At 70.2% G+C, this 111,772-nt stretch carries 104 protein-coding genes and 1 tRNA gene (2 of these 105 only partly in view); 68 read left to right on the top strand and 37 right to left on the bottom strand.

Annotated features, from left to right (window positions below; genetic code table 11):
- A protein-coding gene (tsaD, locus tag J7654_RS02560) for a tRNA (adenosine(37)-N6)-threonylcarbamoyltransferase complex transferase subunit TsaD (RefSeq protein ID WP_209737936.1) crosses the window boundary here: on the bottom strand, positions 1-1,018 show its 5' portion. It extends 83 nt beyond the left edge of the window; 1,018 of the gene's 1,101 nt are visible here — the first part of the coding sequence; it begins with the start codon at positions 1,016-1,018; the stop codon falls past the left edge of the window.
- 111 nt (positions 1,019-1,129) lie between these two features.
- On the opposite strand from tsaD, the gene hemC reads away from it, so the two are divergent.
- From hemC to J7654_RS02530, 6 genes are all read left to right on the top strand, one after another.
- Positions 1,130-2,086: a hydroxymethylbilane synthase gene (hemC, locus tag J7654_RS02555; protein WP_209737934.1), complete on the top strand. Its 957-nt coding sequence runs from the start codon at positions 1,130-1,132 to the stop codon at positions 2,084-2,086.
- Positions 2,071-2,784, top strand: coding sequence for a uroporphyrinogen-III synthase (locus tag J7654_RS02550; RefSeq protein WP_209737932.1), 714 nt, complete (start codon positions 2,071-2,073; stop codon positions 2,782-2,784). Before hemC ends, J7654_RS02550 begins: the two co-directional genes overlap by 16 nt.
- A 109-nt stretch (positions 2,785-2,893) precedes the next feature.
- Entirely contained in the window at positions 2,894-4,426 is a 1,533-nt protein-coding gene (locus tag J7654_RS02545; RefSeq protein WP_209737929.1) for a COG4223 family protein, read from the top strand.
- Between the two features lie 10 nt (positions 4,427-4,436).
- Positions 4,437-5,921: a heme biosynthesis protein HemY gene (locus J7654_RS02540; protein WP_209737927.1), complete on the top strand. Its 1,485-nt coding sequence runs from the start codon at positions 4,437-4,439 to the stop codon at positions 5,919-5,921.
- A 54-nt stretch (positions 5,922-5,975) separates the two neighbouring features.
- Positions 5,976-6,437 (top strand): tellurite resistance TerB family protein, encoded by a 462-nt coding sequence (locus J7654_RS02535; RefSeq protein ID WP_209737926.1) that lies wholly within the window; start codon positions 5,976-5,978, stop codon positions 6,435-6,437.
- On the top strand, positions 6,434-7,270 hold the full coding sequence (locus tag J7654_RS02530) for a glutamine amidotransferase (protein ID WP_209737924.1): 837 nt from the start codon (positions 6,434-6,436) through the stop codon (positions 7,268-7,270). Before J7654_RS02535 ends, J7654_RS02530 begins: the two co-directional genes overlap by 4 nt.
- A 1-nt stretch (position 7,271) precedes the next feature.
- On the opposite strand, the gene J7654_RS02525 is transcribed toward J7654_RS02530, so the two are convergent.
- Positions 7,272-7,511 (bottom strand): hypothetical protein, encoded by a 240-nt coding sequence (locus J7654_RS02525; RefSeq protein ID WP_209737921.1) that lies wholly within the window; start codon positions 7,509-7,511, stop codon positions 7,272-7,274.
- 334 nt (positions 7,512-7,845) lie between these two features.
- Here J7654_RS02525 and J7654_RS02520 point away from each other — a divergent pair, with 334 nt between their 5' ends.
- The 3 genes from J7654_RS02520 (at position 7,846) to J7654_RS02510 (ending at position 12,665) form a co-directional block, all read left to right on the top strand.
- Positions 7,846-8,667, top strand: a complete 822-nt coding sequence (locus J7654_RS02520; RefSeq protein ID WP_209737919.1) for a TIGR02117 family protein — start codon at positions 7,846-7,848, stop codon at positions 8,665-8,667.
- Between the two features lie 50 nt (positions 8,668-8,717).
- Positions 8,718-9,854: a GGDEF domain-containing protein gene (locus J7654_RS02515; RefSeq protein ID WP_209737917.1), complete on the top strand. Its 1,137-nt coding sequence runs from the start codon at positions 8,718-8,720 to the stop codon at positions 9,852-9,854.
- Positions 9,855-9,995: 141 nt separating this feature from the next.
- On the top strand, positions 9,996-12,665 hold the full coding sequence (locus J7654_RS02510) for a bifunctional acetate--CoA ligase family protein/GNAT family N-acetyltransferase (protein WP_209737915.1): 2,670 nt from the start codon (positions 9,996-9,998) through the stop codon (positions 12,663-12,665).
- A gap of 28 nt (positions 12,666-12,693) precedes the next feature.
- On the opposite strand, the gene J7654_RS02505 is transcribed toward J7654_RS02510, so the two are convergent.
- Complete coding sequence (locus J7654_RS02505; RefSeq protein ID WP_209737913.1) at positions 12,694-12,867, bottom strand: hypothetical protein; 174 nt, start codon at positions 12,865-12,867, stop codon at positions 12,694-12,696.
- A gap of 226 nt (positions 12,868-13,093) precedes the next feature.
- Here J7654_RS02505 and J7654_RS02500 point away from each other — a divergent pair.
- A tRNA-Phe gene (locus J7654_RS02500) sits at positions 13,094-13,169 on the top strand.
- A 146-nt stretch (positions 13,170-13,315) separates the two neighbouring features.
- Here the strand turns inward: J7654_RS02500 and J7654_RS02495 are convergent.
- Genes J7654_RS02495 through J7654_RS02465 form a run of 7 tightly spaced genes read right to left on the bottom strand, consistent with a single transcriptional unit; the run spans position 13,316 to position 20,726 of the window.
- Positions 13,316-15,088, bottom strand: a complete 1,773-nt coding sequence (locus J7654_RS02495; RefSeq protein ID WP_209737911.1) for an adenine deaminase — start codon at positions 15,086-15,088, stop codon at positions 13,316-13,318.
- Positions 15,085-15,993, bottom strand: a complete 909-nt coding sequence (locus J7654_RS02490; RefSeq protein ID WP_209740145.1) for a nucleoside hydrolase — start codon at positions 15,991-15,993, stop codon at positions 15,085-15,087. The genes J7654_RS02495 and J7654_RS02490 overlap by 4 nt, the downstream gene beginning before the upstream one ends.
- Positions 15,994-16,028: 35 nt before the next feature.
- Entirely contained in the window at positions 16,029-17,051 is a 1,023-nt protein-coding gene (locus J7654_RS02485) for an ABC transporter ATP-binding protein (protein WP_209737909.1), read from the bottom strand.
- Complete coding sequence (locus J7654_RS02480) at positions 17,044-17,817, bottom strand: ABC transporter permease (protein ID WP_209737907.1); 774 nt, start codon at positions 17,815-17,817, stop codon at positions 17,044-17,046. Before J7654_RS02480 ends, J7654_RS02485 begins: the two co-directional genes overlap by 8 nt.
- A complete protein-coding gene (locus J7654_RS02475) occupies positions 17,817-18,644 on the bottom strand; it encodes an ABC transporter permease (protein WP_209737905.1) in 828 nt (275 codons plus the stop codon). The genes J7654_RS02480 and J7654_RS02475 overlap by 1 nt, the downstream gene beginning before the upstream one ends.
- A 58-nt stretch (positions 18,645-18,702) precedes the next feature.
- Complete coding sequence (locus tag J7654_RS02470; protein WP_209737903.1) at positions 18,703-19,731, bottom strand: ABC transporter substrate-binding protein; 1,029 nt, start codon at positions 19,729-19,731, stop codon at positions 18,703-18,705.
- Positions 19,728-20,726: a LacI family DNA-binding transcriptional regulator gene (locus J7654_RS02465; RefSeq protein WP_209737901.1), complete on the bottom strand. Its 999-nt coding sequence runs from the start codon at positions 20,724-20,726 to the stop codon at positions 19,728-19,730. Before J7654_RS02465 ends, J7654_RS02470 begins: the two co-directional genes overlap by 4 nt.
- A gap of 612 nt (positions 20,727-21,338) precedes the next feature.
- Between J7654_RS02465 and mqo the strand changes: the two genes are divergently transcribed.
- Positions 21,339-22,916 carry a malate dehydrogenase (quinone) gene (gene mqo, locus J7654_RS02460; RefSeq protein ID WP_209740143.1) on the top strand — a complete coding sequence of 526 codons (1,578 nt, stop codon included), beginning with the start codon at positions 21,339-21,341 and terminating at the stop codon, positions 22,914-22,916.
- Positions 22,917-22,931: 15 nt separating this feature from the next.
- Here mqo and J7654_RS02455 read toward each other — a convergent pair whose 3' ends face one another.
- Genes J7654_RS02455 through J7654_RS02445 form a run of 3 tightly spaced genes read right to left on the bottom strand, consistent with a single transcriptional unit; the run spans position 22,932 to position 26,951 of the window.
- On the bottom strand, positions 22,932-24,323 hold the full coding sequence (locus tag J7654_RS02455; protein ID WP_209737899.1) for an FGGY family carbohydrate kinase: 1,392 nt from the start codon (positions 24,321-24,323) through the stop codon (positions 22,932-22,934).
- A gap of 1 nt (position 24,324) precedes the next feature.
- Positions 24,325-25,536, bottom strand: coding sequence for an FAD-dependent oxidoreductase (locus J7654_RS02450; RefSeq protein ID WP_209737897.1), 1,212 nt, complete (start codon positions 25,534-25,536; stop codon positions 24,325-24,327).
- The gene (locus tag J7654_RS02445) at positions 25,533-26,951 is read right to left on the bottom strand and encodes an NAD(P)/FAD-dependent oxidoreductase (RefSeq protein WP_209737896.1); all 1,419 of its coding nucleotides are present in this window, start codon (positions 26,949-26,951) and stop codon (positions 25,533-25,535) included. The genes J7654_RS02450 and J7654_RS02445 overlap by 4 nt, the downstream gene beginning before the upstream one ends.
- A gap of 192 nt (positions 26,952-27,143) precedes the next feature.
- Between J7654_RS02445 and J7654_RS02440 the strand changes: the two genes are divergently transcribed.
- The 13 genes from J7654_RS02440 (at position 27,144) to eutC (ending at position 40,088) form a co-directional block, all read left to right on the top strand.
- Positions 27,144-27,917 (top strand): DeoR/GlpR family DNA-binding transcription regulator, encoded by a 774-nt coding sequence (locus J7654_RS02440; RefSeq protein WP_209737894.1) that lies wholly within the window; start codon positions 27,144-27,146, stop codon positions 27,915-27,917.
- Between the two features lie 395 nt (positions 27,918-28,312).
- The gene (locus J7654_RS02435) at positions 28,313-28,828 is read left to right on the top strand and encodes a TRAP transporter small permease subunit (protein WP_209737892.1); all 516 of its coding nucleotides are present in this window, start codon (positions 28,313-28,315) and stop codon (positions 28,826-28,828) included.
- Positions 28,825-30,150 carry a TRAP transporter large permease gene (locus tag J7654_RS02430; RefSeq protein ID WP_209737890.1) on the top strand — a complete coding sequence of 442 codons (1,326 nt, stop codon included), beginning with the start codon at positions 28,825-28,827 and terminating at the stop codon, positions 30,148-30,150. The genes J7654_RS02435 and J7654_RS02430 overlap by 4 nt, the downstream gene beginning before the upstream one ends.
- Positions 30,151-30,194: 44 nt before the next feature.
- The gene (locus J7654_RS02425) at positions 30,195-31,280 is read left to right on the top strand and encodes a TRAP transporter substrate-binding protein (protein ID WP_209737888.1); all 1,086 of its coding nucleotides are present in this window, start codon (positions 30,195-30,197) and stop codon (positions 31,278-31,280) included.
- An 89-nt stretch (positions 31,281-31,369) separates the two neighbouring features.
- The gene (locus J7654_RS02420) at positions 31,370-32,278 is read left to right on the top strand and encodes a LysR family transcriptional regulator (RefSeq protein WP_209737886.1); all 909 of its coding nucleotides are present in this window, start codon (positions 31,370-31,372) and stop codon (positions 32,276-32,278) included.
- A 146-nt stretch (positions 32,279-32,424) separates the two neighbouring features.
- Positions 32,425-33,207 carry a carbon-nitrogen hydrolase family protein gene (locus tag J7654_RS02415; RefSeq protein ID WP_245195735.1) on the top strand — a complete coding sequence of 261 codons (783 nt, stop codon included), beginning with the start codon at positions 32,425-32,427 and terminating at the stop codon, positions 33,205-33,207.
- Positions 33,208-33,221: 14 nt separating this feature from the next.
- Complete coding sequence (locus tag J7654_RS02410) at positions 33,222-33,887, top strand: RraA family protein (protein ID WP_209737882.1); 666 nt, start codon at positions 33,222-33,224, stop codon at positions 33,885-33,887.
- A gap of 61 nt (positions 33,888-33,948) precedes the next feature.
- Positions 33,949-34,989, top strand: a complete 1,041-nt coding sequence (locus J7654_RS02405; protein WP_209737879.1) for an ABC transporter substrate-binding protein — start codon at positions 33,949-33,951, stop codon at positions 34,987-34,989.
- A 49-nt stretch (positions 34,990-35,038) separates the two neighbouring features.
- The gene (locus tag J7654_RS02400; RefSeq protein WP_209737877.1) at positions 35,039-36,133 is read left to right on the top strand and encodes an ABC transporter ATP-binding protein; all 1,095 of its coding nucleotides are present in this window, start codon (positions 35,039-35,041) and stop codon (positions 36,131-36,133) included.
- Positions 36,130-36,996: an ABC transporter permease gene (locus J7654_RS02395; RefSeq protein ID WP_209737875.1), complete on the top strand. Its 867-nt coding sequence runs from the start codon at positions 36,130-36,132 to the stop codon at positions 36,994-36,996. Before J7654_RS02400 ends, J7654_RS02395 begins: the two co-directional genes overlap by 4 nt.
- Before the next feature lie 67 nt (positions 36,997-37,063).
- Positions 37,064-37,858: an ABC transporter permease gene (locus J7654_RS02390; protein WP_209737873.1), complete on the top strand. Its 795-nt coding sequence runs from the start codon at positions 37,064-37,066 to the stop codon at positions 37,856-37,858.
- An 8-nt stretch (positions 37,859-37,866) separates the two neighbouring features.
- Positions 37,867-39,255 carry an ethanolamine ammonia-lyase subunit EutB gene (locus J7654_RS02385; protein WP_209737871.1) on the top strand — a complete coding sequence of 463 codons (1,389 nt, stop codon included), beginning with the start codon at positions 37,867-37,869 and terminating at the stop codon, positions 39,253-39,255.
- The gene (gene eutC / locus J7654_RS02380; protein ID WP_209737869.1) at positions 39,252-40,088 is read left to right on the top strand and encodes an ethanolamine ammonia-lyase subunit EutC; all 837 of its coding nucleotides are present in this window, start codon (positions 39,252-39,254) and stop codon (positions 40,086-40,088) included. Before J7654_RS02385 ends, eutC begins: the two co-directional genes overlap by 4 nt.
- Before the next feature lie 24 nt (positions 40,089-40,112).
- On the opposite strand, the gene J7654_RS02375 is transcribed toward eutC, so the two are convergent.
- From J7654_RS02375 to J7654_RS02345, 7 genes are read right to left on the bottom strand one after another with little or no spacing between them, the layout of a single operon-like run.
- Positions 40,113-40,910, bottom strand: coding sequence for an ATP-binding cassette domain-containing protein (locus J7654_RS02375; RefSeq protein WP_209737867.1), 798 nt, complete (start codon positions 40,908-40,910; stop codon positions 40,113-40,115).
- A complete protein-coding gene (locus J7654_RS02370; RefSeq protein ID WP_209737864.1) occupies positions 40,903-41,937 on the bottom strand; it encodes an ABC transporter ATP-binding protein in 1,035 nt (344 codons plus the stop codon). The genes J7654_RS02375 and J7654_RS02370 overlap by 8 nt, the downstream gene beginning before the upstream one ends.
- 1 nt (position 41,938) lies before the next feature.
- Positions 41,939-42,835: an ABC transporter permease gene (locus tag J7654_RS02365; RefSeq protein ID WP_209737862.1), complete on the bottom strand. Its 897-nt coding sequence runs from the start codon at positions 42,833-42,835 to the stop codon at positions 41,939-41,941.
- The gene (locus J7654_RS02360; protein WP_209737860.1) at positions 42,832-43,839 is read right to left on the bottom strand and encodes an ABC transporter permease; all 1,008 of its coding nucleotides are present in this window, start codon (positions 43,837-43,839) and stop codon (positions 42,832-42,834) included. The genes J7654_RS02365 and J7654_RS02360 overlap by 4 nt, the downstream gene beginning before the upstream one ends.
- Positions 43,840-43,893: 54 nt before the next feature.
- Positions 43,894-45,468 (bottom strand): ABC transporter substrate-binding protein, encoded by a 1,575-nt coding sequence (locus J7654_RS02355; protein ID WP_209737857.1) that lies wholly within the window; start codon positions 45,466-45,468, stop codon positions 43,894-43,896.
- A 57-nt stretch (positions 45,469-45,525) separates the two neighbouring features.
- A complete protein-coding gene (locus J7654_RS02350; protein ID WP_209737855.1) occupies positions 45,526-49,374 on the bottom strand; it encodes a hydantoinase B/oxoprolinase family protein in 3,849 nt (1,282 codons plus the stop codon).
- The gene (locus J7654_RS02345) at positions 49,371-50,129 is read right to left on the bottom strand and encodes an IclR family transcriptional regulator (RefSeq protein ID WP_209737853.1); all 759 of its coding nucleotides are present in this window, start codon (positions 50,127-50,129) and stop codon (positions 49,371-49,373) included. The genes J7654_RS02350 and J7654_RS02345 overlap by 4 nt, the downstream gene beginning before the upstream one ends.
- A 188-nt stretch (positions 50,130-50,317) precedes the next feature.
- On the opposite strand from J7654_RS02345, the gene J7654_RS02340 reads away from it, so the two are divergent.
- The 13 genes from J7654_RS02340 (at position 50,318) to J7654_RS02280 (ending at position 63,662) form a co-directional block, all read left to right on the top strand.
- Complete coding sequence (locus J7654_RS02340; protein ID WP_209737851.1) at positions 50,318-51,517, top strand: amidohydrolase; 1,200 nt, start codon at positions 50,318-50,320, stop codon at positions 51,515-51,517.
- Between the two features lie 115 nt (positions 51,518-51,632).
- The gene (locus tag J7654_RS02335; protein WP_209737850.1) at positions 51,633-52,472 is read left to right on the top strand and encodes a MurR/RpiR family transcriptional regulator; all 840 of its coding nucleotides are present in this window, start codon (positions 51,633-51,635) and stop codon (positions 52,470-52,472) included.
- Positions 52,473-52,599: 127 nt separating this feature from the next.
- A complete protein-coding gene (locus J7654_RS02330) occupies positions 52,600-53,727 on the top strand; it encodes an ABC transporter substrate-binding protein (RefSeq protein ID WP_209737847.1) in 1,128 nt (375 codons plus the stop codon).
- Positions 53,728-53,783: 56 nt separating this feature from the next.
- Positions 53,784-55,529 (top strand): ABC transporter permease, encoded by a 1,746-nt coding sequence (locus J7654_RS02325; RefSeq protein WP_209737845.1) that lies wholly within the window; start codon positions 53,784-53,786, stop codon positions 55,527-55,529.
- Between the two features lie 4 nt (positions 55,530-55,533).
- Entirely contained in the window at positions 55,534-56,571 is a 1,038-nt protein-coding gene (locus tag J7654_RS02320; RefSeq protein WP_209737843.1) for an ABC transporter ATP-binding protein, read from the top strand.
- Positions 56,568-57,176, top strand: coding sequence for a histidine phosphatase family protein (locus tag J7654_RS02315; RefSeq protein WP_209737841.1), 609 nt, complete (start codon positions 56,568-56,570; stop codon positions 57,174-57,176). The genes J7654_RS02320 and J7654_RS02315 overlap by 4 nt, the downstream gene beginning before the upstream one ends.
- Positions 57,177-57,576: 400 nt before the next feature.
- A complete protein-coding gene (locus J7654_RS02310; protein WP_209737839.1) occupies positions 57,577-58,134 on the top strand; it encodes a Ros/MucR family transcriptional regulator in 558 nt (185 codons plus the stop codon).
- A gap of 183 nt (positions 58,135-58,317) precedes the next feature.
- On the top strand, positions 58,318-58,767 hold the full coding sequence (gene msrB, locus J7654_RS02305) for a peptide-methionine (R)-S-oxide reductase MsrB (RefSeq protein ID WP_209737837.1): 450 nt from the start codon (positions 58,318-58,320) through the stop codon (positions 58,765-58,767).
- Positions 58,764-59,273, top strand: coding sequence for a peptide-methionine (S)-S-oxide reductase MsrA (gene msrA, locus J7654_RS02300; RefSeq protein ID WP_209737836.1), 510 nt, complete (start codon positions 58,764-58,766; stop codon positions 59,271-59,273). The genes msrB and msrA overlap by 4 nt, the downstream gene beginning before the upstream one ends.
- A 198-nt stretch (positions 59,274-59,471) precedes the next feature.
- On the top strand, positions 59,472-61,262 hold the full coding sequence (locus J7654_RS02295) for an EAL domain-containing protein (protein ID WP_209737835.1): 1,791 nt from the start codon (positions 59,472-59,474) through the stop codon (positions 61,260-61,262).
- A 212-nt stretch (positions 61,263-61,474) separates the two neighbouring features.
- A complete protein-coding gene (locus J7654_RS02290) occupies positions 61,475-62,122 on the top strand; it encodes a CDP-alcohol phosphatidyltransferase family protein (RefSeq protein WP_209737834.1) in 648 nt (215 codons plus the stop codon).
- Positions 62,119-62,724 carry a lysophospholipid acyltransferase family protein gene (locus tag J7654_RS02285; protein WP_209737833.1) on the top strand — a complete coding sequence of 202 codons (606 nt, stop codon included), beginning with the start codon at positions 62,119-62,121 and terminating at the stop codon, positions 62,722-62,724. The genes J7654_RS02290 and J7654_RS02285 overlap by 4 nt, the downstream gene beginning before the upstream one ends.
- Positions 62,721-63,662: a phosphatidate cytidylyltransferase gene (locus J7654_RS02280; protein WP_209737832.1), complete on the top strand. Its 942-nt coding sequence runs from the start codon at positions 62,721-62,723 to the stop codon at positions 63,660-63,662. Before J7654_RS02285 ends, J7654_RS02280 begins: the two co-directional genes overlap by 4 nt.
- Before the next feature lie 41 nt (positions 63,663-63,703).
- On the opposite strand, the gene cnbZ is transcribed toward J7654_RS02280, so the two are convergent.
- The 10 genes from cnbZ to J7654_RS02230 form a co-directional block, all read right to left on the bottom strand.
- Entirely contained in the window at positions 63,704-64,459 is a 756-nt protein-coding gene (cnbZ, locus tag J7654_RS02275; protein ID WP_209737831.1) for a 2-amino-5-chloromuconate deaminase CnbZ, read from the bottom strand.
- Entirely contained in the window at positions 64,456-65,184 is a 729-nt protein-coding gene (locus J7654_RS02270; protein WP_209737830.1) for an aspartate/glutamate racemase family protein, read from the bottom strand. Before J7654_RS02270 ends, cnbZ begins: the two co-directional genes overlap by 4 nt.
- Positions 65,184-66,161 carry an ABC transporter ATP-binding protein gene (locus tag J7654_RS02265; protein WP_209737829.1) on the bottom strand — a complete coding sequence of 326 codons (978 nt, stop codon included), beginning with the start codon at positions 66,159-66,161 and terminating at the stop codon, positions 65,184-65,186. Before J7654_RS02265 ends, J7654_RS02270 begins: the two co-directional genes overlap by 1 nt.
- Complete coding sequence (locus J7654_RS02260) at positions 66,158-67,582, bottom strand: amidase (RefSeq protein WP_209740141.1); 1,425 nt, start codon at positions 67,580-67,582, stop codon at positions 66,158-66,160. The genes J7654_RS02265 and J7654_RS02260 overlap by 4 nt, the downstream gene beginning before the upstream one ends.
- A gap of 2 nt (positions 67,583-67,584) precedes the next feature.
- Positions 67,585-67,788, bottom strand: coding sequence for a hypothetical protein (locus J7654_RS02255; RefSeq protein ID WP_377946341.1), 204 nt, complete (start codon positions 67,786-67,788; stop codon positions 67,585-67,587).
- Positions 67,785-68,843, bottom strand: a complete 1,059-nt coding sequence (locus J7654_RS02250; RefSeq protein ID WP_209737828.1) for an ABC transporter ATP-binding protein — start codon at positions 68,841-68,843, stop codon at positions 67,785-67,787. Before J7654_RS02250 ends, J7654_RS02255 begins: the two co-directional genes overlap by 4 nt.
- A gap of 2 nt (positions 68,844-68,845) precedes the next feature.
- Positions 68,846-69,733, bottom strand: coding sequence for an ABC transporter permease (locus J7654_RS02245; protein WP_209737827.1), 888 nt, complete (start codon positions 69,731-69,733; stop codon positions 68,846-68,848).
- Positions 69,734-69,738: 5 nt separating this feature from the next.
- Positions 69,739-70,683, bottom strand: coding sequence for an ABC transporter permease (locus J7654_RS02240; RefSeq protein WP_209737825.1), 945 nt, complete (start codon positions 70,681-70,683; stop codon positions 69,739-69,741).
- 70 nt (positions 70,684-70,753) lie between these two features.
- The gene (locus J7654_RS02235) at positions 70,754-72,397 is read right to left on the bottom strand and encodes an ABC transporter substrate-binding protein (protein ID WP_209737823.1); all 1,644 of its coding nucleotides are present in this window, start codon (positions 72,395-72,397) and stop codon (positions 70,754-70,756) included.
- A gap of 186 nt (positions 72,398-72,583) precedes the next feature.
- Entirely contained in the window at positions 72,584-73,819 is a 1,236-nt protein-coding gene (locus tag J7654_RS02230) for an amidohydrolase family protein (protein WP_209737821.1), read from the bottom strand.
- A gap of 74 nt (positions 73,820-73,893) precedes the next feature.
- Between J7654_RS02230 and J7654_RS02225 the strand changes: the two genes are divergently transcribed.
- Positions 73,894-74,319 carry a nuclear transport factor 2 family protein gene (locus J7654_RS02225; protein WP_209737819.1) on the top strand — a complete coding sequence of 142 codons (426 nt, stop codon included), beginning with the start codon at positions 73,894-73,896 and terminating at the stop codon, positions 74,317-74,319.
- 16 nt (positions 74,320-74,335) lie between these two features.
- Here the strand turns inward: J7654_RS02225 and J7654_RS02220 are convergent, their stop codons facing one another.
- The gene (locus J7654_RS02220; protein ID WP_209737817.1) at positions 74,336-75,073 is read right to left on the bottom strand and encodes a GntR family transcriptional regulator; all 738 of its coding nucleotides are present in this window, start codon (positions 75,071-75,073) and stop codon (positions 74,336-74,338) included.
- Positions 75,074-75,324: 251 nt separating this feature from the next.
- On the opposite strand from J7654_RS02220, the gene J7654_RS02215 reads away from it, so the two are divergent.
- Genes J7654_RS02215 through J7654_RS02205 form a run of 3 tightly spaced genes read left to right on the top strand, consistent with a single transcriptional unit; the run spans position 75,325 to position 78,015 of the window.
- Positions 75,325-76,188 (top strand): ABC transporter ATP-binding protein, encoded by an 864-nt coding sequence (locus tag J7654_RS02215; RefSeq protein ID WP_209737815.1) that lies wholly within the window; start codon positions 75,325-75,327, stop codon positions 76,186-76,188.
- Positions 76,185-76,958, top strand: a complete 774-nt coding sequence (locus J7654_RS02210; protein WP_209737814.1) for an ABC transporter permease — start codon at positions 76,185-76,187, stop codon at positions 76,956-76,958. Before J7654_RS02215 ends, J7654_RS02210 begins: the two co-directional genes overlap by 4 nt.
- A 34-nt stretch (positions 76,959-76,992) precedes the next feature.
- Positions 76,993-78,015, top strand: a complete 1,023-nt coding sequence (locus tag J7654_RS02205) for an ABC transporter substrate-binding protein (RefSeq protein WP_209737813.1) — start codon at positions 76,993-76,995, stop codon at positions 78,013-78,015.
- A gap of 101 nt (positions 78,016-78,116) precedes the next feature.
- Here J7654_RS02205 and J7654_RS02200 read toward each other — a convergent pair whose 3' ends face one another.
- Together J7654_RS02200 and J7654_RS02195 are read right to left on the bottom strand one after the other, a co-directional pair.
- Positions 78,117-79,622, bottom strand: a complete 1,506-nt coding sequence (locus J7654_RS02200) for a sensor histidine kinase (protein WP_245195602.1) — start codon at positions 79,620-79,622, stop codon at positions 78,117-78,119.
- 137 nt (positions 79,623-79,759) lie between these two features.
- Entirely contained in the window at positions 79,760-80,980 is a 1,221-nt protein-coding gene (locus J7654_RS02195; RefSeq protein ID WP_209740134.1) for an MFS transporter, read from the bottom strand.
- A gap of 82 nt (positions 80,981-81,062) precedes the next feature.
- Between J7654_RS02195 and J7654_RS02190 the strand changes: the two genes are divergently transcribed.
- The 12 genes from J7654_RS02190 (at position 81,063) to J7654_RS02135 (ending at position 93,956) form a co-directional block, all read left to right on the top strand.
- Positions 81,063-82,019, top strand: coding sequence for an AraC family transcriptional regulator (locus J7654_RS02190; protein ID WP_209737812.1), 957 nt, complete (start codon positions 81,063-81,065; stop codon positions 82,017-82,019).
- 216 nt (positions 82,020-82,235) lie between these two features.
- Positions 82,236-82,463, top strand: coding sequence for a hypothetical protein (locus tag J7654_RS02185; protein ID WP_209737811.1), 228 nt, complete (start codon positions 82,236-82,238; stop codon positions 82,461-82,463).
- 78 nt (positions 82,464-82,541) lie between these two features.
- Positions 82,542-83,699, top strand: coding sequence for an efflux RND transporter periplasmic adaptor subunit (locus tag J7654_RS02180; protein ID WP_209737810.1), 1,158 nt, complete (start codon positions 82,542-82,544; stop codon positions 83,697-83,699).
- Positions 83,699-86,806: an efflux RND transporter permease subunit gene (locus tag J7654_RS02175; protein ID WP_209737809.1), complete on the top strand. Its 3,108-nt coding sequence runs from the start codon at positions 83,699-83,701 to the stop codon at positions 86,804-86,806. The genes J7654_RS02180 and J7654_RS02175 overlap by 1 nt, the downstream gene beginning before the upstream one ends.
- Positions 86,807-86,906: 100 nt before the next feature.
- On the top strand, positions 86,907-87,452 hold the full coding sequence (locus J7654_RS02170; protein WP_209737808.1) for a MarR family winged helix-turn-helix transcriptional regulator: 546 nt from the start codon (positions 86,907-86,909) through the stop codon (positions 87,450-87,452).
- A gap of 116 nt (positions 87,453-87,568) precedes the next feature.
- Positions 87,569-88,732 (top strand): amidase, encoded by a 1,164-nt coding sequence (locus J7654_RS02165; protein WP_209737807.1) that lies wholly within the window; start codon positions 87,569-87,571, stop codon positions 88,730-88,732.
- Entirely contained in the window at positions 88,729-89,880 is a 1,152-nt protein-coding gene (locus J7654_RS02160) for an acyl-CoA dehydrogenase family protein (RefSeq protein WP_209737806.1), read from the top strand. The genes J7654_RS02165 and J7654_RS02160 overlap by 4 nt, the downstream gene beginning before the upstream one ends.
- Positions 89,881-89,925: 45 nt before the next feature.
- Positions 89,926-91,197 (top strand): aromatic ring-hydroxylating oxygenase subunit alpha, encoded by a 1,272-nt coding sequence (locus J7654_RS02155; protein ID WP_209737805.1) that lies wholly within the window; start codon positions 89,926-89,928, stop codon positions 91,195-91,197.
- Positions 91,194-91,703 (top strand): aromatic-ring-hydroxylating dioxygenase subunit beta, encoded by a 510-nt coding sequence (locus tag J7654_RS02150; RefSeq protein ID WP_209737803.1) that lies wholly within the window; start codon positions 91,194-91,196, stop codon positions 91,701-91,703. Before J7654_RS02155 ends, J7654_RS02150 begins: the two co-directional genes overlap by 4 nt.
- Positions 91,703-92,464, top strand: a complete 762-nt coding sequence (locus tag J7654_RS02145) for an SDR family NAD(P)-dependent oxidoreductase (protein ID WP_209737801.1) — start codon at positions 91,703-91,705, stop codon at positions 92,462-92,464. Before J7654_RS02150 ends, J7654_RS02145 begins: the two co-directional genes overlap by 1 nt.
- Positions 92,465-92,478: 14 nt before the next feature.
- Positions 92,479-93,435 (top strand): PDR/VanB family oxidoreductase, encoded by a 957-nt coding sequence (locus J7654_RS02140; protein ID WP_209737799.1) that lies wholly within the window; start codon positions 92,479-92,481, stop codon positions 93,433-93,435.
- 11 nt (positions 93,436-93,446) lie between these two features.
- Positions 93,447-93,956, top strand: a complete 510-nt coding sequence (locus J7654_RS02135; protein ID WP_209737797.1) for a flavin reductase — start codon at positions 93,447-93,449, stop codon at positions 93,954-93,956.
- A gap of 7 nt (positions 93,957-93,963) precedes the next feature.
- On the opposite strand, the gene J7654_RS02130 is transcribed toward J7654_RS02135, so the two are convergent.
- Together J7654_RS02130 and J7654_RS02125 are read right to left on the bottom strand one after the other, a co-directional pair.
- Positions 93,964-94,458, bottom strand: coding sequence for a MarR family winged helix-turn-helix transcriptional regulator (locus tag J7654_RS02130; RefSeq protein ID WP_245195600.1), 495 nt, complete (start codon positions 94,456-94,458; stop codon positions 93,964-93,966).
- Between the two features lie 57 nt (positions 94,459-94,515).
- On the bottom strand, positions 94,516-95,676 hold the full coding sequence (locus tag J7654_RS02125) for a mandelate racemase/muconate lactonizing enzyme family protein (RefSeq protein ID WP_209737795.1): 1,161 nt from the start codon (positions 95,674-95,676) through the stop codon (positions 94,516-94,518).
- A 134-nt stretch (positions 95,677-95,810) separates the two neighbouring features.
- Here J7654_RS02125 and J7654_RS02120 point away from each other — a divergent pair, with 134 nt between their 5' ends.
- From J7654_RS02120 to J7654_RS02070, 11 genes are all read left to right on the top strand, one after another.
- Complete coding sequence (locus J7654_RS02120; RefSeq protein WP_209737794.1) at positions 95,811-96,764, top strand: Bug family tripartite tricarboxylate transporter substrate binding protein; 954 nt, start codon at positions 95,811-95,813, stop codon at positions 96,762-96,764.
- A gap of 33 nt (positions 96,765-96,797) precedes the next feature.
- Positions 96,798-97,538, top strand: coding sequence for an arylmalonate decarboxylase (locus J7654_RS02115; RefSeq protein ID WP_209737793.1), 741 nt, complete (start codon positions 96,798-96,800; stop codon positions 97,536-97,538).
- Positions 97,539-97,576: 38 nt separating this feature from the next.
- Entirely contained in the window at positions 97,577-98,059 is a 483-nt protein-coding gene (locus J7654_RS02110; RefSeq protein WP_209737792.1) for a tripartite tricarboxylate transporter TctB family protein, read from the top strand.
- Positions 98,059-99,561 (top strand): tripartite tricarboxylate transporter permease, encoded by a 1,503-nt coding sequence (locus tag J7654_RS02105; RefSeq protein ID WP_209737791.1) that lies wholly within the window; start codon positions 98,059-98,061, stop codon positions 99,559-99,561. The genes J7654_RS02110 and J7654_RS02105 overlap by 1 nt, the downstream gene beginning before the upstream one ends.
- 383 nt (positions 99,562-99,944) lie before the next feature.
- Entirely contained in the window at positions 99,945-100,946 is a 1,002-nt protein-coding gene (locus J7654_RS02100) for an ABC transporter substrate-binding protein (RefSeq protein ID WP_245195599.1), read from the top strand.
- 80 nt (positions 100,947-101,026) lie between these two features.
- Positions 101,027-101,797, top strand: coding sequence for an ABC transporter ATP-binding protein (locus tag J7654_RS02095; protein ID WP_209737790.1), 771 nt, complete (start codon positions 101,027-101,029; stop codon positions 101,795-101,797).
- Positions 101,794-102,561 (top strand): ABC transporter permease, encoded by a 768-nt coding sequence (locus tag J7654_RS02090; protein WP_209737788.1) that lies wholly within the window; start codon positions 101,794-101,796, stop codon positions 102,559-102,561. Before J7654_RS02095 ends, J7654_RS02090 begins: the two co-directional genes overlap by 4 nt.
- Entirely contained in the window at positions 102,558-103,319 is a 762-nt protein-coding gene (locus J7654_RS02085; protein WP_209737786.1) for an ABC transporter permease, read from the top strand. The genes J7654_RS02090 and J7654_RS02085 overlap by 4 nt, the downstream gene beginning before the upstream one ends.
- A 45-nt stretch (positions 103,320-103,364) precedes the next feature.
- Entirely contained in the window at positions 103,365-104,459 is a 1,095-nt protein-coding gene (locus J7654_RS02080) for an NAD/NADP-dependent octopine/nopaline dehydrogenase family protein (protein WP_209737783.1), read from the top strand.
- A complete protein-coding gene (locus J7654_RS02075) occupies positions 104,456-105,460 on the top strand; it encodes a 3-hydroxybutyryl-CoA dehydrogenase (RefSeq protein ID WP_209737782.1) in 1,005 nt (334 codons plus the stop codon). The genes J7654_RS02080 and J7654_RS02075 overlap by 4 nt, the downstream gene beginning before the upstream one ends.
- Before the next feature lie 37 nt (positions 105,461-105,497).
- The gene (locus J7654_RS02070) at positions 105,498-105,905 is read left to right on the top strand and encodes a DUF4440 domain-containing protein (RefSeq protein ID WP_209737781.1); all 408 of its coding nucleotides are present in this window, start codon (positions 105,498-105,500) and stop codon (positions 105,903-105,905) included.
- Positions 105,906-105,920: 15 nt separating this feature from the next.
- Here J7654_RS02070 and J7654_RS02065 read toward each other — a convergent pair whose 3' ends face one another.
- A complete protein-coding gene (locus tag J7654_RS02065) occupies positions 105,921-106,676 on the bottom strand; it encodes a class II aldolase/adducin family protein (protein ID WP_209737780.1) in 756 nt (251 codons plus the stop codon).
- The gene (locus J7654_RS02060; RefSeq protein ID WP_209737779.1) at positions 106,673-107,674 is read right to left on the bottom strand and encodes a ketopantoate reductase family protein; all 1,002 of its coding nucleotides are present in this window, start codon (positions 107,672-107,674) and stop codon (positions 106,673-106,675) included. Before J7654_RS02060 ends, J7654_RS02065 begins: the two co-directional genes overlap by 4 nt.
- A 132-nt stretch (positions 107,675-107,806) precedes the next feature.
- On the opposite strand from J7654_RS02060, the gene J7654_RS02055 reads away from it, so the two are divergent.
- From J7654_RS02055 to J7654_RS02040, 4 genes are all read left to right on the top strand, one after another.
- Entirely contained in the window at positions 107,807-109,432 is a 1,626-nt protein-coding gene (locus J7654_RS02055) for an extracellular solute-binding protein (RefSeq protein WP_209737778.1), read from the top strand.
- Positions 109,433-109,551: 119 nt separating this feature from the next.
- Positions 109,552-110,118, top strand: coding sequence for a nuclear transport factor 2 family protein (locus J7654_RS02050; RefSeq protein WP_209737777.1), 567 nt, complete (start codon positions 109,552-109,554; stop codon positions 110,116-110,118).
- A gap of 43 nt (positions 110,119-110,161) precedes the next feature.
- The gene (locus J7654_RS02045) at positions 110,162-111,088 is read left to right on the top strand and encodes an ABC transporter substrate-binding protein (RefSeq protein WP_209737775.1); all 927 of its coding nucleotides are present in this window, start codon (positions 110,162-110,164) and stop codon (positions 111,086-111,088) included.
- A gap of 4 nt (positions 111,089-111,092) precedes the next feature.
- Positions 111,093-111,772, top strand: partial view of an ABC transporter ATP-binding protein gene (locus J7654_RS02040; protein ID WP_209737773.1) — the 5' portion only. Its footprint extends 112 nt past the window's final position; the window shows 680 of its 792 coding nt (coding positions 1-680); the start codon lies at positions 111,093-111,095; its stop codon lies off the right edge, out of view.

Here is a 111,772-nt window from a genome sequence, read left to right as displayed (position 1 = left end):
CCAGCGGGTCCGTGCGCCCCGCTTCCAGCCGTTCCAGCCCCGCGAAGGCGATCATCGCCGCATTGTCCGTGCACAGGGCGGCGGGCGGCGCGACGAGGCGCACGCCATGGGCCGCGGCGGCCTCCTCCAGCCGGGCGCGGATGGCCCGGTTGGCCGCGACCCCGCCCGCCACGGCCAGCACCGGCTCGGAAAGGTCGGGGAAGTCCGCCCGCAGCCGCGCCAGCGCGCGGGTGACGCGGTCCGCCAGGCTGCCCGCCGCCGCCGCCTGGAAGCTCGCGCAAAGGTCGGCGACGTCCTGTTCGTCGAGGGGCGCGGCCTGCGTGGCGGCGTGGCGCAGGGCCGTCTTGAGGCCGGAGAAGGAGAAGTCGAGACGCGCCTCGCCCTTCAGCGGGCGGGGCAGGGGAAAGCGTGCGGCGTCCCCGCCCTCGGCCATGCGCTCCACGGCGGGGCCGCCCGCGCCGGGCAGGCCGAGGAGCTTGGCGGTCTTGTCGAAGGCCTCGCCCAGCGCGTCGTCGATGGTGGTGCCCCAGCGCTCATAGTCGCCCGTGCCGCGCACGAGGAGAATCTGCGTGTGGCCGCCGGAGACGAGGAGGAGGAGATAGGGGAAGGCGAGCCCGTGCGAGAGGCGCGGGCTCAGCGCGTGCCCCTCCAGGTGGTTGACCGCCAGGAAGGGCAGGGCGCGCGCCGCCGCGATGGCCTTGCCCGTCATCGCGCCCACGATGAGGCCGCCGACGAGGCCGGGGCCGGTCGTGGCCGCGACGGCCGACAATTCGTCCCAGCCGATGCCCGCCTCGGCCAGCGCCGCAGCGACGATGCCGTCCAGCGCCTCGACATGGGCCCTTGCGGCGATCTCCGGCACCACGCCGCCGAAGGCCGCGTGCTCCTCCACCTGGCTCAGCACCACGTTGGACAGGATGTCGGCGCGGCCGTGCCGGCGCGCGACGACGCTGGCCGCCGTCTCGTCGCAGCTCGTCTCTATGCCGAGGACAAGGAGGTCGGGTGAGGATGGGTTCGCCATGATGGTATCAGGAGATAGCGGGGCCGGTGCGCGAGCGCCAGCCGCGCATGGCCGATTTGACCTGTGGCCCGCCCGCTTTATGAAGGGCGGCAACGACCCGGCGAAGCGAGCATGATGACCCCACCCATCCGCATCGGCACGCGCGGCTCGCGCCTTGCGCTCGCGCAGGCAAGCGAGGTGCGCGCCCGCCTGATGGCCGCCCACGGCCTGTCCGAGGAGGCGTTCGCCATCGAGGTGATCTCCACCTCGGGCGACCGCATTCTCGACCGTCCCCTCTCGGAGGTGGGCGGCAAGGGCCTCTTCACCAAGGAGATCGAGGAAGCCCTGTTCGAGGGCCGGATCGACCTTGCGGTCCATTCCTCCAAGGACATGGCCACGATCCTGCCGGAGGGGCTGGAGATTTCCGCCTTCCTGCCGCGCGAGGACGTGCGGGACGTCTTCATCGGGCGCGACGTCTCCTCCATCGCCGACCTGCCGCGCGGCGCACGGGTCGGCTCGGCCTCGCTGCGCCGGCAGGCGCTCCTGCGCCGCATCCGGCCGGACCTCGACCTCGTGATCCTGCGCGGCAACGTGCAGACGCGCCTCGCCAAGCTCCGGGCCGGGGAGGTGGAGGGCACGCTCCTGGCCTTCGCGGGCCTGAAGCGCATGGCGATGGAGGAAACGGCGAGCCAGATCCTGCCGGTGGAGGACTTCCTGCCCGCGCCCGGGCAGGGCGCCATCTGCATCGAAAGCCGCGTGGGCGACGAGCGGGTGCGCGCTCTCGTCGCATCCATCGATCATCGCGAGACCGGCGTCGCGCTCTCCTGCGAGCGCGCCTTCCTCGGCGAACTGGACGGTTCCTGCCGCACGCCCATCGCCGCGCTGGCGCGCCTGGAGGGAAACCGCCTGCGCTTTCGCGGCATGATCCTGACACCGGACGGGGCGAGCGCCTATGAGCGAACGGCCGAGGGCGCGGCGGAGGATGCGCAGGCCCTCGGCCGCGAGGCGGCGCGCGCGCTCCTGGCCGAGGCGGGCCCGGCCTTCTTCGAAAGCTGGGGCGAGGCGCGGACGGGATGGCGCGCCTCCTGATCCTGCGCGACCGCGCGGCGGCCGACGCCACGGCCGAGGCCGTGCGGCGGGCGGGGCATGTGCCCCTGCTCCTGCCCTTGCAGGAGATTTCGCCGCTCGATCCCCCCCTTCCGCCGGGACCGTTCGCCGGCTTCCTCGTCACCAGCGCCAACGCCGTGCCGTGGCTGGCGCGCCGCCGCCCGGGTGACGGCCCGCCGGTGCTGGCCGTGGGCGCCCGCACGGCGCAGGCGGCGCGCGCTGCGGGGCTTGGCCCCGTCCAGGAAGGGGCGGGCGAGGCGCTGTCGCTCCGCGAGCCGGCGCGCGCCCTGGCGCGGCGCACCGGCCTGCCGCTTCTTTATGCCGCCGGCCGCGTGCGCGAACCCTCGCTGGAACGGGCGCTGCGGGCGGACGGGACGCCCTTCGCCCTCGCCGAGGCATATGAGGCCCGCCTGCGCCAACCGGCCCGCGAGGAGGTGGCGGCCGCCTTGCAGGGGCGTGCGCCCGATGCCGTGCTCCTCCTCTCCGCCTCGCAGGCGCGGGGCCATGCGGCCCTCGCCGAGGCGTTCGCCGACCTTTTCGAGCCCGCGCCGCGCCTCCTGTGCCTGTCGGCGCGGGTCGCCGCCGCGCTTCCGCCGCCGCTGGCCGCCTGCGTGATGGTGGGGGAACGCCCGGAGCTTTCCGCCCTTCTGGCTCGTTACGGGCCAGGCACGTGTCTATAAGTCTTCACCGCCGCGCTTTGTCGTTGCAGGATCGGGACGGCACACTAAGTTGCCAAAAGCGCTGCGGCCCCCATGCCATGGGTCGCGCGAGGTAAGATGGAGTAGTCGCATGGCCAATCGTCCTCGTCGTCCCAGATCCGGCGGAAAGCCCGGCGAGACGGTGGCCGAGCCGACCGAGCCTGTCGAGGCGCAGGCCGCCGCCCCCTCGCCGGAAGAGGAAACGCCTGCACGCGAGGAAGCGCCGTTGGGCGAACCCGCTGCCGAGGTGCGGGAGCCCGGTGCGCAAGAGGCTCTGCCGGCGCAGAAGGAGGGCGGCGCCGTGCTGCCGCCGCCCGAGACCCAGCCGGCGAGCGACGACGCGCTTGTGGCGCAGCAGGCCGGCAGCCAGGCCGGCGGCCCGCGCGAGACGGAGGCCGAGGAGACCACGGCCGAGTTCGCGCGGGAGGAGGGGCTCTCCGGCGAGCCCTCCCGGCGCCATCTGGGCGAGTTCGAGGACGACGAGATCGTGGCGGCGGCCGCCGAGCCTGAGAGGGTTCCGGCGGGCGCCAGCAATGTCTATCACGGCGACGAGGCGAGCCTGCCGGTCTCGGAGGAGCCGCCGTCCTCCTCCTCGCCGGGCTTCGGGCCGCTGGTCGGCGCGGGGCTTCTGGGCGCGGTGCTGGCGCTCGCCGGCTCGGCCGCGCTCGGCTATTCCGGCATGTTCGGCAGCCGTCCGGCCGATGAGGCAGTGCGCTACGCTGCGGTCGGGGATGTCGAGCAGCTTTCCGGCGATCTTTCCAACCTGCGCGAGACGGTGGAGCAGCTCCAGTCGGCGCAGGCGGCCGGCGGCGCGGGCACCAGCTTCGCCTCCGCCTCCGACCTCGCCGCCCTCAGCGACCGCCTCGCCGCCGCCGAGCGCACGTTGCAGGACGGGCGCAGCGCAGAGGACGCGGCAGGCGCGCTGCAGAGCGCCGATGCCGCCACGCAGGCCGCGGACCAGGCCCGCCAGACGGCCGAGGCCGCACAGGCCGCCGCCGGCGAGGCGACGACCCGCGCCAACGAGATCGGCGGGCGCGTGGATGCGCTCGACACGCGCGTCTCCCAGTTCGACACGCGCATCGAAGCGATGGAGGAGGCCAACCGCCAGGCCGGCATCGCCCTGACGGCCGCGGGGCTGAAGGCGGCGATCGACCGGGGCGGGCCCTTCATGAGCGAGCTGGAGGCTTTCGCCTCCGCCGGGGGCGGCGGCGAGGCGGTGGAAGGGCTGCGCAGCTACGCGGCCGAGGGCGTGCCGAGCCGCGAGGCACTGCTGGCCGACTGGCCGCAGGTGGAGCGCGCCATCCGCGCGACGGCCGCGCCGGCCGCCGGCGAGGCGAGCGTCGGCGACCAGATTCTTTCGGGCCTCTCCTCCCTGGTGCAGGTGCGCTCCAGCGGCGACGCGGCGGCGGAAGGGACGGGCATGGACGCCGTCCTTTCGCGCATGAGCGCCGCGCTGCGGGCGGACGACGCCGCCGCATGGCGGGCGGAATGGGACACTCTCGACGAGGCGGCGCGGAGCGCGTCCAGCGATTTCGCCGACCGCGTGGACGCGCGCCGGCAGGCCGGCACCGTCGTCGACGAGGCCCTGACGCGCGCCACGGCGGCCGCCGGCACCCAAGGCTGAAGGACCCCAGATGTTCCGCATACTCGCCTTCCTTCTCGTCGTCCTCATCCTCGGCCTCGGCTTCGCCTGGGTGGCGGACAATCCCGGCGACGTGACCATCGCCTGGCTCGGCCGCGAGGTCGAAACGAGCTTCCTGACCTTCCTGATCGCCGCGCTCCTCGTCGTCGGCGCCGCGATCCTCTTGTTCTGGCTCGTCTCCTCGCTGTTCTCCGCTCCCGAGCGCATCGGCGGCTATTTCTCGGCCCGCCGGCGCGACAAGGGCTATCGCGCCCTCTCGGGGGGGATTTTGGCCGCCGGGGCCGGGGATGCGGCCACCGCGCGCCGGATGCTGCGCAAGAGCGAGCGGGCGCTGGACGGGCGCAAGGAGCCGCTCCTGCGCTTTCTCGACGCGCAGACCGCGATGATCGAGGGCGACCACGGACGGGCCCGCCGCCTGTTCGAGGCAATGGAGAAGGATGAGGACACCCGCCTCCTGGCGCTGCGCGGCCTGTTCCTGGAGGCCGAGCGCGTCAACGATCCGGTCGCCGCGCGCCATTATGCCGAGCGGGCGGTGCGCATCGCGCCGCATGTGCCATGGGCCGGCGGCGCGGTTCTGGAGCTGAAGGCCGCCGAGGGCGACTACGACGCCGCGCTCGACATCCTGAAGGCGCAGCGCTCCTCGCATCTGGTCGACCGGCAGGAAAGCAACCGGCTGCGCGCCGTGCTCCTGACCGCCAAGGCGCAGACGCAGGCCGAGACCGACCCCGCCAATGCCCGCACCGCCGCGCGCGAGGCGCAGAAGCTGGCGCCGGACCTGACGCCCGCCGCCCTCGTCGCCGCCAAGGCGTCGATCCGGCTCGGCGACACGCGCCGGGCCTCGCGCATCCTCGAAAAAGCATGGAGCGAGGCGCCGCACCCGGAGGTCGCCGAACTCTACGTTCACGCCAAGCCCGGCCTCCCGGCGGCCGAGCGCTTGCAGCGCGCGCAGCGCCTCCTGTCCCTCCAGCCGCAGTCGGCCGAATCGCATCTGGCCGTCGCCCACGCCGCGCTGGAGGCGCGCGACCTCGTGCTGGCGCGCAGGGAGGCCGAGGCCGCCGCCGCCGGCGATCCGCGCGAATCGGTGTTCCTGCTGCTGGCCGATATCGAGGACGCCGACACGGGCGATCAGGGTCGCGTGCGCGCCTGGATGGCGCGGGCGCTGTCCGCGCCGCGCGATCCCGCCTGGATGGCGGAGGGCGTGGTCTCGCCGCAATGGAGCCCGGTCTCGCCGGTGAGCGGGCGCCTCGACGCCTTCAAATGGTCCGCCCCCGCCGAACGGCCGGCGCCTGCCCGATCCATCGGGGGCGAGCGCGCCGAGCCGCCGGCCCCGCCAGCCGTCGCGGCCGAACCGGACCCTGCGCCCGAGGAGGAGCGCCCGGCGCTGACCCTTTCGGCCGGCGAGGCCGAGCCCGCGAGCAGTTCGTCCGCCACGGAGGCGGTGGGCGAGGAGGAGCGTCGGCAGGCCCGCTTCGCCTGATCTTTCACCAACCTTGGAACAACGGGGAGGCTTTTCGACTGGCAGAGGGGACCGATGCTTGAGCAGATCCGACAGTTCCTCGAGACGCTGACCGGAGGGGGCGAGCGGGATGCCCATGCCGCGGACGATCCGCGCGTGGCCGCCGCCGCCCTGCTGGCCCATGTCAGCCGGGCGGACGGCATGGTCTCGCCCGAGGAGCGGGAGCGGCTCGATGCGCTCCTTGCCTTCAAGTTCGACCTCGGCCCGGCGGAGGCGGGCGAGATCGCGGCGGCGGGCCGCCGTGAGGATCACCAGGCCGTCGATCTCTTCCGCTTCACCTCGGTCCTGATGGCCCATCTCGACGAGGCGCAACGGATCGCTTTCGTGGACCTGCTCTGGGAGATGTGCTTCGCCGACGGGGCGCTTCACGAGCTGGAGGACAACCTCGTCTGGCGCATCTCCGAGCTTCTGGCCGTGCCCTCGCGGGAGCGGATGCTGGCCAAGCGGGCGGCCGCGCGGCGGCAGGCGGACCGATGAGGAAGGATTATACGCTGGCCGGCAGCATCGGCGACACCGCCGCGCAGGAAAAGCGCTATGCGCTGGCGGCGCTGGACGATCCGCGCCCCGTGCTCATCGTCCTGCATCAGGAAAGCTCGACGCCCGGGCGCGTGGGGCAGATCCTGGAAGCCGGCGGCCTGACGCTCGACATCCGCCGACCGGTGCTGGGCGAGGCGCTGCCGGACACGCTGGAGGCCCATCGCGGCGCGGTCGTCTTCGGCGGTCCGCCCAGCGCCAACGATTCCGACCCCTATATCCGCCACGAGATCGACTGGCTGGACGTGCCGCTGCGCGAGGAGCGGCCCTTCCTCGGCATCTGCCTCGGCGCGCAGATGCTGGCGCGCCAGCTCGGCGGTACGGTGGGGCCGCATCCGGAGGGGCTGGTCGAGGTGGGATACTACCCGCTGGAAGCCACGGCCGCGGGGCGCCATCTCGTGCCGCACTGGCCCTCCATGGTCTATCAATGGCACCGCGAGGGGTTCTCCCTGCCGCGCGAGGCACAGCTCCTGGCCACCAGCGACGTGTTCGAGCACCAGGCCTTCCGCTACGGCGCCAACGCCTATGGCGTTCAGTTCCATGCCGAGCTGACGCTGGCCATGGTGCACCGGTGGACCACGCGTGGCCATGAGCGCCTGACCTTGCCGGGCGCGCAGGGGCGGCGCGCGCATCTGGAGGGGCGGGCCATCCATGACGGGCCGGTGAAGCGCTGGCTGGAGCAGTTCCTCGGCCTGATCTTCGGCGCGCCCGTCGCGGCTCCCGAGCCGTCGCCGCAATCCGACGCCCGCCCGGCAAGGCCCACGCCGACCGCCTAGGTCAGGCCGCGCCGGCGCCGCCGTCCGGCCGCGTGAGACCCTGGCCGGCCTCCGGCATCGCGCGGCGCAGCAGGCGGCGCAGCGCGCGCATGTTCGCGGCCACGTTCGCGGTGTCGTGGATCGCCTCCTGCAAGGCGGCGGGGTCGGACGGGCGGCCGGGTTCGACGCCCTGAAGGAAGGTAAGGACGTTCTGCACCCGCTTGTCCATCTGCTCCAGCGCCAAGCTCAACCGCTCATCCATGCCTGCCGTCCTTTCCATTTGCCCGTGCATTCTCCTTCGGCGACGCGGCGGGATCAACCGCTGGCTGCGGCAGTGGACGCAACGGCAAGTTGAAGCGAATTTGCATATCAGCCATGCAGGATCGGCCATAGCTCAAACAATGGGCGTCTGGCATAAACATCTCAGCGGGCATCCTCCTCCCAGCCCGCAAACTTAAGAGCTCGCTCGGTCCTCCCCCGAGCGGGCTTTTTCTTTGCGCCGGACTGCGCGGTGCCTTCCGGCACGTCTCGTGCGCCCCAAAACAGCGGAACCTTTGGGACGCCGGCGGGCTTGGGGACGAGCACCGCCCCTGCGAATGCGCGCCCGCATCCGGCCGGTTCGCGCCTTCGCCGGCACGGGCGTGAAGGCGGCGAATGGGGCACTTTCCGAAATGATTCCTTTCCTCTCCCGGCGCGCGTGGCCCGCTCGCCGGGCTTTCACCCTTGCCGCTCTCGGCGGCGCCCTGGGGCTGGCTCTGGCGGCCGGGGCGCTGGTGCCGCGCCGGGCGGGGCGACGGGAGGAGGGTGGCCCGAACGAGGTTCTGCTGCTCCTCACCAATGCCTTGCACACCGATATCGGCCTGCCGGCCACGCCCATGGTGCGCCGGCGCTTCGCCTTCCTGAAAGCGGTCGGCATTCCGGTCGACCACCCCGGCCTGTCCCATCTTCTGGTCGGCTGGGGCGGGCGCCGCTTCTATCCCAACAACGGCACGCCGGAGCGTATCGGTCTTGGCGGGCTTCTCGCCTCGGTCACGGCGGATGCCTCCGTGCTGCGCTTCGCGCCACTCGCCGACCTCGGCGGGGAATGGGCCGGACGGCGCAGCCTCCTGATGTCGGACGAAGGGCTGGAGGCGCTGGTCGCCTTCGTGGAGGACACGCTCGAACGCGACCGTGCCGGCGCGCCCGCGCCGCTGAACCACCCCGGCATCATCGAGAGCGACCATTTCTACAAGGCGAGGCCCGTTTTCAACGCGGCCTTCGGCTGCAATGTCTGGGTGGCGAGAGGGCTCGCCGAGGCGGGAATCGCGACGGGGCGATGGACGCCGCTGCCCCAGCCGCTTTTTCTCTCGCTGGACGGGCCTCGCCCGGGGAACAGCGCCGCCGAGGCACGGCGGAGCGACTCGCCGCCCCGCCCATGATTTGTTACGGTACGTAAGGGACACGGTACAGCGGACAGCGGCAGGAGAGCTTGCGCCTGGAGAGGTTGATGGAAGGCGGTGCGCCCTCTGCCGAGCGGAGTGCGCTTGCCCGCTGGGTCGCCTGGTTCTCACGCCCGGACGACAAGCGTTACGCGGGGCTCGAGGACGATCTGATTCGCACGACGGGCGGAGGCGTGCCCGTGGTGGTGTTCGGCTGCGTGTGCCTTCTCCTGCAGGTCGGGCTCTATGCGTTCGTCCAGCCGCTGGCCTCCCTGCCGCTGGCCCTGTCCGGCGTCCTGGCCGCAGGCGGGCGGATGCTGGGCATGCGCGCGGCCCGATCGGGCCTCGCGGCCGCGCCAATGGTGGTCGGCACCGGGCTCGTCTGGGCCGCCGTGGTGGGCCTGGCCTGCGCGCTGGGCATATTGACGGGCCATATCGTGCTCACCACGGTCTGCGCGCTGACGGTGACGGGCTTCGCCTTCACCAGCGTCTACAACAATGCGGGCATGCCGCGCCTGGCGCGCGTGCAGGTCGCCATCGTGGCGGTGCCCTTTCTCGTGGCCAGCGCCTTCACCGGCGTGCCCGGCATGGAGGTGCTCTTCGTGCTGGGGCCGATCTGGATGATCGGCGTCATGCACCTCACCGGCCGTTCGCACGATGCGGTGGCGACGCTGGTCCTGACGCGAAACCAGAACCGGTTCCTGGCCTCCAACGACGAGCTGACGGGCATCGCCAACCGCGCCGGCATCCTCGACGCCATCGAGACGCTTTCCCGCAAGGCCGGCGGCGCGGGGGAGGCCCTGCCGTTCCTGCTCTATCTCGATCTCGACGGCTTCAAGGGGGTCAATGACGGGTTCGGCCACGCGTGCGGCGACCATGTCCTTAAGGTCCTGGCCGGTCGCTTCGTCGAGGATCTGGGCGAGGCCGGCTGCATCGGCCGCGTCGGCGGGGACGAGTTCGTGATCGTCCTGCCGGGCGGCTCGCACGCCGGGGCGGCCGAACTGGCGGAGCGGCTGATCGCGCGGGCGCGAGAGCCCGTGGTCCTTCCGGGCGGCTCCTCCGTCCGCGTGGGCGTCACCATCGGCGGGGCCAGCGTGCTGCCCGGCCGCACGGACGAGGCGCTGGCGCTGGCCGACGCGCGCCTCTACGACGGCAAGCGCCGGGGCGGCGGTGTCTGCCTGGCGTAATCCGCCCGTTGAGGGCAGGGCCCCCGTTCGCGCGAGGGCACGGCCTTGATCTGGCGCAGGGACAAGGCGCCCGCCGCACGCCATGATGCGGGCGCGCCCGGCGCGTAGAGGCGGGGCATTTGGTCGAAAGGGGAGGCCGCCATGTCCACCAGGAATTTCGACGCCCTGTTCGCGCCGAAGGCGATCGCGCTGATCGGCGCGAGCGACCGCCCGGCTTCGGTGGGCGAGGTGCTGGCGCGCAATCTCTTCACCGCCGGCTTCAAGGGGCCCGTCATGCCGGTGAACGCCCAGCGCACGGCCGTGCGCTCCACGGCCAGCTACCGCACCGTCGCGGAGCTGCCGGTCGATCCGGACCTTGCCGTGGTGGCCACGGCGGCCCCGGGCGTGCCGCGGATCATCGACGAACTGGGCCGGCGCGGCTGCCGGGCGGCGGTGGTCATTTCCGCCGGCTTCGAGGAGCCGGGCCTGCGCCAGGCGCTGCTCGATGCGGCGCGGCCCCATCTCCTGCGCGTCGTGGGGCCCAATTGCATGGGCCTCATCTCTCCGCATCGGGGCATCAACGCCAGTTTCGCCCATCTCACGCCGCGTGCGGGCGACCTCGCTTTCGTCAGCCAGTCCGCCGCCATCGCCACCGCCGTGCTCGACTGGGCGGATGTGCGCGAGATCGGCTTCTCGCACGTCGTCTCGACCGGCGAGATGTGCGACGTGGACCTGGGCGACCTGCTCGATCATCTGGCCGTGGATGCCCGCACCCGCGCCATCCTGCTCTATGTCGAGAGCATCACCAATGCGCGCAAGTTCATGTCGGCGGCCCGCATCGCGGCGCGGGCCAAGCCCGTGGTCGTCATCAAGGCGGGGCGCAGCGAGGAGGGCGCGCGCGCGGCCGCCTCCCATACCGGCGCGCTGGCCGGCGCCGACGCCGTCTACGACGCCGCCTTCCGCCGCGCGGGCATGTTGCGGGTCGATACGCTGCGCGAATTGTTCGAGGCGGTGGGCACGCTCGCCTCCGGCATCCGCCCGGCGGGCGACAGGCTGGCCATCCTCACCAACAGCGGCGGCGCGGGCGTGCTGGCCGCGGACGCGCTCTCCCTGCATGGCGGCCGGCTGGCCCGCCTGTCCGAGGAGACGCTTGCCCGGCTCGACGCGGTCTTCCCCGCCGGCTGGTCGCGCGCCAACCCGGCCGATACGCGCGGCGATACGCCTGGCGGCGTCTACGAGGAAGCGCTCACCGCGATCCTGGAGGATGGCGGGCAGGACGCGGTGCTCGTGATGAACTGCCCGACGGCCATCGCCGACGGGGCGGATGCGGCAAGGGCCACCATCGCCGCCAGTGCCCGCTTCCGCCGCCGGCCCGTGCTGACCTGCTGGCTGGGCGAGCGGGCCGCGCGCGATTCGCGCCGGCTCATCGCCGCGCGGGGCCTGCCCACCTACGATACGCCGGACGCCTCCGTGCGCGCCTTCCTGCAACTCGTGGACTACCGCCGCAACCAGGACCTGCTGATGCAGACGCCGGCCGCCTCCCTTGTGGGCGACGTGGACGAGGCGGCGGGCCGGGCGGTGATCGCCGATGCCCTCTCGCGCGGGCGCAGGGTGCTGACCGAGCCGGAAGCCAAGACCCTGCTCGCCGCCTACGGCATACCGGTAGTACGCACACTCACCGCCGCCTCGCCACAGGAGGCCGGGCGAATCGCGGCCGCGATCGGCTTTCCCGTGGCGCTGAAGATCCTCTCTCCCGACATATCCCACAAATCCGACGTGGGCGGGGTGCGGCTGGAGCTGGACACGCCCGAACTGGTGGAGGAGGCCGCCGGCCAGATGCTGCGGCTGGTGGCCGAAAGGCGGCCGGACGCGCGGGTGGAGGGCTTCACCGTGCAGGAAATGATCCGCCGGCCGCGCGCGCACGAGCTGATCGCGGGCGTGAGCACCGATCCGGTCTTCGGCCCCGTGGTCATCGTCGGGCAGGGCGGCGTGGCGGCCGAGATCATCGCCGACAGGGCGGTGGGGCTCGCGCCTCTCAACATGTCGCTGGCTTCCGAGATGATCGGGCGCACGCGCGTCTCGCGCCTTCTGGCCGGCTACCGCGACCGCCCCGCCGCCGATCTCGACGCCTTGGCGGCCACGCTGGTGAAGCTCTCCCAGATGCTGGTGGACCATGAGGAGATCGTCGAGCTGGACATCAACCCGCTGCTCGCCGACGAGACGGGGGTGATCGCGCTCGACGCGCGGGTGGTGGTCGAGCCGCCGAAGGGCGCGGGGCGCTCGCGCTTCGCGATCCAGCCCTATCCGGACGAGCTGGAGGGCGCCTTGAGCCTTCGCGGCGGGCGCGCCCTGCGGCTTCGGCCGATCCGCCCCGAGGACGAGGCGGCCCTGATCGACATGATGGAGCGCTCGGAGCCGGAGGACCTGCGCCTGCGCTTCTTCGCGGCGATGAACAGAATCGGCCACGCCTTCGCGGCGCGGCTGACACAGATCGACTATTCGCGCGAGATGGCCTTCGTGGCGCAGGCGCCCGACGAGCCGGGCCAGCCGATCCTGGGCGTGGCGCGCCTCATCATCGAGCCGGACGAGGAGGCGGCCGAATTCGGCATCATGGTGCGCTCGGACCAGAAGGGGCGGGGCCTGGGCTACGCGCTGATGCAGGCCATCCTGTCCTATGCGCGCGCCCGGCATGTCGGGCGGGTCTATGCCGAGGTGCTGGCCGAGAACCGCTCCATGCTGCGCATGGCCCACGATCTGGGCTTTACCCGCCGCACGCATGCGGACGATCCGGGCCTGTACCATGTGGAGATCGACCTGCGGGCCGGCTCGTGAAGGCGCCGGCTATCCTTCCGGCGCCGGCTCAGTGGGAGAAGAACTGCGCCGTCACATTGCCGGTGGAGGCGCCGGAGGCCTTGCGGGCCAAGGCCTCGAAATAGGACTGGCGGTCCTCCTGGAGCATCCGCTCGATCTGCCGGAGCGTATCGCGAAGGCGCTCCAGCATCGCCTGGGTCTTGTCGTCGGTCGTGTTCATCATGCGTCCTCTCGCGCCCGATCATCGCAGGACGACCTGTGCCGAGACTTGCAAGAAGCATCCGTGAGGGGGCAGGGTTCGGACGGGCGAGGGGATTCTTCCCCGCGCCGACCGATTTGCCGGCAGGGGACAGGCCGAGGGGCTGGACAGGCCAAATCGCCTTCCCTATAAGGCGCTCACTTCGCGTTCGCACGGCTCCCCAAAACGGCCCGGAACGCGCTGCACGGATGCCCAGGTAGCTCAGTTGGTAGAGCATGCGACTGAAAATCGCAGTGTCGGCGGTTCGACTCCGTCCCTGGGCACCACTTCCCGCAAGATAGACTGTCGATCCGTTTGCCGTGCCGGTGCCGCGCTTGCGGTGCCGGTGAAGGCGTGACGCTTTCCTGCCGGCGCGCGCGGCGCGAACCGGCGCGTCGGCAGGGCGCTTGTCGGCGCGGAGCCAGCCGGGCGCTCAGCTTTCGTGGAGGAGGGGGCGGATTTCGCCGGTGGAGCCGTCGGTGAGGCCGAGATCGGTGAGGTGCGGGCCGGGATTGCAGGCGAGGCTCGCGCCCACCACCGCCTTGAAGGTGCGGTAGGGCGGTTGCCAGGGGGCCACGGTGTCGGCCGCCGCCTTGAGCCTTGCGAAGGCTCCGGCGACCTCATGGGTCGGCGCGTCGGAGAGCAGCCCGCAGACGGGCAGGGGAAGAACCGCGAGGACGCGCCCGCCCGAGGCCACAGCCATGCCGCCGCCTGCCTCGATCACCGCATTGGCGGCCGCCGCCATGTCGGCGGGCTCGCGGCCGAAGACGCTGAGATTGTGGCCGTCATGGGCGATGGTCGTGGCCAGCGCCCCGGTCCAGTGGCCCCAGTCGCCGAGGACGGCGAGCTGGACCTTTGCCGGGCGTCGGCCGTGCCGGTGGATCACGGCCATGCGGATGAAGCCTTCGGGCAGGACAGCCCGTCCCTCGCTCACCGCCATGCCTGCCGTGCGCCATTCGGTGAAGCGCGGGCGGTGGATGACGTTGAGCGTGGCGCGCGAGGCGCCCGGCACCGCGATCTCGAAATCGGCGGGGCCAAGGCGGGGCACGCGGACCGTGTCGTGGAAGGCGTCGGCCGGGCGGCCGATCTCGCCCTCCAGGAGGACGCCGTCCCGCGCGACCGGGCGCCCGGAGGCGAGCACATGCTCCACGCCGAATCGCGAAAGGTCGGAGAAGATCACGATGTCGGCGCGCCGCCCCGGCGCGACGAGGCCGAGGTCCCGGCGGTGCAGGCGCATGGCCGCGTTGAGGGTGGCGGCGCGCAGCGCGTCCACCGGCTTCAGGCCGTAGCCGACGAGGCGGCGCAGGAGATCGACCATCCCGCCCTTCGCCACGAGGTCGTCGGGAAAGATGTCGTCGGTGCACAGGGCCAGCGTCTGGGGCATGTGCGGCAGCGCGTTGAGCGCTTCCACCGCCCCTGGCAGCACATAGTCGTGCGAGCCGCGCAGCTCGACGGTGAGCCCGGCGCGCAGCTTTTCCAGAAGGTCGGCGCCGGACGTGATCTCGTGGTCGGACTGGATGCCGGCGGCGGCAAAGCCCTGAAGGGCCTGCCCCTGAAGGCCGCGCGCATGGCCGCAGACCAGCTTGCCGCTGGCGAGCCCGGCCGCCACGACGCCGCGCATCGGCTCGGACCGGTCGAGCACGCCGCGCATGTTCATCACCTCCGCGACGCCCGCGATCTCGGGCCAGCCCAGCATCTCCCCCATCTCCGGGCCCGCGAAATCAGCGCCGGAAACCTCGAGGCCCGGCGCGGAGGGCACGCAGGAGGGCGCCAGGGTGAGGATGCGCAGCGGCAGGCCGCGGCCGGCCTCCACCGCCCAGCGCACGCCGTCCAGCCCCACGACGTTGCCCACCTCGTGCGGGTCCCAGCAGATGGTGGTGGTGCCCTGCGGCAGCACGGTCTGCGCATACCGCCGGGGCGTGACCATCGAGCTTTCGACATGCATGTGCGTGTCGATGAGGCCGGGCGCGACGAAGCGGCCGCCCGCCTCGATCCGGGTGGCCGCGTCGTCTCGCGCGCCGGGCGCGTGGACCGAGGCGACGAGGGGGCCGACGAGGCCGATATCGGCGGCGCGCAGCTCGCCGGTGGCCACGTCCACCAGCGTGCCGCCGCATATGAGGATGTCGAAGGGCTCCAGCCCTTGCGCGGCGCGCACCGCCCGGTCGCGCAGGGAGGGCTCGTCGAGATCGTGCGGTTCGGGGGTCATGATATCGCCAGGCTGGATCGAAGGGCGTCGAGGATCAGGGCGCGGATGCGCGGCGCGTCGGGACTGACGGCGATGTCGGCATTGGCCGGCGCCTTGCGTGGCACGCGCCATTCCACCACCGTCATGCCGCGCGTGTGGCGGCCGGCCAGCTCGACATCGAGCCGGGCGGGACGGAATGCGACCGTCTGCGGCGCGATGAGGGCTGCGGCGGCCACGGGGTCGAAGATCGCCTGCGCCTTGCCGCCGGACGGGAGGGCGATGCGCACATAGGCCTCCAGAAGATCGGCGAGGGTTGCCCCGCGTTCTCCCGGATCGGCCGCGCGCATCGCCGCCACGTCCTCCATGGAAACGGTGACGGGCCGGCACGCATCGAGGCCGACCATCTGGAGCCGCACTCCCGCGCCCAGCACCGCCGCGATGGCTTCCGGGTCGACGAAGGCGTTGAACTCGGCGCTGGCCGTATGGTTGCCCGGCCCGGCGCTGCCGCCCATCCAGACGAGGCGCTCGATGCGGGAGGCGAGGTCGGGCCGGATCATCGCCAGATGGGCGATGTTGGTGAGCGGCCCCAGCGCCAGGATCTCGCCCGGCGCCTCCTCCAGATAGCGGACGAGCGCGTCGAGCGCATGGGCGGCGTCGAGCGGGCCCCCGGCCGGCGGCAGGATGCGCCCGGCGGAGGCCATGCCGGTCTCGCCCAGCACATAGGCGGCGGTGACGAGATCGCCGGCCACCGGCCGCGCGGCGCCCGGATGGATGGGCATGGTCCAGGAGAAGAAGGCCCGCGCCGCCCGCGCATTGGCCGCCACCGTCTCCAGCGGCGCGTTGCCCGCCACGAGCGACAGGCCGGCGATCTCGATCTCCGGCGCGCGGGCCACCATGAGGATGGCGACAAGGTCGTCGAAGCCCATGTCGGTGTCGATGAAGACGCGCCGCACGGCTCCCCTCACTCCCGCTCGAGGACGCAGGCGCCGGACAGCGGCAGGTCGAAGCGCACGGGCTGCCCGGCCGGATGGCGCGGGGCCCCCGCGGGCATTTCCGCCTTCACCGGGCCGGCGGGCGTGTCGATCAGATACTCCACCGTCTGGCCGAGATAGGAGACGCCCGCCACGCGGCCCTCGTGCGGGCCCTGCCCGATCACCACCGCCTGCGGCCGCCAGCCGAGCGCGCGGGCGACGGGGGGAACGGCGAAGCCGGGCGCGAGCGCGCCCGAGGGGCCGGCGAGATGCCCGTCCGAGATCGAAAACGTGTTCTCGAAGCCCATGAAACGGGCGACGAAGGCCGATGTCGGCGCCTCGTAGATGGCGTCCGGCGGGCCCATCTGCTCGATGCGCCCGGCGCGCATCACGATGACGCGGTCGGCCAGCGCCAGCGCCTCCGCCTGGTCGTGCGTGACATAGACCATGGTGATGCCCAGCTCCCGCTGGAGCCGGCTCAGCTCGGAGCGCATCTCCAGCCGCAGGCGCGCGTCGAGATTGGAGAGCGGCTCGTCGAGGAGGAGCAGCTCCGGCTCCACCACGATGGAGCGGGCGAGCGCCACGCGCTGCTGCTGGCCGCCGGACAGCGCCCTGGGCAGGCGCGTGGCGAAGCCGGCGAGCCCCACATTGGCGAGCGCGGCCGTGACCCGCCGCTCGACCTCCGCCCGGCCCGCGCCGCGCAGGCGCAGGCCGAAGGCGACGTTCTCGAAGACGGTGAGGTGCGGGAACAGCGCATAGGACTGGAAAACCAGCCCCACCCCGCGCCTGTTGGCGGGAACGCGCGTGATGTCGCGCCCGCCCAGCCGGATCGTGCCGCCCCGGGGTGTCATCAGGCCGGCGATGGCGCGCATGGTGGTGGTCTTGCCGCAGCCGGAGGGGCCGAGCAGGGCGACCAGCTCGCCCTTGGCGAGCGCGAAGGAGAGGTCCTCCACGGCGACGCTTCCCCCATAGGCGAGCGTCAGGCGGTCGAGGGCGAGGAAATCGTCAGACATAGCGGGAAAGCCCCAGGAGGCGCTCGGCCACGAGCACGATGGCGAAGGACATGAGGGCGAGCAGCCCCGACAGCGCGGCGATGGAGGGGTCGTAGTTGAATTCCATGTAGAACATCATGTCGATGGGCAGGGTGGAGACGCCCGGCCCCGACAGGAACAGGGACACCGGCACCTGGTTGAACGAGGTGACGAAGCCGATGATGAAGGCGGCCACGATGCCGTTGCGGATGTTGGGCAGGACCACGCGGAAGAAGGCGCCCGCGCGGCTGGCGCCCAGCAGCACGGCGGCCTCCTCCATGTCCACGCGCAGGTTCTGAAGGCTCGCGGAGACGATGCGCACCGCATAGGGCACGAGAAGCGCAGTGTGGCCGATGAACAAGGCGAGCGTTACCGGAATGCCGGCGGGGATGACGAGATGGCGCAGGAGCGCCAGGCCCACGATCAGCCCCGGCACCACGATGGGCGCGGAGACGATGTTGCGCACCACCTGGCGCCCCGGCACGTCGTAGCGCTCCAGCGCGTAGGCGGCCGGAATGCCGAGCAGGAGCGCGCCGAGCGTGGCGCCGAAGCCCAGCCAGATGGAGAGCCAGAAGGCCGAGCGGAAGCTCTGCACCTCGAAGACCCGCGCCACCCAGCGCAGCGACAGGCCCTGCGGCGGGAAGGCGAGGGTCTCGCCCGCCGAGAGGCCGGCCAGGCAGATGATGATGAACGGGCCGATCAGGAAAAGAAGAACGGCGGCGAGGACGAGGCGCCCGAGGCCGCGCATCAGCGTTCTCCCCGCGCGGTCGCAAGACGCTTCAGAAGCACGCTGGTGGCGATGCTCATGACGATCAGGATCACCGCGATGACACTGGCCGAGGCGTAGTCGTTGGCCACCGCCACGCGCTGGTAGAGAAGCGTCTCCAGCATCAGCACGCGCGAGCCGCCGAGGATGGCCGGCGTCACGTAGGCGGTGAGCGAGCCGACGAAGACGAGCGTGCCGCCCACCACCAGCCCCTCGCGCGTCAGCGGCAGGATGATCTTGCGGAAGATGGTGAACCAGGAGGCGCCGAGCACGCGGGCGGCGGGCACCACGTCGGCCGGAAGGTTCTCCAGCGCGCTGACGAGCGGCAGCACCATCAGCGGGAAGAAGAGCTGAATCAGCCCTATGAACACCGCCGTCTCGGTGAAGAGGATTCGGATCGGCTCGTCGGTGAGGCCGATGCCGGTAAGGGCGACGTTGAGGAAGCCGGTGCGCCCGAGGATGACCACCCAGGCATAGGTGCGCGCCACGGGCGAGATCATCAGCGGCAGGACGATGAGCCCGACGAGCCGGCCCTTGGCCGAGGGCGAGGAATCCACGATGGCGAGCGCCACCGCATAGCCGAGGACCGCCGAGACGCCCGTGACCAGAAGCCCCAGCCGGAAGGTGCGCCAGAAGACGTCGCGGTTGAGGGGGCTGGAGAAAAACTCGACGAAATGGCCGAGCGACCAGGCGCCCCCCACCTGCACGCTGCCGGCAAGGAGGATGAGGACGGGAAGGATGAAGCCGAAGGCGATGAACACCGTGGCCGGCAGCATCAGGGCAAGGCCGATGCCTCTGCGCTCGAACATGGGGGCGATCCGAAGAGAAGGCGGGCCGCCGGAGGGCGGCCCCCATTGCGTGGAACCCTTAGCGGGCGACGGTCTCGTTCCAGGCCGCGACCCAGGCGTCGCGGTTGTCGAGCATGGTCTGGGGCGCGATGAACTCGATGCTCTCCGCCGTCTCGGCCCCGTAGGTCAGCCCCTCGGCGATCTCCTCCGGCACCTCGACCGCCGCGTTCACCGGGCTGTCGACGAGGCCCATGGCGAGCTTGGTCTGCACCTCCTGCGAGAGCCAGTAGTCGATGAACCGGTGGGCCAGTTCCTCGTTCTGCGTGCCCTTGACGATGGACAGGACGTTCATGCCGCCCGTCTGCCCCTCCACCGGCTCGGCCCATTCCACCGGCAGGTCGAGCTTGGCGATGTTGGCCCAGCCGAAGCGCCCGACCACGGCGGCGGCGATCTCCTCCTGCTGGAGGAGCTGGGGCACCTGCGAGCCGCGCTCGTAGAAGGTGACGATGTCGTCGCGGTGCTCGCCGATGGCGGCGATGCCGGCGGCAAGGTCCGGCGTTGTGCCGCCCTCGGCCTTGTCGATCATGTAGATCGCCAGCGGCCCCTGGGTCGTCGTGATGTTGGGCAGGGCCACGCGGCCGGCGAGGCCCTCCTGGAAGAGGTCCTTCCAGCTCTCGATGGAGACGAGGTCCGAGCGATAGACGATGCTGGTGGAATAGAAGGTGTAGCCGACCGCCATGGCTCCGCCCACCGGGTCCTTGGCGAAGTCGTAGATCGCCTCGTAATTGGAGAGCTTGGAGGTGTCGATGGGCTGGAGGAGGCCGGCCTGCGCCGCTTCCAGCGCGTTGAAATCGGCAAGGGCCGCGACATCGATCACCGGCGCGCCGGCATTGGCCTCCAGCTTGGCGAGGCGCTCCGAGCTGTTGCCCGTCTCCACCACGAGGGTGCAGCCGCACTGCGCCTCGAAGGGCCTGTAGAGCGCCTCCGAATAGGCGTCCTGCGCGATGCCGTAGACGGAGATGGTGAGCGTCGGCGTCTGGGCGAGCGCCGGCGAGGCGAGGGAGGCGAGCGTCAGGAAGCTCGCGGCGGACAGGAGCGTGGTCTTCATGCTGGAACTCCGGTTGGGGCGGGGCGGGGGGAGGGAGACGCGGTGGAGGCGCGAACGATCAGCTCGACCGGCAGGAGGCGCGGCTCGGCGGTCTCGCCCGCCACGAAGGCGATGGCGTGCTCGGCGATGGCCGCGAGATCCTGGCGCACGCTGGTGAGGGAGGGCGAGACGATCGTCGCCCAGGCGATGCCGTCGATGCCAGCGATGGAGATATCGCGCGGGATGGCGATGCCGCGCTGCGCCAGCCCGTTGACGAGGCCGACGGCGATGGCGTCGTAGGCGCAGGCAAGCGCGGTCGCGCTCCCTGCGTCAAGCTCGCGCGCGGCCTGCACCCCGGCCTCGAAACTGGGCGGGCCATGGCGGATCTCGGCGGCGATGCCGGCCTCGTCCAGCCTTTCGCGCATGCCCGCGACGCGCTCCACCGCCACGGCCGAATTCTGCGGCCCGCCGAAGATGAGGATGTCGCGGTGGCCCAGCGCCAGGAGATGGCCCATGAGCTGGCGCCCCGCGTCGCGATGGTCGCTGGAGGCCGTGTTGCCGAGGGTCGTGGCGCTGTCGATCAGCGCCACCGGCACGCCGTGCTCGTCGATTCCCACCCTGGAGCCGCGCACGGGGATGACCACCAGCGCATCCACCCCCCGCGCGGCGAGGTTGGCGATCTCGGCGGCCTGCCCCTCGGCGGTGCCGAGGCTGTCGGCGATCAGGACGCCGTAGCCGCGCCGCTTGGCCGCGCGCTCCACCGCCTGCGCGAAGTCGGGAAAGAGAGGCAGGCCGAAATCGGGCACGACGAGGCCGATCGTGGTGCTGCGCCCGGTGCGCAGGGCGCGCGCGACCTGGTCGGGCACGTAGCGCACTTCCGCCGCCACCCGCCGGATGCGCTCGGCAAGCTCGGGCGAGACGCGGCCCACGCCCCTCAGCGCGTTGGAGACCGTCGCGGTGGACACGCCCAGGTGCCGTGCGATGGACGCGAGGGAGGGGGAGGGCGGGTTCTGCATGGCGGACCGGGAGATTGGCCGTTGATTACACGATTAATCATCGCCCTTGGCCGCACATGCAAGCCCAAATGTTGCACATTCGTCGCCTCTGAAATAAGCGGTGCGTTCGCCGTCGCGCGCCACCTCTGCGCTGAATAAGAACGGTTCCGTGCGAGACGATGTAAAATTCAGCACGCGCCGTCGCTGTGCAATGCATTCTTAAAGTAATTCTAAGGTGAATGTCCGTTCCTCGCGGCTCCCTCTCCTGGTGCGGGTAGCTGGCGCGTGCCGCCGGACGCCAACGTAGAGCAATGTTAACCTGTTGCATTTTATTGCCTACCGGCCTATCTGGCGCTTCGGCCGGCCCGAAGAGGCACAATATGGACAGCGGCGAAAGGCGCTCGTTTTGCTTCCGATACGCGTTCCAAGGGCGTTACCGGCAGGAAAACAGTCCGTTTATACCCTGCCATCTTCGCCGACGACTGTTTACAAACGCTCGTGACGGTGTAAGGGAGCCTTACGATCGAATCATGAGCCGACGAAGTGGATGACGCGGTGACGGACGACACGAAGAACCCAATCGAAAACGCCGCTCCCCGTAGCCGGCAGCCGGTCGTCACCCGGCGGCAGGTCATGAGCGGCGCGCTGGCGGGCGCTGCCGTCACGGCGCTGCCCGGCTGTGCCGCCCCTTCGGCCACGGCCGACAGGGAGGTCGATGTCGTCCTCATCGGCGGCGGCATCATGAGCGCCACGCTGGGCGTGCTGCTCCGCCATCTCGAGCCGGGCTGGACGATGGAGATGTTCGAGCGCCGCGAGGGCGTGGCGATGGAAAGCTCCAACGCCTGGCACAATGCGGGCACGGGCCATGCGGCCCTGTGCGAGCTGAACTACACCCCCGAGGACGCGAACGGGAACATCTCGATCGACAGGGCGCTCGCCACCAACGAGGCGTTCCAGATCTCGCGCCAGTTCTGGGCCTCGATGGTCCGCGAGGGCGTTCTCGAAAATCCCGGCTCGTTCATCAACACCACGCCCCATATGAGCTTCGTGTGGGGCGAGGAGGACGTGGACTTCCTGCGCCGGCGCCACGAGGCGCTGCGTGGCCAGCCGCTGTTCTCGGGCATGGAATATTCCGCCGACCCGGAGCGTATCCGGGAATGGGCGCCCCACCTGATCGCCGGGCGCCTCGACGCCGAGCCCGTGGCCGCCACCTGGTCCTCGCTGGGCACGGATGTCGATTTCGGCCAGATCACCCGCCAGTTCATCGGATATCTGGACGCGGAGGAGAGTTTCGCCCTGCATGTCTCGACCGAAGTCGAGAACATCGAGCGCAACGACGACGGCACGTGGCGCGTGACCTATCGCAATCTCGAGGACGGATCGGGCTCGCGCGCGGTCAATGCGCGGTTCGTCTTCGTGGGCGGCGGTGGCGGCGCGTTGTCGCTCCTGCAGAAGAGCGGCATTCCCGAGATCGACGGCTATGCCGGTTTCCCGGTGGGCGGCTCCTTCCTTGTCAACGAGACGCCCGAGGTCGCCGACACCCATTTCGCCAAGGCCTACGGCAAGGCGGCCGTCGGCGCGCCGCCCATGTCGGTGCCCCATCTCGACACGCGGGTGATCGACGGGAAACGGATGGTCCTGTTCGGTCCGTTCGCGACCTTCTCGACCAATTTCCTGATGGACGGCTCGCGCTTCGACCTGTTCTCCTCCATCACGACCTCCAACATCCTGCCGATGCTGCAGGTCGGCTGGGACGAGCTGGGGCTGGTTCGCTATCTCGTCGGCGAAGTCCTCCAGTCGCAGGAGGATCGCGTCGAGGCGCTGCGCCACTACTATCCGCAGGCCGATGGCGCGCAGTGGCGCCTCGTCCAGGCCGGGCAGCGCGTCCAGATCATCAAGCACGGCGCGGATGGCGGAGCCGACCTGGTGATGGGCACCGAGATCGTCAGCTCGCAGGACGGCAGCATCGCGGGGCTGCTGGGCGCCTCGCCCGGCGCTTCCACGGCACCCTCGATCATGCTGGGTGCGCTCGGCCGGCTCTTCCCCGAGCAGTTCGCGACGGCGCGCTGGCAGGAGCGAATCCACGAGATGGTTCCCGGCTTCGGGATGAAGCTGAACGACGAACCGCAGCAGCTCGCGGAGATCTGGGCCTATACGAGCGAGCAACTCGGCCTGACGCCGCCGCCCCCGGTGGTCGGCCTGCCCGCCTGAGGCAAAAAGTGCGCTTCAGCGCCAATGGCGCGCGCGCCGCACCGCTTCGCGGAAGCGGTCGCGCTCGCCGGGCGGCACGGGGGTGGCGGGCGCATGTTCACGCGCGCCCGCGCGCAGCGGGGCCGCCTCCACGCCGCACAGTTCGGCCAGGCCGAGCGCCGTCAATTCGTGCATCGGCGGCACGACGATGGTGCGTGCGCATGCATCGGCCAGGAACCGGGCGAAGAACGCGCTTTGCGACAGGCCGCCGTCGATCGACAGGCGCGGTGACAGCGCGCACCGCCCGGCCGCCGCGTCCACCAGTTCGCTCGTCATGAGCGCGATGCCCTCCAGGACGGCGCGCACGAGGTCGCGCGGGCCGGTCGCGTGGTCCATGCCGATGAAGAGGGGGGCCGCGCCGCGATCCCAGTGCGGCGCGGCCAGCCCCGAGAGCGCGGGCACGAAGACGATGCCCCGGCTGAGCGCCGAGGGGCCCTCGAAGCCGTCGAGCTGCGCATCCGCCGAGAACAGGCCGAGGCGGCGCACCCATTCGAGGCAGGCGCCCGCATCGTAGACGCCGCCCTCGATGGCGTGGACGGGCGCCTGCCCGCGCATCTGCCAGGCGATGGTCGGCAGAAGCTCGCCCGCGGCGGGCCGGGCCGGGCCGGCGATGGCCAGAAGGAAGGCGCCGGTGCCGAAGGTGATCTTGGCCTCGCCGGGCGCGCGGCAGCCATGGCCGTAGAGCGCCGCCTGCTGGTCGACGATGGAAACGGCCACCCGCACGCCGCCGATCTCGCCGAACCCCGCATTCACCGCCCGGATGGGCGGCAGGCATTCGATGGGGACGCCGTGCATCTGGCACAGCTCGGCGCTCCATTCCATGCGGGCCGGATCGAGGAGCCCGGTGCGCGAGGCGGTGGCGGCGTCTGTGGCGAAGGTGCCGGCCAGCCGGTCCAGGAAGAAGGCGTCCGTCGTGCCGAGCCGCAGGCGCCCGGCCCGCCGCGCGGCCGCCACGGCCGGGCAGTTCGCCACCAGCCAGCCGAGCTTGCCGGCAGAGAAATAGGGGTCGAGCGGCAGGCCGCAAATGGCGCGCGAACGCGCCTGCGCGTCGGGGCCGAGGCCGGCGAGGGCGCGGGCCGTGCGCGCGTCCTGCCATACGATCACCGGCGAGAGCGGCTCGCCGTCCACCGCGTCCCAGGCCAGGCAGCTTTCGCCCTGGTTGGCGAGCGCGATCGCGTCCACCGGGCCTGCCGCCGCAAGGACCGCGCGCAGGTCGGCCAGAAGCTCGCGCGGGTCGTGCTCCACCCGGCCGGGCGCGGGATGGTGCTGGGCGTGGCGTCGGGCGCCCGCCAGCCGCCAGCGCCCGCCATCCTCGATCACGAGGCAGCGGGTGGAGGTGGTTCCCTGGTCGATGGCCGCCACGCGCAAGTCAGCTCTCCTCCTCGAATGCGAACCGGACCGAACGGGCCTCTGCCACCTGCGGCGGAATCGGCACCAGGATGCGCCGCTCCGGCATCCAGCGGCCCCGCCGCTCCCAGACATCGCGCCCTTCGAGGCTGAGTGAAAGCCGCCCGCGCGCCGCGCGTGCGAAGCGAAGCTGGAAATGGGCCAGCGCGCCGGCGAGGGGGCGAATGAGGCCCGGCACCACGAGCTTCACCGGATCGTCGAACTCCACCGCGACCGGCGCGTGCGGGCTGGGGCCGTGTTCCAGGTCGAGCGCCAGCGCCGCGCCCACGGCTCGCCCCTCGCGAAAGGCCCAGCCGCCGGTCTCCACCGGCCGCAGCACATTGCCGGCGGCAAAGCGCGCCGGGTCTTGCAGCCGCCCGTCCTGGTCGATGGCCGGCCCGCCGCTGCGCGGGTCCACGCCGCCGGGCAGGCCGAGGAGAAGGGAGGATTCGGGCGTGAAGCGCCCGGTGAAGAGAACGCCGTCGCAGGCGAGCGTGCGGAGCGTCCCGTCCGCCATGCGCAGGTCCACCGCCTCCACGCGCCCCCGGCCGCGAATGTCGGCAATGGCGGTGGCGGTATGCGTCTTTATGCCCGAAAGGCGCGGGAACAGCGCCAGCGGCGCGCGGGCGAGCAGGCGCGGCCCGGGCTCGACGAGGGCGACGGGCCGCGCGCCGTGGGTGAGGCAGGTGAGCACCGCCGAGAGGGAGACGAGCTCGGAGCCGACCACGAGCGGACGGCGGAAGGGCATGAGGCCGTGGAAGGCGACATAGGCCTGAAGCGCGCCGGTGGTGAGGATGCCGAGCGGTCGGTCGCCCGGAACGAGGCGGGCGGAGCGCGGCATCTCGCGCGCGCCGGTGGCCAGGAGCACGCGGCGCGCCTCCACCGCCTCCATGCCCCGCGCGGAGGCGACGAGAAGGCGCCCGCCCTCGCCGATCTCCACCACGGCGTGGCCGGTTCGCACGTCCACCCCCGCCCGTTCCGCTTCCGCCGTCAGGCGGCGGCCATAGGCCGCGCCCAGGTAGATGCGGCCGAACTCGCGCATCCCGAAGGGGGAATGGAGGCAATGGCGCGTCGCGCCGCCCAGCGCGGCCTCGCGCTCCAGAAGCACCACGCGCCGCACGCCCCGCCGGCGCAGCTCCACGGCCGCCGCCACCCCGGCCGGGCCGCCGCCGATCACCACCACATCCTCGCTCATGGCTTCGGCTCCGGCACCGCCAGCGGCGGGTCGAGGCGCCCCTGCGTCATCTGCGCCAGCCGCGCGTTGCAGTAAAAGCCCTGGCAGCGGCCCATGCCGGCGCGCGTCCTGCGGCGCAGGCCTCCGAAATCGCCGGGCGGCACGGGGCTGTCCAGTGCCGTTTCGATCTCGCGGCGCGTCGTCATCTCGCAATGGCACACGATCTCGCCATGGTCCGGCCGCTGCCAGTCCCGCTGCCGCGTCTCGGCCAGGTTCGGCACGCGAACCGGCGGCACGAGCGCCGGCGGCACGAGCGCCGGCGGGGCGAGGGGGGCGGAGAAGGACTGGTAGAGCCGCAGGGCGTGACCGGCGAGGCCGAGGGCGGAGCTGAGGCCGGTGGAGCGGATGCCGCCGAGCGTGACGGCGCGCGCCTGCGGCCGTGCGAAGATGCGATAGGCCTTGTCGTCGCTGGCCGGGCGCAGCCCCGCATAGACGGCCGTGACCGGCATTGCGGCCAGCGCGGGCACGATCTCACGCGCCCGCGCCAGAAGAGCCTCCAGCATGGGAGTGTCCACCGCCGCGCGCTCCCTGTCGTCCTGCTCCTCGGCGGTCGGCCCGACCAGCACGTTGCCGAAGGCCGTGGGGCAGATCACGATGCCCTTGGTGACGGGCGTGGGCACCGGCAGGACGATCCTGCGGACATGGCGCGACGCGGCCTTGTCCAGAACCACGAACTGGCCCTTGCGCGGGCGGATCTCGAAGCCGGGGGTGAAGCCGAGCCGCGCGTCCACGACATCGCCGTAGAGGCCGGCCGCGTTGACGAGCGCGTCCGCCCGCACCGTGCCCGCCGTGGTCTCCAGATGCCACGCGCCGTCGAACCGGCCGGCCAGAAGCTCCGTGCCGCGCAGGAAGACGGCGCCGAGCGCGACGGCCTGCGTGAGATAGGCGAGGGGCGCGGACCACGGGTCCACCACATGCTCGCCCTCCACCTCCAGCGCGGCGCGCAGGCGCCCCGACAGGGAGGGCATGGCGGCGCGCGCCTCTCCCGCGCTGCGCAGCGCCAGCCCTTCGATGCCGTTGGCGCGGCCCTGCGCCTCGATCTCCTCCAGCGCGCCGGCCTGTGCCTCGTCCCAGGCGCAGACGAAGGCACCCGTCTCCACCAGCGGCAGGTTCAGCTCCTCGCGGATCGCCAGATACTCCGCCCGGCCGGCGCGGACCAGTTCCAGCTCCAGGCTTCCCGGCGGCGCGTCGAAGCCGGTGTGCAGGATGGCGCTGTTGGCCTTGGAGGCCCCGGAAAGGATGTCGCGCCCCTTCTCCAGCACCACCACGCGGGCGCCCGCCAGGGCGAAGCGGCGCGCGACCGCGCAGCCGACGACCCCCGCGCCGATGACGGCGAGGTCGAAGCGCTCCGCGACGAGAAGGGGACTGGTCTGCATTTTCATACCGTTCGGGCAATTAGTGACCGAACGGTAACAATTGCGCTCTGGCGTGTAAAGCTGCGCGGGCGATGCGGGGGGCCTGCGCGGCGACTTGCGCTGGGCGCGGGGTGGGCTAAATGAGGCATGGCGTGACCGTATGGGCTTCTGCCTGCCGGCCCGCAGAGCCCAGCAGAGGCGAGGGAGGGAATCGTGAGGCCCGGACAGCGGCACGAGGAGATCGTTCGCCTTGTGCAGAAGGCGGGCGAGGTGCCCGTGGAGGATCTGGCGGAAAGGCTCGGCGTCTCGCGCGAGACGATCCGGCGCGATCTCGCATGGCTCGACGCGGCCGGCCGCGTCCGCAAGTTCCACGGCGGCGCGCGCGCGCAGAGCGCGCGGGCGGCGGGGCTCGCGGCCGAGGGGCCGTTCGCCTCGCGCCTGGCGGACAGGCCGCGCGCCAAGCGGCGGATCGCGGCGCGCGCCGCCGCGCTGCTGGCGCCCGGCGATTCGCTGTTCATCGACACCGGCACCACGACCCTGATGTTCGCCGAAAGCCTCGTCGGCCTGTCGAATCTCGTGGTCATCACCAATTCCTGGCGGATCGCGGCGACGGTTTCGGCCAACGCCTCGCACAAGGTGTTCCTGATCGGCGGCGCCTACGGCGCGGATGCGGGGGAAACGCTGGGGCGGTTCGCGGTGGACCAGATCCGCCGCTTCCGCGCCGGGCACGCCTTCCTCACCATCGGCGCGGCGAACGAGGCCGCGGTGATGGATTTCGACGCGCAGGAGACCGAGATCGCGCAGGCGATGATCGAGCGCGTCGAGCGCGTGACGGTGCTGGCCGACACGGCGAAGTTCGCGCGCGGCGGCGTCTTCGACGTGGCGCCCTGGACGGCCATCGACCGTCTCGTCACCGATGGCGAGCCGCCCTTGGCCATCGGCGAGGCGATGGCGGCCGCAGGCGTGGAAATCATCGACGCGGGCTGATGCTCGCTGCCCGAATTTAAGGCAGGGCCGAGATTCCCCGCTGACGCTGTCGGGACGTGCGGAGGCAAGCTCCCGCGAACCCGCTCGAGCCCTTGCGCCGCCGGGGCCCGCAAGGCCGGCCCCGATGCGCGGCGGCCCGCGAACTCCTTCGGATCGCGTGCAGGCAAGGGGCTCGGAGGCGCGTGGGGCGCCCGTTCGGTCAGAAGGCGCCGCATCGCTGGGCAGGAGCAGGCCGTTTCATGGGCAATCGGCGCCTTCCCGGCGCGTTGACAGCCGTCGGGCAACTGGTAGCGTTTGCCCGAAAGGTCATCGTTATGGCCGAGTGATCATCCGTCGACCGGGGGTGGGATGATGGGCGAGCAGGGGACGAACCCGCGCGGCGGGCAGGGGCGGCCGTGCGCGGCGTGATCGAGGCCTATGTGCGCGTCGTCGACCGCCTGTCGGACTGGGTCGGCATCGTGGCGATGTATCTCGTCTACGCGATGGGCGCCGTGCTCCTGGCCGACGCCATCGCCCGCAACACCTTCAGCCTGTCCCTGCACTGGGGCGTGGAACTCGTGCAGTTCATGCTGGCGGCCTACTACTTCATGGGCGGCGCCAAGACGCTGAAGGACGAGGACCATGTGCGCATGGACCTCATCTACTCCCGGTTCGGCCCGCGCGGCCGCGCCGTTCTGGACTTCGCCACCGTCTGGTGCCTGCTCTTCTTCCTGGTGGTGCTGCTCATCGGGTCGACCTCCAGCCTCGAATACGCGATCTCCACGAACGAGCGCCGCTTCTCCATGTGGAACCCCTCGATGATCCCCATCAAGGCGCTGATGGTGGGTTGCATCGCGCTGATGATCCTGCAGACGCTGGCGCTGGCCTGCCGGTACGGCGCGCTGGCCCTGGCGCGGACGCCGCTGCGATGAGCTACGAGACCATCGCCCTCCTGATGTTCGCGGCCATGATGCTGATGCTGCTGACGGGCCAGCGCGTCTTTGCCGCCATCGGCTTCGTGGCGGCGGGGGCGGCGCTGCTGCTCTATGGGCAGGGCGCGGTGGAGATGCCGTTCAACGCGGTGTTCCGCCTGTTCAACTGGTTCCCCATGCTGACGCTGCCCATGTTCATCTACATGGGCTACATCCTCGCGGAGTCGGGGATCGCGGAGGACCTCTACCGCGCGCTTCACGTCTGGTTCGGCCGCGTTCGCGGTGGCCTTGCCATCGGCACCATCCTCCTGATGATCATCATCTCGGCGATGAACGGGCTTTCGGTCGCCGGCATGGCGATCGGTGCGACGATCGCGCTGCCGGAGATGCTGCGGCGCGGCTACGACAAGATGCTGATCTCGGGCGTGGTGCAGGGCGGCTCCTCGCTCGGCATCCTCGTGCCACCCAGCGTGGTGCTCGTGCTCTACGGCATGATCGCGCGCCAGCCGGTGGGCCAGCTCTGGCTGGCGGGCGTGTTTCCCGGCCTGCTCATGGGCGCGCTGTTCCTTCTCTACGTCATCGTCATCTGCCGCATCAACCCGAAGCTCGCGCCCACGGTGCGCGACGACGAGCTGAACATGCCGCTGGTGGAGAAGATCAAGCTGCTGCGGGCGGGCATCCTGCCCTTCCTCATCTTCTTCTCCATGATGGGCCTGTTCGTGACGGGCTATCTGAGCCTCATCGAAAGCGCCGTCTTCGGCGCGGCCTCGGCCACGCTGGCAACCGCGGTGAAGGGCCGGCTCTCGCTGCGGCTCCTGCACGAGACCGCGCGGCGCACGCTCGCCATCTCCTGCATGTTCCTGTGGCTCATCCTCGCCGCGCTCGCCTTCGGGGCGATCTTCGACGGGCTGGGCGCGGGGCGTGCGATCGAGGGGCTGTTCGTCAACGACTGGGGCCTCTCGCGCTGGCAGGTGATGGCGATGATCATCTTCAGCTTCATCATCCTGGGCATTTTCCTGGACGACACAGCCATGCTGGTGATCGTCGCGCCCCTCTACATCCCGCTCGTGCGCGCGCTGGACTTCGACCTCATCTGGTTCGGCGTCGTCTATACGATCACCTGCCAGATCGCCTACATCACCCCGCCCTTCGGCTACAATCTGTTCCTGATGCGCGCCATGGCGCCGCCAGAGATCACGCTCGGCGACATCTACCGCTCGATCACCCCCTTCTTCCTCATCATGGTCCTGACCATCGTCCTGATCATGATCTTCCCGCAGATCGCGCTGTGGCTGCCCCAGCGGGTGTATCTGCAAGGCTGACGCGGGGCCTGCGACCTCATCCGGCACGAAAAGGAGACCGTGACATGACGCAGCAAGACAAGCCCGCCGCCCCCTCGCAAGCCATCCTGGCCAGCCGGCGCAAGTTCATGAGCATGGCCGGGCTCGGCGGGGCGGCCGCCGCCTCCACGCTCGCCGCGCCCGCCGTGGTGCGCGCGCAATCGCCGATCCGCTGGCGCCTCCAGACCTATTCGGGCGCCCCGCTCGGCGCCCATGTCATCAAGCCGCAGATCGACGCCTTCAACGCCGCGGCCAATGGCGAGATGGAGATCGAGCTCTATTACGCCGACCAGCTCGTGCCGACGGGCGAGCTGTTCCGCGCGCTTCAGAACGGCACGATCGACGCCGTCCAGTCGGACGAGGCGACCATGGCTTCGCCGGTCGACATCGCCGTGTTCGGCGGCTACTTCCCCTTCGCCACGCGCTACAGCCTCGATGTGCCCGCCCTGTTCCACTATTACGGGCTGAACGAGGTGTGGGAGGAGGCCTATGCCGAGGTGCCGGGCATCACCTGGCTGTCCACCGGCGCCTGGGACCCGTTGCACATCTTCACCCGCGAGCCGATCCGCTCGCTCGCCGACATGCGCGGCAAGCGCGTTTTCGGCGTGCCCACGGCGGGCCGTTTCCTCTCGCGCTACGGGCTGATTCCCGTCACCGTGCCGTGGGACGACGTGGAGGTGGGCCTCCAGACCGGCCAGCTCGACGGCGTGGCCTGGTGCGGCTTCACCGAAGCCTACGAGGTGGGCTGGGCGGACGTGTGCAACTACGCCCTCACCAACAGCCTGACCGGCGCCTGGTTCGGCTCCTACTTCGCCAACACGCAGAGCTGGGAGCGCGTGCCGCCCCATCTCCAGCAACTCTTCCGCACCACGATCGACCAGTCCCACTACTACCGCAACGTCTGGTACTGGGGCGGAGAGGCGCGCCTGCGCGTGGAGGGCGAGAAGATGGAGCTGACAGCGCTTCCCGCGGAAGAGTGGAACCAGGTGAGCGCCGACGCGGTGGGCTTCTGGGAGGAGATCGCCGGGTCGAGCCCGCGCGCCCAGCGGGTCGTCCAGGCCTTCCGCGACTATACCCAGATGATGGAGAAGGCGGGCTATCCTTACCGCTGAGCCGCGTGCGATCCTCGCGGCGCGAGCATTGCGCGGTCCCGTGGCTCGCACGGCCCGGCAGGGCCGGCGGGAATTGCGGGGGAGCCGGAGTGAACGTCAGGTTTCTGGAGACCTTCCTCTGGGTGGCCAGGCTGCAGAGCTTCTCGGGCGCGGCCGAGAAGCTGCACACCACGCAGGCGGCCGTCTCCAGCCGGATCGCCACGCTGGAGCGCGACCTGGGGGTGAGGCTCTTCGACCGGGATCTCAGATCCGTGCGCCTGACGCCGGAAGGGCGCCACGCGGTGGAGCAGGCGCAGGCCATCGTGCGCCTGACGGCCGAGTTCCGCGAAACGGTGGGCAGCCGTTCGGCCCTGCGCGGCGTCGTGCGCATCGGCTCCTCCGACACGATCGCCTATTCCTGGCTTCCCGAGCTGATCGCCCGGATGCAGGCCCGCTATCCGAGCGTGAGCCTGGACGTGAACATCGACACGAGCCTGAACCTCGCGCGGCAGATCCAGGACGGGGAGATCGACCTCGGCATCATCATGGGCCCGGTGGTGGCGCCGGGAATCCGCTCGGTCGAGGCATGCACCTTCGCCTCCTGCTGGGTCGCCTCGGCGAGCCTGGGGATCGGGGAGGGGCCGCTGGACCTTGCCGAACTGGATGCCTATCCCTTGCTCACCTTCTCCACGGGCTCGGCGCCGCACCGGGCGCTGCTCGACCATCTGTCGAAGGCCGGGCTGGAAAGCTTCCGCGTCTACAACTCCAATTCGCTGGCGGTGATGACGCGGCTCGTCTCCGCCGGGGTCGGCATCGGCGCGCTCCCGGTGGTGCTCGTCCAGGACCTTGTGCGCGAGGGCCGGGCGCGCATCCTGGACATCCAGCCCCCGGTGCCCTCGCTGACCTTCCATGTGGTCCACCAGGATCGCAGCGACGACATCCTGGCGAAGGTCATCACCGACATGGCCCTGCAGATCGCCGCCGACGCGCGGGCCGCGAACAGGCAGGCCTATGCCTAACGATTGTGCTGCATTGCAAAACGATTAATCCATAAGCTTTCGTTGTGAGGCCGGATAGAAATTTCTCGTTTGCCAGCGCGGGGCCGCGCCGGCTTCATGGCCGCAACGCCATGGAGGCCCCGATCTTGAAAGTCTCGCTGATCCAGATGAACTCGCAGGGCGATCTCGACGCCAATCTCGCCACCGCCGTCTCGATGATCGAGAAGGCCGTGGCGAGCGAGCGTCCTGACCTCGTCGTCCTGCCGGAATATTTCGCCTATCTCGAGGATGGGCCGGCCAACATGCATTCGAGCGGCGAGGCGTTTCCCGGCGGGCGGATCCACGCCACGCTGAGCGATCTGGCCCGCCGCTCGGGCATCACGCTCCATGCCGGCTCCATCGTGGAGCGCGAGGGCAACCGCCATTTCAACACCACGCTGGTCTTCGGGCCGGACGGGGCCGAGATCGCCCGCTACCGCAAGATCCATCTCTTCGACGTCGATACCCCCAACGGCATCAGCTACCGCGAGTCCGACTCGGTCGGCCGGGGCGAGGAGGTCGTGACCTACGAAGTCGGCGGGCGCACCGTGGGCTGCGCCATCTGCTACGACATCCGTTTCCCGGAACTGTTCCGCGCGCTGCGCGACAAGGGCGCGGACGTCATCGTCCTGCCGGCGGCCTTCACGCTGATGACCGGCAAGGACCATTGGGAGGTGCTGGCCCGCGCCCGCGCGGTGGAAACGCAGACCTATTTTCTGGCGGTGGGCCAGACCGGCACCCATGCCGGCGGGCGCAAGGCCTGCTGGGGCCATACCATGGCCATCGACCCCTGGGGCCATGTCGTGGCCCAGTGCTCCGACACGGTCGGCATGGTCAGCGCCACGCTCGATTTCGACTACGCCGCAAAGGTGCGGGCCGATGTGCCCGTCGCCAACCATCACGTGCTTTGATCAGGACCGCGCTCATGTTCACCGTCCAGCCCATGCCCGAGCAGATCGACGAGGATCTCGTCGCCCTTCTGGAGAAGGTCGAGGTGGCCACGATCGGCCATGTCCTGCATTCCGGCTTCGTGGACCCGGCCCTGCGGGCCGTGCTGCCCGGCCGGCGTGTGGCCGGAACGGCCGTCACGCTGCGCATCCCCCACGCCGATTCGGCCCTTCTGCACTACCTGACCCAGCTCGTGCGGCCGGGCGACGTGGTGCTCATCGACCGCTGCGGAGACACCCGCCATGCCTGCTGGGGCGGCGTCATCACCAATGTGATGAAGATGGGGGGCGTCAAGGCCGGCGTCATCGACGGCCCGGCGACGGACTTCGCCGAATTCGAGAAGGTCGACATGCCCATGTGGTGCCGCGGCCCCTCGCCCATCACCACCAAGATCCTGGGGCTGGAGGGCGCGCTCAACGTGCCGGTGAGCGTGGGCGGGCAGGTCGTGCGGCCGGGCGACGCGGTGCTGTGCGACGATAGCGGCGTGGTGGTGCTTTCGCCCTCGCAGGCCCCGGACATTGCGCGAAAGGCCATCAGGATGCAGGAGGACGAACTGGTCCTTCTGGAGCGGCTGCGGACCGGCGAGAAGCTGCCGGACATCTCCGGCGCGAACGCCATGGTCGAGGCCCGGCGGGTCGCCTGATCTGACGCGCGGCGGTGGCCGGCGGTCTTTCTTTCCCGAAGCACAGGCATGGAGAAGTCGGATGAGAACATTGGCAACGATGGCGGCCCTGGCGCTGGCGGCGGGCGCCGCCCTTCCCGCCGCCGCGCAGGAGACCGTGACCCTGGTGGGCTATAGCGGCCTCTTCCAGGAGCGCTACACCCAGGCGGTGATCGAGCCCTTCATGGCCGCCCATCCCGACATCCGGGTGGAGTACTTCCCCATCCAGGGCTCGGCGCAGATTCTCGGCACGCTGCGCGCCCAGAGCGCCTCGCCGCAGTCCGATATCGCCATCATGGACCTTTCGGTCGCCAAGACGGGCACGGACGAGGGGCTCTTCGACCCGGTCGATGAAAGCGTCTCGGCCCATGTCGCGGAGCTGGACCCGCGCGCGCGCGCCGATGGGGTGGCCGGGGCCGGCATCACCTTCGACAATCTGGTGATGCTCTACAACACGGGAGCGGTGACGGAGGCGCCCACCTCCTGGAACGCGCTGAAGGACCCGGCCTATGAGGGGCGCGTCGCCATGCTCGGTGCTCCCGATCTCGTCGGCATCGGCCTGACGGTCATTCTCGACCACGCCGCCGGCGGCACCGACCCGATCGACAATGTGGATCTCGGTATCGAGGCGATGGCCGAGATCGCCCCCAACGTGCAGTCCTGGGAGCCGAGGCCGGAGGTCTACCCCAATGTCGTCAACGGCCAGGTCTGGCTGGGCGTGGGCTGGAACGCGCGCTCGCAGCTCAACGCCGACACCTCCGAGGGGCGGCTGGCCGTCGTCCTGCCCGAGGAGGGAAGCGTCTTGCAGACCAACACCATCAACCTCGTGAAGAACGGGCCGGCGGGCGAGGCCGCGCGCGTCTTCGTGGACTACGCGCTGAGCCCGGAGGCCCAGGCCGCCTTCACGGAGGCGATGTACTATGCGCCCACCAACCTTCAGGCCGAAATCTCCCCCGAGGTCTCGGAGCGCACGGTCGTCGGCTCCCTCGACCGGATGATCGACCTCGACTGGATCGGCCTTGCCGCCGTGCGCGACCAGATCACCCAGCAATGGCGCCGGCAGGTGATCCCGCTCAGCCGCTGACGGCGCCACGCCCTCGGGGCCCTAGGACGATCTCTGGAAAGGCGACGTCATGCATGAAGACCGGCCCGCTTCCGCGCCAGGCCACCTGTCCCTTCGCGCGTTGACCAAGCGCTACGACGGCTTCACGGCCGTCGATAGCCTGGACCTCGACGTGGCGCGGGGAGAGCTGGTGGCCTTTCTCGGCCCTTCGGGCTGCGGCAAGTCCACCTCGCTGCGGATGATCGCGGGGCTGACGCCTGCCACCTCCGGCGTCATCTCCATAGACGGGCGGGACGTCACGGCCGCGCCCGCCTTCCGGCGCGACATCGGCCTCGTCTTCCAGAGCTATGCGCTGTTCCCGCATATGAGCGTCCTGCAGAACGTGCTGTTCGGGCTCGAGATGCGCAAGGTGCCGAAGGCGGAGGCCGAGCGGCGTGCCCGCGAGGCGATCGCCCTCGTGCGGCTGGAAGGGCGCGAGGACCGGCGCCCGGCGCAGCTTTCCGGGGGGCAGCAGCAGCGCGTGGCGCTGGCCCGCGCGCTGGTGATCCGCCCCTCCATCCTCCTCTTCGACGAGCCCCTCTCCAATCTGGACGCCAAGCTGCGCGACGAGATGCGCGTGGAAATCCGCCAGATCCAGAAGCGGCTCGGAATCACCTCGATCTTCGTGACGCACGACCAGGTCGAAGCACTTTCGATGTGCGACAAGGTCGCCGTCCTGAACGGCGGCCGCCTGGAGCAGCTCGGAACGCCGCGCGACCTCTACGAGCGGCCGGCCAGCGCCTTCGTCGCCTCCTTCGTCGGCCGCAGCAACCGCCTGTCGGGCACCGCCTCGGGCGAGAGCGTGGATATCGGCGGCGCCACGCTGCGCACGCCGGGCGCGCATTCGGGCGCGGTGGAGGTGATGGTGCGCCCGCACCGCATCGCCATGGCGGCGAAGGGGGAGGCGCCGGGCGAAACGGGCGGGGAGCCGCGCAACCGCCTGTCCGGCACCATCCGCAACGCATCCTATTCGGGCGACCTGCTCCAGTACGAGGTGGCCGCCGCCGGGCAGGTCATCCAGGTGGAGCGCGTGACGCAGGCCACGCAGGCGCCGCTGGCCGACGGGATGGACGTGGAGCTGTCCTGGCTGGTGTCCGACACGCTCGTCTTCGAGGCGGCCCGATGAGCGCGGGCGCGGCCCGCGCGCCCGGCGGCTCCGGGCAGGCGGTGGCCGCGGCGCTCCTCGTGCCCATCGCGCTGGTCAACGCGCTCGCATTCGTGCTGCCGGTGCTCAACCTCCTGCGCCTGTCCTTCCTGGAGGCGCTTCCGGGCGGGGGGCTCGGCACGAGCTACACGCTCGACAACTGGACGGGCACCCTGTCCGACGTCTTCTACCTGGAACTCATCTGGCAGAGCGTTCTCACCAGCCTCGCCATCACGCTCCTGGCGCTCGTCACCTCCTTTCCGATCGCGCTTTATCTCCACCGCTCGCGGGGGCGGTGGAAGACGGTGCTGCTCGTGCTGGTGATATCGCCGCTGCTGACCTCGGCGGTGGTGCGCACCTATGGCTGGATCGCGATCCTGGCCGATGACGGCCTCGTCAACAATCTGCTCGCATGGCTCGGCCATGGCGGGGGGATGCGCCTGATGTTCAACCAGGTGGGCGTTGTGATCGGCCTGACGGAAATCCTCATGCCCTACATGATCCTCGCGCTGCTGGCCGGGTTCGGCCGGCTCGACCCGCGCGTGGAGGAGGCGGCCGAGACGCTGGGCGCGCCGCCCTTCAAGGTGTTCTGGCGTGTGGTGGTGCCGCTGACCATGCCGGGCGTCGCGCTCGGTTGCCTCCTGTGCTTCGTGCTGGCGGTGTCCTCCTTCATCACCCCCAAGCTCCTGGGCGGCGGCCGGGTGTTCCTGCTGGCCACCGAGATCTACGACCAGGCGATCGTCACGCTGAACTGGCCTGTGGCGGCCACGCTCTCGATGATCGTCCTCGTGATCTTCGGCGCCGCCCTCGTTCTCTACGCGCGCCTCCTGCGCGCGGTGCTATGAAACCCCTGGACGTGAGCGCGCGGCCCGCCCGAAACCGGCGGCGGGCCGGCGCGCCGGAGGCTGCGTGATGGAAGAACGGCCGATCTCACCCTTCCTGAAGGGGACCGCCTTCGTGATGTTCCTGTTCCTGCTGGCGCCGGTCATCCTCGTGGTGCCGATCTCCTTCTCCGCCGACAATTACATGAGCTTCCCGCCATCGGGCTGGAGCCTGAAATGGTACGCGGCCTTCTTCTCCAACAGCCAGATGATCGGCGCGCTGGGCACCTCGACGCTTCTGGCGCTGATCGTCACCGTCCTGTCGCTCGTCATCGCGCTTCCCGCCTCCTACGCGATCGTCCGCTCCAGGGTGTTCGGCGCCGAGGCGCTGCTGGCCTTCTTCACCGCTCCGCTCCTGCTGCCGACCATCGTGCTGGGCCTTGCCATTCTCATCGTCTTTGCCGGGCAGGGGCTCCTGGGCACCTTCCACGGGCTGGTGATCGGCCATCTCGTGGTGGTGCTGCCCTATGCGCTGCGGGTGCTGACGACCTCGCTCTCGGGCCTGCCCCTCGGCGTAGAGGAGGCCGCCGCCACGCTGGGCGCCTCGCCCCTCACCGTGTTCCGCCGCGTCACGCTGCCGCTGATGACGCCGGGAATCGTGGCGACGAGCGCGCTTGCCTTTCTCGTCTCCTTCGACGAAGCTGTGATCTCGCTCTTTTTGACCGGCCCGCGCCTCACCACCCTGCCGGTGGCCATGTACCGGCACGTGGACGCGCAGGCCGACCCGCTGGTGGCGTCCATCTCGGTGCTGCTGATCGTCATGACGCTGGCCGTGGTGCTCGTCGTCGACCGGTCCGTCGGCCTCGGCAGGACCTTCGTGAAGTAGAGGACCGGATGGGCTACAGCCATACGATCGGTTCCACGCGCTGGCTGTTCGACGATCTGGGATCGGTGATGGCCAAGGCCTCGCCCCACCGCTCGGGCGACGCGCTGGCGGGCATCGGGGCGGGCAGCGAGGAGGAGCGGATGGCCGCGCGGATGGTGCTGGCGGACCTGCCGCTGGCCACCTTCCTCTCCGAAGCGCTCGTTCCCTACGAGGCGGACGAGGTGACGCGCCTGATCATCGACACGCACGACGCGCGGGCCTTCGCCCCGCTCGCCTCGATGACGGTGGGCGACTTCCGGGAATGGCTGCTCGCCTCCACCACGACGAGCGACATGCTGGCGCGGGCCGCGCCCGGCATCACGCCCGAGATGGCCGCCGCCGTCTCCAAGATCATGCGCAACCAGGACCTGATCCTGGCGGCCCGCAAGTGCCGCGTCGTCACGCGCTTCCGCAACACGATCGGCCTGCCGGGCACCATGGCCGTGCGGCTTCAGCCCAACCATCCGACCGACGACATGGCGGGCATCATGGCCTCCACGCTGGATGGCCTGCTCTATGGCTGCGGCGATGCGGTGATCGGCATCAATCCGGCCTCCGACAGCGTGCCCGTCATCTCCGACCTCCTGCATCTCCTGGACGAGTTGATCGCCCGCTTCGACATTCCCACCCAGTCCTGCGTGCTGACGCATGTGACGACCTCGATCGAGCTGATCGGCAAGGGCGCTCCGGTCGACCTCGTCTTCCAGTCCGTGGCGGGCACACAGGCGGCCAACGCCTCCTTCGGCATCGACCTCGCGGTGCTGCGCGAGGGCATGGAGGCCGGTCGCTCCCAGAAACGTGGGTCGCTGGGTGATAATGTGATGTATTTCGAGACCGGCCAGGGGTCGGCGCTCTCGGCGAACGCCCATCACGGGATCGACCAGCAGACGCTGGAGGCGCGCGCCTATGCGGTATGCCGGCCCTTCGAGCCGCTGCTCGTCAACACCGTGGTCGGCTTCATCGGCCCGGAATATCTCTATGACGGCAAACAGATCGTGCGCGCCGGGCTGGAGGACCATTTCTGCGGCAAGCTGATGGGCCTGCCGCTCGGCTGCGACGTCTGCTACACCAACCATGCCGAGGCCGACCAGGACGACATGGACACGCTGCTCACGCTGCTGGCGGTGGCGGGCGTCGCCTTCGTGATCGGCGTGCCCGGCGCCGACGACGTGATGCTGAACTACCAGTCCACATCCTTCCACGACCAGCTCTATATCCGCGAGATCACGGGGCTGAAGCGCGCGCCGGAGTTCGAGGCGTGGCTGGAGCGCATGCGGATCACGGCGCCCGATGGCGCCCTCCTGCCGCAGAGCCCGGCCCAGCCGCTGCTCTCCGCGCTGCCGGGCAAGGCGGCGTGAGCGGGGAGCGGAACGGGCGCCCGCCCGCGCCGGCGCCGGCGGGCGAGGGCGTTCCGCCCGACCCCTGGCGGGAGCTGGCCGCTCTCACCTCGGCCCGCATCGCCCTCGGGCGCAGCGGCGCGTCCCTTCCCACGCGCGAGGTCCTAGGCTTCGGGCTGGCCCATGCCAGGGCGCGGGACGCGGTGCATCAGCCGATGGACGAGGCGGCGGTGGCGGCGGCCGTGCGCGCGGCCGGCTTCGAGCCGCTGGCCCTGGCGAGCCGGGCCGCCTCGCGCTCGGACTATCTGCGCCGGCCCGATCTCGGCCGTCGGCTGGACGAGCGGGATCGGGAACGCGCGGCGGCCCATCGGGACGCGCAGGCCGATCTGGCCGTGGTGATCGGCGACGGCCTTTCGGCGCGGGCGGTGAACGAGAACGCCGGCCCCTTCCTGGCCCGCCTGCGCCCGCGCCTCGAAGCGGCCGGCCTGCGCGCGGCCGGGCATGTGCCGGTCGTGGCGAATGCGCGCGTGGCAGTGGGCGACGAGATCGCCGAGCTGATGGAGGCGCGCGCCGTGCTGATGCTGATCGGGGAACGTCCCGGCCTGTCCTCGCCCGACAGCCTTGGCCTCTACCTCACGGCCGCGCCCCGCCTCGGCCGTTCCGACGCCGAGAGGAACTGCATCTCCAATGTGCGCCCGGCCGGCCTGTCCTTCGACAGGGCCGCCCACAAGGCAGTCTGGCTCCTGATGGAGGCGCGCCGGCGCGGGGCCACCGGCGTGGCGCTGAAGGACGAGAGCGACCGCGAATGGCTCTCCTCCGCACCCGGCCCCGGAGCGCTGGCGGACGACCGGTAGCCCGTTCCCAAGCGGCCCCTGACCTCAACCGATATCCGGCATCGCGCCGATCAGCATCCGCGCATAGTCGCTGCGCGGCGCCTCGAAGACCTGCGCGCTCTCGCCTTCCTCGACGATCTCGCCACGATAGATCAGCGCCACCCGGTCGCACAGATAGCGCACCACGGCCAGATCGTGGCTGATGAAGAAGTAGGTCAGGCCCAGTCGCTCCTGAAGATCGATCAGGACGTTCAGCACCTGGGCCTGCACCGACACGTCGAGCGCCGAGGTCGGCTCGTCGAGGATCAGGAGCTGGGGGCCGGAGGCGAGCGCGCGCGCGATGCAGATGCGCTGGCGCTGCCCGCCGGAGAATTCGTGCGGGTGGCGGTAGAGGTGCTGCGGACCGAGGCCGACCAGCGACAGGAGCTCGGCGGCCCTGTCGGTGCGCGCGCGCGCATCGAGGCCGAGCGTGTCGCGGTGGATCACCATGGGCTCGGTGACGATGTCGTGGACCGACAGGCGCGGGTTCAGCGAGGCGTAGGGGTCCTGGAAGACGATCTGGATACGGGCGCGCAGGCGGCGCATCTCGCTGGCCGGGAGCCTTGCCAGATCGCGCCCCTCGAAGCGGATCGCGCCCGAGCTCGGCGTCTCCAGATGCAGGATGGCGCGGGTCAGCGTGGTCTTGCCGGAGCCGCTCTCGCCCACCAGCCCGAAGCTCTCGCCCCTGCGGACGGAGAGGCTGACGCCCTTCAGCGCCTCGACATCCGGCGAGCGGCCGAACAGCCCGCCGCGTCCGCGATAGGTCTTCGAAACACGGTCGATCTCCAGGAGAGCGTCAGGCATGGAGAAGCTCCGGCTCGTGCGCGCGGATGCACGCCGCATGATGGTGGGCCCCCACCTCCAGCGCCGCCGGCAGCGCCGCGCGGCAGGCGGGCAGGGCGAGGGTGCAGCGCGGCGCGAAGCGGCAGCCCGGCGGCGGGTCCACGAGGTCCGGCACCTGCCCGGCCAGCCCCTTGAGTTCGCCCCGCCTCGTGTCGCGCCTCGGGATCGCGGCGAGCAGGGCGCGTGTGTAGGGATGGGCGGGCGAGCCGATCACCGCGCGAACGGGCCCGCTCTCCACGATATTGCCGGCATACATGACCGCCACATGCGTGCAGGTCTGGGCAACGACGCCCAGATTGTGCGTGGTCAGGATCACGCCCATGTGGCGTTCGGCGACCGCCTGCTTGATGAGCTGGAGGATTTGCGCCTGCACGGAGACGTCCAGCGCCGTGGTGGGCTCGTCGGCGATCAGGAGGTCGGGTCGGCCGATCAGCGCCATGGCGATGAGGACGCGCTGGCGCATGCCGCCGGAGAACTGATGGGGATAGGCGGTCAGGCGCGAGGCGGGATCGGGAATGCCGACGCTTTCCAGCATCCTTTCCGCCAGGCGCCACGCCGCCTTGCGGCGGCTGCGGGCGTTGGCGCCAGCCGGCAGATCGAGGATCGCGGGGTCGTGCCGGGCGGCGGAGAGCGCCACGTCGGCCAGTTGCTCGCCGACGCGAAAGGCGGGGTTGAGGTTGGTGGTGGGGTCCTGGAAGATCATGCCGATGCGCTTGCCGCGCAGGGCCTCCATCTCCGCGCGCCCTGCCTTCAGGACATCGCGGCCCGCAAAGAGGATCTCGCCGCCGCGATAGAGCGCGGGCGGGGAGGGCAGGAGCTGTGAGACCGAAAGGCCGGTCAGCGACTTGCCGCAGCCCGATTCCCCGACGAGGCCCCAGATTTCGCCCCGTCGCACCGTCAGGTCCACTCCGTTCAGGACCTTGGCCTCCCCGTCGAAGCTCTGCATCGAGAGGCGCAGGCCCCGGATGGTCAGGAGCGTCTCGGCCATCTCAGCGCCGTCCCCTCGGGTCGAAGGCGTCGCGAAGCCCGTCGCCCAGAAGGTTGAAGCCGAAGACGGCCAGGAAGATCGCCATGCCCGGCGCCACCGCCGTCCACCAGACATCCGGCATGTAGGAGCGCGAGAGCGAAAGGAGCGTGCCCCATTCGGGCGTGGGCGGCCGCACGCCGATGCCGATGAAGCCGAGCCCGGCGACCGTGAGGATGGCAAAGCCCATGTCCAGCGACATCTTGACGATCACCGGCGAGGCGACGTTCGGCAGGACGTGGCGAAAGAGGATGCGCGAGGGGCCGGCGCCCAGTGCGCGGGCGGCGGTCACGTAGGTTTCCTCGCGCACGGCCAGAACCTCGCCGCGAACGAGGCGCGCATAGCCCGGCCACCAGGACAGCGATATCGCGATCACCATGTTGGCAAAGCCCGGGCCGAGCGCGGCCGCGATCGCCATGGCGAGGATCAGCGAGGGGATGGTGAGGGTGAGATCGGTCAGGCGCATCAGCGCCTCGTCGATCCACCGCCCGGCAAATCCCGCGACGGCGCCCACCAGCGTTCCGATGATCGTTCCGATCACCACCACGGCAAAGCCCGCCAGAACCGAGGCCCGGGTGCCGGCCATCACCAGCGAGAGCACGTCCTGCCCCAGCTCGTTGGTGCCGAAGGGGTGGGCGGGCGAGGGCGCCAGAAAGCGCGAGGCGGTATCGACGCCGCCCGCCACATGGGCGGGATAGGGAGCGAGCGCGGCGCCGAAGAGGGCGAGGAAGAGAACGAGCGCGGAAATCGCCGCGCCGACGAGCGAGAGCCGGCTCTGCCGGAAGCGGAAGAAGGCCCGCCGCAGCCGGTCGCGCCTCGGCATCGCGGCGGGCGGGGCAAGGGGCGCGGCCGCGTCCGTCATGAGTATCGCACCTTCGGGTTCACGACGCCGTAGAGGAGGTCGATGAGAAGATTGGCCGTCACGAAGAGAACGCCGATCACCAGCGCCACCGCGATCACCGGCATCATGTCCTGGGCGAGGATCGCGCGCGTCGCATAGAGGCCGAGGCCCGGCCAGTCGAAGACCGTCTCCACCAGCACGGTGCCTCCCAGGAGCCAGCCGAAATAGAGGCCGATCACCGTCAGCGTGGCGGAGACCGCGTTGCGGGCGACGTATTTGCCGATGATCTTGGCGCGCGGCAGGCCGAGCGCGCGCGCGGTGGTGACATAGTCCTGCTGCATCACCTCGATGGTGGAGGCGCGCATCATGCGCATGATGGTGGCCAGCGGCGAAAGCGACATGGCGATGGCCGGCATGGCCAGATGCCGCAGCGCCGTGCGGAAGGTGTCGAAATCGCCGGCCATCAGCGCGTCGAGCGTGAAGAAGCCGGTGACGGTGGGCGGCGGAATGGTGATGATGGGCAGGCGCGCGCCGAGCGGCAGCCACATCAGCCACATGGCGAAGAAGAGCTGGAGCAGGAGGCCGAGGAAGAAGCGCGGCATGGAGATGGCGCCGATGGCCGCGACCTGCGCCAGGTAGTCCGGCCAGCGATTGCGCCACACGGCCGTCAGGAGGCCGAGGGGCACGCCGACGAGGATGGCCAGAAGCATGGCGGCGAAGACGAGTTCGAGGGTCGCGGGAAGATAGGCCGCGATATCGGCGGCGACGGGGCGGCGCGTGGAGAGCGAGGTGCCCAGATCGCCGTGAAGCAAGCCGGAGAGATAGGTGAAATATTGCGTCCAGAGCGGCTGGTCGAGGCCGAACTGGCGCGCCAGCGCCTCGATCTCGCCGCGCGTGGCGTTGGGCCCGGCGGCGAGCGCCACGGGGTCGCCCGGCAGGACGCGCGCGATCACGAACATGACGACCGTCAGCCCGATCAGCACCGGGACGATCAGGATGAGCCGTTTGAGGACGAACAACAGCATCGGCCGGTCCTTTTGCCGGGACGGGGAGCGGGTGTGCCGCTCCCCTGCCGGGCCTTAGAGCGAAAGGCCGAATGCCTCGATCGCGTTGGAGGCGACCGGGGTGAAGCGGTAGTTCTGGACGGTGTCGCGCATGCCCAGCTTGCGCCGCTCGAGGACGCCGAAAATGTCCGGCGCGTCCTCCACCACCTTGCGCTGGAACTCGGCGTAGATCTCCTCGCGGCGGGCCGGGTCGATCTGCGTGCGTCCTTCCTCGATCAACGCATCCACCTCCGGGTTGGCGTAGACCGCGTTTTGCCACCCGCCGTTGCGCGAGGAGTGGTAGGCGGCAAAGGCGATGTTGTCCGGGTCGCCGTAATTGGCCGTCTGGTAGACGGGGAAGAGGTCCGGGAACGTCTCCGGCGACTGGCAGGCCGCGACCATGTCGGGCCAGTTCATCGGCACGATCTCCAGGTCGATATCGAGCTGGCGCAGGCTGTCGAGCATGATCAGCGCCCAGCGGCGCTGTTGCTCGAGCCCGGAGACATGCACCATGCGCAGCGTGATGCCGCCTTGCGGATAGGCCGATTGCGCCAGGTGTTCGCGCGCCTTCTCAAGATCGGTCCGGTAGACCTCCAGACCGGGGTCGTGGCCGAAGATCGTGCTCGGCAGCGGGCCGACCATGAGGTCGGCATAGCCCGCCGCGTCGAGGATCGCATCGTAGTTGGTGGCGTAGGAGACCGCCTTGCGCAGATGGATGTCGGCAAGCGGCCCGTGCTGCGTGTTGAACTTGATCGAGAAGGTCCGGTACTCGGGCTCGATCACCCGGACCACGCCGGCCGCGCCCTCCAGAGCGTCCATGTCCTCGCTGGTGAGGTCGATGGCGATATGGACTTCGCCGCGCTGGAGCATCAGGCGCTGCGTCGCCGTTTCGCGCACGATCTGCCAGACGACGCCCTGAAGGTTGCCGCCGCCCTGCTGCCAGGCATCGGAGACGCGTTCCAGATGATAGAGCGTGCCGGCCTGCGAGCGGGCGAGCGAGAAGGGGCCGGACCCGGCGATGTTCGCCATGAGCCAGGCCTGGCCGTCGTCCTCGCCGAGATTGGCCTCGATCGCCGCCTTCTCGGCGACGAAGATCCACGGCAGCACCTGGAGGAAGGCGGCGAAGGGGGCGGCGAGCGTGAAGCGGACGGTGGATTCGTCCTGTGCGACGATCCCGTCCTCCTCCACGATGCCCCGGATCATCCATGCGTTGCCCTGCGCCAGGCGCAGGGCGCGCTGGAAAGAGTAGACGACGTCCTCTGCCGTCACCGGGCTGCCGCCGTGGAAGCGCGCCTCTGGGTTCAGCGAGAAGACGTATTCGCGCCCGTCCTCGCTCACCTCCCAGCTTTGGGCGAGGGCAGGGGTCGGCTCGGGCGGATTGCCCTCCACGCGCACCAGCGGATCGTAGACGTTGCGCAGGAAGAAGGAGGCCGAATAGCCGGTGGCGGTGTGGGGGTCGAAATTCGGGATGTCCTGCCCGGCCGCGATCACGAGGATCGCGCTCCCCGACTGGGCGAAAAGGGGGGCGGGAAAGACGGCGGCGGCAAGACCGGCGCCGGCGGCCGCCAGAAGGCTGCGCCGCGTGAGCGGAAGGAGGGCAGGGGAGGTCATCGTCGTGGCTCCGTATGAGTGGCTGTGAGGCTTTCGATGCGGCCCGGGCGGCGCTTCTCAGGCGTCGACCGGGTTCCTCCTCCCCGTCGCGCCGGCCCTTGCGGGGTCGGCGCGGTAATGGCGCGCGGCATGTTCGGGCGTGACGAAGCCGAGCGCGAGGTCACGCGCGACGGCGGCCGGGTCGCGCTCGGCGGGATTGCCGTAGCCCGAGCCGCCGGCGAGCACGAACTCCACGATCTCTCCGGGCTCGCGGATCTCGACGAGGGCGCCCGTCCCGCAGTCGCGCAGCACCTTGCCCTGCCCATCGACGATGCGGCCGAGCGCGCCGCCTCCCGATCCACCGCCGAAAAGGCCGGGAATGGGGTTGTCGACGCCCTCCGGGTAGATGGAGACGAGCGTGACGTGGCCGTCGTCGTCGCGTTTGCGGAAGCGCACGATCTGGCCGAGCCCCCCGCGCGCCTTGCCCGGCCCGCCGCTGTCCGGGAGGAAGGCTTTCTCGATCACGAGGATCGGCACGCGGCTTTCCATCAGCTCGATCGAGGTGTTGGCCGCTGATGTCGGCCAGAGGAGCGCCGAATGCCCGTCGCCACGCGCCGATCCGCCCTGCCCGCCGCCGCAGAACAGCATGTCGGAGTAGAAATTCCCGTTCTCGTCCCGGCCATAGACATTGGCCGCCACGGCGAGGCCCGAGAAGGACTGGACGCCTGCGGGCGCCGCCCTGGCGAGCGCCATGAAGATGTTGGGCGCGATGTACCAGCCGGTGCGCGTGCGAAGGTTCACCGCCGCCGGATAGGCCGGGTTGAGGATGGAGCCCTCCGGCGCTTCCACCGCGAAGGGGCGGTAGCAGCCGGCATTGCCGCGCACCGAGGGGGTGAGCATGCATTTGAGCGGGTAGGTGGTGTGGGCGGCCGTGTAGTTCAGCGTGGAGTTCAGGCCCCCCTGCGGAAGCTGCGGCGGCACGCCCTCGAAATCCACCGAGATGGTCTGGCCACGCACCTTGACCAGCACCGGGTACTCGATCCGCTCGCCGAGCGGGTTGTTGGCGATGGTGGAGCGGTAGTCTCCGTCGGGGATCGCGGCGATCGCCTCGCGCATGGCCTTTTCCGACAGGCCCTGCACCACTTCGGCGAGCGCCCCCAGATCGTCCATGCCGTAGTCGGCCATGAACGCCTCGAGCCGCTCCGCTCCCAGCCGGTTGGCGGCCACGAAGGAGAAGATGTCGCCGAGCACCTGCTCGCCGTTGCGCACGTTTCGGCGAATGAGCGCCAGAAGCGTTTCGTTCGCCGTTCCGGCGTCGAACAGCTTCATCGGCGGAATCTGGAGGCCCTCCTCGTAGATCTCGCGGGCGTGAAGCGAATCCTTGGTGCCGCCGATGTCGGAGACATGGCCCACAGTGCCCATCAGCCCGACGAGCCGCCCGTCGCGGAAGGCGGGAGTGACGATGGCGATGTCGAAGAGATGGCCCGCGCACAGCCATGGATCGTTGGTGATGAGCACGTCGCCGGGTTTCAGCGTCTCGGCGGGGTAGTGCTCCAGAAGGGCCTTCACCGCGCGCGGCAGCGTCAGGTTGAAGACGGGCATGGCGCGCGGGGAGTGGGCAAGCGTCTCGCCGTCCTTGTCCAGCAACTCGCAGGCGAAGTCCTGCGCCTCGGCGATCACCAGGGAGAAGGCGGTGCGGCACACGGTGAGCCACATCTCCTCCACGACATTGACGAGGCGCGACCACATGATCTCGAGGCCGATGGGGTCGGCCTCGATGCGCGCCACGGCCTCGGCCCGGCTCAGCCCCGCGCCGAGGCGGGCGGCATCCGTCTTCAGGGCGCCGACGCTGACGCAGATGTTCAGGCCCGCGTCGATCGTCACGCGGTCCGAGGGGCCGATCACGGTCGTCGCCTCGCGCTCCTCGATGATCGCCGGGCCCTCGATCTCGTCGCCCGCGACGAGCGCGTAGCGGTCGTAGACCGCGGTCTCGAAACGCCCTTCGTCGAACCAGCACAGGCGCCGGCCCTTGATCCTGGCCGCCGGCTCGCCGCCGCCCGTCGCCCCGGTGAGGGCGGGCTCGGGCGTCGGCCCCGCGACGCGGACGCGGAAATTGACCGCCTCGAAGCGCGACCCTTCGAACGGCGCGGCATAGCGGGCCGAATAGGCCCGTATGAAAGCCTCGCGGATCGCCGGCAGGTCGTCCTCGCCGAGCGTTCCGGAGGGGAGCGGCACCGAGATGTCCTGCATCTGCCCGACGAGGCGCATGTCGGCCGTGCGCTCCACCACCGCGTCCTCCCGCGCGACGCCGGCGGCGGAGAGCCGGCGCAGTCCCTCCTCTTCCAGCTCTGCGAGAAGGGCGTTGACGCCTTCCCCCGCAAAGCCCGGGGCCAGTTCCACGCGCCGCGAGCGCACGCCCTCGAAGGAGAGGGGGGCGGCGAGGAAGCCGAGCGCGGAGGCCGCGCCGGATGCCGGCGGGACCAGCACGGAGGCGATGCCCATCGCCCGGGCGACGTCCACCGCATGGGCGGGGCCGGCGCCGCCGAAGCCGATCATGGAATAGGCGCGCGGGTCCTTGCCCCGCTCCACCAGATGGACGCGCGCGGCGGCGGCCATGCTCTCCACCACCACCTTGTGGATTCCGAGCGCGGCTTCCTCGATGCCGAGCCCGAGAGGCCCCGCGACGCGCGCGACGGCCTCGCGCGCCGCCGCAAGGTCGAGCGTCATCGCGCCGCCCAGGAAGAAGCCCGGGTCGTAATAGCCGAGCACGAGATTGGCGTCGGTCACGGTGGGCTCCGCACCGCCCAGGCCGTAGCAGGCCGGACCGGGATCGGAGCCCGCCGAGCGGGGGCCGACCTTCAGGAGCCCCACCTCGTCGATGGCCGCGATGGAGCCGCCGCCCGCACCGATCTCGATCATCTCGATCACCGGCGCCTTGATCGGCAGGCCCGAGCCCTTGGTGAAACGATGGACGCGCGCCGCCTCCAGAAGCGGCGCGATCTCGGCGCGGCCGTTCTCGATCATGCAGGCCTTGGCGGTGGTGCCGCCCATGTCGAAGGAGATCACGTCCGAGAGGCCGGCGGCCTTGCCGAAGAGCGCCGTGGCGAGCCCGCCGCCCGCCGGCCCGCTTTCCAGAAGCCGGATGGGAAAGTCGCGCGCGGTTTCCACCGAGACGAGGCCGCCGGCGGAGTGCATGAGCCGCAGCGGGCCCGAAAAGCCCTGCGAGCGCAGCGCGCTCTCCAGCCGGGTGAGGTAGCGGTGCATCAGGGGCTGCACATAGGCATTGGCGCAGGTCGTCACGCAGCGCTGATACTCGCCCATCTCGGCCACGACTTCCGAGGAGATGGACACCGCCAGATCGGGGAAACGCCCACGCACGATCTGCGCCGCGCGCCGTTCGTGCGCCGGGTTGGCGTAGGCGTGAAGGAAGGCGACGGCGATGGCCTCGCAGCCTTGCGCCACCAGCGCCTCGGCGGCGCGACGGACGCCGGCCTCGTCGAGCGGCGTCACCACCGCGCCGCGCGAATCCAGCCGCTCCTCCACTTCGAGGCGCAGGTCGCGGCCGACCAGAGGCTCGGGAAAGGCGACGAAGAGGTCGTAGATGTCGTAGCGCTGCTCGGTTCCCATCTCCAGGATGTCGCGGAAACCGCGCGTCGTGATCAGCCCGAGGGGCGCGCCCTTGCGCTCGATCACGGCGTTGGTGACGAGCGTGGTGCCGTGGACGATCTCGCCGACATCGCCGTGGGAAAGACCCTTGGCCGCGAGGATTTCCCGCAGTCCGAGCAGGGCGGCTTCGGAAGGGTCGTGCGGCGTCGTCAGGCGCTTGTGCAGCGTGACGGACGAGGTCTTGCCGTCATAGAGCACGAAATCCGTGAAGGTCCCGCCGATGTCGAAGCCGACGCGCCAGCGGTGAGAGGGAACGCTCATGCCAAAAGTCCTTCCTGCGCGATGACGGGGGGAATGAAGCCGGTGTCGCCGACCTCCCGCGCAATGGCCGCCGCCCCTTCGGCGAGCGCCGCCACGATGGCATCGCGCCCCGCCGCATCGACCAGCATGTGCGGATAGACGATGCACAGGCTGACCACTTCCTCGGTCGAGGGATCACCCACGGCCACGGCCACCGCATCCACGCCGCGGGTCGATTCCTGGCTGGAGATGTCGAAACCCTCGGCCCGGATGCGCCGCAGGCGCTGCAACAGCGCCTCGACTGCCGGATCGTCCGGATAGAGCGAGCGGACCTCCCGGTCGCTCAGCCGGGCCAGCATGGTGCGCCCGGTCGCGCTGCAATGGGCGTGGAGGCGGCGGCCGAGGCTGCTCACGACCCGCAGCGAGTTGGTGCCCTCGAAATCCACCGCTGCCGTCACGTCGCGCCCATCGCGGATCGACACGTAGCCGGTGTGGCCGAAGCGACCGCTGACCGCAGCGACAACATCCGCCGCCCGGTTGATGAGGCGCGAGGAGGAGCGGAAGGCCGCCGCCAGGTCGAGCAGGAAACGGCCGGGCCGGTGCTGCCGGCCGCGGCCCACCGTCTCCAGAAGGCCCGCCTCGCGCATGGCCTTCATCAGCCGGGACACGTTGGCCTTGGGCAGGTCGAGCCGCCGCACGACATCCGTGACGGTGAGGTTGGGCGTCTGTGTATCGAAGCAACGCAGCACGGCGGCGGCATTGATGAGCACTGACATGGGAGATTGTTCCAAAATATGGAACCAAGGTTCCGTTAATTGAGATTAGGATGCGTTTTTGCGGCCGGTCAATCTATATTTTCAGCACTCGAAATTTTGATCAAAAATTGTGCAATAGATGAGAGGGTAGGCGGTTTCGTGCCGAAAACGGAAGCCGCGCCCCATGCAACGAAAGGAGTGCCTCCCCCATGGCCGTGATCGAACGCATCGCCGCCTCGGCGGATGAGCTGACCGCCATCCGCCGGGATTTCCACGCCCATCCCGAGATCGGCTTCCAGGAGGTCCGCACGGCGTCCCGCGTGGCCGAACTCCTCGAAGGCTGGGGAGTGGCGGTGACGCGCAATGTCGGTGGGACGGGCGTCGTGGGTGTTCTGGAGGGCGCGGGGCCCGGCCGCACGGTCGGTCTTCGGGCCGACATGGACGCATTGCCGATGGACGAGGCGACCAATCTTCCCTACGCCTCGCGGAACCCCGGCGTCTTCCACGGCTGCGGCCATGACGGGCACATGGCGATGCTGCTGGGCGCGGCGCGTTATCTGGCGCAGACCCGCGACTTTTCAGGGCGAGCGGTCTTCATCTTCCAGCCGGCCGAAGAGGGGCTGGGCGGCGCGCGCGCCATGCTGGCGGACGGGCTCTTCGAGCGCTTCCCCTGCGACGAACTCTACGGGCTGCACAACTCGCCCTATAGCGAGCATTCGCGCGTGTCGGTGCGGCCCGGGCCGGCGCAGGCCGGCGCGGCCTTCTTCGATATCACGGTGCGGGGCAGGGGGTGCCACGGGGCGATGCCCCACATGGGGCAGGACCCGATCGTCATCGCCGCAGGCCTGGTGAAGGAGTTGCAAGGCGTCGTCTCGCGCAACACCGACCCCACCCATGCCGTCGTCCTCTCCGTCACGCGCTTCCAATCCGGCGCGGCCTACAACGTCATCCCCGACGAGGCCGTGCTGGCCGGCACGTTCCGCTACTTCGAAACCTCTGATGCGCGGTTCATCGAGGATCGTATCCGCAAGCTGGGCGCAGGCTTCGCGCTGGCCCACGGCGTGGAGATCGACGTGGCCGTCCGCAACGTCTTCGACGTGCTGCACAACGATCCGGCAGCCGTGGAGGCGCTGATCGAAGCCGCGCGCGACATCGTCGGGGACAAGGCGGCGGCCGACGCGGAGCCCACCATGGGGTCCGAGGACATGGCCGATCTCCTGCGCGTGGTGCCGGGCGCCTTCTTCAACCTCGGGCACGATGGCGGTGTGCCGCTGCACAATCCGGGCTTCCTGTTCGACGACACCATCCTGCCGGTGGGCGCCAGCCTGCTTGCCCATCTCGTCGAGAAACGCGGACGGCTCGGCTCCGGCGTCTTGCCCACCCGCTCCGGCGAGCGTTCACCCGCCTGAACGACCGGTCTCCCGACGATCACATGGATGTCATCCGGTGATGCATGATGGCTTGCAGGTGATAATCCTGTTGCAAGCAGATTTGCGGCGTGCATAGCTGGAGGTGGGAGGCACCATGATTTTTGACCGGATCCAGTCGTCGGCGCAAGAGTTGACGCCGTCCGAGCACAAGCTCGTGCGCGAGCTTCTGGCTCGGCCGCGGGACGCGGCGCTGGGCACGGCGGGGGAGTTCGCGCGCCGGATCGGCGTTCATGAGGCCACCGCCTCGCGGCTGGCGCGCAAGCTCGGCTTCGAATCCTATGCCGATTTCCGGGATGCGCTGCGGCAGGAGTTCATCGTCAAGACCGACCCGGCCGTGCGCGTGCGCAACACGCTGGCGACGGCGGCGGGCGGCTCGATCCTGGGCGACCTCGTGGCGCAGGAGGCCGCCGCGCTTTCGGCGCTGGCCGACTTCGTGCCGCAGGCCGGGCTGGAGGCGGCGGCGCAGGCGCTGGTCGGCGCCCGCAAGCTCTTCATCTTCGCGCGCGGCAATGCGGAGGCGCTCTGCGTGCTGGCGGATCGCCGGCTTCGCCGCATGGGCGTCGACACGGTCGTCCTCTCCGGCGACGCGCGCGATCTGGCGGAGCGCCTCGCCGCCATGGAGGAGGGGGACGCGCTTCTGGCCTTCGCCTTCCGCAGGGCGCCCCGGCACTGGTCGATCGTGCTCGATCACGCCGCCCGGATGGGGGCGGCGCGCGTGGTGGTCTCGGACGCCGTCGGCCCCTCGCTCCTGCCAGCGGGGGACCATCTTCTCTTCGCGCCCCGTTCCGGCTCCGACGAGGCGTTCCAGACCCTGACCGTCCCCATGACGATCACCAACGCGCTCGTCCTGCAGGTGGCCAAGCTCGACGAGGTCCGCTCGATGGAGCGCCTCGAGCGGGTGGGCCAGCTTCTGGCCACGTTCGAGGGACGCTGAAAGAGGATCAAGAGGACTTCGCACGCCGCCGTCATGCAGGAGGATTTGCATGTCATCGCAGTGTTGCAAGTTTATGCGCAGAAGAAGCCGGCATCCAAGACCGGCCGCCCTATCCAAGGAGGAACCCATGAGACGCCTGCCCATTCCCATGATCGCCATGGCCGTGCTGATGAGCGCGCCGCCCGTCCTCGCGCAGGAGCCGGATCTCGACGCGCTGTCGGCCGAGGAGCTTCTGCCTCTGGCGCGGGAGGAGGGCCGCGTGACGGTCTATTCCTTCACCAGCCGCATCGCCCGCGTCGAAACGGCGTTCGAGGAAGTCTATCCGGGCGTGGACATGGTCTCCAACGACATGTCCTCCACCGAGCAGATCACCCGGCTGAGGACCGAGGCGGCCGCGGGCATCGCCAATGCCGACGTCGTCTACATCTCCGACACGCCGGTGGTGATCACCGAGCTTCTGGAGAGCGGCATCGTGGCCCCTTACGTGCCCCCGCGCGTCGCGGACCGGCTGGCCGAGGAGTTCAAGAGCCCGCTTCTCGCCCAGCGCCTGTCCACCAAGGTGCTGATGTACAATGAGGAGGCCCATCCGGACGGCGCGCCGGTGGACAATCTCTGGCAGCTCACCACCGATGACTGGTCCGGCCGTGTCGTGATGGTCGACCCGCTCCAGCGCGGCGATTATCTCGATTTGATGACGGAGTTCGTCCTGCGGGGCGAGGAGATGGCCGAGGCCTACGAGGCCCAGTTCGGCGCGGCCATCGAGCTGGACGAGGGCGTGGAGAATGCCGGCGAGCAGTTCATCGTCGATCTCTTCGCCAACGACCTCATCCTCGTCGGCTCCACCGACGCGGTGAACGCGGCGGTCGGCCGCCTGGGGCAGGCGAACCCGCCCATCGGCTTCACCTCCTACTCCGACCGGCGCGACAACGAGGACGAGGGCTGGGCGCTGCAGGTGGCCAACGAGGTGGTGCCCTCCAACGGCATCCTCTTCCCGGCGGTGCTGGCCATCGTCACCGAGGCCGCCAACCCGGCGGCCGCGCGGCTGGCCATCGACTTCCTGATGGGCGACGACACGGATACGGGCGGGCCGGGCTTCGCGCCCTTCTACGTGCCGGGCGACTATGCCACGCGGGACGACATCGCCGACTATCCCGACGCCGTGCCGCTGGACGAGTTCATCGCCTGGCGCATCGACCCGCAGGCGACGGCTGAGATCCGCCGGGACGTCGCCGACCTCGTGCTCGAACTCCAGTAGGCCACGCGCGGGAGCGCCCCGGATGGGCGCTCCCCCTTCGGCCGAGGGCTTTTCCCATGTCGACCATCTCCCTGTCGGAGCGCGGGCGGGCGTTCGCCGCCTCTCCCGGCCTTGTCCTGAAGCTGGTGGTGCTCGCCATCATCGGCGTGCTCATCGCCGGGCCGCTCCTGAAGATCCTGGCCGAGACGCTGCGGCCCGAAACGATGCAGGCCTGGAGCGACGTGCTCGTCGGCCGCCTTTCGCGCAACCTCTTCTGGCTGCCGCTCACCAACACGCTCGCGCTCGGCTTCGGGGTGGCGACCGGCTGCGTCCTCATCGGCGGCTTCCTGGCCTGGCTGGTGGTGATGACGGACATCCCGTTCCGCCGCACCATCGGGGTGATGGCCACGCTCCCCTTCATGATCCCGAGCTTCGCCACCGCGCTCGCCTGGGGCTCGCTCTTCCGCAATTCGCGCGTGGGCGGGCAGGTCGGCTTCGTGGAGGGGCTGGGCTTCGCGGTGCCGGACTGGCTGGCCTGGGGCATGGTGCCCACGCTCATCGTCCTCATCGCGCACTATTATTCGCTGGCCTTCACGGTGATCGCGGCGGCGCTCGCCACCGTCAACTCGGACCTGGTGGAGGCCGCGCAGCTTGCCGGCGCCAGGCGCCGCCGCATCCTGTCCGGCATCGTCCTGCCCGTGGCGCTGCCGGCCATCGTGGCGGGCGCCTCGCTCACCTTCGCGGGCGCCGTCTCCAACTTCGCCGCGCCCGCGCTGCTCGGCCTGCCGGTGCGCATGCAGACGCTGGCCACCCGCCTCTTCGGCATGATCGAGATCGGCCAGACGGCGCGGGGCTACGTCATCGCGATCCTGCTCATCCTCGTCTCGGCCTTCTTCCTGTGGCTCGGCAACCGGGTCATCTCCGGCCGGCGCTCCTATGCCACCGTCACCGGGAAGGGCGGGCGCTCCAAGCGCTTCGCGCTCGGCCCGGCCCGCCTGCCGCTGTTCTCGGCCGCGCTCCTCATCTGCGTGCTCACCACCATCGTGCCGGTGGCGATCCTCGTGGCGTCGAGCCTTGCCCCGTCCTCCTCCGCGCTCCTCTCCAACTGGACGCTGCATTACTGGACGGGCCTGTCCAGCGCTTCCGTCGCGCAAGGCCAGCCCGGCATCTGGCACAATCCGGCCATCCTCACGGCCACCGGCATCACGGTGGGGCTGGGCGCGAGCGTGGCGCTCACGGGCACCATGATCGGGCTTCTGGTCGCCTTCGCGCTGGCGCGCTATCGGGGCGGCTTCCTGTCGGGGCTGATCAACCAGATCTCCTTCCTGCCGCTGCTGGTGCCCGGCATCGCCTTCGGCGCCGCCTATATCGCGCTCTTCGGCGCGCCCATCGGCCCGTTCCCGGCGCTCTACGGCAGCTTCGCGCTGCTGGTGCTGGCGGCCACGGCCTATCTCGTGCCCTTCTCGGCGCAGACGGGGCGGGCCGTCATCCAGCAGGTGTCGGGCGACCTGGACGAGAGCGCGCGCCTGACCGGGGCTGGCTTCCTGCGGCGGCTGGGCGCCATCACCGTGCCGCTGGCGATCCGGGGCCTGTCGGCCGGCGCGCTGATCATCTTCGTGAAGATCGTGCGCGACCTGTCCCTCGTGGTCCTGCTCTTCACCCCCACCATGCCGCTCCTGTCGGTGCTCGCCTATCGCTACGCCTCGGAGGGCTTCACCCAGTTCGCCAACGCCATCACCGTGGTGGTCCTCGTGATCTCCATCGGCGCGACGCTTCTGGCCAACCGCTTGCAGGCCAAGACCCAGCCCTGGCTGAAGGATTGATCCCATGATCCGCATCTCCAACCTTTCCAAGCGCTTCGCCGGCTTTCAGGCCGTCAGCGACGTCTCCATCGAAGTGCCGAAGGGCGCCTTCCTCGTGCTCGTCGGCCCGTCCGGCTGCGGCAAGTCCACCATGCTGCGGATGCTGGCGGGGCTGGAGACGCCGAGCGCGGGCACCATCGCGTTCGACGGCAAGCTCGTGTCGGACGGAGCGCGAAGCTGGACCATCGAGCCGGCGCGCCGCAATGCCGGCCTCGTCTTCCAGTCCTACGCGCTGTGGCCGCACATGACGGTGGGCGGCAATGTCGAATGGCCGCTGAAGGTGGCCGGCATGGGCAGGGCCGAGCGGCGCGCGCGCATCGGCGAGGTGCTGGGGCTCCTGGGCATCGACAAGCTGGCGGAGCGCTATCCGAACGAGATTTCCGGCGGCCAGCAGCAACGCGTGGCCATCGCCCGCATGATCGCGCCCAAGCCCGGCATCCTGCTCTTCGACGAGCCGCTGTCCAATCTCGACGCCAAGCTGCGCGTCGAGATGCGCACGGAGCTTCTGCGCATCCATCGGGCGACGGGCGCGACCTCGGTCTATGTCACGCACGACCAGGTGGAGGCGATGACCATGGCGAGCCATGTGGCGGTGATGAACGGGGGGCGCGTGGAGCAGTTCGGCAGCCCGGACGAGCTCGTCGCCCACCCGCAGAGCGCGTTCGTCGCCACCTTCGTGGGCACCCCGCCGGCCAATCTCGTGCCCGCCAACGCCATTCCCGCCGGCCATCCCCTTTCCGGCCAGGGGGAGGGCGGCGCCTTCATGTTCCGGCCCGAGGAGCTTTTCGTGGACGAGGCGGCGGGGCCTCGGACGATCGTGCTGGACTATGCCGAGGCGAGCCCGGTGGCCGGGCGCACGATGATCACCGGCGTCTCGAAGGACATGCGCCTGACGGCGGTGGTCGACCGCGCGCCGACGCTTCGCGTGGGGCAGAGCGTGCATTTCCGTATCCCCGACCGGCCCGCCGCCCTGTTCTCGCGCGAGGGAGCGCTGGTGCGATGAAACGCCTGCTCCTGGTCCGCCATGGCGAATCCGAATGGAACTCGATCCGCCGCCTGCAAGGGCAGGCCGACATCTCCCTTTCGGAGCGCGGCCGCGCGCAGGCGCTGGCGCTCAAGAACACCGTGGCCGACCTTGCGCCCGACCGCGTGGCGACCTCCGACCTTTCTCGCGCGCGCGTCACCGCCGAGCTTCTGGGCTTTCCGCAGGCCGAGCGGCGCACCGACCTGCGCGAGAACCATGTCGGCGACTGGACGGGGCAGGGCATCGCCGATCTCGTGGCCGCCGACCCCACGGCCTATGCCGGCTGGCGGGCGGGCACGCACACGCCGCCGGGGGGCGAGAGCTGGGCCGGGTTCGCGGGGCGGACGCGAAAGGCCGTGCTGTCGCTCAGCGAGGAGACCGCCGCGACGCTCCTCGTCGTCGCCCATGGCGGGGTCATCCGCGCGCTTCTGGAAAGCTTCCTCGGGATCAGCCCCAAGCGCATCATCCCCGTCGGGCCGGCCAGCCTCACCATCCTGCGCCGGCAGGGCGAGTCGCTGACCGACATGCGGCTCGAGCTGTTCAACTACAGCCCGACGGGCCCGATCCTCGACGCGCCCGACTGAGACGGGCGCCTTGTCGCCGGCGGCAAGGGTGGACGAAAGGGCCTCGCGGCTCCGCCCGGCCCGGCGCGACGGCCGAAACGCCACGCTCGCAGGGAGGCCGGCCGCGCGAGCCCGGCCGCGATACGATGGAGCGGGCCCCAAGTAGAGTTCGCGAGCCTCGATCGAACACGATCGGGATCAATCGGCTCGGTTTTGGTGCATAGAGCGTGGTGAGATTTGAATATCTCGCCGCGATTGCTTGGCTATTGTGCAATTCTTGACTATAGCAAATGAACTTGCCCGAGATGCGGGAGCGCTTGTCGGCGATCTGTGCAGATTCCGGGGAATCCAGTTTCAACCGAAGGTCATGGTCGCGTGGCGACAGGCCTTTGCCATTGCGAACCCAGCAGAGAGAACCAAGATGTCCGAAGTGGAAAAGCCTAACCTCACCGCTTTGACGGTGCAACTTCTGAGCGCTTACGTCGGCAACAACGCGGTTCCGAGCGGCGAACTCGCCGATCTGATCCGCTCGACGCGCGCGGCACTGGACGAGGAAGCCAAGCCCGCCGCGCCGGCGGAGCCCGCGCATGTGCCGGCCGTTTCGGTGCGCGCCAGCCTCGCCTCGCGCGATCACATCCTCAGCATGATCGACGGCAAGCCCTACAAGAGCCTGAAGCGCCACCTCTCCTCGCACGGCCTGACGCCGGTGGAGTATCGCGGCCGCTACAATCTTCCGCGCGACTATCCCATGGTGGCGCAGAGCTATTCGGAGCAGCGCCGCGAGGTGGCCAAGCGGCTGGGCCTCGGGCGCAAGCCCACGGAAGCGGTGTCGGACACGGTGTCGAACGTGGCGCCCGAGGGGGCACCCGAGGCGGCGCCCGCCGCCCCCAAGCGCGCGAAATCGTCGGCGCAAGGTGCCAAGCGCGAGGGCCGCGCGGCGCGCGCGCCCAAGGCCAAGCCCGCCCAACCGGTGGAGTGAACCGCGCTCCCGGCTAGGGGAGCGAGGGCCGGCGCGCCGGCCGCAGGGGCAGATGACCCCAGGGGCTGGACGGGCCTCCTGCCTTGCGGCCCCATGAAGGGCTGCGCGGCGGCATGGCCCTCGCGGTCTCCAGTTGGACAAGGGCCGCACCGTCACCATCTCCATCGGCAAAGGAGATCCATCATGGCAAGCTATCGAAAGACCGAAGAGGCGCTCGCCGCCCTGACCCCCGAACAATACTGGGTGACGCAGGAGAGCGGCACGGAGCGGCCGGGAACGGGCGCGCTCCTGGCCAACAAGGAGCCGGGCATCTACGTGGACATCGTGTCCGGCGAGCCGCTCTTTGCCAGTTCCGACAAATACGAGTCCGGCTGCGGCTGGCCGAGCTTTACCAAGCCCATCGAGCCGGCGCATGTCGCCGAGATCACGGACACTTCGCACGGCATGGTTCGCACCGAGGTGCGCTCCCGGCATGGCGACAGCCATCTCGGCCATGTGTTCAACGACGGGCCGCGGGACCGGGGTGGCCTGCGCTACTGCATCAACTCCGCCTCCCTGCGCTTCGTGCATCGTGACGACATGGAAGCGGAAGGCTACGGCGCCTATCTGCCCCAGGTGGAGGAAGTGGCATGAGCACCGAACGCGCCGTTCTGGCCGGAGGTTGTTTCTGGGGCATGCAGGACCTCATCCGCAAGCTTCCGGGCGTCGTGGCGACGCGCGTGGGCTATAGCGGCGGCGAGGTGCCGAACGCCACCTATCGCAACCACGGCAACCACGCCGAGGCGATCGAGATCCTGTTCGATCCGGCCGTGGTCAGCTACCGCGATCTTCTGGAGTTCTTCTTCCAGATCCATGATCCTTCCACGCCCGACCGCCAGGGCAACGACCGTGGCCCCAGCTACCGCTCGGCTATCTTCTACGAGAACGAGGCGCAGAAGGCGGTGGCGCTTGACACCATCGCGGATGTCGACGCCTCCGGTCTCTGGCCGGGCAAGGTCGTCACCGAGCTTTCGCCGGTCGGCGATTTCTGGGAGGCCGAGCCCGAGCATCAGGATTATCTGGAGCGCATCCCCAACGGCTATACCTGCCACTTCGTGCGGCCCGGCTGGAAGCTGCCGCGCCGGGCCGACGCGGCCTGAGCCGCTCGGCAATGCAGCCCGCCCAATGCCGTGAAAGGCCGGCGGGCGGGCTGCCGTTTCCCTGTGACACCCTGCCGCTTGCGCGGCTCCAAGGGCTCGCAGGGCATTTCCTACCTATCGAGGCTGCGCTATCGTAACCAAATGGAAGTGTGAGCGTTAAGCTCGGCGGAACGCTCGGCGTCTTGCAAGGAAGAGGCGATGGCGGCCAGGCGGAGGGAACGGCGACGGATCGACGCCGTGAAGGCTCTCGGCGTCATGGACGACCCGACGAGCCGGGTCGCCTACGACCGCATCGCGAGGCTGGCGCAGCGAATCTTCGGCACCGAGATCGTGCTGATCACCTTCATGGATGGCGAGCGGCAGTGGTTCAAGTCGCATCTGGGCACCCGGATGGAGGAGAACCGCCCCGAGGAGAGTTTCTGCGTACACGCGATCGACAACCGTGCGACGCTGGTCGTGGAGGACACGCAAGAGGACGAGCGTTTCCGCGACCTGGACCCTCTGGACGGCGCCCCCCTCCCTCGCTTCTACGCAGGCGCGCCCATCATCACCCATGACGGCCATGCCATCGGCACGGTGTGCATTCTGGACAGCGCGCCGCGCAGCTTCGGGGAGGCGGACCGGCTGGCGCTCGAGGATCTTGCCTCCCTGGTGCTGACGCAGGTCAAGATGGACCGGGAAATCGGCTTCCTCGATCCCATGACCCGCCTGCCGAACCGGCTGAAGCTGCTTCTGGACATGCAGGCCGTCGCGCGCCGCGACCCCGATGCCAGGCGGCTGCTTGTGCTGGTCGACCTCATGAGCACGCGGGATATCGACGAGGCCATCGGGGCTCTGGGTCTGGATTTCTTCAACGAGCAGGTCCGCCATGCCGCGGAGATGGCGGTGAAGGTGCTGCCCGGAACGGTCGTCTATCACGTCGGCGCCGCCTATCTGGCGCTGTTGCTGGAGAGCATAGGCGATCCCGCGCCGCTGCTCTCCTCCGTGCTGGGCGAACTGCGCGCGCCGATGCCTTCGGCCGCGGGAATTCCGGTGGCCTTGCGCCCGTGCGCGGGGCTGCGCGAGGTCGGCCTCGTGGAAATGGCCTCGCCCGATATCCTGCGCACCGTCCTGGCTGCGGCGCGCCAGGCGCGAGAGGCCGAAACCGGCCTTGCCTGGTACGATGCGGGCAAGGATGAGGCGCATCGCCGCTCCTTCAGCCTGCTGTCCGATTTTCCCGCCGCCTTGCGCGCCGAGGACCAACTCCGCCTCGTCTACCAGCCGCGCATCGACCTCGCCACGGGCCGGTGCCACTCGGTCGAGGCGCTGCTGCGCTGGAACCATCCCGTGATGGGCGCGATCCCGCCCTCTCAGTTCTTTCCGCTGGTGGAGAAGACGGGCCTGATCCGGGAGGTCACGCAGTTCGTCCTGCGCCACGCGGCCGGGCAGGTCGCGGCCTGGGAGAAAGAGGGCCTGCGGCTCGTCTGCTCGGTCAACGTCTCGGTCCGGAACCTGCTGGAGGAGGATTTCGTCGAGCGCCTGGAAGCGGTGCTGGCGGCGGCGGGGGTCGATCCGGGCCGCATCGAGGTGGAGATCGTGGAGGATATCGACCTCGACGGCAGCCAGACGGCCGTGCAAAGGCTGCGGGACATCCGGGCCCTGGGCGTCAGCGTGGCCATCGACGATTTCGGGGCCGGCTACAGCAACATCTCCTATCTCCTCGCCCTTCCGGCCTCCACGCTCAAGATCGACCGCTCGCTTATCGCCGGAATGCTGAGCGAACGCATGGCCGATATCACGGTTTCGGCCATGATCGATCTGGGACACAGGCTCGGCTACAGGGTCGTCGCCGAGGGCGTGGAGGACGCGGAGACCTACGCGCTTCTCGAAAAGCGCGGTTGCGACGAGGTGCAGGGCTACCTCATCGCCAAGCCGCTCGAAGTGGGCGCCGTGCGCGCCCGTATCGAAGCGGGACTGGCACCAGCCTCCTCCTCGCCCGTCCCGGGCTGAATTCGTCCGCCGCGCGGGCCGTTCGGCCCTTGCCTTCGGGCCTTTTTCGCTTCATCACGGCGGCCGTCAAGTCGTGGCCAACGATTCCCTGATCGTAGGCGACCGGGAGGATGGCGAGCCTTGCAAAGCGCAAATCGAGCCCTCGGCACAGCCTTTCGCAAGGGGCGCGCCGTCTGTCTTCGGCAGCATCCTGCACCAGGGGAGATCGCGCGATGAGGGGGGCGAAGGAGAGGGAGGCGACGGGGGACCGCCGTCCGCTGGCCTCGCGGGGCACGGCCTGGGCACAGGCGCTTGCAAGGGGGCTCCTGCGCACACCCGCCACGCCGAACGGCATTTCGGCGACGGGCATCCTCTTCGCGGCGCTCGGGGGGATCGCCTTCGCCTTCGCGCCCGAATACCCTTGGCTGTTTCTCGCCGGCGCGCTCCTCGTCCAGCTTCGGCTCCTGTGCAATCTCCTCGACGGGATGGTGGCGGTGGAAGGCGGGCGCGGCTCGCCGACCGGGGCGCTGTTCAACGAGATTCCCGACCGGCTGGAGGACAGCTTCCTGCTCATCGGCTTCGGCTATGCGGCCGGCCTGCCGGAATTGGGCTTCGTGGCGGCGCTGCTGGCCGTTCTCACCGCCTATCTGCGGGCCTTCGGGGCCTCCCTGGGGCTCGGGCAGGATTTCGGCGGGCCGATGGCCAAGCCCCAGCGCATGGCCGCGCTGACGCTGGGGGGCGTGGCGTCCCTCGGCGAGATCGCCCTCTTCCAGACCCTGCATGTGCCGCTCGTCGTGCTGGCGGTGGTGGTGGCCGGCACGGCCTGGACCTGCGTTCGTCGCATCGCGCGCATGGCGCGCGCGCTGGAGGGCGGGCGATGATCGACGACATGCTCGTCGGGCTGGCACGCTTTCTCGTCGGCGGGCGGCCGGACTGGATCGGCGCGCAGCCCTCGCCGCGCCAGCGCATCTACTTCGCCAATCACGGCAGCCATCTCGACACGATCCTGCTCTGGGCGGCCATGCCGAAAAGTCTTCGCGCCACGACCCATCCGGTCGCGGCTGCCGACTATTGGGGCAAGGACAGGCTTCGGCGGGCCATCGCCATCGGCCTTCTCAACTCGGTGCTGGTGGACAGGGCCGGCTCGGCGGGCGGCAAGGACCCGCTGGCGCCGCTGGAGGAGCAGTTGCGGCGCGGCCATTCGCTGATCATCTTCCCGGAAGGCACGCGCGGCGGAGCGAAGCTGCCCGGCCCCTTCAAGTCCGGCCTGTTCCGGCTGGCGACACGCTTTCCCGAGGCCGAACTCGTCCCCGTCTACCTGGAGAACCTCTCGCGCGCCTTCCCGCGCGGCGCCTTCCTGCCCGTGCCGATCTCCTGCCACGTGCGCATCGGAGCCCCGCTCCGCCTTGGGGAGGGGGAGGAGAAGGACGCCTTCCTCATCCGCGCGCGCGACGCCATCGTGGCCATGGCGCAGGTGCGATGATGGACCCGACGCTTCTCCCGCTCTTCGCTGGCCTCGTCGCCATCCTTTCGCTCGCCACGCTCACGGGCCGCCTGCTGCGCGGCCGGGCGAGGACGCCGGAGGCCCGCGCCACGGTGGACAACCTCAACGCCCGCATCCGCGCCTGGTGGCTGATGGTGGCGATCTTCGCGCTCGCCTTCACCTTCGGCAAGACGGTGACGCTGGTGCTCTTCGCGTTGACCTCCTTCTACTGCCTGCGCGAGTTCATCTCGCTCACGCCCACGCGGCCGGCGGACCACCGCGCGCTGGCCTTCGCCTTCTACGTCTTCCTGCCGCTGCAATATGTGCTGATCGGGATCGACTGGCAGAGCCTCTTCTCCATCGCCATTCCCGTCTACGCCTTCCTGCTCCTGCCGGTGCTGGCCGTGCTGAAGCACGAGACGGACGACTTCCTTGCCCGGACCGCCAAGGTGCAGTGGGCGCTGATGCTCACCGTCTACTGCATCAGCCACGCGCCCGCGCTGCTGCTCCTGAAGATTCCCGGCTTCGAGGGCCGCAACGTCCTTCTGCTGTTCTTCCTCGTGGCCATCGTGCAGGCGAGCGACGTTCTCCAGTACATTTTCGGCAAGCTGTGGGGCCGCAGGAAGATCGCGCCTGTCGTCAGCCCCAACAAGACCTGGGAGGGCTTTCTCGGCGGCGGCGCGGCCGCGACGCTTCTGGGCGCCGGCCTGTTCTGGATCACGCCCTTCACGCCGCTACAGGCCGCCGGCATGGCGCTGGCCATCGTGCTGGCCGGCTTCTGCGGCGGGCTCGTGCTCTCGGCCGTGAAGCGCTCCATGGGCGCCAAGGACTGGGGCCGGATGATCGAGGGCCATGGCGGCGCGCTGGACCGGATGGATTCGGTCACCTTCGCCGCGCCGCTCTTCTTCCATCTCACGAATTACTACTTCGTGCCGTAAGGCGGGGGCGATACCCTTCGCGTCCCGGGTCCGGCCGCCGCTTACGCCTCGAGGACCCGCTCGAGCAGCACGCGGCGGCAATCCATCTCGAATTCGAGGCCGAGGACGGGCGGGCGGTTGTAGTGCCATGTCAGCCCGTGGGGCGCCGCGCCGCGCGCGACGATCTCCTGCGCCAGGAACGGCCCCAGATCGTGGACCGTATAGGCCTGCGTTCCCGTCACCTGCGCCCATGATGCGCCGAGGAGGCCCATGCGCCGCTCCAGCTCGCCGAGCACGAAGCGGGCCTTCTCGGCGATGGCCTCCGGGCTGGTCTCGCCATGGCGCACGATATGGGAGGCATACTCGCCGGGCTGGTTCTCCGGCACCTCGCAAGAGCCGGCCACGACGAAGCTCGGCCCCGCGCCCGGCGCCTCCACCGTATAGGAGACGGCGTGGAAGGACGGTTCCCCCGGCGGTCCGATCTCGGGGCAGACATTGGAGCGGGCCACCGGATTCATCCCGTCCGCCATCACGCCCCACTCCCGCAGGGTGCCGGTGTAGACGAGGTTGAAGGCGGCGAAGCTCGCCTCGGTAAAGGGCTCGGGCGAGCGCAGCTCGCAGGCGCAGAAGGCGGTGAGCGGCCGGCCGATGGCCTTCAGATGCGCCTCGATCCGCGCGAAACCCTGCGCGAGCGGCACCGGGTGCTCGAAACGGGCGCGCTCCACGGCAAAGCCGGGCAGGGCCGCGACGCCGGCGGAAAACTGCATCACCAGCGGCAGCGTCCTGTAACCGCCTGCCGTGATCTCGACACCGCTCATCGCCTCTCCTCCCCGTCCTTTCTCTTCGCTGCCGCATCGCGGGGCGGGGCATAAAGCCCGCGCCGCGCCGTGCCCACGCCGAGCGCGCAGAGGGCCTCGGCGAATTTCACCGCCGCCGCCACGCCGTCCACCACGGGAAGGCCGTGCCGGCGCGACAGGCCGGCGGCAAGCGCCGTCATGCCCGCGCAGCCGAGGACGACGGCCTCGGCGCGATCCTGCGCGATGGCCTTTTCGATCTCGTCCGAGATACGCGCCTCGGCCTGTCCGGGGTCCGCCTCCAGCGCCAGCACCGCCATCTCGCTGGCCCGCACGGTGGCGCGGTCGGCCAGGCCGTAGCGGCGCAGGTTCTCCTCCAGGATCGGCACGGAGCAGGACAGCGTCGTGACCACGGTGAAGCGGGAGGCAAGGAAGCTCGCCGCCTTGGCTCCCGCCTCGCCGATGCCGATCACCGGCTTTTCCAGAAGCGAGCGCGCCGCATCGAGCCCCGTATCGTCGAAGCAGGCGATGATATGGGCGTGCGCCCCCGCCTCCTGCGCGCGCTTCATCCGGGCCAGCATTCCGGGCACGGCGAGCGCCCCGTCCACCGTGCCTTCGATGGAGAGCGGGCCGTCCTCGTTGGTGGCCGCCTCGATATGCGTGCCCGGCGCGGCCAGGCCGCGCGCGGTGTTCAGCACCATCGCCGTCATGGAGGCGCTGGCATTGGGATTGACGATGGCGATCCTCATCAGGCGGCGGCCATCTCGCCTGCGGGGATGATGCAGCGCGCCATGCGCCGCGGGCCCAGATGCGCGACCGGGGGCGGGGCCTCCACGCAGCGCGGCACGGCATGGGCGCAGCGCGGCGCGAAGGAGCAGGCGGCGGGGGCGATGTCGAGCGAGGGCGGCGCGCCGGGGATCGTCTCCAGCCGCTCGCCGCCCGGATTGCCGTGCACGGTGGAGGCGAGGAGCCCCTGCGCGTAGGGGTGGCGCGCATCGCGCACCACATCCCGCAGGGAGCCGCTCTCGATCACCTCGCCCGCATACATCACCGAGATGCGGTCGCAGATCTCCACCGCCACGCCGATATCGTGGGTGACGAAGATCATCGACATGCCGAACTCGGCCTGGAGCTCGCGCAGGAGCAGCAGGATCTGGATCTGCACCGTGGCGTCGAGCGCCGTGGTGGGCTCGTCGGCCAGCAGCACCTTGGGCCGGCACGCGAGCGCCAGCGCGATCATCGCACGCTGGCGCATTCCGCCGGACATTTCGTGCGGGTAGGCCTCCAGCCGGCTCTTCGGCGAGGGGATGCGCACCCGCTCCAGCATCTCGAGCGCGCGGCTGCGCCCTTCCGCGCGGGAGACGCCCTCGTGGCGCACCACGGATTCGGCGATCTGGTCGCCGATCCGATAGACCGGGTCGAGCGCCAGCATGGGCTCCTGGAAGATCATGGAGACGGCCTTGCCGCGAAAGGCGGACAGCGCGGTGTCGTCCATCGCCATCACGTCCTCGCCGCCCACGCGCACGGTGCCGGAGATGGTCGTGCGCCGCTTGGGCAGGAGGCGCATCAGGGCGCGCAGGGTCACGCTCTTGCCCGAGCCGCTTTCGCCCAGAAGCCCCAGCACCTCGCCCTGGCCCACGGTCAGCGACACGTCGTTGACCGCGTGAACCGTGCGGCTGCCCGAAAAGCGGACCTTCAGGTTGTTCACCTCGATGGCGGGGGTCATGCGGTGCCTCCGGGGAGCGGGGGAAGGGCCTTGTGGTGGTCGCTGGCGCGCTGGAAGCCTGCGCCCAGCGCCAGGATGGTGTCTTCCTCGAACGGGCGCCCGACGATCTGGACACCGACGGGCAGGCCGGCGCCGGTGAAGCCGGCGGGCAGGGCGAGCGCGGGCAGGCCGAGATAGTTGACCGGGCGCATGAAGCGCGTGACGGCCTGGATCACCGCTTCCGCGCCGGGCGCCCCACCCACGTCGCTCTCGGCGATGGTGGGGGAGGGCGTGGCGCTGACGGGCGCGATGAAGGCGTCGACGCCGGAGACGGCGCGGATGTGCTCCGCCAGCGCGAGGCCGCGCCAGCGCAGGGCCTCCAGATAGGTGACGGCCGGCACGGCAAGGCCGTTCTCCAGCCGCGCGCGCACCTGCGCGCCATAGTCCTGCGGCCGCTCCTTCAGCCATTGGCGGTGGAAGGCGGCGGCCTCCACTGCGAGCAGGATCTGGCCCGCCGCCGAAAGGCGTGCCTGGTCGGGCAGGGCCAGCGGGACGATCTCGACGCCCTCGGCGCGGAAAAGGTCGAGCGCTTGCCCGAACACGCGCTCGGTCTCCGCGTGCAGGCCCTCGGTGTAGAAGCGCTCAGGCACGCCGAGGCGCATGCCCCGGACCGGCCGTTCGCAGGCCGCGCGATAGTCCGGCACGGGGATGTGCGCGGTGGTCGGGTCGGCGGGGTCGGGGCCGGCGATCAGTTGCAGCACCAGGGCGCAGTCGGCCGCCGAGCGGGCGAGCGGGCCGATCGTGTCGAGCGAATGGGAGAGCGGCATCGCCCCGAAGCGGCTGACGCGGCCGACCGTGGTCTTGAGGCCCGTGACGCCGCAGAAATTGGCGGGCATGCGGATGGAGCCGCCGGTGTCGGAGCCGAGCGCGGCGGGCGTCAGGCGCGCGGCGACCGCCGCGCCCGAGCCCGAGGAGGAGCCGCCCGTCACATGCGCCCCGTTCCACGGGTTGCGCGCGTGGCCGAGATGGGCGTTGTGCCCCGTGGGCCCGTAGGCGAACTCGGCCATGTGCAGCGTGCCGAGGCGAAGCGCGCCGGCGCGCGTCAGGCGGGCAAGGGCGGTGGAATCCTCGCTCGCCACCCAGTCCCGGCGGATCAGGGAACCGCAGGTGGAAACCTTGCCCCTGGCGTAGAACATGTCCTTGTGGGCGAAGGGCACGCCGTCGAGCGGGCCCGAGGGCTCGCCCTTGGCAAGGCGCGCGTCGGCCGCCGCCGCAAGGCCGAGGGCCTCTTCCGGCTCGATGGCCACGAAGGCGTTGAGATGGGGCTGCCAGGCCTCGATGCGCTCGAGGCAGGCCAGCGTCGCCTCGCGCGAGGAAACGCGCTTGCGCGCGATGGCATCCGCCAGCTCGCACAGCTCCATCAGGGCGGGGTCGGCGGGCAGGCTCATGCGCTCTCGCCCGTCTTGGACTGGGCCTTCTGGAAGCCGGAGGGCTCGGCCTCGAAGGGCAAGGTACCCTCCAGTTCTGCGAAGGCCGCAAGGGCCGGGCCGATGGCGGCGGCCACGCGCGCGGCTACGGCCTCCTCCAGCGTGTGGCCCGCGAGCGCCGCCATGGCGGCGGCCGTGTCCTGATCGATCATGCGTTTCACGCGGCAAGCGCTCCCTGCGCCCTGGAATGGCCGGAGCCGGGAATCGCCATGTGGCAGGCGGCGCCGTGGCCGGCGCCGACCGTGACGAGCGCCGGGCTCCGCGCCGAGCAGACATCCTCCGCGAAGGGGCAGCGGGTGTGGAAGCGGCAGCCGGGCGGCGGGTCGATGGGGTTGGGCGGATCGCCGGCGATGGGGGCCTCCATGGTGCGCCGGTCCGGGTCGAGCGTCGGCATGGCGGCGAAGAGGGCGCGCGTATAGGGGTGGCGAGGATTGTTCCACAGCTCCTCGACCGGCCCGATCTCCACCACTTCGCCGAGATACATCACCAGCACGCGGTCGGAGATGTAGCGAACCACGTTGAGGTCGTGGGAGATGAAGAGATAGGTGAGGCCGAACTCGGCCTTCAGGTCATTCAGCAGGTTGAGAACCTGCGCCTCCACCGACTTGTCGAGCGCCGAGACCGCCTCGTCCAGAAGCACGAGGCGCGGCGAGAGGGCGAGCGCGCGGGCGATGTTGACGCGCTGGCGCTGGCCGCCGGACAATTCGTGCGGATAGCGGTTGGCGAAGGTCTGCGGGTTGAGTCCGACCTTGGCCAGAAGCTCGCGCGAGAGGCGGCGCGCGTCCGCGTCCCTCACCCCGTGCACCTTGGGGCCGAAGGCCACCGAATCCTCGATGGTCAGGCGCGGGTTGAGCGATGCGTAGCTGTCCTGGAACACCATCTGCATGCGCCGGCGCAGCTCGCGCAGGGGCAGGTCGCGCCCCACCTTCTGCCCGTCATAGATCATCTCGCCCGAATCCGGCGGCATGAGATGCATGAGCAGCCGCGCCGTGGTGGACTTGCCGCAGCCCGACTCGCCCACGACGCCGACCGTCTCGCCCTTGGCGATGTCGAAGGAGATGCCGTCCACCGCGCGCACCACGCGCTTCTTCTCGAACAGGGCGCCGCCCACGGGGAAATGCTTGGTCAGGCCTTTGACGGAGAGGAGCGGCTGGCGCGCGCCGCCCAAATCCTCGGCCGGGGGCAGGGCCGAGGCAAGGATGGTGGTCTCGCTCATCGTCAGTTCCTGATGTCCATGGCCGAGCGCAGCCCGTCGCTCAGCATGTTGAAGCAGATGGAGACGGCGAAGATCATCACCCCCGGCAGCGCGGCGATGAGCGGCTGGGAGTAGATCGCCGTGCGCAGCGTGTTGAGCATCAGCCCCCATTCGGGCTCCGGCGGGCGCGTGCCGAGGCCGAGGAAGGAGAGGCCGGCGGCCAGGATCATCGACACCGAGACGAGGCTGGTGGCGTAGATGAAGATGGGCCCCAGCACGTTGCCGAGCACGTGGACGCGCATGATGGTGAGCGCCCCGGCCCCGCTGGCGCGCGCCGCGTCGATGAAGTCGAGCGAGCGCACGCTCGTCGTCACGCTCTCGGCCACGCGCGCGATGGGCGGGATGAAGACGACGGTCAGCGAGACCACCGAATTGAGCACGCCCGCGCCGAGCGCGCCGGAGATGGCGATGGCCAGGAGCACGGAGGGGAAGGCGTAGAACACGTCGATCGTGCGCATGATGGCCGAGTTCGTCCAGCCGCCGGCATAGCCGGCCAGCACGCCGAGCACGGTGCCCACCACGAAGGCGTTGAAGACCGGCAGGAGGCCGATCAGCAGCGAGAGCCGGCCCCCGTAGACGAGGCGCGAGAGCATGTCGCGGCCCAGCTCGTCCGTGCCGAGGATATGCCCTTCCGTGCCTATGGGCCGCAGGCGGCGGATCATCGAGCCCTGATAGGGGTCGGCCAGCCCCAGCCAGGGCGCGAAGAGGGCCGACAGGATGATGAGGGCGAGAATGCCGAGGCACGCCATGGCGAGCCTGTTGGCCGCCAGCCGGCCGCCGACGGTGCGCCAGTAGCCGCGCGGCTTCTCCTGCCGGGCCAGCGGCACGAGGGCTTCGGTCGCGATCGCCATGGTGCTCAGCTCCGCTTGATGCGCGGGTCGATGGCGGCCTGCGCCACGTCGACCAGGAGGTTCAGGAACACGAAGAAGAGCGCCAGAACGAGGATCGTGCCCTGGAGCAGCGGCAGGTCGCGCTGGAAGATGGCCGAGTTGAGCAGGAAGCCGGTGCCGGGCCAGGAAAACACGGTCTCGATGAGGATGGAGCCGCCCATGAGGTAGCCGAGCTGGAGGCCCATCACCGCGATGGCGGTGGGCGCGGCGTTCTTGATGACATGGGCGAAGATGCGGCCCTCGCCCAGGCCCTTGGCGCGCAGCGCCTCCACGAAATCCTGGTTGAGGATATCGCCGACGAGCGCGCGCACGGTGCGCGTGACGATGCCCATCGGGATCACCGCCATGGTGGCGGCGGGGAGCACCAGATACTGGATATGGTCCCAGGTGAAGCGCCAGCTTCCCGAGCCGGCGCCCACCGCCGGCAGCCAGCCGAGCTGCACGGAGAAGACGATGACGAGCACCATGCCGAGCCAGTAATGGGGCACCGAGACGCCGGCGATGGCCAGGCCCGTGGCGAGCCGGTCCACCCATGTGTCGCGGAAATAGCCGGCCAGAAGCCCGAGCGCGACGCCGGCGAGGAAGCCCAGGAAGGCGGCCACGCCCGCCAGCAGCAGCGTGTTGCCGACCGCGCGCATCACCTCCGTCAGCACCGGGCGGCCCGTGGCGATGGAGGTGCCCAGATCCCCGCCCAGCGCCTTCATGATCCACAGGCCGAACTGCACCGGCAGCGGCCGGTCGAAGCCGTAGGCGGTCCGGAGCTGCTCCTGCAGCGCCACCGAGGCGTCGGGCGGCAGGATCGAGACGAGCGGGTCGCCCGGCGCGATGTGGACCAGGAGGAAGCAGACCAGCGCCACGAAGAAGACGATGGGAACGACGTAGACGAGGCGCTTCAGGACATAGGAGATCAAGGGCCGGCTCCGGTTCGGCGGACGGGGTCGGGGAAGGAGAGGGGCCGGCGGACGAGCCGGCCCCGGTTCGTCACTCCTCTATGGTGATGGGCGAGAAGTCGACGAACCAGCTCTGCGGCTGGACGAAGCCCTTGATCTTCGGCGCCAGCGCGCGCGGGCCCACATCATGCGCCACGAAGAGGAAGGACGCCTCGTCCACCGCCGCCTGGTGCAGCTCGGCCAGCGCCGCGTCGCGCGCCTCGGGCTCGAAGGCGGTGCGCGCCCGGTCCGCCAACTCGTCGAACAGCGGCTCGTTGATGTAGCCCCAGTTGTTGGACACGGGCGGGGCCATCTCGGAGTGGAGGAAGCGGACCATGGCGAAGAACGGGTCCATGGTGGCCGCCGTCACATTGGTGGCGTGCGCGCCGTTGGCCGTCGGCGCGTCGGCGCCCAGCCGCCAGTTGGTGAAGAGCGTGTTCCACTCGATCACGTCCAGCTCGACGTCGAAATAGCACTCCGCCAGCGCCTGCTGCATGTACTCGTTCATCGGCAGCGGCTGCATCTGGCCGGAGCCCGAGGCCGAGGTCTGCGTCTTCACGCGCAGGCGGTTGGTGGCCGAAAAGCCGCTCTCCTCCATCAGCCGGCGCGCCTCGTCCGGGTCGTAGGTGATCTGGAACTCGGGATTGCCGCGCCAGGGATGGCCCTCCTCCACGAAGCCCGTGGCCGGCACCATCAGCCCGCCCAGAAGCCCGTCGCGCAGGCCCTCGCGGTCGATGCACAGATTGGCGGCCTTGCGCACGTTGATGTCGTTCCAGGGCGAGCCCTCCAGGCGGGAGAACTGCCAGGGCCAGATATGCGGCTGCTCCGTGGCCTCGATCACGAAGCCGCGCGCCTCGATCTGCGGGATGGAGTCGGGCGCGGGCGCCTCGATCCAGTCCACCTGGCCGGAGAGGAGCGCGGCGGTGCGCGCATTGGCCTCGGGCATGGGCAGCAGCACCATCCGCTCGACGCCCGGCACGCGGTCGGCGTTCCAGTACTCCTCGTTGCGCACCAGCTCCAGCCGCTCGCGCGGCACGAAGGCGTCCATCTTCCAGGGCCCGGTGCCTGAGGCGTCGGCCGCGAAGCGCTCCCAGGCCTGCGCGGCGCGAGCCTCGCCCTCGGGCAGCGCGTCGTAAATCGACTGCCAGTGCGCCGGGCTCGCCATGAAGAGGTTGGTGAGGTTGATGGGCAGGAACGAGTCCGGCTCGGACGTGACGAGCACCACCGTATATTCGTCCAGCGCCTCGGCCGAGCGCAGCGTGGGCATGCGCGAGGCGGTGACGCCCACCTGGCTGGCGTCGAAATGCGGCGCGTCCTCGTTCAGCACCTTCTCCACGTTCCAGACCACGGCCTCGGCATTGAAGGGCGATCCGTCGTGGAAGGTCACGCCCTCGCGCAGCGTGAAGGTCCAGCGCGTGTTGTCCTGCGGGTCGACCGCCCATTCCGTGGCCAGGCCCGGGATCAGCGTCGAGGCCTCGTCGGAGGAGGAGAGGTCCCACATGGTCAGCGCGTCGTACATGGTGAGGCCGGTGAAGCGGTTGCCCTCGAACCCCTGGTCCGGCTGGCCGAGCGTGCGCGGGATGTCGGCGGCCGTCATCGCGATGCGCAGGACCGTCTCGGCGCTGGCGGCGGACGAGCCGAGCATCAGGACGGCCAGCGCCGCGCCTCGCAGCAGGGATGGGTTAAACTTGGGCATTGGCGGTTCCCTCTCATGGCGGTCTTGCTGGAAACGTTCCAAGCAACGAACGTGCCAGTTGCGGAAAGCCCGGTTTGCGCCCTCCCAAGGCGTGGAAAGCGGGCGTTTGCCTACTGTCTCTGTGCAGATTGCCCAATAATCTTGCATACAGGATGATTGGAACGCGTATCTGCGAGTGTATGCAGATCAGGGGTGCAGCAGCGCCGGGATCTGGCGCCGGAAGGAGAGGCGCCCGCGCTTGTAGGCGAGGAGGGCGGGGGCGATCGTGGCCAGGGCGGCGGTTTCGTCCGGCGCGTCGAGGAGCACGAGGTCGGCGGGCTTGCCGATGTCGATCCCGTAATCGGCAAGGCCCATCAACCTCGCCGGAAGGCGGGTGACGAGGTCGAGGCAGCGCGGGAATTCGTCCGGCTCCACATGCAGCGCGTTGGCATAGAGATTGGCGATGCGCAGGAGCGAGCCGTCACCGAACGGGGTGAAGGGGTTCAGCACGTTGTTGGTGGCCAGCGAGGCGAGCACCCCGTGCCCGGCGGCCAGGCGGTGCACCGGGGCGATGCCGCGCGGCGTGTCGAAGCGCCGCTCGCGCCCGTTGAGATAAAGGTCGGTCGCGGGCAGGGCGGTGACGGCGACGCCGGCCTCCGCAAGACACCGCGCGGCCTGCGCGAAGGACGTCTCGTCCATGGCCGAAAGCTTCGTCGCATGGCCGATGGCCACGCGCCCCTGCCGGCCGCGCCGCTCGCTCTGGCGGCAGATCTCGAAGAGCAGCGCGCCTTGCGGGTCGATGTCGAAGTCGAGATGGAAGTCGAGGTCGAGATCGCGCTCCTGCGCGATGGCGAACAGCCGCTCGATCTGGGCGTGCGGGTCCGTGTCGGTGTAGGGGCAGCCGCCCAGGAGGTCGGCGCCCGCGTCCAGCGCCCGCAGGAGAAGCGCTTCGGTGCCCGGATCGTTGGTCAGCCCTTCCTGCGGGAAGACGCAGACGGACAGGTCGATGGCGAAGGCATAGTCGCGCTTCAGCGCCATGATCGCCTCGAAGGAGCGCAGCTCGACGCGCGGGTCGACCTCCAGATGGGTGCGCATGTGGGTGGTGCCGTGCAGGATCGCCCGCTCCAGGGTGCCGGCCCCCCGCGTCCGCACATCCTCCACCGTGAAGCCGCGCTTGGCGGCCGCGACCGCGGCGATCGCCCCCTTCAGCCCGCCGGCCCCGCAGGCGCAGCCCATCAGGCAGGACTTGTCGAGATGGACATGGCTGTCCACGAAGCCGGGAATGACGAGCCGCCCGCCGGCGTCCTCCTCCGCCCGCCCGGCCGGAAGCTCGGCCCCGATCGCGGCGATGCGCCCGTCCTTCACGCCGACGGCATGGAGGCCGGGGCGCCCTGTGAGCGCGGCGCGGCGAAGGACGAGATCGAAGGGGGCGGTGTCGGTCACGGCGATCCTGGGGCGAAAGCCTCTTGCGTGTCGAGGCGCAGTGCATACAATAACTGCATTCAATTGTGAACGGCATGGATGGACGGGCGATGAGCGATCGCGACCTCGAAGCGGTGAAGGCCTATCTCGACGCCACCATGGCGCCCGATCCGGTGCGCGCCGCGCGGCACGTGGCGCCCGGCTTCACGGTGCGCTTCACCGGCGGGCGGGTGTTCCGCACGCCGGAAGGGCCGACGAGCTTCAATGCCGCCCGCTATCGCTGGGTGAAGAAGCGTATCGAGCGCTACGACGTGGTGCCCGGCGAGGGGGGCGAGACGATCGTCTACAGCCTCGGCACGCTCCATGGCGAATGGCCGGACGGCACGCCCTTCGAAGGCAATCGCTATGTCGACCGCTTCGTGGTGCGCGACGGGCTGATCCTGGAGACGGACGTGTGGAACGACAGCGCGGAGTGGATTCTCGATCCGGCCTGCCAGCAGGAGCGGATGGCCGCCGCCTGAATTCTCGAACGGTCTCTCAGGCCTCTTTCGCCCGCCGCCGTCTGGGGGGCGGCGGGGCAGGGGGTGCTGCGTAGGGCGCCAGGATTTCCATGAGGTCGCGGCCCGAACTGCCGGGGGCCTGGAGGAGCGCGCGTTCGGCGACGGCCTCCAGATGCGTCGCCATCAGCTCGGCGGCCTTGGCCGCGTCGCCTTCCACCAGCGCGTCGATCAGCGCCAGATGCTCGTTCACCGCGCATTCGGAGGAGTGCGGACGCCCGAAGGTGGAAAGCGAAAGCCCGGCGCGGTAGGAGATTTCCGAGACGTAGCGGATGAGGATGGGGCGCCCGGTCATCTCGGCGAGCCGCACGTGGAAGGCGGTGGCAAGGCGGATGGCGTTGCCCGCCGCGCCGTGCCGGGCCTCGTCCTCCTGGCGCACCATGGCGCGCAGCTCGGCCACCTGCGCGGCCGTCAGCCGCCCGGCCAGATGGCGCATCACCAGCCGTTCCAGCTCCACGCGCACGTCGAAGATGTCGCGCGCATCCTCGAAGGAGGGCGTGGCGACCACCGCGATGCGGTTGCGCCGCAAGTCCACCAGCCCTTCCGCCGCGAGCTGGCCGAGGGCGTGTCGCGCGATGGTGCGGCTCACGCCGAAGCGCTCGCCCAGCGCATCCTCGGGCAGCCGGTCGCCGGGCGCCAGCGCGCGCTCGATCACCGCGCGCCGGATCGCCTCGCAGATGATGCGCGCCCTGTCGCCCTGACCCTGGTCGGCGTCCATGCCCTCGTCTCCGCGCCCCGTTTCCCCGATGGCGATAAACCCGCCGGCCCCCGCACGCAACGCATACAGTGCGCACCGGCGAGCGCGCATTTCAGGCATGTCGCCCATCCCGTGGGCAGTGGCCGGGCGGCGCCTGCGCCTGCCGGATGATGGCGGGCGAGGCCGGGCCCGCATTTCCGGGATGCCGGGTCATCTGGCATCTATATTGCATACAGTTTTGTACAGAACAGCATGCAGGAACTCATTGCCCAATGCTTGATCAAGGCCCTCCGCCCCCCGAACCCGGTTCGGCCGCGCCCGGCATGCCGTCGGCGATCGAGCTGTCGCGCGCCGGGGTGGCCTTCGGCCGGGGCGACAAGCGCGTCACGGCGCTCCAGCCCACGGACCTGCGCATCGCGGAGGGCGAGTTCGTGGCGCTGGTCGGGCCGTCCGGCTGCGGCAAGTCCACCATACTGAAGCTGGCGAGCGGGCTCCTGAACCCCTCGGAGGGCGTGGTGCTGGTGGGCGGGCGCGAGGTGGGCGCCAAGGCGCTGCGCATCGGCATGGCCTTCCAGAACCCCACCATGCTGCCTTGGCTCACCATCGAGCGCAACGTGATGCTGCCCCTGAAGATCGTGCAGCCCTACAGGTCGCAGTTCCGCGCCAAGCGGAAGGGCGAGTTCCGCGATCGCGTCCATGCGCTGCTCGCCGAAGTCGGCCTCTCGCGCTTTGCCGGGCACTATCCCTGGCAGCTTTCGGGCGGCATGCTGCAACGCGCCAATCTGTGCCGCGCGCTCGTCCACGAGCCGCGCCTCCTGCTTCTGGACGAGCCCTTCGGCGCGCTCGACCAGTTCACCCGCGAGGAATTGTGGGGCGCGCTCCAGGCGCTGTGGATGAAGATGCGGCCCACCGTTCTCCTCGTCACCCATGATCTGAAGGAGGCGGGCTATCTGGCCTCGCGCATCTGCGTGATGAGCGCGCGGCCGGGCCGCATCATCAGCGACAGCCCGGTCGAGTTCGCCCGCCCGCGCACCGTGCCGATGACCTTCGAGCCCGATTTCGTGGCGCTGAACCAGCGCCTGCGCGGGCTGATCGAGGAAGCGCGCACGAACGCGACGGAAGGAGAAGCCCCATGAGCTACGAGATTCGCCGCCGCCTCTCGGCCGGCCTCCTCATCCTCGGCTTCTTCGTGGCCTGGGAGGTGCTGTGCATCCTCCTGAACGTGTCCGACCTCGTCCTGCCGCGCCCGAGCCAGGTGGTGGAGACCCTCGTCGCGCGCTTCCCCGTCCTGTGGCCGCATATTCTCCAGACAGTCTACACCACCATGCTGGGCTTCGCGCTGGGCGTCGTGGTGGGCGTGTCCATCGGCGCGGTGATCGGCGTGTCGCGCACCGCCTACGATACGGCCTATCCGCTGCTCATCGGCTTCTCGTCCATCCCGAAGGTGGCGGTGGTGCCGATCTTCGTCCTGTGGTTCGGCGCGGGCACGGTGCCGGCGGTGCTCACCGCGCTGGCCATGTGCTTCTTCCCCATCGTGGTCAACATCGCCACCGGCCTCGCCACCACCGAGCCGGAGCTGGAGGACGTGCTTAAGGCGCTGGGGGCGAGCAAGCTGGACATATTGTGGAATGTGGGCCTGCCGCGCACCATGCCCTTCTTCTTCGCCTCACTGAAGATCGCCGTGACCTTCGCCTTCGTCGGCACGGTTCTGGCCGAGACGGTGGCCTCCAATCGGGGCATCGGGAACGTGATGATGAGCGCCTCGTCGAATTTCGACGTGCCGCTCGTCTTCGCCGGCCTCTTCATCCTCTCGGCCCTGGGCGTCGCCCTCTACGTCGTCTTCTCCCTCATCGAGGGGCGCGTCGCCGGCTGGGCCACCCGCCGCGCCGACCCTTCCGCCGCCTGACATCCCGCAACCTCAAGCCCAAGGAGCCTTCCCCATGCGCAAGACAGGCCTTTTCGCCCTCGCCCTCACGCTTCTGTCGTCCAGCGCCGCCCTGGCCGAGACGAATATCCGCTTCACCCTCGGCTGGAAGACGCAAGGCTCGGACGCGGCCATGCTGCTCGCGCAGGAGAAGGGCTATTTCGCCGAGGAAGGGCTGAACGTGACCATCGATCAGGGCGAGGGGTCGGGCGCGACCGTCACCCGCATCATGTCGGGCACCTACGACGCGGGGTTCGGCGACATCAACGCCATCATCCAGAATGCCTCGGCGCGCCCGGACGAGGCGCCGGTGATGGTCTACAACATGTGGAGCAACCCGCCCTTCACCATCGTTTCCAGGAAGGAGACGGGCATCGAGAGCCCGGACGACCTTGCCGGCAAGACGCTGGGCGGCGCGCAGGGCACGCCCACGACGCGCCTCCTGCCCGTCTTCGCGCGCAGCAACGACATCGATCTCGACGCCATCCGCATCGACAACATGGCCCCGAACCTTCAGGAGCCGATGCTGATCCGCGGCGACATCGACGGCGCGATGGTCTTCAACATCACCAGCTATTTCAACCTCCTCCTCAACCGGCAGGACCCGGACGCGGACTATAACTGGCTGAACTTCGGCGATTACGGGCTGGACCTCTATTCCAACGGCGTCATGGTCTCGCAGGCCATGATCCGCGACAATCCGGAGGCGGTGGCCGGGCTCGTGCGCGCCATCAACAAGGCGGCCGTGGAGATCGGCCTCGACCAGGAGGCCGGCGGCGACGCCATCATGGCCTATGACAACCTCGTCAGCCGCGACATGGAGATGCGGCGCCTGCGCTTTGCCTACGAGACCCTCATCGTCTCGGAGGAGACGGCGGAACTGGGCATCGGCGACCTCGACGACGAGCGCCTCGCGCGCGCCATCGACATCGTGGTGGAGGGCTACGAGCTGGAGACGACCCCGGAGGTCTCGCAGGTCTTCACGCGGCAGTTCCTGCCGGCCCGCGAGGAGCGCGAGCTGGTCTACGAGGCCAACTGAGCCTGCGCCCGAGGCCCCGGCCGGGTCAATCCGCCGGGGCCTTTGCGCCACCCGTCGCGTCGGCATCGGCAGGGCCGGTTCGTCCGCATGGGGACGGTTTTTCAGGCAGGGGGGACGAGGATGTCGATCGTGCAGACGACGCCGGCGGGCTCGTAGCGGATCAGGACCTCGCCATCGAGTTCGGAGGCCAGGCTGCGCTCGATCAGCCGCGAGCCGAAGCCCTTGCGTTGCGGCGGCGCGACCGCCGGCCCGCCCTTCTCCTGCCACCGGAAGCGCAACCGGCTGGAATCGCGCCCTTCCTCGATCGTCCAGGTGATGTCCACGGTTCCCCCGTCCGCGGACAGGGCGCCGTATTTCACCGCATTGGTGCAAAGCTCGTGGATGGCCATCGACAGGGCGAGCGCCGTCTTCGGATCGAGCGAGACGCCCGGCCCTTCGAGGCGGAAGCGCGTGTCACCCTCGGCGTGGTGAGGCTGTACGACCCTCTCCATGACCATGCGCAGGTCGGCTCTCGACCAGCTCGTCTCGGTGAGGATGTCATGGGCCTTGGCGAGGGCCACGAGCCGGGCGGAGAAGGCCAGCCGCGAGGCTTCGAAACGCTCCGGGTCGCGAAAGGTCTGGCTGGCGATGGCCTGGACCGTGGCCAGCGAGTTCTTCACGCGGTGGTTGAGCTCGTTGATCATCAGCCGCAGATGGGTTTCGCTCTGCTTGCGCTCGGTCACGTCCACGCCGTCCACGAAGACGCCGGCGATCGTGCCGTCCGTGTCGATGATGGGCTGGTAGACGAAATCGACATAGCGCTCGTCCACCGGGCCGCCCTGCGTGACCTGGACGGCGTATTGGGCGCCGGTCGAGGCGAAGGCCTGCCCGGTGCGGTAGACGCGGTCGAGAAGTTCGACATAGCCTTGAGCCGCCGCATCGGGAAGCGCCTCGGCGACGCTCCTGCCCAGCACCTCGCGATGGCCGATCAGCTTCTGATAGGCGGGGTTGGCGAGTTCGAAGACGTGGTCGGGGCCGCGCAGCACGGCCATGAAGCTCGGCGCCTTCTCGAAGAGCTGCGTCAGCCGTTCGCGCTCGGCCATCAGGGCGGCGGTGGAGCGGACGCGCTCGGACGCATCGCTCGTGACGCAGAGCAGGCCCACCACATCGCCGGATGCCTCGCGCAGCGGCATGTAGGCGAAGGACCACCAGGTCTCCTCGGGAAAGCCGTTTCGCATCATGGTGAGCGGCATCTTGTCGAAGCGCGATCCCTCGCCCTCGAGCGCACGCCTGGCGATGGGCGAGATGTCGTCCCAGATGTCGGACCAGAGCTCGGCGAAGGGCCGGCCGAGCGCGCCCGCGGCCTTCGCGCCTAGAAGCGGGTGGTAGCTGTCGTTGAAGAAGAAGGGGAGGTCCGTCCCCCAGGCTCCCCAGGCGATGAACATGGGCTGCGGGGAGGATAGCATCGTGGCTAGATTGGCCTTCAGGACCTCGGGCCAGCCCTCCGGCGGGCCGAGAGGCGTCGCCGCCCAGTCCTTCTCGCGCATCTGCGCCCCCATGAGGCCGCCCGCCGCCATGAAGGCCGTGCCGGAACGGCCCGCGCTGTCCGCGCCCGGATACCTGTCCACTTCGGCTCGCTCCGATCGCCCGATGCTCTCAGCCGGACTTATGAAGGGGACAGGGACGGGAAGACAAGCGGCGAAGCGCCGAAGGGCCGCGTTTGCCGGCGGCAAGGGGGCGGCCGGCTCCAGCCCTCGGCAGGCGGTCATGCCGCCCCCTGCCGTTCCACCGCCCGGCCGAGGGTGAGCATCACGAGGGCGCCGGTGAGGACGGCGAGGGACGAATAGACGATCGCGCCCGTGGGGCCGAAGCCGTCGATGAGGAGGCCGCCGAGGATCGCGCCGGTGGCGATGGCGACCTGGAAGCTGGAGGACAGGAGCGCGCCCGCGCTTTCGGCATGGTCGGGCGCCGCGCGCGCGTTCCAGATGGAGGCCGAGACGGGAAAGGCGCCGAAGGCCAGGCCCCAGATGGCGGTGGCGGCGAAGGCGAGGCTGGCCACCGTGCCGAAGAGGACGAGGGCGAGAGCGGCGGCGGCGATGAGGAGCGAGCAGCCGGCCACGGCCCAGGCGGGGCTGCGCGCCGCGACCGCGCCTCCGGCGACATTGCCCAGGAAGCCGCCGAGGCCGAAGGCCAGGAGCGCGAGCGAGATGGTGGAGATCTCCAGGCGGGGCACCTCTTCCAGGAACGGCCGGATGAAGGTGAAGCCGGCGAAATGCCCGGAGATGACGAGGAGGATGGTTCCAAGGCCGACCAGCACGGCGCGCCGGGAAAGGGCCGCCCTGAAGGAGGCGATGCCCGGCGCGGCCGCCGCCGGGAGGCTGGGAAGGGTCGCCATCTGGAGCGCAAGCGCGAGGGCGCCGATGCCGGACGCGGCCAGGAAGGTCGCCCGCCAGCCCCACACTTCGCCGAGAAACGCGCCGAGCGGGGCGGCGAAGACCGTGGCGAGCGAAACGCCCATGATGATGATGGACATGGCCCGGGGGACCATGGCGGAGGGAACGAGACGCAGGGCGAGCGCCGTCATCATGGCCCAGAAGCCGCCGAGCGCGAAGCCCAGCATCGCCCGGGCGAGGAGCAGCACCGTGATGTTCCATGCATAGGCCGAGAGGATGCCGGAGACGACCAGCATCGCCATCAGGCCCCAGACGATCTTCTGCCGGTCCAGCCGGCCCGAAAAGAGCACGAGGAGCGGCCCGGCGATCGCGGCGACCACGGCCGTGGCGGTGATCGCCTGCCCGACAGCGCCGTTGGATACGCCCAGCTCGCTCGCCATGGGGGTCAGCAAGCTGACCGGCAGGAACTCCGCCGTCACAAGGCCGAAGACGCCGAAGGCGAGGGAGAAGACGGCCGCCCACGCGGCCGGCGTTTCGGACTGTGCGTCGGCGGCGGGTGCTGCCAGTTCGGGAGAGCGGATGAGGTCGGACATGGAAAGGGCCCTGATGGTGCGCTGCGAAAGAGAGGCGAAGCTAGGCTCGTCCTTCTGGCGTTTCCATGCTAGAAAATCCGTCATGCTTGACCGTTCGTCCAAATCTGAACGCTCCCACGACCCGCTGACCGATATGCTGCGCGGCCTGCGGCTCGATGGGGTGGAATATGCCAGGTGCCGCATGTCCGGCGCATGGAGCCTCTTCTATCCGGCGCAGGAACACGCCCATTTCCACTTCGTTTCCGGCAAGGGCTGCTGGCTGTTGGCGCCCGACGGGCGATGGAGCGAGCTGACGGCGGGCGACGCCGTGCTCGTGCCGCGCGGGGCCGCGCACGGCCTTGCCAGCGCTCCGGGCCTCGAGCCGCGCCCGTTCCCGCGCCGCGACTGCCGCGCCATCTGCGAGAACGTGCTGGACTACGGCGAGGCGGACGCCGGGGGCGGCGACGTTTCCGTGCTGTTCTGCGGCTCCATGCGCTTCAACCTCGACGGCCTGCATCCTCTGCTGCGCATGATGCCCGATCTGATGCGGGCGCAGGAGCTGATGGTGAGCGAGCCGGCGATCCCGCATCTGCTCGATGCCATGATATCCGAATGCGCCATGAACCGTGTGGGCGCGAGCGGCATACTGGCGCGCCTGGCGGATGTAATGGCCGCGCAGATCATCCGCTCCTGGGTCGAGCATGGCTGCGGCGATGCGGCGGGGTGGATCGCGGCCGTGCGCAATCCGGAGGTCGGCCGCGTGCTGGCGTCCATCCATGCCGAGCCGGACCGGGAATGGACGGTCGCCGAGCTGGCCCAGCTGATGGGTGTTTCGCGCTCCGGCTTCGCGGCCAAGTTCGCCGCCATCGTCGGCGAAACGCCCTCGCGCTACGTCACGCAGGTGCGGATGCACCAGGCGCGGCAGTGGATTCTGCGCGACCGGATGCGCATCGCGGAGGCGGCCCATCGCCTCGGCTACGATTCCGAGGCCTCGTTCAGCCGCGCCTTCAAGCGCGTCATCGGCACCGCGCCGGGAAAGCTGAGAGCCCTCGCGGCCTGAGCGGCGAAAGCCGGGAGCAAGGAGGCGCGGTTTGACTGTCATGCGATGGCATGTCATCGGCAAGGGAGAATAGAAACCGAGGGCCTCGCAGCTTTGTTCAGTCGATCGGCTCATATTCCCGGCCAGGCGCATGGTTTCGCCCATCTTGGGGCGGCACTTTTTCTGGCGCTGGCGGTCATCATTCTTGCATCGTGCGGAAGCGCCCACGCCGGCGATTTGCGCGAGGCGCTGGCCGGGGCCTATTCGGGCAACCCATCGCTGAACGCATCACGGGCCGAACTGCGCGCCACGCAGGAGAGCGTGCCTCAGGCAAGGGCCGGGGCGCGCCCGTCCGCGAGCGTGCAGGCGCGTGCGTCTGCCATCGGGCGCGGAGAGCCGCCGCGCGCCGGCGGCGTCGACGGGGCTGTCGAGCGGCCGGGCCCGCGCTCCGCTGCCGGGCGCTGACCGCCGAAGGATTCGGCCCGAAGGCCGTGCATCCGAAACCCTGAAATCTCCTCCTTCTCCCGCGAACGGACGTCAGCGATGCTCGGCAGGTTCTTCAATGCGACGACGGCGACCTTTCTGGCGATCGTCGTCCTCGTCGTGGTCTGGATCGGTAGCGGGATGATCGAGCGCGCCCCGCCGACCGCGCCCGAGCGGGCGGCGGCGGTGAGGCCGAGCGTGGCCGCCAGCACCAGCCGGGCGCGGGAGGTGACGAACGAGCTGCTCCTCTACGGCGATGTCGAGCCGGTGCAGATCGCCACGGTGCGCGCCCGCACCGACGGCGTGATCGAGGAGATCGTGTCGCAGGGGCTCGATGTGGAGGCGGGTGATGCGCTGGCGCAGCTTTCGGCCGACGACCGCATCGCGCGGCAGGCGCGGGCCGAGGCGCAGGTCGCGCAGGCCCTGCAGGCTTTCGACGGCGCCGTACAGCTCTTCGAGCGCGGGGTGGGCCCCGAAACCAATGTGCAGGGCACGCGGGCCGAGCTGGAAGCGGCGCGCGCGGAGCTGCGGGCCATCGAGCTGGAGATCGCCAACACGGCGCTGACCGCGCCCATCGCCGGCGTCGTCAACCGCGTCATCGCCGATCTCGGCGCCTTCGTCTCGGCCGGGGGCGAGGTCATCGAGATCGTGGACAACGATCCGCTGCTCGCCGTCGTCAACGTCCAGCAGCGGGACATCTCGCATGTGCGCCGTGGCATGCCGGCGCGGGTCTCCTTCATCGGCGGCGAGCAGCGCGAGGGCACGGTCCGCTTCGTCTCCCCGCTCGCGGACGCGGCCACGCGCACCTTCCGCGTCGAGGTGGAGGTGGCCAATCCCGAGGGCAACCTGCCCTCGGGCATCAGCGCGGAAGTCGTCATTCCCGTAGACACGGTCATGGCGCACTACATTTCGCCCGCCCTCGCGCGCCTCGATGCCGAAGGGCGCATGGGCGTCTACGTCGTCGACGAGGAGAGCCGCATCCAGTTCGTGCCCATGCAGATCGTCAACGCGGATGCAGGCGGCATCTGGGTGAACGGGCTTGAAGAGGGCGCGAGGATCGTCACGATCAGCCGGGGCGCGCTCTCGCCCGGCCAGGAGGTGGAGGTCCAGGAGACGCCGGCGGGCTACCTGACCGGCGAGACGGCCGAGGAGGACGAGGCGGCGGCCGCGACCCTGCCGGACGAGGCCGCCGAGGCCGTGCCGCAGGACGACCTCTGATGCACGCCATCATCGCCGCGTCCTTCACCCGCGCCCGCACGGTTGCCCTCGGGCTCGTCCTCATCATGCTGGCGGGCGCGTTCGCCTATGTCTCGATCCCGAAGGAGGCCAACCCGGAGGTCGAGATTCCCTATTTCATCGTCACCGTCACCTATGCCGGTGTTTCGGCCGAGGATTCGGCGCGGTTGATGGTGCAGCCGCTGGAGCGGCGATTGCAGTCGATCTCGGGCCTTCGCGAGATGACCGCGCAGGCCAGCGACGGCTTCGCCTCCATCATCCTGGAATTCGAAGCCGGCTCCGACAACCGCTCCGCGCTTCAGGACATCAAGGACGAGGTGGACCAGGCGATCCCGGACCTGCCGCCCGGCGCCGACCGGCCGGTCGTGACCGAAGTGGACATGTCGCAGTTCCCGATCCTGACGGTGGCGCTTTCGGGCGCGGTGCCGGAGCGCGAGCTCATCGGCATCGGCCGCGAGCTGCGCGACAGGCTCGAGGGGATCTCGGGCGTGCTGGAGGTGGAACTGACGGGCGAGCGCGCGGACCTGATGGAGATCATCGTCAATCCGCTGGCCATGCAGTCCTACAACCTCTCGCACCAGGATATCTCCCAAGCCATCCAGAGCAACAACCAGCTCATCGCGGCGGGTGCGTTCGATACCGGTTCGGGGCGCATCGGCGTTTCGGTGCCGGGCACCATCTCCGGCATCGCCGACGTGCTCTCCATCCCCGTGCAGGTGAACGAGGGAACGGTGATCCGGGTGCAGGACGTGGCTGAGGTGCGCCAGACCTTCGAGGACGCCACCAGCTTCGCGCGCCTCGACGGGCAGGCCACGATCGGCCTCGACATCAGCCGCGCGACGGGCGCCAACATCATCCAGACCATCGCCGCCGTGCAGGACGCAGTGGACGAATCGCGGGCCGACTGGCCGGAGGCGATCCGCGTCGATTATCTCCAGAACCAGGCGGAGGACATCGAGGAGCTGCTCGGGGACCTCGAGAACAACGTCATCGCCGCCGTTCTGCTCGTCATGCTCACCACGCTGCTCGGCCTCGGCATCCGCCCCTCGCTGCTCGTGGCCCTGTCCATCCCCGGCTCGTTCCTCGGCGGCATCCTGGTGATCTACCTGATCGGCTTCACGCTCAACATCGTGGTGCTGTTCGGGCTCATCCTCGTGGTCGGCCTCCTCATCGACGGCACCATGGTGGTGGTGGAGCTTGCGGACCGCTATCGAAGCGAGGGGATGGAGCGGCGCGAGGCGTTCCTGAACGCCGCCCAGCGCATGTGCTGGCCGGTCTTCTCGGCGACGGCCACCACCGTGTTCGTCTTCGTCCCGCTCCTGTTCTGGCCGGGCATCGCGGGGCAGTTCATGATCTACCTGCCCGCGACGGTGATCGTCACGCTGATCATCTCGCTGACCATGGCGCTCGTCTTCGTGCCCGTGATGGGCTCGGTCGTGGGCGGGGGCACGCCGGCCGCGCCGGTCGAGGGCGGCAGGCGCCCGGCCTTCTACGACAGGCTGCTCGACGCCACCATCGCCCGGCCGGGGCTGGCGCTCGGCCTGAGCGTGCTGGCCCTTCTCGGCTCGCTGTTCTTCGCGCTCAGCTACAATCGGGGCGTCGAGTTCTTCCCGTCCACCGAGCCGGAGCGCGCGCAGATCCAGGTCAGCGCCGACGGCAACCTGTCCGTCGCGGAGGCCGACCGGCTGGTGCGCCTCGTGGAGAACGAGATCATCGGGACGGCCGGGGTGGAGCGCGTCTATTCGCGCACCATCGGCTCGGTGGAGGCGCGCCTGCGCTCCAGCCTGCCGCCGGACGTCATCGGCACGTTGCAGGTGGATTTCCTCGACTGGCGCATCCGCCCGCAGGCCTCCCTCATCGTGGAGGAGCTTCGCGCCGCCGCCGGCACGGTGCCGGGCGTGGGCGTGCAGATCGAGCAGCAGCAGGGCGGGCCGGGCAGCGGGCGGCCGGTGGAGGTCGAGATCTCGGCGCAGGACCGCAGCCTGCTGCCGGCCGCCGCCGCGCAGCTCCAGGCGCTGATGGCCGGGCAGGGCACCTTCGTCGACGTGACCAGCGACGTGCCCCAGCCGAACCCGGAAGGGCGTATCCTGGTGGATCGCGAGCAGGCGGCGCGCTACGGGGTGGACATGGCCTCGGTCGGCGCGGCGGTGCAGCTCCTGACCGACGGCGTCGTCCTCGGCAACTTCCTGCCCTCCTTCGCCGACGAGGAGGTGGACATCACGCTCCGCTACCCCGTCGAGGACCGAAACTTCTCCCAGCTCGCCAATCTCAGGATCTCGGCGCAGGGGCAGATGGTGCCCATCTCCAACTTCGTGCGCATCGAGGCGGGGCCGGCGACCTCGGTGATCAACCGGGTGGATTCGCGCAACGTCCAGACCGTCACCGCCGACGTGGCCGAGGGCACCACGGTGGCCGCCGAGCTCGCCATTCTGCAGCAGGCCATCGCTCAGGCCGATTTCGGCGACGGGGTGGACGTGACCTTCGGCGGCGAGCTGGCGGATCAGGAGGAGGCCGGCACCTTCCTCCTGGTGGCCTTCGTGGTCGCGATCTTCCTCATGTTCATCGTCTTCCTCACGCAGTTCGACAGCTTCTTCCAGAGCTTCCTGGTGCTGTCGGCCATCCTCTTCTCCATCGGCGGCGTGCTCTTCGCGCTGGTGCTGCGCCAGGAGCCCTTCGCCATCGTCATGAGCGGCATCGGCATCATCGCTGCGGCGGGCATCGTCATCAACAACAACATCGTGTTGATCGACGCCTATAACGAGCACCGCGCCAACGGGCTGTCGCCCGACGAGGCGGCCAGGCGCTCGGGCACGGAGCGCTTCCGCCCGGTGCTGCTGACCGCCGTCACGACCGTGGCGGGGCTCTTCCCCATGGTGATCGGCCTGACCGTCGACTTCATGGCGCGGGACGCCTTCTTCGGCGCGCCTTCGGGCCAGTACTGGGTGCAACTCTCCACCGCCATCGTGGGAGGGCTCGTCTTCTCCACCATCGTCACCATGCTCCTCACCCCGACCCTTCTGGCGTGGGACGGGCGTCGGCGCGAGCGTGGCGCGGCCAGAGCCGCGGGCCGGGCGGTGCCGGCCGGCTGAGGCGGCCGCCGGCACTCCGGCCGATGCCGCCTCGCGCGGGAGTTGACCCTGCCTGGGGCGCGTGGCACATCCGCCCCTCCCTTATCCGGAGCGCGTCGACGTGGCATCCTCATCGAGACAGCGGCGCCTGGCATCGCCGGGGCAGGACGCGCAGGACCTCGGGCGCCCGGCCGGCGGCGGCGTGGAGGGCGTCGGAGACCCCTCGCCGGAGGAGGCCGCACGCTTCTCCTCCAAGGCCGTCTGGCCCTATTACTGGATCGCCCGCGTCAACGCCCGCTACCTGCTGCGCATGGAGGAACTGCTCAAGCAGGACGGGCTGGACATCTCGCGCTGGCGCGTCCTCTCCTCGCTGCGCGAGCACGGCACGCTCGGCGTCTCCGAAATCTCCGAATACTGTATCCTGAAGCTCAACACGACGACCAAGATCGTGCAGCGCATGGTGGCCGAGGGGCTGGTGGAAACGCGCTCCAGCCGCTCCGACGGGCGGGTGACGGAAGTCACGCTCACGCCCCAGGGCGCGCAGATGGCGCTTCGCGCGGCCGATGCCGCCCGGATCGTCTTCGAGCGCAGCTTCGCCGATTTCGAGCCCTCGGAGATCGCCCAGATCAACGGGCTCCTGAAGCGGGTCTTCGACCGGCTGGTTTGAGCCGCCTGTCTCCCGCCGGCCTCTCGATGCTCTAAACTTATGCAGGCACGGCGATTGACCAGCACGATCCAATACGGTAATTTTACCGTATTGGATCGTGCCCCGGATCGCGCCGTATGCTGGATATCCCCTCCCACGCCGTTGCCCTGTCCCGCCCGCTCGCGCTGGGAAGCGGCTCGCTGCGCGTGGCGGTCAAGGAGTGCATCGCGGTCGCGGGCCTGCCGACCCGCTGCGGCTCGCCCGCCTTGCAGGACAGCCCGCCGCAGGCCGCTCATGCGCGCGTGGTGGAGGCCCTCCTCGCCGCCGGCTGCGCCATCCTCGGCACCGCCAACATGCATGAGCTGGCCTTCGGCGTGACGGGCGTGAACGCGTTTCTCGGCACGCCCGTCAATCCGAACTGGCCCGCGCGCATTCCCGGCGGCTCCTCCTCCGGCTCGGCGGCGCTCGTCGCCGCCGGCACCTGCGACTTCACCGTGGGCACCGACACCGGCGGATCTGTGCGCATGCCCGCCTGCTGCTGCGGCGTCTTCGGCCTGAAGCCCACCTTCGGGCGGATCGACCGGACAGGCACCCTGCCTGCAGAAAGCTCGCTCGACTGCATCGGCCCGCTCGCCGCCAGCGCGGGGATGCTGGCCCGCGCGATGGAGTGCCTCGACCCCACCTTCCGGCGCGCCGACGCCGCCGGACCGTTCCAGCTCGTGCGGATCGAGGCCGAGGCGGCCGGCGATGTCGCGGCGGCCTTCGCGGGGGCGCTGGCCGGCGTGGCCACGCGCCCCGGCCTGCTTCCGTGCATGCGCCCCGCCTACGAGGCGGGCCTCGTGGTGATCGATGCGGAAGCGGGCCGCGCCTATGGCGCGCTCGCGGCCTCGGGCGCGCCGATGGACGAGACGGTGCGCGCGCGCATCCTGCAAGCGGTGAAGTCCTTCTCCCCGGGGGCGCTGGAGCGGGCCGAGGCGGTGCGGCGGGCGTTCCGGGCCGAGGTGGACCGTGCGCTGGAGAGCGCCGACGCGCTGGTGCTGCCCACCATGCCGGTGGTGCCGCCCACGCTGGAGGAGGCGCGCGACATGCGCGCCCTGATCCCCCTCACGGCTCTCCTGCGGCCCTTCAACCTGTCCGGCCACCCCGCGCTCACGGTGCCCCTGCGCACCGCCGAGGGGCTGCCGGCCGGCCTCCAGCTCGTGGGCCGCCACGGCGAGGACGAGAGGCTCTGCGCGGTGGCCGAATGGCTCGCGCGCCGCATCGCGGGCGAGCCCGCCAATCTCCCAGGACAGGACCGATGAGCATCACGCCCTTCGCCCGCCCGGCGCCGGCGCCGATCGACTTGCCCGCGCTTCTGGACGAGATCCGCGCCCGGCGCGAGGATTTCGAGAAGCTGACCTATGTGCCGCTCGACATGGTGGGCAAGCTCCAGCGCATCGGCGTCTACCGGGCCTTCGTGCCGCGCGAGCTGGGGGGAGACGCGCTTTCGCCGGCCGCCTTCATGGAACTGATCGAGGCGATCTCGGCGGCCGATGCCTCCACGGGCTGGGTGGCGAGCTTCGGCGTCTCCTCCACCTATCTGGCGGCGCTGCCGCGCGAGACGTTCGAGCACATCTACCGGGCCGACCCCGACACGGTCTTCGCGGGCGCGATCTTTCCCCCGCAGCCCGCCGAGCGCACGCCCGCCGGCTTCCGCGTGCGAGGGCGCTGGCCCTACTGCTCCGGCTGCATGGGCGCCTCGCTGATCGGCGCGGGCATCAAGGTGGACGAGGCGGGCAGCGGCGGCCTGCCGCGCATGGTGGTGATGCCGCGCGCGGCCGTCTCCATCAAGCACACCTGGGACACGGTCGGCCTCGCGGCCACCGGCAGCCACGACATCGTGGCCGACGGGGTGGAGGTGGACGAGGCGTGGAGCTTCGTGCGCGGCGCGCCCTCGCAGAGGGAGGAGCCCATCTTCCGCTACCCTTCCATGGCGCTCGCCGCGCAGGTGCTGGCCGTGGTCGGGCTCGGCGCGGCGCGCGAGGCGCTGGACCACATCCATGGCGAGGCCCTCGGGGCCGCCTCGATCACCGGCGCTCCCTCGCTCGGCGCGCGCGCCTATGTCCAGGCCGAGATCGGCCGGGCCGAGGCGCGGCTGCGCGGCGCCCGCGCCTTCTTCTACGACACGGTGGGGGAGGCGTGGGAGAGCGTGCTGGCCGGCGACGAGGTGGGGCAGGCGCTGCGGGTGCGGCTGCGGCTTTGCGCCACGCAGGCCGCCAGCGAGAGCGCCGAGGTGGCGCGCGCCGCCTTCCGCCTGGGCGGGGCCTCGGCCATCGCGCGCGGGCATCCGCTGGTGCGCTGCATGCTGGACGCGGCCGCCGTCGCGCAGCACGCCTTTCTCGGGCTCGGCACCTTCACCTCGGCCGGCGCGGGCCTGGCCGGCGAGAAGACGCCCCCCGGATATCCCTGATCGTTCCCGCGTCCCCTTCCACCCCTGCCGGAGCCAAGCGAACCCATGTCTGCCGTATCGAGCGAACCGAACCGCGACTACGCCGCCCTTTCCCGGGGAGACCGCGTGCGCACCACCATCTACTCGGACCCGGACCTCTTCGAGACCGAGATGGAGAAGATCTTCGGCCGGACCTGGGTTTGGGTGGCCCACACCTCCGAGGTGCCGGAGAAGGGCTCGTTCAAGCGGTCCTGGGTCGGCACGCAGCCGGTGATCGTCTCGCGCGATCGCAAGGGCGAGCTGCACGTCCTCGTCAATCGCTGCCGGCACCGCGCCGCCACGGTGTGCGAGCACGACAGCGGCCGCACCAGCTCCTTCCAGTGCCCCTATCATGGCTGGGGCTACGCGCTGGACGGCTCGCTGCGCGGCGTGCCCTATTCGGAGGGCTACGGCGAGGGCTTCGACAAGTCGCAGTTCGGCCTTCGCCGGCTGAAGGTCGCCACCTATGCCGGGATGATCTTCGCCTCCTTCAACGAGGCGGTCGAGCCGCTGGAGGATTTCCTCGGCCATGCCCGCGTGTGGATCGACCTGTTCATGAAGCAGGGCGGCGGCTTTCCGGTGAAGGCGGCGGGGGAGCACCGGTTCTCCTTCCCCGGCAACTGGAAGATCCAGCTCGAGAACACCACCGACGCCTATCACTTCCCGGTCGTCCACAAGCCCTTCCTCCAGTCGCTCGACGCGCAGACGGAGGAGATGTTCTCCTTCCTCGGCGAGGATGACGGCTTCGTGCAGGACCTGGGCAACGGCCATTCCGTGATGGTCATGATGCCCGAGCTGATCGACCTCGACGCCGACGAGGGCTGGCAGATTCCCGCGCGCTTCTCCGCCCTCGCCGACCAGTTGCGGGAGCGCTACGACGAGGAGCAGGTGCGGCGCATCGTGAAGGCGGTGGGCGGGGTGGGCTTCAACCTCAACCTCTTCCCCAACGCGGCGTGCTCGCTGTCCTTCTTCCGCATCCTGCGCCCGGTGAGCGCCACCGAGACGCATATCCGGCACATCGCGCTCGGCATGGAGGGCGGGCCGCCCGAGGCCAACCAGATGCGCCTGCGCCTGCACGAGCACTTCCAGGGCCCGATGGGCTTCGGCAGCCCGGACGACGCCGAGGTGTGGGAGCGCGTCCAGCGCGGCACGGCCGGCGGGCCGGACCTCGACATCCTCGTCAATCGTGGGGAGGGGCTGGAGAAACAGGGGCTGCACGGCCTGCCGCGCGGCGATGTGAGCGCCGAGACCGGCATGCGCGCCGCCTATGCCATGTGGGAAAGGATGATGGCGCAATGACCGGCGCGGAGGTGATGGAACGGCCGATCGAGGGCGACATCTCGCTGCGCGAGGCGGAGGAGTTCATCTGGCGGGAGGCGGACATCCTCGACCGGGCGGACTACGAGGCATGGCTCGCGCTCTGGGCGCCGGAGGGGCGCTATGTCATTCCGCTGAAGCCCGAGGCGACCGACTTCGAGAACACCCTGAACATCGTCTATGACGACGCGCAGATGCGGCGGATGCGGGTGGAGCGGCTCAGCGGCGGCTTCGCCATCTCGGCCACGCCCGCCGCGCGCACCATCCGCCTCGCCTCGCGCTTCGTGACGATGGAGGCGGGGCCGGGCCTTATCGCCGTGCGCTCGGCCATGCACCTCACCGAGGACAAGTTCGATCGCCAGCGCGTCTTCGTGGCCAATGTCGAGCATCGGCTGGTGCGGCGGGACGGCGCCCTCATGATCCGCGACAAGGTGGTGCGCATGATCAACGCCGACGGAGTGCTGACCTCGATCAGCTATCTCTTCTGATGCCCGCGCCTCTGCCCATCGAGACGCAGACGGCGGTGGTCACGGGGGCCGCGTCGGGGGTGGGCGCGCAGATCGCCCGCGCCCTGCACCGGGCCGGTTTCCGGGTGATCCTTTCCGACAAGGACGAGGCGGCCTGCGATGCCCTCGCCGAGGAGCTGGACCTTGCCTCCGAGACCGCCGTCACCGCCCGGCTCGACATCGCCCGGCCGGAGGATTTCACGGCCGTTCTGGAGAAGACCGTCGCCCGCTGGGGCTCGGTCGAGGTTCTGGTCAACAACGCGGCGGTCACGCGCGCGCGGCCCGTGCTGGAGATCGAGACGGCCGAGTTCGACGAGGTGATGGCGATCAATGCGGGCGGCACCTTCTCGGGCTGCCGCATCTTCGGGCGCCATTTCAAGGAGCGCGGCTACGGGCGCATCGTCAACCTCGCCTCGCTCGCCGGGCAGAACGGCGGCACGGCGACGGGCGCGCACTACGCCGCGTCCAAGGGGGCGATCCTGGCCCTGACCAAGGTCTTCGCGCGCGACCTCGGCCCCTTCGGCGTCACGGTCAACGCCATCTCGCCCGGCCCCATGGACACGCCCATGGTCCGCTCGCTGGTGCAGGGCGAGGCGATGGACGCGCTGATCGCGCAGATCCCGGTGCGGCGCCTCGGGGACGCGGGGCTCGTGGCCGATCTCGTCGCCTTCCTCGCCGCCCCGGCGGCCGCCTTCGTCAACGGCGCCTGCTGGGACGTCAATGGCGGCCTCTACATGCGATGAAGGGGGGCGAGGCTATGGAGGACAACCTGTCCCTGCGGGTGGCCGAGCGGGCCGAGGATCGCGGCGGCATCCTGCGCCTGACGCTCGCGGCGTCGGACGGGCGCGAGCTTCCGCCTTTCGAGGCGGGGGCCCATCTCGACATCCGCGTGACGGGCGAGGGCGTCGATCTCTGGCGCCAGTACTCGCTGTGCGGCGACCCGCGCGAGCGCGGAGCCTATCGCCTCGGCATCCTGAAGGACCCGGCCAGCCGGGGCGGCTCGCGCGCCCTCCACGCGCTCGCGCGCCCCGGCGCGGTGATCGAGGCGAGCGCTCCGCGCAACCATTTCGCGCTGGCGGAGGCGGCGCCGCGATCCATCCTCCTGGCAGGCGGCGTCGGCGTGACGCCCATGCTGGCGATGGCCCACCGGCTGCACGCGCTGGGCCGCGATTTCGAGCTGCACTACTGCACCCGCTCGCGCGCCGTGACGGCCTTCCTGGAGGAGATCGACGCGGCGCCCTTCCGGGACCGGGTCCGCTTCCACCATGACGACGAGGGCACGCTCTACGATCCCGCCGCGCTGCCGGCGCCGGGGGAGGGCGCGCATCTCTATGTGTGCGGCCCGCAGGGTTTCATGGACTGGCTGATCGAGGCGGCCGAGCGCGCGGGCTACCCTTCGGAGCGCATTCATCGCGAATATTTCAGCGCGGATGTGGAGCTGTCCGGCGACAGTTTCGAGGTGGAGGCCCGCGCCTCGGGCGTGACCGTCACCGTCGGGCCGGACGAGACCATCGCCAAGGCGCTGGAGCGCGTGGGGATCGCGGTGGAGGTGAAGTGCGAGGAAGGCGTGTGCGGCACCTGCCTCACGACGGTTCTGGAGGGGCTGCCCGACCATCGCGACGTGTTCCTCACGCCGGAGGAGAAGGCGGAGAACGCCGAGATGACGGTGTGCTGCTCTCGCGCGCTCAGCGCCAGGCTGGTTCTGGACATTTGAAGGATCGCCTCATGCGACAACAGGCGCTCGACTTTCGGCAGGGCATGAGCCGGCTCGGCGCGGCCGTGAATCTCATCACTTCCGGTGGGCCGGAAGGGCGGCACGGCATGACCGCCTCGGCCGTCTGCTCCATCACCGACGATCCGCCGACCCTGCTCGTCTGCGTCAATCGCGGCAATCGCTCGCACGACATCTTCAACGGCAACGGCAATCTGTGCGTCAACGTGTTGGCGGGGCGGCACCGGGCGCTGTCGGACGCCTTCGCCGGGCGCGGCGGGGCCGGGGAGCGCTTCGAGGAGGGCGCGTGGACGACGCTGGCCACCGGCGCGCCGGTGCTGGTCGATGCCGTGGTCGCCTTCGACTGCCGCATCGTGGAGCGGCGCGCGGTGGGCACGCATTCGGTCTTCTATGCCCGCGTGGAGGCCGTCAGGGTGGGCGAGGAGCCGGCCGAGACGCTGATCTGGTTCGACCGCGCCTATCACGCGCTGGCCGCCGCGCCTGCCGGCACGGCCGCGCCCTGACGGTCTCTCAGGACAGCCTGTCGATCAGCGCCTTCAACGTGGCCAGAAGCTCCTGCACGCGCGCCTCGCCGAGCGCGGCGGATATCCGCGCGCTCTGGATGCGCGCCTTCTCCTGCAACCGCTCGACCCTTTGCGCGCCGGCCGGCGTGACGAAGCTGGCGGAGGAGCGGCGATCGTCCTCCACCCGCTCGCGCCGGATGAGTCCCTCGTCCTCCATGTAGCGGAGCGCCTTGGCCACGCTCGACTTGTCGCGCCCGCAGGCGCGCGAGATGCCCGTCTGGGTGATGCCGGGATTGTTGGCGATGAGGATGAGCATGGTGAAGCATCCGGGCCTCAGCCGGTCTGCGCCCAGGAGATCGGCGAAGGTCTCGAAGGTGCGGTCGTTGGCGAGCCGCAGGTGGAAACCGAGATGGCCGGCCAGGATGCCGAGCTCGACCGCTTCGCCTGGCTCCGCCTCCTCCTGCGCGCGCTCCGCGCCATTGTCGCCGTCCCTGTCTCTCAAGGCATTCCTCCCGCTCCGGCCCTCTTGCCGCCTTCCAACGACCCTCGATTGCATGGGTCAGCCCTTGCCATGCCCGCGAGACCCGGCGCGGCCGGCGAACTCGGCCAGCGCGTCATGGTCGAGATCGAAGCCGAGGCCGGGCCGCCGCGGCGCCGCCAGCGTTTCCCCTACCTTGTCGGGCAGGCCCTTGAACAGGGTGCGGCACATCTCGACCGCGGCCAGATGCCATTCCACCAGTCCGCCATTGGCAAGGCCCGCATGCAAGTGGGAATTGTGGAAGGGGAAGGCGCCGCCATTGGCGATGTCGATGTTGCGCGCCCCGGCGAGCGCGGCGACCTTCGCGGCGCCGGTGAAGCCGCCGCAGATGACCGCGTTCGGCTGGAGCACGTCCACCGCATCGTTCTCGACCAGCGAGGCGAAGCGCCAGAGCTGGCCCTCGTTCTGGCCCGCCGCCACGCGCATCCCGGTGCGATGGCGCAGCTCGCGCATGCGGTGGGGGTCGTTGTCGCGCAGCGGCTCCTCGAAGAAGCCGACCCCCAGCTCCGCGAGGGCGCCGGCCAGATAACGGGCCGATCCGTCGTCGAGGCTGCAATTGGCGTCGATGTAAAGCTCGCCCTGCGGGCCGATCGCCTCGCGCACGAGGCGCACGCGCGCCACGTCCTCCCTCAGGATGGCCCGGACATCGGCGCCTTGGTTGCGCCTGGCCAGCGCATGGTGGCCCACCACCATCTTGAAGCGCGAGATCCCCTCCGAGCGCAGGGTGCGCGCCGCCTCGCCCAACTGGTCGCGGTCGAATGCGCCGAAGCCGAAGGTGACGTAGAGGGGCACCGTGTCCCGCGCGCCGCCGAGGAGCCTCCAGCACGGCAGGCCGGTGGCCTTCCCCAGAATGTCCCACAGGGCGAGATCGACGGCCGAGATCGCATGAGTGGCATAGCCGGTCTGGCCGCGCGGGGTGAGAATCCAGTAGAGCGCCTCGCCGATCCTCTCCCGGTCGAGCGCGTCGAGGCCAAGGATGTTGGGCGCCACGACCTCGGTGAGGGCGGCGACGACGGGCTCCTCGTCCGTAATCGACGTCATGCCATGGCCGGTGATGCCGTCCGCCGTCGTCACCTCCACCACGACGCAGGAGATCGAGGCGGTGGCGCTGACCGCGCCCACGCGCATCTCGTTGGGAATGTAGGCCGGGAAGACCTTCACCTCGCGAATGCTCGTATCCATGCCGGTCTCCTTTTTTCTGCCTCGCCGGGCCGCGACGCGCCCGCTTCACAGCGTCAGATTAGTTTCAAAAGAAATGGTTGACTAGTAGACGATTTTGCGGAAGTCTAGTTTTTGAACATGCCGAAGGAGTGACCATGCGCCTGCTGATTGCTGCCTGCCTCGCCGCGTCCGCCATGGGCGCCGCCCATGCCCAGAGCGACTTTCCCGCCCAGCCCGTCACCTTCGTCGTCGGCTTCGCGCCCGGCGGCGGGATGGACACGATGGCGCGCCTCCTGGGCGCGCGGCTGTCGCGGGAGATCGGCCAGCCGGTCGTGGTGGAGAATCGCCCGGGCGCAGGCGGCACCATCGCGCCGGCGCATGTCGCCGCCGCCCGGCCGGACGGCTACACGCTTTATGCGGGGGAGACCTCGGCAGCGCTCGGCCCGGTCTTCCAGGGCGATGTCGGCTACGACATCGTGGAGAGCTTCGCGCCCGTGGCCCGCGTGGCGGTGGCCCCGCAGGCGCTCGTCGCCAGCCCTTCCCTGGAGGTGGAGACCCTTGCGGAGTTCATCGACCTCGTTCGCGAGGCGCCGGGCGAGTATTTCTATGCCGCTCCGGGCGTGGCGACGCTTCATTACCTCGCCGGCGAGATGCTGAAGGAGGCGGCGGGGCTGGAGATGGACGCGGTCCAGTTCCAGGGCGGCTCGCCGTCCGTCGCCGCCGTGGTGGCGGGGGAGGTGCCCTTCGGCATCGTCAGCATCAGCGCCGCGCTTTCGCAGGCCGAGGGCGGCAATCTCGTCATTCTCGGGCACACCGGCCCCGACCGCGTGGAGGGTTTCGAGGAGATCGACCCCATCGCCACCGTGGTCGAGGATTTCGAGGCCATGCCGAGCCAGTTCATCCTGGCTCCGGCGGGCACGCCGGTCGAGGTGGTCGAGCGGCTGTCGACCGCCATCGGGGCCGCGCTGGCCGACGAGGGGCTGCGGCGCCAGCTCCAGGACACGGGGCTCGTGCCCGCCTTCCAGCCGGCCGCCGAGCTTGCGGCCGAGCTGCCGGCGAGCGCGGAGCGCTGGATGGCGGTCGCCGCCGACATCCGCGACCGGCCCTGAGCGCCGCGCCGCGACATGGGAGAGACCTTGCCGATGACGCCGCCGGCCGAATGGCCCACCGTGGGATTGATCGTGCCGCCGGCGGGCGATGCGGTGCCGCCGGAAGCCGAGGGGCTCTATCCGCGCGGCGTGCGGTTCGCCGCGCGAAGCCTGGCCCTCGGCGAGTTGAGCATCGCCGGCTACGGCCGGGTGATCGACCGGGTGGCCACGCTCGCGCGCCGGCTGCGCGAGGAGGAGGGGGCCAGGGCCGTCGTCTTGATGGGCACCTCGCTCAGCTTCTTTCGCGGCGGCGCGTTCAACGAGGAGCTGGTCGAGGTGATGCAGGGCGCGGCCGGGGTGCCGGCCACCACGATGAGCAACGCCATCCGCGACGCCCTGCGGGCCGTCGGCGCCCGCCGGGTGGCGGTGGGCACGGCCTATGCCGAGGAGGTGAACGACAAGCTCGCGCAGTTCCTGCGATCGGCGGGGTTCGAGATCGCGCATGTGCACGGCCTCGGCCTTACCGATCCGCAGGCCGTGCTGCGCCTCGGCGAGGGGGCGGTCGCGAATCTCGCCCTTGCCGCCGACAGCCATGCCGGCGGCCTTTCCGACGCCGTGCTCATCTCGTGCGGCGGCCTGAAGAGCCTTTCGCTCAGCCGTAAGGTGGAGCCGGTGATCGGCAAGCCGGTGATCGCGAGCGCCACGGCCGGCGCCTGGGCGGCCGTGCGGCTCGTCGGCCTCAGCGGGAAGAGCGAGGCCCTCGGCCGCCTCGGAGAGGTGCCGCTCGCGGCCTGACGACCTGCCCCGATTCCATGCGTGTGAAAGGTGACGCGATGCAAGACGGCCATTTCCTCGCCCCTCGCCAAAGGCGGCGCATCGACAGGCCCGACCTCGTCGCCGGCCTCGTCGTCATCGCCCTCTCGTTCCTCTTCGGCGTGCTCGCCCTCGGCTACGGCTTCGGGACGCCCCGGCAGATGGGGGCGGGCTTCTTCCCGCTGACGCTCTGCGCGCTGGGCGGGCTGCTCGGCGCCGCCCTGGCGGCGAAATCGGTGCTGCGCCCCGAGCCGGGCTTCGAGCGCCCCGACCTGCGGCGGTTCCTGTTCGTGAGCGCCGCCTTCCTGGTCTTCGGCCTCGGCATCGAGCCGGCGGGGCTTTTCGTCACCCTCGTCGCCACCACGCTGATCGCCTCGCTCGCCCACCGGGACGCGAAGGTCGTGGAGAGCCTTGCCCTCGGCGCGGCGCTGGCGGTTGCGGTCTGGGTCGTCTTCGTCCTTCTCCTCGGCCTGCCCATTCCTCTCTGGCCGGCGGCGCGCTGATGGACGTGCTCGCCCTTCTGGCAGGCGGCTTCGCGGCCGTCCTGACGCCGCAGAACCTGTTCTATTGCTTCGCGGGCGTGGCGCTCGGCACCTTCATCGGCGTCCTGCCGGGGCTGGGGGCGATGCTCGGCATCGCGCTTCTCCTGCCGCTCACCTTCCATCTGCCGCCGGACGCGGCGATCATCATGCTGGCCGGCATCTATTACGGCGGCGAGTATGGCGGCTCGATCACCGCCATCCTGGTCAACGTGCCCGGCACGCCCTCGGCGGCCGTCGCCTGCCTTGACGGCAACCGCATGGCCCGGCAGGGGCGCGGCGCGGTGGCGCTCTTCGCCTCCGCGGTGGCTTCCTTCATCGGCGGTTCCATCGGCATCGTCCTGATGACGCTGTTCTCGCCGGCCATCGGGCGCTTCGCCCTGTCCTTCACCTCGGCCGACTATTTCGCCGTCATGGTGCTCGGCCTCATCGCGGCCGCCTCCATCACCAACGGCTCGGCGCTCAAGGCACTGATCGCGGTGGTCTTCGGCATCCTCGCCGGCATGGTGGGCACCGATGTCAGCACCGGCGTGCAGCGATATGCGATGGGCTTTCACGAGCTGATCGGCGGCATCAGCCTCGTGGCGCTCGCCATGGGCCTGTTCGGGCTGGCCGAGGTCGCCACCGCGCGCGAGACCGGCGCGGGCGAGGGGGTGCGCTACCGGATCGGCCTTCGCGACATGCTGCCCACGCGCGAGGATCTGCGGCGCTCCATCCTGCCGATCGGCCGGGGCTCGGCGGTGGGCAGCCTGCTCGGCGTGCTTCCGGCCACCGGCGCCACCATCGCGTCCTATCTCGCCTATTCGGTGGAAAAGCGCATCTCGCGCCATCCCGAACGCTTCGGCACCGGCATCATCGAGGGCGTGGTGGCGCCGGAAAGCGCCAACAACGCGGCCGCGCAGACCGGCTTCATCCCCACCCTCGCCATCGGCATTCCCGGCAGCGCCACCATGGCGCTGATGCTGGGCGCGCTGATGATCCAGGGCATTCCGCCAGGCCCGCAGCTCATGACGCGCAACGCCGACCTCTTCTGGGCGCTCGTCGCCAGCTTCTGGATCGGCAATCTCTTCCTGCTGGTGCTGAACATCCCGCTCGTCGGCCTCTGGGTCCGGCTCGTCCACATCCCGTATCGCTACCTCTTCCCGGTCATCGTGTGCCTGATTTCGGTCGGGGTCTACAGCGTGGCCCTCTCCAGCTTCGACGTCTTCGTCGTCCTTGCTGTCGGCATCCTGGGCTACCTCATGCGGATCGGCGGCTTCGAGGCGGCGCCCTTCCTGATGGGCTTCATCCTCGGCCCGATGATGGAGGAAAATCTGAGGCGTGCCATGCAGCTTGCGCGCGGCGATTTCGGCGTGTTCCTGTCCCGCCCGATCAGTGCGACCTGTCTCGCGCTCGCCATGCTGGCGCTGGTGGTCCCGCTCGTCCGGTTCCTGCGGATGAAGCTCAGAGGCGGTGTCCCTGTCTAGCCGCCCGGCCGCGCTCGAAGCGCAGCGGATTTGCAATCGGCTGCCATCCAGGCAGAGACTGCACAAAATTGAGCCGATAGAGCGGGACATTTCGGTTGACGGCCTATCGTAATACGGTAATTTTACTGCAATAGAGGCGGGCGGACCGAAACGTCGAGACAGGGTTCGTGCGTCGCGCGCAGACGGATGCGAAGTATCCGCGCGGATAGTGGCTTGATCCATACTGGCTGGCCGGGACGTGGGGTCCGGCCGGGACTTGCGAAGTCTTTCGTCGCGATGGTGCCTGTCTTCGGCATCCGCGCATGGCGGGGCGCCGTTCGAGCGTGCCCCGGGGGTGGCCGCCGCGCGGCATAGGCCGGATTTTGTCGTCAGAGGGGATGATCATGGGTCTGTTCAGGAATTGCGTGCTTCTTGCCGGCGCGGCCGCCGTCTCGCTCTGCGCCCCGGCGGCGACGGGGCCGGCGCTCGCGCAGGACGTGCCGACCATCCGCATCGGCTGGACCATTCCCGCCGAGGACACCAAGTACCTGATGATGAAGCGCCCGGAACTGTTTCCCGCGTTGGGCTCGGCGTACAACATCGAATGGGTGCAGTTCCAGGGAACCGCGCCGATGGCGCAGGCGATGATCGCCGGGGCCGTGGAATGCTCGACCCAGTCCGCGCTGGTGCTCGCCAACGGCCATCTCCAGGGCGGCCTCGAGTCCTATGTCGTGGCCTCCCATGTCGACAGCACGCCGGGGCACTTCTCGCCCTACTGGGCCGTGCGCGAGGACGACCCCATCCGCGAGGTGGCCGACCTGCGCGGCAAGACCGTCAGCATCAACGTGCTCGGCTCGGGCCTCATGGGTCCGCTCACCATGTATCTGGAGGAGGGCGGCCTCGATCCTCGGCGCGATATCCGGCTGGTGGAGCTGGGCTTTTCAGGCTCCGAGGACGCGCTGCGCAGCGGGCGCGTGGATGCGGCGGTGATGAACCAGCCCTTCGCCCGGAACGCCGAATCGGCGGGCGGCGTGCGCAAGCTGTTTTCGACCGAGGATGTCCTGACCACCATGGTGCAGATCTTCGAGGTCTGCAGCAAGGCGTTCGTGGACGAGCAGCCGGAGGTCGCCGAGGCCTATGTGCGCGACCTGACGAGCGCGATGGACCTCGTCCTCGCCGACCGGGCGCAGACGATCGAGGTGGCCGCGAGCGTCACCAACATTCCCGTTCCGGTCCTTGAGGCCTACTACATGACCGAGAACGATTTCGAGCGCTACGAGGGCGGCGCCTTCCAGTTCGACGCCCTGCAGGACATGTTCGATCTCTACACCCGGATCGGAATGCTCGAAGGGGAACTCGACGCGCAGCTCTTCCGCCATCCCACGCTCAGCGCCCCGCTGCGCTGAGCCGGCCCCGTGCCGCGCGGCCCGGGCGCGCCCCGGCCGCGCGGCCTTCGCCTTGCCTCGCGACAATCCGGAGCCTCGCGATGATCGCGATCGAGAACATCTCCAAGCGGTTCAAGACCACGGGCGGGGCAAGCCATCTGGCCCTGTCCGGCATCGAGCTGAGCGTTTCGGAGGGCGAGTTCGTCTCCATCATCGGGCCGTCCGGCTGCGGCAAGTCCACCCTTCTCTACATCGTGGGCGGCTTCGTGGAGGCGAGCGAGGGTGTGGTGCGCGTCGACGGCGTTCCCGTGAGCGGGCCCGGGCCGGACCGTGGCCCGGTGTTCCAGGAATTCGCGCTCTTCGCCTGGAAGACCGTGCTCCAGAACGTGGCCTACGGCGTCCGGCTGAAGGGGCGCTCGAGGGCGGAGGCGGAAGCCCGGGCCTTCGAGCTCCTGCGCATGGTGGGGCTGGAGCGCTTCGCCTCCTTCTATCCCAAGGAGCTGTCGGGCGGCATGAAGCAGCGCGTGGCCATCGCCCGGACGCTGGCCTACGATCCGGGAATCCTTTTGATGGACGAGCCCTTCGGGGCGCTGGACGCGCGCACCCGCTCCCATCTCCAGCGCGACCTCCTGCGCATCTGGGAGGAGGATCGAAAGACCGTGCTCTTCGTCACGCACGGCGTCGACGAGGCGGTGTTCCTCTCCGACCGCGTGGTGGTGATGGGCGCGGGGCCCGGCCGGATCGTCGATATCGTGACGATCGAGCTGGAGCGCCCGCGCGAGCGGGCCGAGCTGGTGCTGGACCGGCGCTATCAGGAATATGTCGCACGCATCGAGGGGATGATCGACGCGGTGGAGGCGGGCGCGGCATGAAGCGGGTCGCCTCCACGCTTCTGGCCGTCGCGTTCCTCATCCTGTGCTGGGAGGTCGCCCATCGCAGCCTGGGCCTGGCCGCGCTGCCGGGGCCGTTCACCGCGCTCGCGCAGCTACCCGTCATCCTCGGCGAGCCGTCCTCGCTCAACGACATCTTCCAGTCGCTGCGCCGCATGGCCATCGGCTACGGGCTCGCCGCCGTCTTCGGCATCTGCGTGGGGCTGATGATGGGCCGCAGCGCGGTCTTCGCCCATCTTCTCAACCCGTTGCTGATGACGATCTACCCGGTGCCGAAGGGCGCGCTGATGCCGATCCTGATGATCTGGCTCGGCGTCGGGGACATGTCGAAGATCCTCGTCATCTTCCTCGGGGTCAGCCTGCCGGTCATCTTCCATTCCATGCAAGGGGCGCGCTCGGTGAACGAGGTGGTGGTGTGGAGCGCGGCGGCGATGGGCATGGGGCGCGGCGGGCAGCTCCTGCGCGTGGTGCTTCCCTCCGCGCTGCCGGAGATCTTCATCGGCCTGCGCACGGGCCTCGTCCTTGCCCTGATCACCATGGTGACGAGCGAGATCGTGGCGCGCACGGACGGCATCGGCAACCTGCTCTTCAACTCGCTGGACATGGCGCTCTACGACCGAATGTTCGGTGCGATCGTGCTGATCGCGGCCATGGGCTATTTTCTCGACCTCGGCTTCGACCGGGTCCGCGCCTTCTTCCTGAGCTGGTCGCCCGCCCAACAGAGCCTGGGGGCCTCCGGCGGATGAAGTCGCGCTACGCCCCCTTCGTGCTCGGCCTCCTGCCCATCGCCGCCGTCATCGGCATCTGGGCCGCGCTGGCCGCCTACGGGACGCTGCCGCGCGCGCTGCTGCCCTCGCCGCTCGCCGTCTTCACGCGCACGCTCACGCTGCTCGGCGATTCCGAGTTCCGCATGCATATCGCCACCACCCTGTTCCGCCTGGCGAGCGGCTTTGCCATCGGCCTTGCCGTCGGCCTCGCGCTGGCGCTGCTGGCGGTTCTGGACGCGCGCGCCCGCGCGCTGCTCACCGCGCTCGTGCAGCTCCTCGCGCCGATCCCCAAGATCGCGCTCTATCCGATGCTCATCCTCGTCATGGGCTTCGGCGATGCGTCCAAGATCGCCCTCGTGGCGGCCGAGGCGGCCTTTCCCATCTATCTCGCTGCCTTCCAGGGGCTGAGGAACGTGGAGACGAAGCTCGTCTGGGCGGCGCGCTCGGCCGGAGCCTCGCCGCTGCATGCGCTGTTCTTCGTCAGCGTGCCGGCCGCGCTGCCCACCATCCTCACGGGCTGCCGGGTGGCCATGATCATTTCCTGCATCGTCGTGTTCCTGTCGGAGATGATCTCCTCCACCGAGGGGCTGGGCTACGTGCTGATCGACGCGGCGCGCAATTTCAGGATGATCGACATGTTCGCGCCGATCATCCTGATCTCCGCCCTCGGCCTTCTCCTGAGCGCCGGCTTCAACATGCTGCGGCGGCGCCTTCTCGTCGGCTATCCGGACGCCTGATCCGTCCGTTCCATCCACATCACAGCAAGCAGGGGAGTGCTCGGAATGCGCATCGCAGTCCTGGGGGGAGGCAACGGCTCGTTCGCGGCGGCGGCGGATTTCTCGCTGGCCGGACACGAGGTGACGCTCTGGCGCCGAGGCGCGCGCGAGGTGGCCGAGCACGAGGCGCTGGGGCGCAGGATCGTGCTGCGCGACCGCAAGGGGCGGCGCGAGGCCGTGCTGGCGCGCGTGACGGACGACATCGCAGCAGCCGTGTCCGGCGCGCGGTACATCATCGCGCCGCTGCCGGCGACGACGCATGAGGAACTGGCGCAGAGGCTGGCGCCGCATCTGCGGCCCGGCCAGGTCGTGCATCTGCCGCCCGGAACGCTCGGAACGCTCGTCTTCGCGCGGGCGGCGCAGGCGGCGGGCACCGCCTCCGGGGTCGCCTTCGCCGAATCCGGCACGCTGCCCTGGCTGGTGCGAAAGCACGGCTTTGCCGAGATCGTCGTCAGCGGCCGGGCGACGCGCCTGCCGACCGGCGTCTTCCCCTCACGCCTCGCGGACCACGCGCTCGGCGTCATCGAAGCGGCGTTTCCGGGCTGCATCGTGCCCTGCGGCGGCGTTCTGTCCGGCGCGCTGATGAATGCCGGGCCGGTGATCCACCCGCCGCTGATCGTGATGAATGCGGGGCCGCTGGAGCATTTCGAGGCCTGGGACATCCACAATGAGGGCACTCAGCCGGCCATCCGGCGCGTGACGGACGCGCTCGACGCCGAGCGCATGGCGCTGCGCGAGGCGCTGGGCTACGGGGCGCCGCATTTTCCGCTCGCGGACCATTATTCGCGCACGGGCGAGGAATGGATGTACGGGCGCGGCTCTCATGACGAGCTGACCGATTCGGGCGACTGGCGCGAGAAGATCGTGCTCACCGAGCATCGTTACGTCCTGGAGGATATCGGGCTCGGCCTGTCGCTCCTCTGCTCGGTCGCGGCCATGGCGGGCGTCGAGGTGCCGGTGGCGCGGGGCCTGCTCGCTCTCGGCTCCATCATGGCGGGGCGGGACTTCGCCCTGGAGGGCCGGCCGCTGGGGAAGCTGGGTCTTGCGGCTCTGGACCGCGCCGAACTCCAGGCGTTCCTTGCCGAGGGCTACCCGTCATGAGCGCCGAGCGGGCAGAGGCTCCTCGCGAGAAGATCGCCATTCTGGGCGCAGGGCGCATGGGGCGCGGCATCGCCACCGTCTTCGCCTATGCCGGGCACGAAGTCGCGCTCATCGACTTCAAGGCCCGGCCCGCGCCGGATTTCGACGCTCTGGCGCGCAAGGCGGAGGCGGAGGTCCGCGAGACGCTCGCCCTCCTCGCCGAGCTCGGCCTCTTTGCGCCCGGCCCCGCGGTCGAGACCATCGCCGGGCGGGTGGCGTTGGTGAGCCGAGGCGACGCGGCCCCGGCCCTTCGTGCGGCCGACATCGTCTTCGAGGGCTTCCCCGAGATCGTCGCGCTGAAGCGCGAGGCGCTGGCCGAGGCCTCGGCGCTGGTCGGGCCGGAGGCGATCATCGCCTCCACGACCTCCACGATCCTCGTCGACGATCTGTCACCGGCCGTCGCCGGCCCCGGCCGCTTCCTCAACGCGCACTGGCTGAACCCGGCCTTCCTGGTGCCACTGGTCGAGATCGCGCCCGGCGCGGGCACCGATCCGGCCGTCGTGGACCGGCTGTGCGCCGTGCTGGAGCGGATCGGCAAGGTGCCGGTGCGCTGCGCGCCGAGCCCGGGCTACATCGTGCCGCGGCTCCAGTCCGTGGCGATGAACGAGGCCGCGCGGCTGGTGGAGGAGGGCGTGGCCTCCGTCGAGGAGATCGAGAAGGCCGTGCGCTACGGCTTCGGCCTGCGCTTCTCCGTGCTCGGCCTGCTGGAGTTCATCGACTGGGGCGGGGGCGACACGCTGTATCATGCCAGCCGCTATCTGGCCGGCGCGCTGGGCGACGAGCGCTACGCCGCCCCCGCCATCGTCCGGCGCAACATGGAGGAGGGGCGGATCGGGCTCACCGCCGGGCGCGGCTTCCTCGACCATGAGGGCCGCGACGTGCCGGCCTATCGCCAGGAGCGCCTGGCCGCCTTCGTGGACCGCCTGCGCGCGCAGGGCCTCGCCTATCCGCCGCGCCTGTGAAGGCCGCTCCCTGAACACCAACTGCAAGGAAAGACCGATGGCTGAAAACGAGATTCCCTTCGCCGAGCGGGCGCTGGCCGAGATCGACGGCCTGCATCGCGTGCTCCAGGCCTGGTTCCGGGGCGAGGGCGGGGATGACGCCGCAAAGGTGATGGAGCGCTTCGACGAGGCGTTCCACATGGTGGGCGCGGCGGGCAACCTTCTCTCGCACGAGGGCATGGCGGCGGCGTTGCCGCGTATGCGGGGCAGCCGGCCGACGCTGGTGATGGAGATCGAGGACGTGACGCTCCGGGCCCTGTCGCAGGCCGGCGCCCTCATCACCTATCGCGAGGTGCAGCGGCAGGACAGCGGCACCACGCAGCGCTGGTCCACGGCGCTCCTCGTCGACCGCCCGGACCGGCCGACGCCGGTCTGGGCTCTCCTGCAGGAGACGGTCATTCCGTAGAAGGGGCCTTCTCCCTCAGAACTCCGGGCGCTCGCGCTTCATCTTGCGCACCATGGCGTCGAACAGGAGTTGCGAGAAGCGCGCGCCGTCCACGAGGCGGCGTGCGTCGTCGGCGCATTTCTGGCGCACCTCGTCGGGCAGCGGATTGTTGGCGCCGGGAATGGGCGCGGCGGCGCACTGGATCTCGGCGGCGCGCTGCACCGTCCAGAGCAGCATGAAGGTGTTGGGCACGTTCGCCTCGCACACCGCGATGCCGTGGTTGCGCAGGACGAGGACATGCTTCTCGCCCAGGCTCGCCAGCATGCGCGCCCGCTCCTCGTCATAGAGCGTGATGCCCTCGAAGGTGTGGTAGGCGATGCGGCCGAAGAGCTGGGCGCCGTAGAAGCTGTCGTGCTCGAAACCGTCCTGCTTCAGCGTCACCGCCGAGATCGGCGTCGTATGGGTATGCGCCACGCAGCCGACATCGGGCCGGTGCTCGTGGATGACGCCGTGCAACGCGAAGCCGGCCGGGTTCGCCTCGTAGGGGGAAGGCTCCACCTTGCGTCCGTCGATCCCCACCTTGATCAGATTGTCCGGGGTGATCTCGTCGTAATGCAGGCCGAAGGGGTTGACGAGATAGTGGTGCTCGGGGCCCGGCACGCGCAGCGAGATGTGGTTGAAGATCAGCTCGGTCCAGCCGAGATAGCTGACGAGGTGGTAGAAGTCGGCCAGCTCGGCCCGCAGCTCCCGTTCCGTCTTCGGGGCCTCCACGGCGTTCGGATGGATGGTCATGCGACTTCCCTTTCCAGGTTGGGCGCCGGGGCGGGCCGGACCTTCCCGGGCGCGCTGGCGGCAAGGAGGTGGACGATGCTGCGCGTGACGGGCATGGCCACGCCCGCGCGGGCCGCGAGCGCCAGCGGCGCATGGCAGATGGCGCCCAGTTCCAGCGGCCGGCCGGCCCGCGCGTCCTGGCGCATGGAGGTGGAGAAGTCGTTGGCGGCGGCCATGGTCTCGGCAAGGCCCTCGGCCGAGAGGCCGGTGTCGAAGCCGTAGGCGGCGGCGAGGGCACGAACCTCGGCCGCGATGTCGGCGGCGATCGCCAGAAGCTCCGCGTTCGCCGCGATCTCGCCGACTGAAGTGTCGGTGAGCGCTGAAAGCGGGTTGGTGGCAAGGTTGATGGCGAGCTTGTGCCAGACGGCGGAGCGGATGTCTCGGGGCCGCTCGACATCGATGCCGGCGCGCGCGGCCAGCGCGGCCACCGCCCGCCCATCCGGCCCCCCGGCACGGGCGGGGCCGAGCGCCAGGCGCGGCGCCGTCGGGGAGAGGACATCGCCGTCCCCGGTGAGTTCGGCGGCGATGTAGGTCACGCAGCCGAGCACCGCATGGGGCCCCGCCGCCGCCAGAATCGCGCCCTCCGGGTCGATGACCGGCACGGATCGCTCGCCCTCCGGCCTGTCGGCGAAATGCCAGAAGGGGATGCCGTTGACGAGGGGCACCACCGTGGTGCCGGGGCCGTTCGCCGCGCCGTTGGCGGCCAGCGCCTCGCGCAGCGCATGCGCCTTCACGCACAGGAAAAGGATATCGGCGGGGCCGGTGGCGCGGGGCGCGGGGTCGATCCTGCCCCGGTGCCCTTTCGCGCCGCCGCACAGGGCCGGCGCCCGCGCCCGGAGCTGTTCCAGCCTCGCGCCGCGCGCGACCAGCGTCGTGGCGAGACCGGCCTCTGCCAGCCGCGTCGCCAGGAACGAGCCGATCGCACCGGCGCCGATGATCGTGATGGCGGGGTCGGACATGGCCAAGCCTCCGAATACGTGAATATTACTGTATCGGGATGGCGAGTTGTGAGGCAAGATAAAAATGTGATTGATAAATAGGCAGCGTGCCGGGTGGCTGGCGGGGCCGATAGGGAAAGGGACTGAGGCGGGATGAACGACTACGAGCTCATGCGGGTCGTTTCTCTTCTCGACCGGCTGCGGCAGCGGTTCGCCGAAGCCTTCCCGGAGGCCGAGCCGGACGACTGGCGCGTTCTGAGCCCGCTCGTGCGCCTCCACGTTCAGTCGCGCCCGATCACCCTGTCGGGCCTCGTTACGCTGTCCGGCCTGCCCTATGGCACCGCGACACGGCACATCCAGCGGCTGCTCGCCCTCGGCCTGTTCGAACGACGGCTGAGGCGGGCGGGCGGCAAGCGCTTCCTCTATTATCCGACAAGCGACTTCCTGGAGCGCTTCTCTCGCTTCGCGGCAGGGGTGAAGGTCGAACTCGCCATGCTCATGGGGGAGGGGCAGGGGGTGGAGGAGGCCGACTTCTTCCTCGGCGGCCTGCACCAGAAGCAGGCCCTGAGCGAGCGCCAGCTCCAGGAAATCCGCGCCATCGGCGAGGTTTCCGACCTGCGCTTCCTGTTGCACGAGGACTGGTACTTCCTGTCGCTGCGCCATGCCTGGACCGATCTGCGCAGCCGGCTGGGCCGCTCCAGCCGCTTCACCCTCCTGCCCCGGCCGGCGCTTCACGAGCGGGTGTGGAGCAATGCCGCCCGGCCCTTGTCGGAGTTCGATATCGTGGCGCTGCCGGCCGAATGGGTGCCCCCGCTCGCCGAGGCCGGGGCGCTTCTTCCGCTCGGCGCCGCGCCGGGCGCGGCCGAGGGGGCGGCTCGGTGGCCCTCGGCGGCCAGCACGCGCCATGCCGTGCCCGCCCATGTCGCGCTCGATCTTCTGGCCGTGCGGGGCGATCTCTGCGAGGAGGCGTCCGTGCCGCCCCCGGCAAGCGCGGCGGAGATGGTGGAGGCGGCCCGCCGCCTGCACGATCCGCGCGCCGGCCGCAGCGGCATCGCGTGGAGCGGGCGCTGCGGGGGCGACCTCGGCCGCACCTTTCTCAGCCTCCTCGACGCACGCAGCCCCCTGGCCGCCGCACCTGGTGTGGAGGCTCTGCTCTCCTCGCCCGAGGCGCTGGCCGCCTTCGAATGCCTTCGGGCGCTGCTGCCGTATTCGGCGCCGGGCGTGCTGGAAGCGGGCGAGGCGGAGGCGGTTGCCGCCTTCGCCTCCGGGCGGGCGGCGCTGTGCCTCGTCTCCTCGCTGGCGGCCTCGCGCTTCGAACTGGACCTGGCCTCCATCGTCAAGCAGCGTGTCCTGTATCGCCCCGTTCCCGGCGGCGGGGCGAAGCGGCGCATATCCTGCGACGCGTTCCTTCTCGCCGTTCCGGCCAACCTGCCGGAGCCCCGGCGGGCGCTGGCGCTGCGCGTGCTCGAATGGATGGAGGCGCGCCAGCCCGAGCGCGGCTTGCGGACCTCGCCCCTCTTCAGCCTCGCGCACGATCCGGAGCGGGCGCGCACCTCGCCGATCCGGCGGCTGGCGCTTTCGCTGGAGCGCGAGCAGCGGCTCGGCCCCCGCGCGCCCCTGCCGCCGCCCGGCGATGTCGCCATCGCGCGCATCCTCGGCGAGCATCTCAACGCGGCGCTGCGCGCGGGCGCGGCGGATGGACGCGTCGTCCTCGCGGGGGCCTGCAAGGCGATCCTCGCCGCCTCGCCAAAGGACCGGCAGCCCAGCCTCGCGTCCTGACGCAAGGGCCGAATTCTCCAGAACGGATATTCGGGCGCTGGAAGCCTCGCTCGGGGCCGTCCTAGCCTTGGGGCCTGTCGCCGGCGCCGGTCGCCCGCGTTCCGGAAGGGTAGATCTCCATGAGCCTCGAGGCCACCGTCGCACGGCTGTCGACCGAACTTGCAGCCTTGCGCGCCGAGGCGGATATCCGCCGGCTGATCGCCCGCTACGCCTATCTGTGCGACACCCCGCTCCCCGTTCCGCGGGCGCAATGGCGCGAGCGCGTGGAGATGATCGTGGACCTGTTCACCGCGGACGCCACGTGGGAGGGCGTCGGGTCGTTCTACGACAACCAGTTCGGCAAGAGCCGCGGCAAGGATGCCATCCGCGCGCACTTCACCGCCTTCTTCGAGCCGAAGGAGAACGAGCTCGTCCTCAACTGCCACTACATCACCTCGGAGCATATCGAGGTGCGGGGCGATGAGGCCGAGGGAAGCTGGGTGCATTTCCAGCCCTGGATCTTCGCCGACGGCCGCTCGCTCCTGCGCTCCAGCCGGCTGTTCAACGCGTTCAAGCGCGTCGACGGCGTGTGGAAGATGTCGCGCTACCGCACCGAGAACGTCTTCATCGCCGACCTGCCCGAGGGGTGGGCGTCCAGCATTCCCGAAAAATCCGTCCTCTTCGCTCCCGGCGAGGCGGCCGCCTGAGATTTTCGAGACGAACCGACAGCCACGAACAAGGAGATAAGCGGTGCCCCGGACAACAGCCCATTCCATCGCCGCGGCTCTCGCCGCTCTCGCCGTGTTCGCCCCGGCGGGCCCCGCCGCCGCGCAGGCCGTGCGCATCGGCCTTGGCGTCGATCCGGCCCATGGCGCCTATTATCTGGCCGACGAGCTCGGCCTGTTCGAGGAGGCCGGGCTGGAGGTCGAGCTGGTGCGCTTCGCGCAAGGGGGCGAGGGCGTGGACGCGGCGCTGACGGGCGTCGTCGATCTGACCGCCGCGGCCGACATGACGACGATGATCCGCATCGCCCGCGCGCCGCTCGTCCCGCTGGCCGTGGTCCATGAATCGGGCATCTCGATCCGGCTCACCGTGGGAGCGGACATCAAGGGGTTCGAGGATATCGAGACCTTCGGCATCGTACCGGGGTCGGTCAGCGAATATGCCGCCCGCGCGGCGCTGAAGACCTTCGGCCGGGACGCGGCCGGCGTCGAGTTCGTCTCCGTCGGCGCGCCCGAGCTGCCCGCCTTGCTGGCGCGCGGGGATATCGACGGCTATTTCGTGTGGGAGCCGCTGGCCAGCATGGGGGTGGAGGCGGGCGGCAAGAGCCTCCTGACCAGCGGCGAGGCGGGCTACTTCTCGCATATGTGGCTGAGCGCCAATCCCACCTGGTACGAGGCCAACGGCGAGGCGGCCGAGACGCTTCTGGGCGTGGTGCGGGAGGCTGCGCGGATGATCACCGAGGACCCGCAGGCCGCCAGCGTGCCGATCGCGGCCCAGACCGGGCTGCCCGCCGACGAGGTCGCCGAGACGCTGGCCATCTATAGCTGGACGGTGCGCGACTTCACGCCCGAGGATGTGGAGGGCTATGAGGGCATCGCCGCCTTCCTGTCCGAGAACGGCATGACGGACGAGCCGCTGGACATCGGATCGGTCATCTTCCCCGACGGGAACTGAGCCGATGCGCGGGGCCTCGATCACCCTGGAACGCACCAGCATCGACGTTCCCGGCCGGCGGATCGTGTCGGATATCGACCTTCGGATCGAGGCCGGCGAATTCGTCTGCCTGCTGGGTCCGAGCGGCTGCGGCAAGTCCACCATCCTCAATGCCATCGCCGGTTTCATGCGGGCCGGGGGGCGGCTTCTGGTGGATGGAAAGCCCGTCGCCGGCCCCGGCCCCGACCGGGGCGTGGTGTTCCAGAGCAGCGAGGCCCTGTTCCCCTGGCTGAGCGTGGAGGAGAACGTCGCCTACGGGCTGAAGCTGCGAAAGGTGCCCCGGGCCCGGCAAAGGGAGATCTGCGCGCATTACCTTTCCATGGTCGGGCTGGCCCATGCGGCCGGGCAGTTTCCCGCGCAGCTTTCGGGCGGAATGCGCCAGCGGGTGCAGATCGCCCGCGTGCTCGCCAACGAGCCGGCGGTCGTGCTCATGGACGAGCCGTTCGGCGCGCTCGACGCGCAGACCCGCGAGGTGCTCCAGCGCGAGGTGCAGCGCATCTGGCAGGCGACGCGCACCACATTTCTCTTCGTGACCCACGACATCGCCGAGGCCGTCCTGCTGGCGGATCGCGTGGTGACGATGACCGCCGGCCCGGCGGCGGGCATCAAGAGCGTGACGGCCATCGACATTCCCCATCCGCGCGA

It is taken from the genome of Aureimonas populi, assembly GCF_017815515.1.
Classification (GTDB): Bacteria; Pseudomonadota; Alphaproteobacteria; order Rhizobiales; family Rhizobiaceae; genus Aureimonas; species Aureimonas populi.
The sequence above is the reverse complement of the archived record's forward strand: the minus strand, read 5'-3'. Positions and strand labels throughout refer to the sequence as shown.

Coding starts and splice junctions, on each gene's coding strand:
- J7654_RS02065 (WP_209737780.1), bottom strand. CDS start 106,676: ATGACCATCCATCCGAACGCCGTGGAGGCCCCGAAGACGGAACGGGAG.
- J7654_RS02245 (WP_209737827.1), bottom strand. CDS start 69,733: ATGGCGATCGCGACCGAAGCCCTCGTGCCGCTGGCCCGGCAGGAGAAG.
- J7654_RS02070 (WP_209737781.1), top strand. CDS start 105,498: ATGGCTGAAAACGAGATTCCCTTCGCCGAGCGGGCGCTGGCCGAGATC.
- J7654_RS02055 (WP_209737778.1), top strand. CDS start 107,807: ATGAACGACTACGAGCTCATGCGGGTCGTTTCTCTTCTCGACCGGCTG.
- J7654_RS02525 (WP_209737921.1), bottom strand. CDS start 7,511: ATGGATGAGCGGTTGAGCTTGGCGCTGGAGCAGATGGACAAGCGGGTG.
- J7654_RS02490 (WP_209740145.1), bottom strand. CDS start 15,993: ATGGGCTTCGACGACCTTGTCGCCATCCTCATGGTGGCCCGCGCGCCG.
- J7654_RS02235 (WP_209737823.1), bottom strand. CDS start 72,397: ATGCCCAAGTTTAACCCATCCCTGCTGCGAGGCGCGGCGCTGGCCGTC.
- J7654_RS02385 (WP_209737871.1), top strand. CDS start 37,867: ATGGGCTACAGCCATACGATCGGTTCCACGCGCTGGCTGTTCGACGAT.
- J7654_RS02145 (WP_209737801.1), top strand. CDS start 91,703: ATGCCCGCGCCTCTGCCCATCGAGACGCAGACGGCGGTGGTCACGGGG.
- J7654_RS02550 (WP_209737932.1), top strand. CDS start 2,071: ATGGCGCGCCTCCTGATCCTGCGCGACCGCGCGGCGGCCGACGCCACG.
- msrB (WP_209737837.1), top strand. CDS start 58,318: ATGGCAAGCTATCGAAAGACCGAAGAGGCGCTCGCCGCCCTGACCCCC.
- J7654_RS02375 (WP_209737867.1), bottom strand. CDS start 40,910: ATGCCTGACGCTCTCCTGGAGATCGACCGTGTTTCGAAGACCTATCGC.
- J7654_RS02365 (WP_209737862.1), bottom strand. CDS start 42,835: ATGACGGACGCGGCCGCGCCCCTTGCCCCGCCCGCCGCGATGCCGAGG.
- J7654_RS02265 (WP_209737829.1), bottom strand. CDS start 66,161: ATGACCCCCGCCATCGAGGTGAACAACCTGAAGGTCCGCTTTTCGGGC.
- J7654_RS02345 (WP_209737853.1), bottom strand. CDS start 50,129: ATGTCAGTGCTCATCAATGCCGCCGCCGTGCTGCGTTGCTTCGATACA.
- J7654_RS02155 (WP_209737805.1), top strand. CDS start 89,926: ATGTCTGCCGTATCGAGCGAACCGAACCGCGACTACGCCGCCCTTTCC.
- J7654_RS02160 (WP_209737806.1), top strand. CDS start 88,729: ATGAGCATCACGCCCTTCGCCCGCCCGGCGCCGGCGCCGATCGACTTG.
- J7654_RS02050 (WP_209737777.1), top strand. CDS start 109,552: ATGAGCCTCGAGGCCACCGTCGCACGGCTGTCGACCGAACTTGCAGCC.
- J7654_RS02095 (WP_209737790.1), top strand. CDS start 101,027: ATGATCGCGATCGAGAACATCTCCAAGCGGTTCAAGACCACGGGCGGG.
- J7654_RS02475 (WP_209737905.1), bottom strand. CDS start 18,644: ATGTTCGAGCGCAGAGGCATCGGCCTTGCCCTGATGCTGCCGGCCACG.
- J7654_RS02080 (WP_209737783.1), top strand. CDS start 103,365: ATGCGCATCGCAGTCCTGGGGGGAGGCAACGGCTCGTTCGCGGCGGCG.
- J7654_RS02135 (WP_209737797.1), top strand. CDS start 93,447: ATGCGACAACAGGCGCTCGACTTTCGGCAGGGCATGAGCCGGCTCGGC.
- J7654_RS02225 (WP_209737819.1), top strand. CDS start 73,894: ATGGATGGACGGGCGATGAGCGATCGCGACCTCGAAGCGGTGAAGGCC.
- J7654_RS02060 (WP_209737779.1), bottom strand. CDS start 107,674: ATGTCCGACCCCGCCATCACGATCATCGGCGCCGGTGCGATCGGCTCG.
- J7654_RS02390 (WP_209737873.1), top strand. CDS start 37,064: ATGGAAGAACGGCCGATCTCACCCTTCCTGAAGGGGACCGCCTTCGTG.
- J7654_RS02295 (WP_209737835.1), top strand. CDS start 59,472: ATGGCGGCCAGGCGGAGGGAACGGCGACGGATCGACGCCGTGAAGGCT.
- J7654_RS02400 (WP_209737877.1), top strand. CDS start 35,039: ATGCATGAAGACCGGCCCGCTTCCGCGCCAGGCCACCTGTCCCTTCGC.
- cnbZ (WP_209737831.1), bottom strand. CDS start 64,459: ATGAGCGGTGTCGAGATCACGGCAGGCGGTTACAGGACGCTGCCGCTG.
- J7654_RS02075 (WP_209737782.1), top strand. CDS start 104,456: ATGAGCGCCGAGCGGGCAGAGGCTCCTCGCGAGAAGATCGCCATTCTG.
- J7654_RS02205 (WP_209737813.1), top strand. CDS start 76,993: ATGCGCAAGACAGGCCTTTTCGCCCTCGCCCTCACGCTTCTGTCGTCC.
- J7654_RS02545 (WP_209737929.1), top strand. CDS start 2,894: ATGGCCAATCGTCCTCGTCGTCCCAGATCCGGCGGAAAGCCCGGCGAG.
- J7654_RS02090 (WP_209737788.1), top strand. CDS start 101,794: ATGAAGCGGGTCGCCTCCACGCTTCTGGCCGTCGCGTTCCTCATCCTG.
- J7654_RS02425 (WP_209737888.1), top strand. CDS start 30,195: ATGACGCAGCAAGACAAGCCCGCCGCCCCCTCGCAAGCCATCCTGGCC.
- J7654_RS02355 (WP_209737857.1), bottom strand. CDS start 45,468: ATGACCTCCCCTGCCCTCCTTCCGCTCACGCGGCGCAGCCTTCTGGCG.
- J7654_RS02470 (WP_209737903.1), bottom strand. CDS start 19,731: ATGAAGACCACGCTCCTGTCCGCCGCGAGCTTCCTGACGCTCGCCTCC.
- J7654_RS02430 (WP_209737890.1), top strand. CDS start 28,825: ATGAGCTACGAGACCATCGCCCTCCTGATGTTCGCGGCCATGATGCTG.
- J7654_RS02195 (WP_209740134.1), bottom strand. CDS start 80,980: ATGTCCGACCTCATCCGCTCTCCCGAACTGGCAGCACCCGCCGCCGAC.
- J7654_RS02120 (WP_209737794.1), top strand. CDS start 95,811: ATGCGCCTGCTGATTGCTGCCTGCCTCGCCGCGTCCGCCATGGGCGCC.
- J7654_RS02520 (WP_209737919.1), top strand. CDS start 7,846: ATGCGCGCCCGCATCCGGCCGGTTCGCGCCTTCGCCGGCACGGGCGTG.
- J7654_RS02175 (WP_209737809.1), top strand. CDS start 83,699: ATGCACGCCATCATCGCCGCGTCCTTCACCCGCGCCCGCACGGTTGCC.
- J7654_RS02140 (WP_209737799.1), top strand. CDS start 92,479: ATGGAGGACAACCTGTCCCTGCGGGTGGCCGAGCGGGCCGAGGATCGC.
- J7654_RS02115 (WP_209737793.1), top strand. CDS start 96,798: ATGACGCCGCCGGCCGAATGGCCCACCGTGGGATTGATCGTGCCGCCG.
- J7654_RS02105 (WP_209737791.1), top strand. CDS start 98,059: ATGGACGTGCTCGCCCTTCTGGCAGGCGGCTTCGCGGCCGTCCTGACG.
- J7654_RS02370 (WP_209737864.1), bottom strand. CDS start 41,937: ATGGCCGAGACGCTCCTGACCATCCGGGGCCTGCGCCTCTCGATGCAG.
- hemC (WP_209737934.1), top strand. CDS start 1,130: ATGATGACCCCACCCATCCGCATCGGCACGCGCGGCTCGCGCCTTGCG.
- J7654_RS02150 (WP_209737803.1), top strand. CDS start 91,194: ATGACCGGCGCGGAGGTGATGGAACGGCCGATCGAGGGCGACATCTCG.
- J7654_RS02415 (WP_245195735.1), top strand. CDS start 32,425: ATGAACTCGCAGGGCGATCTCGACGCCAATCTCGCCACCGCCGTCTCG.
- J7654_RS02315 (WP_209737841.1), top strand. CDS start 56,568: ATGAAACGCCTGCTCCTGGTCCGCCATGGCGAATCCGAATGGAACTCG.
- J7654_RS02325 (WP_209737845.1), top strand. CDS start 53,784: ATGTCGACCATCTCCCTGTCGGAGCGCGGGCGGGCGTTCGCCGCCTCT.
- J7654_RS02540 (WP_209737927.1), top strand. CDS start 4,437: ATGTTCCGCATACTCGCCTTCCTTCTCGTCGTCCTCATCCTCGGCCTC.
- J7654_RS02320 (WP_209737843.1), top strand. CDS start 55,534: ATGATCCGCATCTCCAACCTTTCCAAGCGCTTCGCCGGCTTTCAGGCC.
- J7654_RS02085 (WP_209737786.1), top strand. CDS start 102,558: ATGAAGTCGCGCTACGCCCCCTTCGTGCTCGGCCTCCTGCCCATCGCC.
- J7654_RS02395 (WP_209737875.1), top strand. CDS start 36,130: ATGAGCGCGGGCGCGGCCCGCGCGCCCGGCGGCTCCGGGCAGGCGGTG.
- J7654_RS02165 (WP_209737807.1), top strand. CDS start 87,569: ATGCTGGATATCCCCTCCCACGCCGTTGCCCTGTCCCGCCCGCTCGCG.
- J7654_RS02535 (WP_209737926.1), top strand. CDS start 5,976: ATGCTTGAGCAGATCCGACAGTTCCTCGAGACGCTGACCGGAGGGGGC.
- J7654_RS02190 (WP_209737812.1), top strand. CDS start 81,063: ATGCTTGACCGTTCGTCCAAATCTGAACGCTCCCACGACCCGCTGACC.
- J7654_RS02220 (WP_209737817.1), bottom strand. CDS start 75,073: ATGGACGCCGACCAGGGTCAGGGCGACAGGGCGCGCATCATCTGCGAG.
- J7654_RS02480 (WP_209737907.1), bottom strand. CDS start 17,817: ATGCGCGGCCTCGGGCGCCTCGTCCTCGCCGCCGTTCTTCTTTTCCTG.
- J7654_RS02280 (WP_209737832.1), top strand. CDS start 62,721: ATGATGGACCCGACGCTTCTCCCGCTCTTCGCTGGCCTCGTCGCCATC.
- J7654_RS02310 (WP_209737839.1), top strand. CDS start 57,577: ATGTCCGAAGTGGAAAAGCCTAACCTCACCGCTTTGACGGTGCAACTT.
- J7654_RS02495 (WP_209737911.1), bottom strand. CDS start 15,088: ATGACCCCCGAACCGCACGATCTCGACGAGCCCTCCCTGCGCGACCGG.
- J7654_RS02530 (WP_209737924.1), top strand. CDS start 6,434: ATGAGGAAGGATTATACGCTGGCCGGCAGCATCGGCGACACCGCCGCG.
- J7654_RS02250 (WP_209737828.1), bottom strand. CDS start 68,843: ATGAGCGAGACCACCATCCTTGCCTCGGCCCTGCCCCCGGCCGAGGAT.
- J7654_RS02330 (WP_209737847.1), top strand. CDS start 52,600: ATGAGACGCCTGCCCATTCCCATGATCGCCATGGCCGTGCTGATGAGC.
- J7654_RS02465 (WP_209737901.1), bottom strand. CDS start 20,726: ATGCAGAACCCGCCCTCCCCCTCCCTCGCGTCCATCGCACGGCACCTG.
- J7654_RS02410 (WP_209737882.1), top strand. CDS start 33,222: ATGTTCACCGTCCAGCCCATGCCCGAGCAGATCGACGAGGATCTCGTC.
- J7654_RS02290 (WP_209737834.1), top strand. CDS start 61,475: ATGAGGGGGGCGAAGGAGAGGGAGGCGACGGGGGACCGCCGTCCGCTG.
- mqo (WP_209740143.1), top strand. CDS start 21,339: ATGAGCGGCGCGCTGGCGGGCGCTGCCGTCACGGCGCTGCCCGGCTGT.
- J7654_RS02340 (WP_209737851.1), top strand. CDS start 50,318: ATGGCCGTGATCGAACGCATCGCCGCCTCGGCGGATGAGCTGACCGCC.
- J7654_RS02180 (WP_209737810.1), top strand. CDS start 82,542: ATGCTCGGCAGGTTCTTCAATGCGACGACGGCGACCTTTCTGGCGATC.
- msrA (WP_209737836.1), top strand. CDS start 58,764: ATGAGCACCGAACGCGCCGTTCTGGCCGGAGGTTGTTTCTGGGGCATG.
- J7654_RS02450 (WP_209737897.1), bottom strand. CDS start 25,536: ATGAGCGAGGATGTGGTGGTGATCGGCGGCGGCCCGGCCGGGGTGGCG.
- J7654_RS02350 (WP_209737855.1), bottom strand. CDS start 49,374: ATGAGCGTTCCCTCTCACCGCTGGCGCGTCGGCTTCGACATCGGCGGG.
- J7654_RS02445 (WP_209737896.1), bottom strand. CDS start 26,951: ATGCAGACCAGTCCCCTTCTCGTCGCGGAGCGCTTCGACCTCGCCGTC.
- J7654_RS02505 (WP_209737913.1), bottom strand. CDS start 12,867: ATGATGAACACGACCGACGACAAGACCCAGGCGATGCTGGAGCGCCTT.
- J7654_RS02270 (WP_209737830.1), bottom strand. CDS start 65,184: ATGAGGATCGCCATCGTCAATCCCAATGCCAGCGCCTCCATGACGGCG.
- J7654_RS02110 (WP_209737792.1), top strand. CDS start 97,577: ATGCAAGACGGCCATTTCCTCGCCCCTCGCCAAAGGCGGCGCATCGAC.
- J7654_RS02510 (WP_209737915.1), top strand. CDS start 9,996: ATGTCCACCAGGAATTTCGACGCCCTGTTCGCGCCGAAGGCGATCGCG.
- J7654_RS02360 (WP_209737860.1), bottom strand. CDS start 43,839: ATGCTGTTGTTCGTCCTCAAACGGCTCATCCTGATCGTCCCGGTGCTG.
- J7654_RS02485 (WP_209737909.1), bottom strand. CDS start 17,051: ATGTCTGACGATTTCCTCGCCCTCGACCGCCTGACGCTCGCCTATGGG.
- J7654_RS02100 (WP_245195599.1), top strand. CDS start 99,945: ATGGGTCTGTTCAGGAATTGCGTGCTTCTTGCCGGCGCGGCCGCCGTC.
- J7654_RS02285 (WP_209737833.1), top strand. CDS start 62,119: ATGATCGACGACATGCTCGTCGGGCTGGCACGCTTTCTCGTCGGCGGG.
- J7654_RS02125 (WP_209737795.1), bottom strand. CDS start 95,676: ATGGATACGAGCATTCGCGAGGTGAAGGTCTTCCCGGCCTACATTCCC.
- J7654_RS02405 (WP_209737879.1), top strand. CDS start 33,949: ATGAGAACATTGGCAACGATGGCGGCCCTGGCGCTGGCGGCGGGCGCC.
- J7654_RS02210 (WP_209737814.1), top strand. CDS start 76,185: ATGAGCTACGAGATTCGCCGCCGCCTCTCGGCCGGCCTCCTCATCCTC.
- J7654_RS02215 (WP_209737815.1), top strand. CDS start 75,325: ATGCTTGATCAAGGCCCTCCGCCCCCCGAACCCGGTTCGGCCGCGCCC.
- J7654_RS02335 (WP_209737850.1), top strand. CDS start 51,633: ATGATTTTTGACCGGATCCAGTCGTCGGCGCAAGAGTTGACGCCGTCC.